The organism is Agrobacterium sp. LAD9 (assembly GCF_003031125.1).
GTDB lineage: Bacteria > Pseudomonadota > Alphaproteobacteria > Rhizobiales > Rhizobiaceae > Agrobacterium > Agrobacterium radiobacter.
Genome location: NZ_PHGS01000025.1, coordinates 1 through 115,343, shown reverse-complemented (window position 1 = coordinate 115,343; position 115,343 = coordinate 1). Strand labels below are relative to the sequence as shown.

104 protein-coding genes and 1 riboswitch (1 of these 105 running past the window's edge) are annotated in these 115,343 nt (G+C 60.3%); of the genes, 42 read left to right on the top strand and 62 right to left on the bottom strand.

Annotated features, from left to right (window positions below):
* The 7 genes in view from DA915_RS22075 to DA915_RS22045 are tightly spaced (at most 57 nt apart) and all read right to left on the bottom strand, a layout consistent with a single transcriptional unit that may run on beyond the window.
* Window positions 1–669: the 5' portion of an ABC transporter ATP-binding protein gene (locus DA915_RS22075; protein ID WP_107677325.1), read on the bottom strand. 411 nt of this gene lie to the left of the window's left edge; the window shows 669 of its 1,080 coding nt (coding positions 1–669); its start codon is at window positions 667–669; its stop codon lies off the left edge, out of view.
* Between the two features lie 22 nt (window positions 670–691).
* Window positions 692–1,735 (bottom strand): carbohydrate ABC transporter permease, encoded by a 1,044-nt coding sequence (locus tag DA915_RS22070; protein WP_107677324.1) that lies wholly within the window; start codon window positions 1,733–1,735, stop codon window positions 692–694.
* Window positions 1,728–2,696, bottom strand: a complete 969-nt coding sequence (locus tag DA915_RS22065; RefSeq protein ID WP_003506778.1) for a carbohydrate ABC transporter permease — start codon at window positions 2,694–2,696, stop codon at window positions 1,728–1,730. Before DA915_RS22065 ends, DA915_RS22070 begins: the two co-directional genes overlap by 8 nt.
* A gap of 57 nt (window positions 2,697–2,753) precedes the next feature.
* The gene (locus DA915_RS22060) at window positions 2,754–4,025 is read right to left on the bottom strand and encodes an ABC transporter substrate-binding protein (protein ID WP_003506780.1); all 1,272 of its coding nucleotides are present in this window, start codon (window positions 4,023–4,025) and stop codon (window positions 2,754–2,756) included.
* Window positions 4,026–4,047: 22 nt separating this feature from the next.
* Window positions 4,048–5,121, bottom strand: a complete 1,074-nt coding sequence (locus DA915_RS22055; RefSeq protein ID WP_003506782.1) for a Gfo/Idh/MocA family protein — start codon at window positions 5,119–5,121, stop codon at window positions 4,048–4,050.
* Entirely contained in the window at window positions 5,118–6,134 is a 1,017-nt protein-coding gene (locus DA915_RS22050; protein ID WP_020808678.1) for a Gfo/Idh/MocA family protein, read from the bottom strand. The genes DA915_RS22055 and DA915_RS22050 overlap by 4 nt, the downstream gene beginning before the upstream one ends.
* Window positions 6,127–7,179: a Gfo/Idh/MocA family protein gene (locus DA915_RS22045; RefSeq protein WP_107677323.1), complete on the bottom strand. Its 1,053-nt coding sequence runs from the start codon at window positions 7,177–7,179 to the stop codon at window positions 6,127–6,129. The genes DA915_RS22050 and DA915_RS22045 overlap by 8 nt, the downstream gene beginning before the upstream one ends.
* Before the next feature lie 103 nt (window positions 7,180–7,282).
* On the opposite strand from DA915_RS22045, the gene DA915_RS22040 reads away from it, so the two are divergent.
* Together DA915_RS22040 and DA915_RS22035 are read left to right on the top strand one after the other, a co-directional pair.
* Window positions 7,283–7,996: a GntR family transcriptional regulator gene (locus DA915_RS22040; RefSeq protein ID WP_020808676.1), complete on the top strand. Its 714-nt coding sequence runs from the start codon at window positions 7,283–7,285 to the stop codon at window positions 7,994–7,996.
* A 33-nt stretch (window positions 7,997–8,029) separates the two neighbouring features.
* Window positions 8,030–8,950 (top strand): SMP-30/gluconolactonase/LRE family protein, encoded by a 921-nt coding sequence (locus tag DA915_RS22035; RefSeq protein ID WP_192886632.1) that lies wholly within the window; start codon window positions 8,030–8,032, stop codon window positions 8,948–8,950.
* A 24-nt stretch (window positions 8,951–8,974) separates the two neighbouring features.
* Here DA915_RS22035 and DA915_RS22030 read toward each other — a convergent pair whose 3' ends face one another.
* The 10 genes from DA915_RS22030 to DA915_RS21985 all read right to left on the bottom strand — a co-directional run bounded on the left by DA915_RS22030 (window position 8,975) and on the right by DA915_RS21985 (window position 21,910).
* Complete coding sequence (locus DA915_RS22030; RefSeq protein WP_107677322.1) at window positions 8,975–10,288, bottom strand: HlyD family type I secretion periplasmic adaptor subunit; 1,314 nt, start codon at window positions 10,286–10,288, stop codon at window positions 8,975–8,977.
* Entirely contained in the window at window positions 10,275–12,122 is a 1,848-nt protein-coding gene (locus DA915_RS22025; protein ID WP_107677321.1) for a type I secretion system permease/ATPase, read from the bottom strand. Before DA915_RS22025 ends, DA915_RS22030 begins: the two co-directional genes overlap by 14 nt.
* Before the next feature lie 14 nt (window positions 12,123–12,136).
* Window positions 12,137–12,892 (bottom strand): hypothetical protein, encoded by a 756-nt coding sequence (locus tag DA915_RS22020; RefSeq protein WP_003506796.1) that lies wholly within the window; start codon window positions 12,890–12,892, stop codon window positions 12,137–12,139.
* Between the two features lie 104 nt (window positions 12,893–12,996).
* On the bottom strand, window positions 12,997–15,768 hold the full coding sequence (locus DA915_RS22015; protein ID WP_107677320.1) for a TonB-dependent receptor: 2,772 nt from the start codon (window positions 15,766–15,768) through the stop codon (window positions 12,997–12,999).
* A gap of 149 nt (window positions 15,769–15,917) precedes the next feature.
* Window positions 15,918–16,913 (bottom strand): FecR family protein, encoded by a 996-nt coding sequence (locus DA915_RS22010; protein WP_107677319.1) that lies wholly within the window; start codon window positions 16,911–16,913, stop codon window positions 15,918–15,920.
* 110 nt (window positions 16,914–17,023) lie between these two features.
* Complete coding sequence (locus DA915_RS22005; protein ID WP_003506803.1) at window positions 17,024–17,524, bottom strand: RNA polymerase sigma factor; 501 nt, start codon at window positions 17,522–17,524, stop codon at window positions 17,024–17,026.
* Between the two features lie 206 nt (window positions 17,525–17,730).
* Entirely contained in the window at window positions 17,731–18,483 is a 753-nt protein-coding gene (locus DA915_RS22000; RefSeq protein WP_020011960.1) for an ABC transporter ATP-binding protein, read from the bottom strand.
* A complete protein-coding gene (locus DA915_RS21995; RefSeq protein ID WP_003506805.1) occupies window positions 18,477–19,544 on the bottom strand; it encodes an iron ABC transporter permease in 1,068 nt (355 codons plus the stop codon). Before DA915_RS21995 ends, DA915_RS22000 begins: the two co-directional genes overlap by 7 nt.
* Entirely contained in the window at window positions 19,541–20,680 is a 1,140-nt protein-coding gene (locus tag DA915_RS21990; protein ID WP_107677318.1) for an ABC transporter substrate-binding protein, read from the bottom strand. The genes DA915_RS21995 and DA915_RS21990 overlap by 4 nt, the downstream gene beginning before the upstream one ends.
* 96 nt (window positions 20,681–20,776) lie before the next feature.
* Entirely contained in the window at window positions 20,777–21,910 is a 1,134-nt protein-coding gene (locus tag DA915_RS21985; RefSeq protein ID WP_003506807.1) for an ABC transporter substrate-binding protein, read from the bottom strand.
* A gap of 113 nt (window positions 21,911–22,023) precedes the next feature.
* On the opposite strand from DA915_RS21985, the gene DA915_RS21980 reads away from it, so the two are divergent.
* Entirely contained in the window at window positions 22,024–22,848 is an 825-nt protein-coding gene (locus DA915_RS21980; protein ID WP_107677317.1) for a class I SAM-dependent methyltransferase, read from the top strand.
* A gap of 39 nt (window positions 22,849–22,887) precedes the next feature.
* Here DA915_RS21980 and DA915_RS21975 read toward each other — a convergent pair whose 3' ends face one another.
* The 5 genes from DA915_RS21975 to DA915_RS21955 all read right to left on the bottom strand — a co-directional run bounded on the left by DA915_RS21975 (window position 22,888) and on the right by DA915_RS21955 (window position 27,528).
* On the bottom strand, window positions 22,888–23,367 hold the full coding sequence (locus tag DA915_RS21975) for a pseudoazurin (RefSeq protein ID WP_107677316.1): 480 nt from the start codon (window positions 23,365–23,367) through the stop codon (window positions 22,888–22,890).
* On the bottom strand, window positions 23,364–24,164 hold the full coding sequence (locus tag DA915_RS21970; RefSeq protein ID WP_107677315.1) for an ABC transporter ATP-binding protein: 801 nt from the start codon (window positions 24,162–24,164) through the stop codon (window positions 23,364–23,366). The genes DA915_RS21975 and DA915_RS21970 overlap by 4 nt, the downstream gene beginning before the upstream one ends.
* Window positions 24,161–25,189, bottom strand: coding sequence for an iron ABC transporter permease (locus DA915_RS21965; RefSeq protein WP_107677314.1), 1,029 nt, complete (start codon window positions 25,187–25,189; stop codon window positions 24,161–24,163). The genes DA915_RS21970 and DA915_RS21965 overlap by 4 nt, the downstream gene beginning before the upstream one ends.
* Entirely contained in the window at window positions 25,186–26,217 is a 1,032-nt protein-coding gene (locus DA915_RS21960) for an ABC transporter substrate-binding protein (RefSeq protein WP_107677313.1), read from the bottom strand. Before DA915_RS21960 ends, DA915_RS21965 begins: the two co-directional genes overlap by 4 nt.
* Before the next feature lie 157 nt (window positions 26,218–26,374).
* A riboswitch (cobalamin riboswitch) is annotated at window positions 26,375–26,610 on the bottom strand.
* Window positions 26,611–26,649: 39 nt separating this feature from the next.
* Window positions 26,650–27,528 (bottom strand): GNAT family N-acetyltransferase, encoded by an 879-nt coding sequence (locus DA915_RS21955; protein WP_107677312.1) that lies wholly within the window; start codon window positions 27,526–27,528, stop codon window positions 26,650–26,652.
* A 203-nt stretch (window positions 27,529–27,731) separates the two neighbouring features.
* Between DA915_RS21955 and argE the strand changes: the two genes are divergently transcribed.
* The 9 genes from argE to DA915_RS21910 all read left to right on the top strand — a co-directional run bounded on the left by argE (window position 27,732) and on the right by DA915_RS21910 (window position 38,915).
* Window positions 27,732–28,856, top strand: coding sequence for an acetylornithine deacetylase (argE, locus tag DA915_RS21950; protein ID WP_099087201.1), 1,125 nt, complete (start codon window positions 27,732–27,734; stop codon window positions 28,854–28,856).
* Between the two features lie 23 nt (window positions 28,857–28,879).
* Entirely contained in the window at window positions 28,880–29,803 is a 924-nt protein-coding gene (locus DA915_RS21945; protein WP_107677311.1) for a glyoxylate/hydroxypyruvate reductase A, read from the top strand.
* Window positions 29,804–29,829: 26 nt separating this feature from the next.
* Window positions 29,830–30,186, top strand: a complete 357-nt coding sequence (locus tag DA915_RS21940) for a cupin domain-containing protein (RefSeq protein ID WP_003524651.1) — start codon at window positions 29,830–29,832, stop codon at window positions 30,184–30,186.
* Entirely contained in the window at window positions 30,183–30,638 is a 456-nt protein-coding gene (locus DA915_RS21935) for a GNAT family N-acetyltransferase (protein ID WP_107677310.1), read from the top strand. The genes DA915_RS21940 and DA915_RS21935 overlap by 4 nt, the downstream gene beginning before the upstream one ends.
* Window positions 30,639–30,766: 128 nt before the next feature.
* Window positions 30,767–32,809: a hydantoinase/oxoprolinase family protein gene (locus DA915_RS21930; RefSeq protein ID WP_107677309.1), complete on the top strand. Its 2,043-nt coding sequence runs from the start codon at window positions 30,767–30,769 to the stop codon at window positions 32,807–32,809.
* Window positions 32,810–32,812: 3 nt separating this feature from the next.
* Window positions 32,813–34,780 (top strand): hydantoinase B/oxoprolinase family protein, encoded by a 1,968-nt coding sequence (locus DA915_RS21925; RefSeq protein WP_107677308.1) that lies wholly within the window; start codon window positions 32,813–32,815, stop codon window positions 34,778–34,780.
* A gap of 141 nt (window positions 34,781–34,921) precedes the next feature.
* Complete coding sequence (locus DA915_RS21920; RefSeq protein WP_107677307.1) at window positions 34,922–36,385, top strand: aldehyde dehydrogenase; 1,464 nt, start codon at window positions 34,922–34,924, stop codon at window positions 36,383–36,385.
* A gap of 13 nt (window positions 36,386–36,398) precedes the next feature.
* Window positions 36,399–37,442, top strand: coding sequence for a tartrate dehydrogenase (locus DA915_RS21915; RefSeq protein ID WP_107677306.1), 1,044 nt, complete (start codon window positions 36,399–36,401; stop codon window positions 37,440–37,442).
* A 15-nt stretch (window positions 37,443–37,457) separates the two neighbouring features.
* The gene (locus tag DA915_RS21910; RefSeq protein WP_107677305.1) at window positions 37,458–38,915 is read left to right on the top strand and encodes an NAD-dependent succinate-semialdehyde dehydrogenase; all 1,458 of its coding nucleotides are present in this window, start codon (window positions 37,458–37,460) and stop codon (window positions 38,913–38,915) included.
* A gap of 216 nt (window positions 38,916–39,131) precedes the next feature.
* Here DA915_RS21910 and DA915_RS21905 read toward each other — a convergent pair whose 3' ends face one another.
* Both DA915_RS21905 and DA915_RS21900 read right to left on the bottom strand, forming a co-directional pair.
* Entirely contained in the window at window positions 39,132–40,406 is a 1,275-nt protein-coding gene (locus DA915_RS21905) for an FAD-binding oxidoreductase (RefSeq protein ID WP_003506840.1), read from the bottom strand.
* A 15-nt stretch (window positions 40,407–40,421) separates the two neighbouring features.
* Window positions 40,422–41,090, bottom strand: coding sequence for a haloacid dehalogenase type II (locus DA915_RS21900; protein WP_107677528.1), 669 nt, complete (start codon window positions 41,088–41,090; stop codon window positions 40,422–40,424).
* A 323-nt stretch (window positions 41,091–41,413) separates the two neighbouring features.
* Between DA915_RS21900 and DA915_RS21895 the strand changes: the two genes are divergently transcribed.
* The 7 genes from DA915_RS21895 to DA915_RS21865 all read left to right on the top strand — a co-directional run bounded on the left by DA915_RS21895 (window position 41,414) and on the right by DA915_RS21865 (window position 49,862).
* Window positions 41,414–42,250: a GNAT family N-acetyltransferase gene (locus DA915_RS21895; protein ID WP_107677304.1), complete on the top strand. Its 837-nt coding sequence runs from the start codon at window positions 41,414–41,416 to the stop codon at window positions 42,248–42,250.
* Window positions 42,251–42,264: 14 nt separating this feature from the next.
* Window positions 42,265–43,638, top strand: a complete 1,374-nt coding sequence (locus DA915_RS21890; RefSeq protein ID WP_080866890.1) for an aspartate aminotransferase family protein — start codon at window positions 42,265–42,267, stop codon at window positions 43,636–43,638.
* 256 nt (window positions 43,639–43,894) lie between these two features.
* A complete protein-coding gene (locus DA915_RS21885) occupies window positions 43,895–44,608 on the top strand; it encodes an HAD-IA family hydrolase (RefSeq protein ID WP_080866891.1) in 714 nt (237 codons plus the stop codon).
* A 93-nt stretch (window positions 44,609–44,701) separates the two neighbouring features.
* Window positions 44,702–46,312 carry an ABC transporter substrate-binding protein gene (locus DA915_RS21880; protein WP_107677303.1) on the top strand — a complete coding sequence of 537 codons (1,611 nt, stop codon included), beginning with the start codon at window positions 44,702–44,704 and terminating at the stop codon, window positions 46,310–46,312.
* Window positions 46,313–46,405: 93 nt separating this feature from the next.
* Window positions 46,406–47,356 carry an ABC transporter permease gene (locus tag DA915_RS21875; protein WP_003506851.1) on the top strand — a complete coding sequence of 317 codons (951 nt, stop codon included), beginning with the start codon at window positions 46,406–46,408 and terminating at the stop codon, window positions 47,354–47,356.
* Entirely contained in the window at window positions 47,356–48,207 is an 852-nt protein-coding gene (locus tag DA915_RS21870) for an ABC transporter permease (RefSeq protein ID WP_107677302.1), read from the top strand. Before DA915_RS21875 ends, DA915_RS21870 begins: the two co-directional genes overlap by 1 nt.
* Window positions 48,207–49,862 (top strand): ABC transporter ATP-binding protein, encoded by a 1,656-nt coding sequence (locus tag DA915_RS21865; protein WP_003506855.1) that lies wholly within the window; start codon window positions 48,207–48,209, stop codon window positions 49,860–49,862. Before DA915_RS21870 ends, DA915_RS21865 begins: the two co-directional genes overlap by 1 nt.
* Window positions 49,863–49,905: 43 nt before the next feature.
* Here the strand turns inward: DA915_RS21865 and DA915_RS21860 are convergent, their stop codons facing one another.
* On the bottom strand, window positions 49,906–50,382 hold the full coding sequence (locus tag DA915_RS21860; RefSeq protein WP_003506856.1) for an Lrp/AsnC family transcriptional regulator: 477 nt from the start codon (window positions 50,380–50,382) through the stop codon (window positions 49,906–49,908).
* Window positions 50,383–50,612: 230 nt separating this feature from the next.
* Here DA915_RS21860 and DA915_RS21855 point away from each other — a divergent pair, with 230 nt between their 5' ends.
* Entirely contained in the window at window positions 50,613–51,938 is a 1,326-nt protein-coding gene (locus tag DA915_RS21855) for an FAD-binding oxidoreductase (RefSeq protein ID WP_107677301.1), read from the top strand.
* A 7-nt stretch (window positions 51,939–51,945) separates the two neighbouring features.
* Here DA915_RS21855 and DA915_RS21850 read toward each other — a convergent pair whose 3' ends face one another.
* Genes DA915_RS21850 through DA915_RS21840 form a run of 3 tightly spaced genes read right to left on the bottom strand, consistent with a single transcriptional unit; the run spans window position 51,946 to window position 54,762 of the window.
* Entirely contained in the window at window positions 51,946–53,097 is a 1,152-nt protein-coding gene (locus tag DA915_RS21850) for an FAD-binding oxidoreductase (protein ID WP_107677527.1), read from the bottom strand.
* Window positions 53,090–54,472, bottom strand: a complete 1,383-nt coding sequence (locus DA915_RS21845; protein WP_107677300.1) for an NAD(P)/FAD-dependent oxidoreductase — start codon at window positions 54,470–54,472, stop codon at window positions 53,090–53,092. The genes DA915_RS21850 and DA915_RS21845 overlap by 8 nt, the downstream gene beginning before the upstream one ends.
* Complete coding sequence (locus tag DA915_RS21840) at window positions 54,451–54,762, bottom strand: (2Fe-2S)-binding protein (protein WP_107677526.1); 312 nt, start codon at window positions 54,760–54,762, stop codon at window positions 54,451–54,453. The genes DA915_RS21845 and DA915_RS21840 overlap by 22 nt, the downstream gene beginning before the upstream one ends.
* Window positions 54,763–54,875: 113 nt before the next feature.
* Between DA915_RS21840 and DA915_RS21835 the strand changes: the two genes are divergently transcribed.
* Window positions 54,876–55,799, top strand: coding sequence for a LysR substrate-binding domain-containing protein (locus DA915_RS21835; protein WP_107677299.1), 924 nt, complete (start codon window positions 54,876–54,878; stop codon window positions 55,797–55,799).
* A gap of 67 nt (window positions 55,800–55,866) precedes the next feature.
* Here the strand turns inward: DA915_RS21835 and DA915_RS21830 are convergent, their stop codons facing one another.
* The 7 genes from DA915_RS21830 to DA915_RS21800 form a co-directional block, all read right to left on the bottom strand.
* Window positions 55,867–56,802 carry an ABC transporter substrate-binding protein gene (locus DA915_RS21830; protein ID WP_107677298.1) on the bottom strand — a complete coding sequence of 312 codons (936 nt, stop codon included), beginning with the start codon at window positions 56,800–56,802 and terminating at the stop codon, window positions 55,867–55,869.
* A 131-nt stretch (window positions 56,803–56,933) separates the two neighbouring features.
* Window positions 56,934–57,872 carry an ABC transporter substrate-binding protein gene (locus DA915_RS21825; RefSeq protein ID WP_020812196.1) on the bottom strand — a complete coding sequence of 313 codons (939 nt, stop codon included), beginning with the start codon at window positions 57,870–57,872 and terminating at the stop codon, window positions 56,934–56,936.
* Window positions 57,873–57,895: 23 nt separating this feature from the next.
* A complete protein-coding gene (locus DA915_RS29430) occupies window positions 57,896–59,701 on the bottom strand; it encodes an amino acid ABC transporter permease/ATP-binding protein (RefSeq protein ID WP_107677297.1) in 1,806 nt (601 codons plus the stop codon).
* Between the two features lie 13 nt (window positions 59,702–59,714).
* On the bottom strand, window positions 59,715–60,269 hold the full coding sequence (locus DA915_RS21815; protein ID WP_107677296.1) for a GNAT family N-acetyltransferase: 555 nt from the start codon (window positions 60,267–60,269) through the stop codon (window positions 59,715–59,717).
* 21 nt (window positions 60,270–60,290) lie between these two features.
* Entirely contained in the window at window positions 60,291–61,478 is a 1,188-nt protein-coding gene (locus DA915_RS21810) for a M20 aminoacylase family protein (protein ID WP_107677295.1), read from the bottom strand.
* Window positions 61,479–61,561: 83 nt separating this feature from the next.
* A complete protein-coding gene (locus DA915_RS21805) occupies window positions 61,562–62,902 on the bottom strand; it encodes an LLM class flavin-dependent oxidoreductase (protein WP_107677294.1) in 1,341 nt (446 codons plus the stop codon).
* A 21-nt stretch (window positions 62,903–62,923) separates the two neighbouring features.
* Window positions 62,924–63,928 carry an LLM class flavin-dependent oxidoreductase gene (locus DA915_RS21800; RefSeq protein ID WP_192886631.1) on the bottom strand — a complete coding sequence of 335 codons (1,005 nt, stop codon included), beginning with the start codon at window positions 63,926–63,928 and terminating at the stop codon, window positions 62,924–62,926.
* A 289-nt stretch (window positions 63,929–64,217) separates the two neighbouring features.
* On the opposite strand from DA915_RS21800, the gene DA915_RS21795 reads away from it, so the two are divergent.
* Window positions 64,218–64,667, top strand: a complete 450-nt coding sequence (locus DA915_RS21795) for an Rrf2 family transcriptional regulator (RefSeq protein WP_003506886.1) — start codon at window positions 64,218–64,220, stop codon at window positions 64,665–64,667.
* A gap of 44 nt (window positions 64,668–64,711) precedes the next feature.
* On the opposite strand, the gene DA915_RS21790 is transcribed toward DA915_RS21795, so the two are convergent.
* From DA915_RS21790 to DA915_RS21760, 7 genes are all read right to left on the bottom strand, one after another.
* Window positions 64,712–65,656, bottom strand: a complete 945-nt coding sequence (locus DA915_RS21790) for an acyl-CoA dehydrogenase family protein (protein ID WP_020808984.1) — start codon at window positions 65,654–65,656, stop codon at window positions 64,712–64,714.
* A gap of 50 nt (window positions 65,657–65,706) precedes the next feature.
* Window positions 65,707–66,252 (bottom strand): flavin reductase family protein, encoded by a 546-nt coding sequence (locus DA915_RS21785; RefSeq protein WP_107677293.1) that lies wholly within the window; start codon window positions 66,250–66,252, stop codon window positions 65,707–65,709.
* Between the two features lie 189 nt (window positions 66,253–66,441).
* Window positions 66,442–67,611 carry an FMNH2-dependent alkanesulfonate monooxygenase gene (gene ssuD / locus DA915_RS21780; RefSeq protein WP_107677292.1) on the bottom strand — a complete coding sequence of 390 codons (1,170 nt, stop codon included), beginning with the start codon at window positions 67,609–67,611 and terminating at the stop codon, window positions 66,442–66,444.
* A gap of 168 nt (window positions 67,612–67,779) precedes the next feature.
* On the bottom strand, window positions 67,780–67,977 hold the full coding sequence (locus DA915_RS29010) for a hypothetical protein (RefSeq protein WP_003506893.1): 198 nt from the start codon (window positions 67,975–67,977) through the stop codon (window positions 67,780–67,782).
* A gap of 206 nt (window positions 67,978–68,183) precedes the next feature.
* On the bottom strand, window positions 68,184–69,365 hold the full coding sequence (locus DA915_RS21770; protein ID WP_107677291.1) for a YeeE/YedE family protein: 1,182 nt from the start codon (window positions 69,363–69,365) through the stop codon (window positions 68,184–68,186).
* A gap of 78 nt (window positions 69,366–69,443) precedes the next feature.
* Window positions 69,444–70,373 carry a sulfurtransferase gene (locus tag DA915_RS21765; RefSeq protein ID WP_107677290.1) on the bottom strand — a complete coding sequence of 310 codons (930 nt, stop codon included), beginning with the start codon at window positions 70,371–70,373 and terminating at the stop codon, window positions 69,444–69,446.
* 264 nt (window positions 70,374–70,637) lie between these two features.
* On the bottom strand, window positions 70,638–71,240 hold the full coding sequence (locus DA915_RS21760) for an alpha/beta hydrolase (RefSeq protein WP_107677289.1): 603 nt from the start codon (window positions 71,238–71,240) through the stop codon (window positions 70,638–70,640).
* 399 nt (window positions 71,241–71,639) lie between these two features.
* On the opposite strand from DA915_RS21760, the gene DA915_RS21755 reads away from it, so the two are divergent.
* Window positions 71,640–72,710 (top strand): LLM class flavin-dependent oxidoreductase, encoded by a 1,071-nt coding sequence (locus tag DA915_RS21755; RefSeq protein WP_107677288.1) that lies wholly within the window; start codon window positions 71,640–71,642, stop codon window positions 72,708–72,710.
* Window positions 72,711–72,770: 60 nt separating this feature from the next.
* Here DA915_RS21755 and DA915_RS21750 read toward each other — a convergent pair whose 3' ends face one another.
* From DA915_RS21750 to DA915_RS21740, 3 genes are all read right to left on the bottom strand, one after another.
* The gene (locus tag DA915_RS21750; protein ID WP_107677287.1) at window positions 72,771–73,949 is read right to left on the bottom strand and encodes an acyl-CoA dehydrogenase family protein; all 1,179 of its coding nucleotides are present in this window, start codon (window positions 73,947–73,949) and stop codon (window positions 72,771–72,773) included.
* Window positions 73,946–74,977 (bottom strand): ABC transporter substrate-binding protein, encoded by a 1,032-nt coding sequence (locus tag DA915_RS21745; RefSeq protein WP_080867440.1) that lies wholly within the window; start codon window positions 74,975–74,977, stop codon window positions 73,946–73,948. Before DA915_RS21745 ends, DA915_RS21750 begins: the two co-directional genes overlap by 4 nt.
* A gap of 110 nt (window positions 74,978–75,087) precedes the next feature.
* Window positions 75,088–76,695: an ABC transporter substrate-binding protein gene (locus tag DA915_RS21740; protein WP_020808992.1), complete on the bottom strand. Its 1,608-nt coding sequence runs from the start codon at window positions 76,693–76,695 to the stop codon at window positions 75,088–75,090.
* 271 nt (window positions 76,696–76,966) lie between these two features.
* On the opposite strand from DA915_RS21740, the gene DA915_RS21735 reads away from it, so the two are divergent.
* From DA915_RS21735 to DA915_RS21705, 7 genes are all read left to right on the top strand, one after another.
* The gene (locus tag DA915_RS21735) at window positions 76,967–77,956 is read left to right on the top strand and encodes an ABC transporter permease (RefSeq protein ID WP_020808993.1); all 990 of its coding nucleotides are present in this window, start codon (window positions 76,967–76,969) and stop codon (window positions 77,954–77,956) included.
* On the top strand, window positions 77,953–78,948 hold the full coding sequence (locus DA915_RS21730; protein WP_107677286.1) for an ABC transporter permease: 996 nt from the start codon (window positions 77,953–77,955) through the stop codon (window positions 78,946–78,948). The genes DA915_RS21735 and DA915_RS21730 overlap by 4 nt, the downstream gene beginning before the upstream one ends.
* Entirely contained in the window at window positions 78,945–79,943 is a 999-nt protein-coding gene (locus DA915_RS21725) for an ABC transporter ATP-binding protein (RefSeq protein WP_003506916.1), read from the top strand. The genes DA915_RS21730 and DA915_RS21725 overlap by 4 nt, the downstream gene beginning before the upstream one ends.
* A complete protein-coding gene (locus tag DA915_RS21720) occupies window positions 79,921–80,856 on the top strand; it encodes an ABC transporter ATP-binding protein (protein ID WP_080864821.1) in 936 nt (311 codons plus the stop codon). The genes DA915_RS21725 and DA915_RS21720 overlap by 23 nt, the downstream gene beginning before the upstream one ends.
* 18 nt (window positions 80,857–80,874) lie before the next feature.
* The gene (locus DA915_RS21715) at window positions 80,875–81,930 is read left to right on the top strand and encodes an aldo/keto reductase (RefSeq protein WP_087745737.1); all 1,056 of its coding nucleotides are present in this window, start codon (window positions 80,875–80,877) and stop codon (window positions 81,928–81,930) included.
* Between the two features lie 71 nt (window positions 81,931–82,001).
* Window positions 82,002–83,240: an acyl-CoA dehydrogenase family protein gene (locus tag DA915_RS21710; protein ID WP_107677285.1), complete on the top strand. Its 1,239-nt coding sequence runs from the start codon at window positions 82,002–82,004 to the stop codon at window positions 83,238–83,240.
* 37 nt (window positions 83,241–83,277) lie between these two features.
* Window positions 83,278–84,249: a LysR substrate-binding domain-containing protein gene (locus tag DA915_RS21705; RefSeq protein WP_107677284.1), complete on the top strand. Its 972-nt coding sequence runs from the start codon at window positions 83,278–83,280 to the stop codon at window positions 84,247–84,249.
* A gap of 16 nt (window positions 84,250–84,265) precedes the next feature.
* On the opposite strand, the gene DA915_RS21700 is transcribed toward DA915_RS21705, so the two are convergent.
* From DA915_RS21700 to DA915_RS21665, 8 genes are all read right to left on the bottom strand, one after another.
* Window positions 84,266–85,618: an LLM class flavin-dependent oxidoreductase gene (locus tag DA915_RS21700; RefSeq protein ID WP_107677283.1), complete on the bottom strand. Its 1,353-nt coding sequence runs from the start codon at window positions 85,616–85,618 to the stop codon at window positions 84,266–84,268.
* 45 nt (window positions 85,619–85,663) lie between these two features.
* Window positions 85,664–87,259 (bottom strand): ABC transporter substrate-binding protein, encoded by a 1,596-nt coding sequence (locus DA915_RS21695; protein ID WP_107677282.1) that lies wholly within the window; start codon window positions 87,257–87,259, stop codon window positions 85,664–85,666.
* Between the two features lie 40 nt (window positions 87,260–87,299).
* Window positions 87,300–87,650: a DUF3088 domain-containing protein gene (locus DA915_RS21690; RefSeq protein WP_107677524.1), complete on the bottom strand. Its 351-nt coding sequence runs from the start codon at window positions 87,648–87,650 to the stop codon at window positions 87,300–87,302.
* Window positions 87,651–88,069: 419 nt separating this feature from the next.
* The gene (locus DA915_RS21685; protein ID WP_107677281.1) at window positions 88,070–89,659 is read right to left on the bottom strand and encodes an ABC transporter substrate-binding protein; all 1,590 of its coding nucleotides are present in this window, start codon (window positions 89,657–89,659) and stop codon (window positions 88,070–88,072) included.
* A 35-nt stretch (window positions 89,660–89,694) separates the two neighbouring features.
* Window positions 89,695–90,894 (bottom strand): M20 aminoacylase family protein, encoded by a 1,200-nt coding sequence (locus DA915_RS21680; RefSeq protein ID WP_107677280.1) that lies wholly within the window; start codon window positions 90,892–90,894, stop codon window positions 89,695–89,697.
* Window positions 90,895–90,986: 92 nt separating this feature from the next.
* A complete protein-coding gene (locus DA915_RS21675; RefSeq protein ID WP_107677279.1) occupies window positions 90,987–92,171 on the bottom strand; it encodes an LLM class flavin-dependent oxidoreductase in 1,185 nt (394 codons plus the stop codon).
* Window positions 92,162–93,058, bottom strand: a complete 897-nt coding sequence (locus DA915_RS21670; protein ID WP_107677278.1) for an NmrA family NAD(P)-binding protein — start codon at window positions 93,056–93,058, stop codon at window positions 92,162–92,164. The genes DA915_RS21675 and DA915_RS21670 overlap by 10 nt, the downstream gene beginning before the upstream one ends.
* 7 nt (window positions 93,059–93,065) lie before the next feature.
* The gene (locus DA915_RS21665; RefSeq protein ID WP_107677277.1) at window positions 93,066–94,133 is read right to left on the bottom strand and encodes an ABC transporter substrate-binding protein; all 1,068 of its coding nucleotides are present in this window, start codon (window positions 94,131–94,133) and stop codon (window positions 93,066–93,068) included.
* A 357-nt stretch (window positions 94,134–94,490) separates the two neighbouring features.
* On the opposite strand from DA915_RS21665, the gene DA915_RS21660 reads away from it, so the two are divergent.
* Entirely contained in the window at window positions 94,491–95,798 is a 1,308-nt protein-coding gene (locus tag DA915_RS21660) for an NtaA/DmoA family FMN-dependent monooxygenase (protein ID WP_020813150.1), read from the top strand.
* Between the two features lie 83 nt (window positions 95,799–95,881).
* On the opposite strand, the gene DA915_RS21655 is transcribed toward DA915_RS21660, so the two are convergent.
* On the bottom strand, window positions 95,882–96,910 hold the full coding sequence (locus DA915_RS21655) for an LLM class flavin-dependent oxidoreductase (protein ID WP_060724872.1): 1,029 nt from the start codon (window positions 96,908–96,910) through the stop codon (window positions 95,882–95,884).
* A 424-nt stretch (window positions 96,911–97,334) separates the two neighbouring features.
* Between DA915_RS21655 and DA915_RS21650 the strand changes: the two genes are divergently transcribed.
* From DA915_RS21650 to DA915_RS21640, 3 genes are all read left to right on the top strand, one after another.
* Window positions 97,335–98,483, top strand: a complete 1,149-nt coding sequence (locus tag DA915_RS21650) for a mandelate racemase family protein (protein WP_003506947.1) — start codon at window positions 97,335–97,337, stop codon at window positions 98,481–98,483.
* A 6-nt stretch (window positions 98,484–98,489) separates the two neighbouring features.
* The gene (locus tag DA915_RS21645) at window positions 98,490–99,119 is read left to right on the top strand and encodes an SGNH/GDSL hydrolase family protein (RefSeq protein WP_107677276.1); all 630 of its coding nucleotides are present in this window, start codon (window positions 98,490–98,492) and stop codon (window positions 99,117–99,119) included.
* A gap of 81 nt (window positions 99,120–99,200) precedes the next feature.
* On the top strand, window positions 99,201–100,799 hold the full coding sequence (locus DA915_RS21640; RefSeq protein ID WP_107677275.1) for an ABC transporter substrate-binding protein: 1,599 nt from the start codon (window positions 99,201–99,203) through the stop codon (window positions 100,797–100,799).
* Window positions 100,800–101,289: 490 nt separating this feature from the next.
* Here the strand turns inward: DA915_RS21640 and DA915_RS21635 are convergent, their stop codons facing one another.
* The 4 genes from DA915_RS21635 to DA915_RS21620 are packed head-to-tail and all read right to left on the bottom strand — an operon-like array spanning window position 101,290 to window position 104,797.
* Window positions 101,290–102,048, bottom strand: coding sequence for an ABC transporter ATP-binding protein (locus DA915_RS21635; RefSeq protein ID WP_107677274.1), 759 nt, complete (start codon window positions 102,046–102,048; stop codon window positions 101,290–101,292).
* Complete coding sequence (locus DA915_RS21630) at window positions 102,048–102,884, bottom strand: ABC transporter ATP-binding protein (RefSeq protein WP_107677273.1); 837 nt, start codon at window positions 102,882–102,884, stop codon at window positions 102,048–102,050. The genes DA915_RS21635 and DA915_RS21630 overlap by 1 nt, the downstream gene beginning before the upstream one ends.
* A 3-nt stretch (window positions 102,885–102,887) precedes the next feature.
* Window positions 102,888–103,775 (bottom strand): ABC transporter permease, encoded by an 888-nt coding sequence (locus tag DA915_RS21625; protein ID WP_003506957.1) that lies wholly within the window; start codon window positions 103,773–103,775, stop codon window positions 102,888–102,890.
* Window positions 103,775–104,797, bottom strand: coding sequence for an ABC transporter permease (locus DA915_RS21620; protein ID WP_006315059.1), 1,023 nt, complete (start codon window positions 104,795–104,797; stop codon window positions 103,775–103,777). The genes DA915_RS21625 and DA915_RS21620 overlap by 1 nt, the downstream gene beginning before the upstream one ends.
* Window positions 104,798–105,109: 312 nt before the next feature.
* On the opposite strand from DA915_RS21620, the gene DA915_RS21615 reads away from it, so the two are divergent.
* On the top strand, window positions 105,110–105,745 hold the full coding sequence (locus DA915_RS21615; RefSeq protein ID WP_107677272.1) for a LysE family translocator: 636 nt from the start codon (window positions 105,110–105,112) through the stop codon (window positions 105,743–105,745).
* 27 nt (window positions 105,746–105,772) lie between these two features.
* Here the strand turns inward: DA915_RS21615 and DA915_RS21610 are convergent, their stop codons facing one another.
* Together DA915_RS21610 and DA915_RS21605 are read right to left on the bottom strand one after the other, a co-directional pair.
* Window positions 105,773–106,504 carry a FadR/GntR family transcriptional regulator gene (locus tag DA915_RS21610; protein WP_107677271.1) on the bottom strand — a complete coding sequence of 244 codons (732 nt, stop codon included), beginning with the start codon at window positions 106,502–106,504 and terminating at the stop codon, window positions 105,773–105,775.
* Window positions 106,505–106,598: 94 nt separating this feature from the next.
* Window positions 106,599–107,585, bottom strand: coding sequence for a GlxA family transcriptional regulator (locus tag DA915_RS21605; RefSeq protein WP_020812022.1), 987 nt, complete (start codon window positions 107,583–107,585; stop codon window positions 106,599–106,601).
* Between the two features lie 130 nt (window positions 107,586–107,715).
* Between DA915_RS21605 and DA915_RS21600 the strand changes: the two genes are divergently transcribed.
* From DA915_RS21600 to DA915_RS21570, 7 genes are all read left to right on the top strand, one after another.
* Entirely contained in the window at window positions 107,716–108,543 is an 828-nt protein-coding gene (locus tag DA915_RS21600) for an alpha/beta fold hydrolase (protein WP_003506964.1), read from the top strand.
* Between the two features lie 27 nt (window positions 108,544–108,570).
* A complete protein-coding gene (locus DA915_RS21595) occupies window positions 108,571–109,362 on the top strand; it encodes an SDR family oxidoreductase (RefSeq protein ID WP_107677270.1) in 792 nt (263 codons plus the stop codon).
* 13 nt (window positions 109,363–109,375) lie between these two features.
* Entirely contained in the window at window positions 109,376–109,861 is a 486-nt protein-coding gene (locus DA915_RS21590) for a hypothetical protein (RefSeq protein ID WP_003506968.1), read from the top strand.
* Between the two features lie 266 nt (window positions 109,862–110,127).
* Window positions 110,128–111,423: a bifunctional sulfur transferase/dioxygenase Blh gene (gene blh, locus DA915_RS21585; protein WP_107677269.1), complete on the top strand. Its 1,296-nt coding sequence runs from the start codon at window positions 110,128–110,130 to the stop codon at window positions 111,421–111,423.
* A complete protein-coding gene (bigR, locus tag DA915_RS21580) occupies window positions 111,417–111,773 on the top strand; it encodes a sulfite-sensing transcriptional repressor BigR (RefSeq protein WP_107677268.1) in 357 nt (118 codons plus the stop codon). The genes blh and bigR overlap by 7 nt, the downstream gene beginning before the upstream one ends.
* On the top strand, window positions 111,770–112,177 hold the full coding sequence (locus DA915_RS21575; RefSeq protein ID WP_003506975.1) for a YeeE/YedE family protein: 408 nt from the start codon (window positions 111,770–111,772) through the stop codon (window positions 112,175–112,177). Before bigR ends, DA915_RS21575 begins: the two co-directional genes overlap by 4 nt.
* Window positions 112,174–112,611, top strand: coding sequence for a YeeE/YedE family protein (locus tag DA915_RS21570; protein ID WP_003506977.1), 438 nt, complete (start codon window positions 112,174–112,176; stop codon window positions 112,609–112,611). The genes DA915_RS21575 and DA915_RS21570 overlap by 4 nt, the downstream gene beginning before the upstream one ends.
* A gap of 73 nt (window positions 112,612–112,684) precedes the next feature.
* Here DA915_RS21570 and gpmI read toward each other — a convergent pair whose 3' ends face one another.
* Both gpmI and DA915_RS21555 read right to left on the bottom strand, forming a co-directional pair.
* A complete protein-coding gene (gene gpmI / locus DA915_RS21565) occupies window positions 112,685–114,202 on the bottom strand; it encodes a 2,3-bisphosphoglycerate-independent phosphoglycerate mutase (RefSeq protein WP_107677267.1) in 1,518 nt (505 codons plus the stop codon).
* A 344-nt stretch (window positions 114,203–114,546) separates the two neighbouring features.
* The coding region (locus DA915_RS21555; RefSeq protein WP_192886630.1) for a dihydrolipoamide acetyltransferase family protein at window positions 114,547–115,343 on the bottom strand (797 nt) is incomplete at its 5' end.

Here is a 115,343-nt window from a genome sequence, read left to right as displayed (position 1 = left end):
GTTATAGAGATCAAGCGGCACGCCGAACTGCTCGAGCTTGCCGGCACGCAGAACGGCGATCTTGTCGGCCATGGTCATGGCTTCCACCTGATCATGCGTCACATAGATCATGGTATTGCCGAGACGCCGGTGCAGGCTGGAAATCTCGCCGCGCATGTCGACGCGCAGTTCCGCATCGAGGTTGGAAAGCGGCTCATCGAAAAGGAACACGCGCGGCTCGCGCACGACGGCGCGGCCAATGGCGACGCGCTGGCGCTGACCGCCGGACAGATCCTTCGGACGACGCTCCAGAAGCTGGTCGATCTGCAGCATCTTGGCCACCTGGTTGATCTTTTCAACGATGTCCTTCTTGGGTGTGCCGATATTCTCAAGCCCGAAGGACAGGTTTTCACGAACCGTCATATGCGGATAAAGGGCGTAGGACTGGAACACCATGGCAAGGCCGCGATCTGCGGCCGGCACCGTGTTGACCACATCGCCGCCGATGACGATATCGCCGCCGCTCAGTTCCTCAAGGCCCGAGATCATGCGCAGTAGGGTCGACTTGCCGCAGCCGGAAGGGCCAACGAAAACACAGAATTCGCCGTGCTTGATATCGAGATCGACACCCTTGATCACATCGAGGGCACCATATGTCTTTTTGACCTGACGAAGCTGAATACTTGCCATTGTCGTATTTCCTCCCTGAGGATTATTTGCCGCCCGTCGATGCAATGCCGGTGGCGATGTATTTTTGCAGGAACATGAAGACCAGCGCGATCGGCGCAAGCGTCAGCACCGTCATGGCCAGAAGATTGCTCCATTCCGTCGTCATCTCCCCCTGGAAGGAGTTGAGCGCCAGCTGCAGGGTGAAGTTGTCATTGCGGGTCAGCACGATCAGCGGCCAGAGGAAATCGTTCCAGCGCCACATGATCGCAAGGATCGCCAGAACGGCAAGCGCCGGCGCCGAGAGCGGCAGGATGATGCGCCAGTAGATCTTCCATTCGCTCGCCTTGTCCATGCGCGCCGCATCGAGGATTTCATCCGGGATCGTCAGCATATATTGCCGCAGCAGAAAGACACCGGTCGGGGTGGCGGCACCGGGAATGATGACGCCCCAGAGACTGTTGATCATGCCCAGCTGGCTGGTGATGAGAAACAGCGGCACCAGCACAACGGTCTGCGGGATCATCAGCGTGCCGACAACCAGCGCCAGCACCACGCCCCTGCCCTTGAACTGGTATTTCGAGAGCGCAAAGGCCGCCATGGAGTTGACGATCAGCATGATGAGGGTTGAGGTCACCGTGATGAAGGTCGAATTCCAGAAATAGAGCGGGAAATTGAAGCGCTGGAAAAGCTCGGTGTAGTTTTCCGTGGCGAGCGCCACCTTTTCAGCAGGCTTCAGCTCGTTGAACTGCATCTTCAGGACTTCAGTGGGCTTTGCCGGGTCAACCACCTGGGCAACGAGGCCGATGCGCCTGATCATGCCGAACTTGCGGCCATCCTTGTCGACATAGGCCGGCAGCGGCGTTGCCTGCCCGTCCACCACCACGGTTTCCTGCGTATAGGGCAGGAGGCGCGGCGGGAAACGCTGCAGATCGGCTTCCGTCTTGAACGAGGAGAGCACCAGCCAGACGACGGGGCCGAACATCATCAGCACGGCCACGCCGAGATAGGCGTAGGACAGCCAGTCGGTCCAGTGCAGCTTGCCGTTGCGGCCGCGGGTACGGGTCAGAAATGCGCCAATCCTAGCCATCGACCTTGCTCCTGTTTGCCCGGAATTGCAGGGCGGTCAGCACCACGAGCACCACGGCGAGCAGCAGCGAAGCGGCAGCCGCAAGGCCGAAATTGCGGGGCGTCCCGGCAAAGCCGGTCTGATAGATAAACTGAATGATGAAGGTGGTCGCCGAACCCGGGCCGCCACCCGTGAAGGCAAAGACTTCATCGAAGGTCTGCACGCCCTTGATGAGCGACAGGACGAGAACGACGAGCATGGTGGGTGCAAGCAGCGGCAGCGTAATGCGCCGGAAGATGCGCCAAGGGCTTGCCTTGTCGAGCTGCGCCGCCTCATAGACATCGCGCGGGATCGCCTGCAGGCCGGCCAGAAGAATGAGCGTGTAGAAGCCCATATGCGCCCAGACTGAGAGGAAGACCGACCAGCCGAAGGCAAGATTGGCTTCGAGCAACCAGTCGACCGAACCGAGGCCGAGCCCCTCCATCGCGGCGTTGAGAACGCCGAAACGCTGGAGAATCCACTTCCAGATCAAGGCCACAACGACGGGCGACAGCAGCACGGGGAAGAAGAAGACGGCACGGAAGAACCCCCGCGCCCGGATATCGCGGTTGAGCACGATGGCCGTGATCAGCGAAAAGCCGACCATGAAACCCACCTGCAGCACCACGAAGAAAACCGTGTTCCAGACGGAGCGCCAGAACAGGTCACGCTCACAGGAATTGGGGTCGAGGTAGTTCTGACAGGAAAGAAGGACCGAGAAATTTTCGCCGCCCACGGCAGGGCGTTCGGAAAGCAATATGTGTTCGCTGCCGGTCACGGAATAGGCCATGTTCAGCACGATCGGCAGAAAGGCGAAGACCGCGAACAGGATCAGATTGGGTGTGAGAAACACCCACGCGATCCGCCGATGGCCGAGAACCTTCTGCAGGAAGGCAAAGGGCAGTTCGACGATGCCCATCACGGGCGCAAGAAATTTATACATGAGGGTCCTCCTTCGATCCGGCGCGGCGCGGAATGCACCGCGCCGGAAGGCGATGGATCACTTTGCCTGTTTCAACGCTTCCTCGAGGTCCGTCTTCGCGCGGGCCATGGCCTCATCAACGGTGCTTTCACCGACGATGGCCTGCGTGATGCGCTGGACGGAGATGTTGAACATGGCGCGATTGTTCTTGTAACCCTGATAGGTGTAGGCAATCGGGCTGAGGCCGGGGATCTGGTCCAGCCAGGCGTTCATGGCCTTCTGCGTCGCAGGCGTCGCACCGGTATAGGTCACGCCCTTGTCGGCCACGGCCTTGTGGGCCGGAACGTTGCGGGTGCGAACGGTGAAGTCGAGATAATTCTCGTCCTGAGCGAGGAAGTTCAGGATGTCGGCAACGATTTTCGGGTTCTTGGTCTGCTTGAAGCCGACAACGCCGGTACCACCAGGCATGCCGGTGCAGGCAGCGCCACCACAGGGCTGCGGCACGACTTCCCAGTCAAACGCATCGCCGACCTGGCTGTCGAAACGCGCGGTCTGCCAGCTGCCGGAATAATAATAGACCAGCTGACCGTTGATGAATTCCTGTGCGGCGTCACGATAGGTGTTGCCGCCCTGTCCGGCCCAGACGTCGCGCGCCATGGTGCCGTCCTTGTTCCATTCGACGAATTTCTTCACGAAGGTCGTGAAGCCTTCATCGACGAGAATGGGCTTACCATCGGCGTCGAAAATCTTTGCGCCATAGGAAATGGCCGGACCGGCAATGCGGTGGCCGGAACGGTCGATGGCCATCGGATAGGGCGTACCGGTTGCCTTGGCGACGGCACTAGCAGCCTTCGCCCAATCGTCCAGCGTTGCATCCTTGCCGGGTACGGCCACATTGGCCTGATCGAACAGGGTGCGGTTGATGAAAGCGCCGGTGATGGTGAGCTGGGTGTGCATGCCGTAGATGCCCTTGTCGTCAGGGCCGCTGCGGTACCATTTCAGCACGTTCGAGAAATTGTCTTCCCAATATTTCGCGTCCACATAGGGCGTGAGATCGAGATAATAACGGTTGAGACCGCCAAGGTCGGTCACGGTTGCGAAATCCGGGCCGCTGCCGCCGGCGAGCTGCACGGGCAGGCCTTCCAGCAGCGCCTTGTAAGGCACGACGTCAGTGACGATCTTGACGTCCGGATGCTGCTTTTCGTAACGCGCGAGAATGTCCTTGAGGATTTCGCAGCCGTTTCCGTCGTAAGCGCAGGTGAAGCGTACTTCCTGGGCTGCCTGCGCGGCGCCTGCAAAGGACGCCGCGCCAATGGCGAGCGCCAGTGCCATGCTGTATTTTCTGGTCATCTGGTTTCCTCCCTTTAGATGATTATGCGTTGGCGGATGCGCGCGGTGCCCAGCCCTTGATCCACTCGCCTTCAGCGGCGTCGGACAGGCGAACCGGCTTTCCTTCCCTGACCGAGCGATAGATGGCGGTGACGAGTTCGATGGACTGCAAGCCGTCATGAACCGTCACTTCCTTGCCGCCGCGTCCTTCCATCGCGTCGGCAATGGCTTCGACAAAACCGGCAAAGCCGTTTTCGCCATCGGCCACCGTTGCCAGAACGGCGTCGATCTGATCCTGCGTCGTCGGTGCACGGGCGATGAAACGCCATGTGTCTTCAGCCGGGCGGTAGGGCAGCGTGCCGCTCTCGGCAGTGAACCCTTCAAAGCAGAAGCGCAGACGCGAGGTATCTTCAGCGGCACCTAGCGTGACCGAGCTCGTCGCCAGCGCACCGCTTTTCATGCGGAAGCTGAGCGCCGCGCAGTCTTCGGTTTCGATCTTGTTGACGCGCGTATCAGCCATGGCGAAAACTTCGTCGACCGGGCCGAGAACGTGGCAGAGAAGATCATGGGCGTGAATGGCGTGGCCGAGGATCGCGCCGCCGCACTCGCCCTTCCACGTACCGCGCCACGGAATGTCGTAATAGCTGGCGCCCCGGTTCCAATGGACTTCCGAGCTTGCGACAAAGGCCTTGCCCGCAAGACCGGCATCGATCAGCGCGCGCAGCTGCCGCATGGCGTGTCCGAAACGGTACTGGAAGACCGGAAACACACCGCGACCGGTCTTCTTGACGGAGTCGATCAGCGCGTTGGCCTCTTCCAGCGAGCGGACCAGCGGCTTTTCGCAGACCACATCCTTGCCCGCAGCATGCGCCTTCAGCGTGACAGGGAAATGCAGGTGCGGCGGCAGGCAGACGTCGATGAGCTGGATGCTCTCGTCGGCCAGAACCTCATCGAGATCGGTGGTCAGACGAATGGAGGTATCATCGCCGGCGACGGAGCGGGCGCGCTCCAGATCGAGATCGCAGATCGCCTTGACGACAAAGCGTTTGGGCAGTGCGCGATAGCCGCTCAGATGCTGGGCGCCGATGCCGGCGCCAATGATGGCAACACCGATCATTTCGAGACTCCCTCAGCCTTGGCCTGTGCCTGAAGCGAGAGGTCGCAGACCTTGAAGACGTGTTCCTGCGTCATTGCCGTTTCCGTGCGGTTGCGGATATCGTCGCAGATACGGGCGAAATAGGGCAAACCAGCATCGGAAGCATCAATATACTCGCAGCGGTCGCCATTCACGAGAACGAGGCGGTCGGTGCCTTCCGTATTGCCGACATCGACATATTTGCGCAGCTCGATGTAACCCTCGGTGCCGAGGATCGTCAGGCGGCCGTCACCCCAGGTCGGCAGCGCATCGGGCGTGTACCAGTCGACGCGGATATAACCGTGGCCCTTGTCACCGCGCAGCACGACTTCGCCGAAATCCTGCAGGCCCGGATCATCAGGGTTGGCATAATTGGCAACGGTGGCAGCCACGATCTCCACTTCGGTCGAGCCGGTGAAGAACATGAACTGGTCGATCTGGTGGCTGGCGATATCGGTGATGATGCCACCGTAAGCTTCACGCTCGAAGAACCACTTCGGACGGATCTGGCGGTTCAGACGATGCGGGCCGAGGCCGACGGTCTGGATGACGCGGCCGATGGCACCCTGCGCGACGAGTTCAGCCGCCTTGGTCACGCTCGGAACTTCAAAACGCTCGGAGAAATCGACTGTCCAGATGCGCTTGGTCTTGGCCACGGTCTGGCGAAGGCGATCGAGCTGTTCGAAGGTGGTGCAGCCGGGCTTGTCGGACATGACATCCTTGCCGGCTTCCATGGCGGCGATGGCAAGATCGGCACGCTTGGAGGGGATGTCGGCAATCACCACGAGGTCGATGGTGCCATCTGCAAGCAGGGCTTCCTTGGAAGCGGCACGCGGCACATTCGGGAAGCGTTTGACGAAGCCTTCCACGACATCGGGCTCGCCTTCGGTCCACCAGCCGGCAAATTCCGCGCCGGCGTCCAGCAGATTCTGGGCCATGCCGAAAATATGCCGGTGCTCTATGCCAAGAGCGACGAACTTGATTGCTTTAGTCATCCTGCAGTTCCACTTCCTTGCCGGTGTCGGCCGAGTTGATGATCGCGTCGATCAATCTGTGAGACAAAAGAGCCGCGTCACCGGTGACGACCGGCGGGCGTCCTGAAGAGATGGCGTCTGCGAAATCCTCGAAGACGCCCTGATGCCATTCATGCGTGAAAGCCATGGGATCGGCGCCGCCGCCCGTGCCGGCGGCCGCGCCGCCGAAAGTCTCGTGCCGGCCATCACGCCAGTCGACATGCAACAGGCCGGAGGCGAGCCGCATACTGGCATTGTCGAAATGCAGGAGGATCGATTCCGCAGCGCCGGGGAAACTTGCGGTGCTTGCGACGAGCGAACCGACAGCGCCGTTCTTGAAGCGCAGACCGGCAGAAACGTAATCTTCGGTTTCCATGCGATGGAAACGCGTCGTCGCCGCCATGGCCTGAACACGGGCGACCGGCCCCGTGAGGCTCAATGCCAGATCGATCGTATGAATTGCCTGGGAGATCAGAACGCCGCCGCCATCGCGCGCCAGGGTGCCGCGGCCCGGTTCATCATAATAGGATTGCGCACGCCACCACGGCACGGAAATTTCGCAGAGCCCCAGCGCTCCGAGCGTGCCGCCATCGACAAGCTCACGGGCTTTCTGCGATGCAGCCCGCATGCGGTGCTGGAAGATGATGCCGAGTGTGACGCCGGCATCACGACAGAGAGTGACAAGACCGTCGGCTTCCTGCGTATTCCGGGCAACGGGCTTTTCCATCAGAATGTGTTTGCCCGCTTTCGCGAGCTGTCCGACGATATCGATGCGGGCATTCGGCGGCGTCGCGATGATGGCGAAATCGACATCCGCATCGCGCGCGGCGTCCTCGACCGAGGAATAAACGATGACTTCATGTCCGGTGTGTTTCGCCGCTTCGGCGGCCAGCGCCTTGGCGCGGCCGGAACCACCATCGACGATTCCCTTCAGGCGAATTTTCTCAGGGCTTGCCGCACAGGCGAGCACATGCGTCTTCGCCACCATTCCGGCACCAACGATGACGCAGGTCTTGATATTTTGCATTTCGGGAGCCTCCTTCCCAATGGGCAATCATTTGCATACCGGTATGCCGGTTGTCAACACACTTGTGTTCCGGTATACCGGTTATGAAAACGCTGGAGGGTATATGCCGAAAATTCCCGTAACAGGTGGCACCGTGCCGACGATGGAACGACTGGACCTTCACCGTCCGGTCGTTGACCAGATCTATTCCGCGCTGAAATCGGCCATCCTTTCGCGGGAGCTTTTTCCCGGCCAGGCGGTTTCGGAAAACGAAATCGGGCAATCCTTCAGTTCCAGCCGAACGCCGGTGCGCGAAGCGCTGAGCCGCCTGCGGGATGACGGCCTGATCGTCACCCTGCCAAGCCGCGGGACCTATGTTTCGAGATTATCGGAAAAGAACATTCGCAGCGCGCAATTCATCCGCGAGGCCTTGGAGGTTGCAGCGGTTAGCAGGCTGTGCCAGATCGGCCTGACGGCGGAAGCCGAGCTGGAGATCGAACACGCCCTGAATGGCCAGCGTGCAGCCATGCGCCGCGGAGACAGAAAGGCTTTCCGCGTACATGACGACCAGTTCCACAGCGCGCTTGCTGCTGCGACGGGTCTCGAGAGACTGGAAACGCTATTGATCCGCGAAAAGGCGGGGCTGGATCGCCTGCGTGCACTCGCCATCACCGACGAGGCGCATATGGCACGCCTGCTCTCCGAACACGAGGCGGTTTACGACGCGATCAAGGCCGGGGACGAAGCCCGTGCGGCCGACGATTTGCGCAAGCACTTAAGGCGCGTCCTCGGCATTCTTTCGCAGGTTTTCGAGAACCATCAGGACTATTTCGAATAATTCTGCGGCATCTTTTTCAACGGTTCGAGCATCATGAATACGGCAAATCCCGCACAAACGCTTGCCATGTCGCAGGCGAAACTTCTTTGCGACACGATGAGCACACTTGCGGAATCCCCTGTTTGGGACGAACGGCGACAGGTGCTTTTCTGGTGTGACATCCTCGGCAGAACGGTGCGATCTGCAGCGCTTGAGCCGGGCTTCTATCGCGAATGGTCGTTCCCGCACACGGTATCGAGCCTCGGGCTTTGTCAGAACGGCGATCTTATCGTCGCCTGCGGCATGGATATTATCATCCTCGATCCGGATAGCGGCAAAACGCGTTTCCTCCATTCCGTTCCGGCACCGGAAGGCATCCCCTGCCGGCTGAACGACGGCCGGATCGGCCCCGACGGCGCTTTCTGGGTGGGAACCATGCACAATGTGCTGCTCCCGGACATGCAGCCATATGGCGAACTTTGGCGGATCACCGAAAAGAACACCGAGCGCATGCAGACCGGGCTGACATGCCCCAATGGGCTGGCCTTCTCCCAGGACGGATCGATCATGTGGCAGAGCGATTCCGTCCAGAAATGGATACGACGGCGAAAATTCGACAGCAGTAACGGCAGGTTCGATGAAGGCGTGCTGGTGGCCCAGATGACGGAAGAGACAGGAAGACCCGATGGCGGCTGTCTCGATAACAACGGCACTTATTACAGCGCAGGCGTTTCCGCCGGCCTGCTGAACGTTTTCACGCCCGACGGCAAACAGGCGGAGGTCATCGCGGCCCCTGTCCCGCACCCCACCATGCCCTGCTTCGGAGGGCCCGATTTCAATATCCTGTTCCTGACATCACACCGCCACAACATGTCCGAGGACCGGCTGAACAAAGCACCATTTTCGGGCGGCGTCTGGGCGATCCCGACACAGACAAAAGGGTTCGCCGGCTTCCGTTTTGGCGACGATGGATAAAGCCCGGAAGCCGGGTTCGGCCTCCTATTCCTCCCGGAAGGCGCGGCTGATCTGGTCCGTCAGCGGCTTGGCGATATAGGACAGCGCCGTCCTTTCGCTGGTCTGAATGAAGGCCTCGGCCGGCATGCCCGGCACCAGCGGCGCATTGTTCAGCTTCTGCCGCTCGGAGACCGGCACGGAAATTCGTGCCAGATAATAGGAGAGGCCGCTACGCTGATCGGTGGTGATGTCAGCCGCAATGCGGCTGACATGGCCTTCCAGTTCCGGCGTGACCCGCTGGTTGAAGGCAGTCATGCGCAACATCGCCTTTTGCCCCACCTGCAGCTGATCAATATCCTTCGGAACGATCTGCACCTCCAGCGCCAGCTCATCGCCATCAGGGACGATGAGCATGATCGGATCGGCCGGGGTCACCACGCCGCCCACGGTATGCACGGCCATTTCATGCACCATGCCGGATTGCGGCGCGACGATATCGATGCGCTTCAGCTGATCTTCGGCGGCGACCTTGCGCTCGACGAATTCCCCCATCTGGGCCTGTATCTCGCGCAGTTCCCGACCGACCTCGGTTCGTAATTCCTGATCAATCTGCAGGATTTGCAGCCTGGTTTCGGTGATGCGCCCCGCCGTCTGCGCCTGATAGGCAATTTTTTCGCCGCGCTCACCGCCGAATGTCGCGGCCTGTGTCTGCAGGCTGTTCAGCCGCTGCACGGACACGACACCCTGTTCGCGCAGGGATTTCTGCGAGGTAATTTCCGCCTCCAGCACGGCGAGGCCGTTATCATAGGCGACTTCCTGCGCCTTCAGCCCTTCGATCTCATGTTCGAACTGGGTGATGCGTTCCGAAAGCTGCGCTTTCCGCCCTTCGCGGTAAGATTTGCGGAATTCGAACAACTTGGTTTCACTGCGCATGGCGGAGGCGACATCGGGATCGTCCTTTCGCACGATGAGAGTCTGCGGAAAGACGAGTTCCGGCAGATCGTCACGCTCGGCCTCCAGCCTTGCCATCCTCGCATTCAACTCATCCAGACGTTTGGTGACGATGGCGAGATTGGCGCGGGTCTGGGTCGCGTCGAGGCGCATGACCACATCGCCGGCCTTCACCCTGTCGCCCTCGTTCACCAGAATTTCACCGACGACACCGCCGCTCGGGTGCTGCACCTTCTTCGTATAGGAATCCACCACCAGATGGCCGGAGGCAACCACCGCGCCGGCAAGATTGGTCGTCGCGGCCCATCCGCCGACACCGCCCAGCAGTACAACGCCGGTGGCAAGACCGGCAAGAAGATGTTTGCGGATGGAGTGGGACACATGGCTGCGCTGATCAATGTTTGACATCCGCATCTCCTTCCTGGCTGCTCTCTTCACGGACCTCTTCCAACACAGCAACCTGAGGCTGGGCATTGGCGACGACGCGCAGCGGCGAGACCGTCTGGGCGGATGCGGTAAATCCCTTGGCTGTCTGCGCCTGCGGAGCGCGCAGCACCTTCGACAACACCTCGTCGCGCGGGCCGAAGGCCTTCATCCGTCCCTCTTCCATCATCAGAATGAAATCGACGGCACCGATGGCGCTTGGCCGGTGGGCGACGACGACGGCGATACCGCCCCGCGCCTTGACCGAAGAAATCGACTTCACCACGGCGGCTTCGCCTTCCGCATCGAGATTGGCGTTCGGCTCGTCCAGCACGACGATGAAGGGATCACCATAAAGAGCCCGGGCAAGACCAATGCGCTGGCGCTGCCCGGCGGAAAGCGCCGAACCCGCCTCGCCGATATCGCTATCATAACCCTTTTCGAAACGCAGGATCAGCTCATGCGCGCCGGCAGCCCTGGCCGCCGCGATGATGGCCTCGGGATCGGGATTATCCTCGAAACGGGAGATATTTTCACCGATCGTGCCGTCGAACAGTTCAACGCCCTGCGGCAGATAACCGATATGGCGGCCGAGCGTTTCCCGGTCCCACTGATCGAAACTTGCTCCGTCCAGTCGTACCTTGCCGGCAGCCGGCATCCACGCGCCGGCGAGAATGCGCGAAAGCGTGGATTTACCCGAGCCGGAGGGGCCGATAACGCCGAGCGCGTTTCCAGCGCTCACGACAAAACCGAGACCGGTGACCGTTGGCTTTCTCTCTCCCGGCGGAACGATGGTGACGTTTTCGACCCGCAATTCCTTTTCAGGCTTCGGCAGCGCCATGGCGGCGGCATTGGCTGGCATCTGCGCGAAAAGCTCCCTCAGCCGCGCCCAGCTCTGGCGGGCGGCCACGAAGGACTTCCAGTTGGAGATGGCAAGATCAACGGGCGCCAAGGCCCGACCCATCATGATCGAACTGGCGATCATCACGCCGCCGGAGGCTTCCTGGTTGATGACAAGCCATGCCCCAACAGCAAGAATGGCCGATTGCAGCACCACCCGAAGGGATTTTGCAGTATTACCGAGACCGCCGGCCACATCACCCGCCTTGCGATTGGCGGCGAGATAGGCCTCATTGGAATTCTGCCAGCGTTTGCCAAGCCGGCCACCCAGTCCCATGGCCTGCACGACTTCGGCGTTACGGCGCGAGGCCTCCAGCTGCCGGTTGCGGGCCATGTTTTCCACCATGGTGTCGCGGATCGGCTTCTGCGAGAAAATATTGGTAAGGATCGTAAGGGAGACGAGCAGTATCGCGCCGGCAAGGGCCGTAACGCCGATCCAGAAATGAAACAGAAAACATATGCCGAGATAAAGCGGCATCCACGGCAGATCAAAAAACGCGGTCGGCCCCGTGCCGGACAGAAAACCGCGCACATTGTCGAGATCGCGCAACGGCTGCAGACCATCGCCCGGCATGCGATTGACGAGCGGCAGGCGCACCACCGCATCATGCACCCTGCCGGAGTGGCGCATATCGAAGTCTTCGCCGATACGGATCAGGACGCGGGCGCGGATGATATCAAGCAGGCATTGAAAGCCGTAAAGTCCAAGTGCGAGAAGAGCGAGCCCGACCAGCGTCGGCAGGCTGCCGCTTGCCAGCACCCTGTCATAGACCTGCAGCATGAACAGAGGCGACGTCAGCGCGAGTATGTTGACCACGCCACTGACGAGCGCGACGCCGAGAAACGTGCTTTTAAGGGGCGAAACAACCGCCGCAGTGAGGGACTGCGGCGGCGTCTGCTGGTGGTTTTGAAAGCCCACAGCCTGTTTTTCCTTTACGCGGCAAGCGCCGATGCGTTGGCAAAAATGAAGTCCGATGCATCGAGCACATTTGCATCAACGCCATTCAGCGTGATGGAGACGGAAGTGTCTGCTGCAGAAAGGATAACGGCATTTCCGTTATCATTATACCACAACAAATCGTCCACCGAAGTTGCGCCCCAGGCGGAAACATCGAGCGTATCCGTGCCGTCCTGATAGCCGTAGGTTCCGGTCGGGCCAGCCTGCACGACATCATTACCGCCGGAGAATACGAAGGTATCCGCGCCGGCAAAGCCGGTCAGGGTGTTGGAGGCAGCCGTGTCCTCGATCACCGTGCCGGTGGCGGCAAAATAATCATAGAATCCAGCCAGCGAACCGAAGCGGGCAAGCTGGTAAACCGCGAGATCGAGAAGATCGCGCGCGCCGGCGAGCGAATAGGCGCTGTCGGGATCGATCAGCAGTTCCTGCTGGCTGACGGCGATGCCGCTGGTGGACTGGCTGTAGCCGGTGCCGAGAACGATGCTGTCGACCGAACCCGTCAGGTTGCCCTGGGAGTACTGCAGAGCGCCGCTCATGACGATGCCCTTGCCGCCGGAGCTGCCATCGCCCCACGCCTCATAGGTCGTGTTCGGATCGATGGTGGTGGTGGCAAGAGAGCTGGTCTGAGCGTCGTAGAACGCACCATAGGTCGAACCGAAACCGCTCGTCCAACCGTTGAGGTAACCGATCAGGTCGGAGGAAGACTGCGTCAGTTGAATTGTGGTAGCCATAGGTGTACTCCTTTGCTGGCCAATAGAGGTACCTTCGTCCTGTAGCGAAGGCGTTTCATCTCCGGGACGGGCTGCAACCCAGCCTGGAGAATTTCTTCCACGCTTCAGAACTTCACGTTCATCGTCGCGATAAAGGTGCGGCCCGGCGCCGTGTAGGCGCTGGCTGCCGGGATATATTTGCGGTCCGTCAGGTTGTTGACGGCGAAGCGAAGCGTGGCCTTGTCGTTGAAGGCATAGGAACCGTAGAGATCCACCGTCGTGTAGGGATCGGTCACCTCACGCAGATTGCCCTCCGTATCGAGCGTGCGCGACTGCGTCGGCGTGACGTGGTTGAGCCTTGCGCCCAGCGAGAATTTCTCATCGAAGAAACGCATGCCGCCATCGAGCGTCAGCTTCACCTTGGGCGCGACATCGCCGGGCCAGGCGACGATCTCACCCGTTGTCGTGGTAGTGCTGTTGGAGAAAACCTGTGTCTTTTCAGGCCATTCCGTCTTCAGAAACGTCGCCGAGCCGCCGATCCAGAAACTGCGGGCATCGTAATTGCCCTCAAATTCAAGCCCCCGCATATAGGTCGTGCCATCAAGATTGACGAAGCTGGTATAGGTGCGGTCGAGGACCTGATCCGTGACGAGATAACCGAGAGCGATGTAGTCCTTCACCTCCCGGCGAAAGGCGGCCATTTTGATGCGGATGGAATCGTCGTCCAGCAACACGCCGTCGAAACTCATATTCGCACCGATTTCATAGGTCGTCGCTTTTTCGGCGCGCAGGGCTTGGTTCGGAGCATATTCGTATCCGGCGCTATCGCCCGGACGCGCACCGGCGAAAAAAGCCTCGAGAATTGTCGGCGGACGCAGGCTTTGGGAATAGCTCACATAGGGGCGGAACCAGTCGACAGGTTTCAGTTCGATTGTGGCGGATGGCAGCCAGGCGCTGTAGGTGCGATCGATATCGACATTGTGCTCAGGGTATTCGGTGACGGGTATCGGCGGCGTGGTTGTACCGGTTCCCGGCATGCAGCCCGCCGAGGCGTTGGGCCAGGCACGCGCGAGATAAAGCGCATAACGTGTCGCCCAGCTCGGATTTGCCGGAAGAAAGACCCGATTGAAATAGTCTAGAGCCGTATAGTGGTTACGAACGGGATCGCAAGCAACAGACGTGTCGATGAGATAGCTGCGGGTGCTGTAATAAGTCGCTGACCCTTTCAGGCGCGACCAGTCGTAACGTACGCCGCCGCTCAAAGTGATCCAATCGGCCGGCTCCAGTTCACCGTTCAAAAACAGGCTGGCGACATCGCGCCGCCCGGCGGGACTGAATGACGTGTAGCTGCTGGCGAAGGAGGGATTTTCCGCGATTTTGGCGCTTGTCGCAACGGATGTGGCAATATCGCGGAAGGCTTCCGCTCCATAATTCAGGCTGAGCGCGCCCGCCACCGTGTCAAAGCGACTGGTATTTTCCAGACTGCCACCGAAGCTGCGCAGGCCCATGTCGAGATTCGTCTCTACCGCATAAGTGCGCGCCGCCCGCAATTCATGCGTCATATTATCGTTCAGCCACAGCGACGACTTGAAGTCGATGAGCTCGCTCTCCGGGTCCCAGTCCAGCTTCGCCACGACGCTGTCGTTTCGCACGCTTTCCCGGTCGATCACCGTGGACGCGCCCTGAACGAAATCATTCTCCTGATGCATCCAGGAAAGCGAGGCCTTCACGTCGCCGAAGTCGCCTTCACCCTTGAAAAAGGTGGACCAGCCATCGCGGCCGAGCAGGTCTTTCATCGTCAGCGCGGTGCTTCGGGCCTCACCCTTTGTTCCGATCTTGTATTCATCCATGATCGTGCGGCTGTAGCCGGCGACGAAGGAAAGAGGACCATCCGGCGAGCGGACGGCGCCGAGAACCGAGCCCTGAAAATCATAGCCATTGGTGCCGCGGGAAACATTCACTTCCCCACCCTTGTTCTCACCTGCGGCAATCAGATCATCGGCGCTGACGGTGCGGAACTCGACCTTGCCACCCAGAGAGCCGGCATTGCCTGAGCGCGCATTGGTTATTTTCTCGATTTCGACGGCACGGATGAAAGCAACATCGACATAACCCTGCCCGGCGCTTGCGGTGTAGCTCGTCGCGCCGCCGAAAGCCGCACCACGCTGCGCATTCTGCCGCGCACCATCAATGGAGACGACCACGCGGCCGCTTTCCTGCAAACCGCGCACATTGGGCGAAACGGTTGGGAAACTACCATTGCCTTCGCCGGCATAAACGCCCGAAACCCGGTTGAAAACATCGCGCGTGTTGCGCACGCCGGCCGACTGGATCGCCTCACGGCCAACCACGCTAACGCTGGCGGGCGTTTCATAAACCCAGTCGGGCGTGCCCTGATAACCGGAGCCGGCAATGGAATAGCGCCCGGTTTTACCCGTCACGGTAATGGTTTCGAGAACCGTCGTCCCCTCCGTCCCGGAGAGATCGACGGTCGATTGCCCAGTGCCGATGATGACGGTTCTGCCGTTTCCGGTGAAGCGGAAATTGACCCCCGTTCCCGCCAGCAACCGCGACAGCGCATCCCGTACCGTGAAACTGCCAGTGACGGCATTGGTGCGCACATTGCCGGCAGACGGGGTGGCAAGCGTGACCTGAAGGCCGGATTGACGCCCGAAAGCGCCCACGACGGAGGATAGTGACTGGGCGGGAATATTGAATGGCCGCGTTGCCCCCTGCTCACCACCGGGGCGCTGAGAATTTGCGGTGTCAGTTCCGGTCTGGGCAAAAATAGGCGCGGCGAATGAAACGGCGATCGCCGTTGTCGCCAACAGCACGCCCCTGCGCGCCTGCTTTGCCGCTTTTCCCTCTGAACCGGTCTTGCATGTCTGGAGGCGCATATTGCTTTCGTCTTCCTGTCTTTCGCTCCGGATATATCTTGACCGGATTACTCAACAAAAAGACGATTGCCTCGTCGATTTTTTTCAGACTTTCAGGATAAATTTTATAAATTACTGAAAATAAATATGATTTTTTGTTTCAGAGCGTTTCAGAAACGGGTGATGATGCGGGCGCTGCCGCCAATCGCATGCACCTTGCCCTTGTACGGTTCCACCAGCGCCTCCAGCGCGCGATCCGGATCGCGCAGATCGTAAAAACCCGTCACCCTCTGTTCGGCAAGCCGCTTGTCGGCCATCGTCAGCCATGCCGGATGGTAACGCTGGATCTGTTCCACGACCGAGCCTATCGTCGCATCGACCACGTAGAGTTCACCGTTGCGCCAGCCGCCAATATCCTCGACGGAAACAGTCTCTTTGCGGATCACGCCGGAAGCATCGACAATCAGCATCTCGCCCGGCACGAGCCGCGTTGACGGCGCATTGCGGAAGGACGCTTCCACGGAACCATGCGCCAGCGCCACTTGCGTCACTCCATCCGTCAGGTCGACGTCAAAAGCCGTGCCCAGCACCTGAACGGTCAGGTTTTTTGCCTTCACGACAAAGGGACGGGTTTTGTCCGGCACGACATCGAAAAAAGCTTCACCCTTCAGCACCGTCACATTGCGACGGCCATCCGTGAAATCCGTTGAAAGCGCGCTCGCCGCCGCAAGCTGCACCTTGCTGCCGTCTTCCAGCGTTATCGTGCGGTTTTCAGCGGTGGTGGTCTGATAATCAGCCTCCAGGCGAACGAAAAATGCTGGAACGAACAGCATCGCAAGACAGAGCGATGCCGCCGCTGCGGCCGCGCCGGCATAATGCCGCACGGACCAGCGCCGCCGCTGCGGCTTTGTCGCGGCCTCACCCGGCAGATGTGGCGCGTCTTCCCAGAGGCTCTTGAATTCCGGCTCTACCAGACCGAGGTTCCGCCACGTCTTGCATGTTCGTTCCCAGGCGAGACGGTTTGCGGGCGCAGCCGCCAGCCATTTTTCAAATTCCGCCTTCAGCTGCGGTTCGGCTGAGCCCGACTGCAAACGCAGCAGCCAGTCAGCCGCCTCTTCCGCCTTCCCGGCCGGCAGTTCAATTTTTTTCTCTGGATCAATGGTCATTGAACCGGGCCAGTTCCTTTGGGGGGCGGAGGAGAAGCGTCGTCTTCTGCATTGCTATAAAGACGTTTGACGAAGAGTTTTTTTTCACAGGGCGGCACAATCAGGACAATTTACTTCATTTCTTTGGTAATCGCGGCAATGCTGCCCTTGATCAGACGGTGCGCGCTGGCCACGGACACGCCGAGGTGACGCGCAATCTCCTCCATATTGTAACCACCGAATCTGTGCATTTCCAATGCCACCCTTGCCTGAACCGGCAGGCCGGCCAAAATAGTCCGCATCTGCCGGACTTCGTCGCAGAAAAGCGCATGTTCCTCCGGTGTGCCACTGTCCTGCGGCATGCCCCAGAACGGCGTATCGTCCGGCCGTTCCCTCAGGTCCTGGCGGCTGCGCCTGATATTGTCGAGTGCAAGATTGCGAACGATGCGGAAGAGATAGGATTTGAGATTGGAAGGATTGCCGGAGGCCTCGGGAACGAATTTCAGGAATGCTTCCTGAACCACGTCCTCCGCATCCGCCCGCGACCCCAGAATGAGGGTGGCATATTTGATCAGGTCGACCCTATGCGCGACGTAAGCGTTATAACGCTTGTCATCTTCCCGTATGCCCATGTCTCAACCGAGAGAAATTTGAGGGATCGACCAAACCCGCCGTCCCCCGAATGGCCGCGCAGTTTTGCCGTCCAAAGCTCTAGCATCCAAACCGCGGCTCGAACAGATATTTCATGACTTTTATCATCAAGAATTTGTGCAGGCTGCGGATCCAAGCGCCCGTCGGCAAGCGGACCCGGCAACGGATGCGGCCGGGTCTTGATCTGTCAGATGGCCCCGTCGACGATGACCATGGGTCTGCCCTGCGAGCAGGGCTCGATACGGGCATCGATGCGATAGATATCGCGCAGCATTTCTGGGGTTATCACCGCTTCCGTACTGCCGCTCACCACCATTTCACCGCGCGCGATCACCATCGTATTTTCGCAATAGCGAAGCGCGTGGTTGAGGTCATGCAGGGCGATCAGCACGATCATGCCGGTCTTCTGCGCAAGATCGGTAACGAAGCCCAGAACTTCGATCTGCCGATGGAGATCGAGCGCGGAGGTCGGCTCATCCATCAACAGTACCTCCGGCTTGCGGGCCAGCGCCTGCGCCAGCGAAACAAGCTGCCGCTGGCCGCCGGATAGCTCGCCGAGACCGCGGAAAGCCAGATCGTGGATTTTCAGCGCCTTGAGAATGGCGTCGATCTCGAACAGCTCGTCATCGTGAACCCGCCAGCCGCCGCCCTGCTTGGCGGAAAGAAGCACGGATTCATAGACAGTCAGCACGGCGTTCGCACCGGTATCCTGCGGCATATAGCAGATGGCGCGGTTGCCACGCGCCGTGTCCGAGAGCTCGACCAGACCGGGACCAGAAATCAGGCTGGCGATGCGTTTAAAAAGCGTGGACTTGCCGGCGGCATTCGGGCCGATTACGGCCGTAACACTACCGCTTTCCAGCGTATCGATGCCGACCTTGGAGAGTACAGTGATGCGCCCATAGGCGGCGCCGACATCTTTCAGTGCGAGCGCTACCATGCGCGTCTCCTGTTGCCGAAAATAAGCGCGAAGAAGAAGGGTACGCCGACAAGCGCGGTGATGACACCGATCGGCAGGATCGCACCGGGAATGAGGATCTTGCTGATGACCGAGGTTGCCGAAAGAAGCAGTGCGCCGCAGATCACCGAACCGGGCAGGAAGAAACGCTGGTCTTCGCCAACAACCATGCGGGCGATGTGCGGACCGACCAGCCCGACGAAACCGATGGTGCCGACAAAAGAAACCGGAATGGCCGCCAGAAGGCTGACCGTCAGCATGGTCGTCAACCGCAGCCGCCGGACATTGATGCCCATGCTGGCCGCCTTGTCATCGCCGAGCCTCAGCGCCGTCAGCGCCCAGGCATTGCGCATGAACATCGGCACGGTGACGAGGAGGATGGCGGCCGTGATATAGACCTTGTCCCAGGTCGCCTTGGTCAGGCTGCCCATGGTCCAGAAAACCACGGCGGCGAGCGCCTGTTCAGACGCCAGATATTCAAGCAGCGACAGCGCCGCATTGAAAGTGAACACCAGCGCGATGCCGAGCAGCACGATGGTTTCAACCGTTACCCCGCGAAGCGTCGAGGCGAAATGGATGAAGAGGGCCGCGACCATGGCCATGATGAAGGCATTGATCGGCACCATGTAATGCACCGCGCCCGGAAAGATCGCCACGCCGCCAACCAGCGCCAGCGCCGCACCAAAACTTGCCGCGGCGGAAATGCCGAGCGTGAAGGGGCTGGCGAGCGGGTTAGACAGGATGGTCTGCATCTGTGCGCCCGCAACCGAAAGCGACGCGCCGACAGTGACTGCCATCAGCGCGATCGGCATGCGGATATCCCAGATCACCACCCGGAGCTGGTTTCCGACGGCAGCCGGATCGGCAATGGTCGCCAGAACCTCGGAGAGCGTATAGCGCGCCGGGCCGAGCGCCATGTCGGCGGCCATGCTGAAACACAGGGCGATAAAAAGCCCGAAGAGGATGATGATCCTGCGCGCGGCAAGGGCGCGATATTGATCGCGCCCACTGATGCCAACCGCGCTTTCATTCAGCGAACTCATTGGTTCAAACCTTTTTCCAGCGAGGCGAAATAGCCCGGCTTGTAGGTGACGGGAAGGAATTTGCGGTGAAATTCCTCAAAATTCTTTTCCGGATCGAGATCAGCGAAGAGATCGGGATGGAACCACTTGGCGAATTGCTGGATCGGGAAGAACTCGTATGGAGCACCATAGAACTGATGCCAGACGGCGTGGACATTGCCTTCCTTCACGGCCTTCAGTTCAGGAAACGGCGTGCGCTTCATCAGGTTGGCGAGCCTCTCGCGGGAAAGGGCCATATCCGCGCCGCGTCCGACAGGAACGAACTGGTTGATGTCGGATTCGGCCGCCCAGTTGGAGCCTGTGACGATGACATGGTCCGGATCGGCAACGACGAGCTGCTCTGGATTGAGATCGCCAAACGTCGTCTTGATGATGCCGTCGGCAATATTGTGGCCGCCGGCAAGATCGACCATCGCACCGAAATTGACTGGCCCGAAAGTGCGGCAGCAATTGTTTTCGCCGGAAATTCCCGGCGCACGTTCGATGAAGACGTTCGGACGCTTCAGGTCCTTGACGCTTGCTAGCCGGTCGGCCACGCGGGCGATTTCAGCACGGCGGTAGGCAATGAATTCCCTCGCGCGCTCTTCGGCGCCAAACAGCTTGCCGAGAATCTCGACCGAGGCTTCGCTGTTCTTTTCAGGATCGATGCGGAAATCGAGATAGATGATCTTGATACCGGCGGCGGCGGCCTTTTCTTCGAAACCACTTTCCTTCGCGGACTTCTCCGCTTCCAGATTGAGGGTGATCACATCCGGCGAAAGGGTGATGGCGGTTTCCAGGCTGAAATCGCCCTGCGGCACATAACCGAAACGCGGCAGTTTCTCGATCTGCGGAAAACGCTCGACATAGGCGGCATAACTGTCGGGATCCTTCTTGAGAAGGTCGTCACGCCAGCCGACGATGGTATCAAAGGTCTGCTCGCCCTTGAGCGCCGCGATGACGTGCACCTGACGGGCTTCACCAACGATAACGCGCTTGGCTGGCAGGTCCAGCTCGACCTTGCGCCCGGTGACATCGGTGATTTCCCCGGCATGAGCCGTCACGGCGAGAAGGGAGAAGGCCAGCACCGCAAGATGCCTGAGAGCGTTGAGCCGCATGAGAAGTCCTCATTGAGTTCCAAAACAAAGCGATAAAGCCGCATGGCTGCGGCTTTATCCATCGGTCGGACGGCGCTCCCCTTCACCGTCCCTGTATTACTTGGCGTCCTTCAGCGAAACGAAGTAGCCGGGCTTGTAGTCGAGCGGCAGGAAGCGGGCATGCAGCTCCTTGAAGGTCGCCTCGGGGTCCAGATCCTTAAAGAGGTCGGGATGCAGCCACTTGGCGATTTCCTGAATGGCCACGAACTGATAGGGATTGTTGTAGAACTGATGCCAGATGGCGTGGACATTGCCGTCCTTCACCGCCTGCACACCGGTGAAAGCCGGGCGCTTGGTCAGGTTTTCAAGCTTGCGATGGGCTTCCTTCAGATCCGCGCCATAACCGACGCCGACCCAGTTGCCGCCCGGCACATAACCGTTCCAGTTGCCGCCGGTGATGATGACCTGCTCCGGATTGGAGGCGATGATCTGTTCCGGATTGACGTTGCCGAAGGTGCCGGGAATGATGTCCTTGGCCATGTTGATGCCGCCGGCAAGCTCGACCATCTTGCCGAAATTCTCGTTGCCGAAAGACATGCAGCAATCGTCGGAGTAACCGCCGGCGCGCTCCATGAAAACGACAGGCTTCTTCGGATTGGCCTTTTCAAGCGTATCGGTGACCTTGGCGATGGAGTCGGCGCGGAACTTGATGAAGTCCTCGGCGATCTTTTCCTTGCCGGTCAGCTGGCCCATGAGGCGCATGCTCGGCTCGGTATTTTCCATCGGCTTTTCGCGGAAATCGACGTAAACCAGCGGAATGCCGACCTTGGCGAGCTTTTCGATATAGCCTGCTTCTTCGGTCGCCGTCTTGGCGTCGATATTCATCAGGATCACGTCAGGCTTCAGCGAAACGGCCTGCTCGATGTCGAAGGTGCCGTCCTTCATGCCGCCGAAAGTCGGCAGCTTGGCAACCTCGGGATATTTGGCGAGATAGGCGGCATAGGTTTCCGGATCGGCTTTCGCCAGATCGTCGCGCCAGCCAACGACGTGCTGGAAAGGGTTTTCCTTGTCGAGCGCAGCCAGGAAATAAATCTGGCGACCTTCGCCGAGGATGACGTGCGATACGGGCACATTGACCTCGACATCGCGGCCCGTCACATCCTTGACGGTGACCTTTTCGGCGAATGCCGGCCATGCGGCGGATACGAGAAGGCCAAGGGCAAGTGCCGCAGATTTGGCTGAGATGCGCATCGGATATTGCTCTCCAGTGTTGACTGGCGCGGCTGTATTATTTTCTGACTGTACTAGTCAACATTTATGTTTTAGAGCCATTCTTAACTGACCGGTACATGAGTTGAACACCGATGATCGATACCATCCAATACGGCAAAAACGACAGTCTGAGAGACGAAATCAAATCCTATTGGTCCGGCCGCGCCGCGACTTTCGACCTTTCGCCCGGGCATGAAATTTTCTCCGAAGACGAGCGTGCAGCCTGGCACGCGCTTATCCTGAAACATCTGGGCCGTGGAGAGGGCCGCAAGGCGCTTGATCTCGCCAGCGGCACCGGCGTCATCTCACACCTGATGGACGATCTCGGTTTTCAGGTTACCGGCATGGACTGGTCGGAAACGATGCTGGCCCTTGCCCGGGAAAAAGCGAAAAGCCGTGGACGCAGCATCCGCTTTTTCGTCGGCGATGCCGAAAACACCATGGAGCCGGATGAAAGCGCCGACGTCATCATCACCCGCCATCTGGTCTGGACGCTGGTGGACCCGCAGGCGAGTTTTGCCGAATGGTTCCGTGTCTTGAAACCCGGCGGGCGGCTTCTGATCGTTGACGGCGATTTCGTGAATACCGGCTGGCGCGAAAAGCTGGTGAAGAAACTGGCGGTCAGCCTCGAAAACATCGGCCTCGTCAAACCGGACCAGCCGCACAAGCCGGCGGACCCGGAAAATACCTTCAACAGCATCCTCTCGCGGGTCTATTTTTCGAAGGGCGCAAGGGCCGGCGATGTCGCGGCGCTGTTGCGCACGACCGGTTTCGAACCTGTCGCGATCGATCAGGAACTTCAGGCCATTCACCGCGCCCAGGCGAAAAACTTCAGCCTTCTAAAAGGCGTCCTGCGCGGGCTGCAGCATCGTTATGCGGTATGTGCGGTGAAGCCGGATGTTACTGGCAAAAGCTGAGGCGGCATCAACCGCCGCAGCTGGGCCTCCGACATCGCTTTATTTTTCCGCCTGCTCGAAAAGATCGTCGAACCGTGGTTTGGCGCGACCCGGCACGTCCACCGTCCTGTAGCTCTGCGGCAGGGTCGCATCGCCCACCTTGATCAGCATGACCATGCCCATGCCGTAATGCGGCGAGCATTTTATGCCGTAAAAGCCCGGCTTTTCGAACCCGATCTCGAACTCGTCATTGATCCGGCTTTTGAACCCTTCGACACCTTCCGGAACCATGCCATCGATGGTCGCGGCATTGTGGCTCTTGTGAGTGGGCACAAAGCGTACGCGGTCGCCGGGCGCGATTTCGAGAAAATCGGGCTCGAATACCATCGGGCCCTTTTCGCCCCGGTTCAGCATTTTCACCTCGAAGGTCTCGGCTGAAGCCTGAAGCGGAAAGCCCGTGACCGTCACGGCAATTGCGGCAGCGGCGCAAAACAGTCTGGTCTTTGCAGCGGCGTTTGCGAGCATCGTCAACATCATCATCGTGCCAATACTTTCCTTGGGTGCTCGGCCCGCCCATGGGCCGGCAGAAAACGAATATGGGAAAAGCCGCCCTCGTCCGTGGTGACGACACATTTGACTCCGAAAACCTCGGCTATTGTCGCCGGTGTCAGAACGTCCCGCGGCGGGCCGACCGCGATCATCTCACCCCGATGCATGATGGCGACGCGGTCGCAGAACATAGCGGCGTGATTGAGATCGTGCAGCGCCGCAACGACGGTCAGGCCCTGCCGGCGCACCAGATCGAGCAGGCCGATCTGATGGCCTATGTCGAGGTGATTGGTCGGTTCGTCCAGAAGCAGGATATGTGGCTCCTGCGTCAATGCGCGCGCGATATGCAGACGCTGGCGTTCGCCGCCGGAAAGATGATGCCAGTTGCGCTCCGCCTTGTCGGCCATGTCGACATTGGCAAGTGCCGCATCAACAATGGCGTCGTCATTCTGTGACCACGCGGAAAGCGGCCCGAGATAGGGCGTGCGCCCAAGCTCCACGGCCTGCCGTGCGGTGATGCGCTCTGTCGTTTCAGCCTGTTGCTCCACGAAGGCGAGCCGGCGGGCAAGGTCGCGGCGTCCCAGCGAGGCAAGCGGCTCCTCGCCAAGCGTAACGTGTCCCCGGCGAGGCTTGCGAATTCCCGCCAGCATGGAAAGCAGCGTGCTCTTGCCGGAACCATTCGGGCCGATGATGCCCAGAAACTCCCCGGAACCGACATTGAGCGAAACGCCGCGCACGATATCGATATTGCCGGCATGGAAATACAAATCATGGGCGGATAACTTCATGACCGCCCCCTCTTCTGCCCCAGAATGAAGGCGAAGGCGGGCGCGCCGACCAGCGCGGTGATGACGCCGATGGGCAACACCTGCCCCGGAATGACGATGCGCGAGAGAATATCCGCGACGATCATGAAAACCGCGCCGGTCAGTGCCGTTACCGGCAGCAAGATGCCATGGCGAACGCCGACGAAGATGCGCGCGGCATGGGGAATGACGAGCCCGACGAAACCGATGGAGCCGACCAGCGACACCATCGCGGCCGTCATGATTGCCGAAACCGAGATCAGCACCGCATAGACCCAGCGCACCGGAATGCCGAGTGAAGCGGCGGCCTGACCGCCGAAGGCAAAGGCATCCAGCGCCCGTGCATACCAGAGACAAACCGCCAGCCCCGCAAGGCTGACCGGCAGCGCCAGCCAGACATCCGGCCAGCGCACGCCCGAGAGGTTGCCGAGCAGCCAGAACATGATGCCGCGCGCCTGTTCCGCATTGGCGGATTTGGTGACGATGAAAGAGGTCATGGCGTTGAACAGCTGCGACCCGGCCACCCCCGCCAGAATGATGGCGCTGTTGCCATGTCCCGCCCGCACCGCGAGAAGGCTGACCAGAGAAAAGGCCACAAAAGCACCGATGAGCGCGCCGGCCGGCATCGTCAGGAAACCCGCGCCAAAACCCAGAAGCGCGACAGCGACGGCACCGGTGGAGGCGCCGGCGGAAATGCCGAGAATATAGGGATCGGCAAGCGGGTTGCGCAGAAGCGATTGCAGCACCGCCCCGGCGAGCGCCAGCGAAGCCCCGCAGCAGGCGGCGACAACGGCGCGGCTGAGGCGATAACTCCAGACAATGCCCTCATCCAGCGGCTCCAACGGATAACCCGCATGGAAGACGCGGTTGGCGATAGTTTTCGCCACGACGTCAAAAGGAATGGCGGTCTCGCCGATGGCCGCTCCAGCCATCAGCGCGACGAGCAGCAGGGCGAGCGCGGCGAAAGCCAGTCCCACCCTGCCGAAATGGACGGAAAGACCGTTCACTTGGCGAGGCCGGCAGCCGAAATCGCTTCAGCCAGCGTTTCGATGCCTTCAATGGTGCGAATGGTCGGGTTCATCGCCTGCGCATCCATCTCGAAGACATGACCTTCCTTGACGGCGGGCATAATGCTGGCCACGGGATCGCTGGCGAGGAACTTCAGCTTGACGGCGACATCGTCAGCCGGGAAGCGGCGGCGGTCCATCTTGCCGGCGACGATGACGGACGGATTTGCCTTGGCGATGGTTTCCCAACCGACGGTCGGCCATTCCTCATCGCTTTCGATGACATTCTTTAAGCCCAGTGCGGACATGATGTAACCGGGCGCGCCGTTGCGGCCGGCCACATAGGGGTCGATATCCAGCTCGGCGCTGGAGAACCAGAAGACGGCGGAAAGCTTGCCATTTGCCGAGGCGATCTTGGTGCGGGCGGCTTCCTCACGCTTCTTCAGATCGGCAACGACTTCCTCGCCGCGATCCTGCACGTTGAAGATTTTGGCGAGATCGCGGATTTCCTGATAGATCAGATCCATGGTGAAGCCGGTGTTGCGCACGCCGTCGCCACCGCCGGAATTATCCTTGCCGATGCAATCGGCAGGCGAGGTATAGACGGGAATGCCGAGTTCGGCGAATTGCGCCGGCGTTCCGACGACGCCTTCAGGGCCGATCTGCCACTGGAACTGCGTCGTCACGAGGTCAGGCCTCTTGCCGACAACCGCCTCAAAGCTCGGATCATTATCGGCCAGTCGCTCGACCTTGGCATTGGCCTCCTCGTAGCCCTTCAGAACCGGGCCGATCCACAGCGCCGTGCCGACCACCTTGTCAGCAACCCCGAGCAGATAAAGAACCTCGGTCGTGCTCTGGCCGACGGATACGGTGCGGGCGGGAGCCTGTTTGAAGGTGATCTCCTGACCGCAGCTGTTGATCGCCAGGGGGTAAGTGGTTTCGGCAGCGTTAGCGTTGGCAAGAGGCAAAACCGCAAACGCGGCAGCCAGAAAGCCGGCATGCACCGGCAGGCGTCTAGAATGAAACATGTGTTCTCCAGTCGAAAGTAAAACTTATTCCAGAGCAGCAGGCGTCAGAACGCGCAGCAACAGCGGGACGTCTTGTACGGAGAACGACGACGGGACGCAAACCAAATGTTATGAAATAACATTACAATCTCCTCCTCCGGGCTTCCCCGCCCGTAACGATGGTTCATATTTTGACGGCAGGTCTCCTGGCTCACGGATTTGCGTCACTCATCTGCCTTCCCGCATTCCAGAGAATACAGTGGCATGACGCCTTGAAGCGTCACTGGGATGAACGACAATCCGCTTACAGTTGCGGGGGCAGCCACGGCATTGGGCGAAAAAGATCGCCCGCACCATGTTCCCTATTAATCCCTTCGCCTTTCGGCTGCAGGAACCGTCGCTTTCTCACATAAGGGGCAACGGGCGGGGCGTCAATTGCGATAGTGCCGCACCTCAGCACAAAGACGGGCCAGCCAGGGCGAAAATCATTGCGGGACCAGAGCCGGCCGGTTGCGGCGCGTTTTTCGACATGGTGGTAAGCGTTTCGATCACCACCAGGCCGGATTGCGTCAAGAAATCGGTCAGAAGGCCGCTGTCGCGAACGGCATCGAGACGGACGAGCTGATCGTCCAGATCGGAAAAATGCCGCCTGACCAGCGCAATGGCCTGCGTTTCCTCACCCGCAACGACCGGGCCGACAATATGGCCCCGTCCCGCTGCGCGCCGCAATGCAAAGGCCACGAGACGATCCGCCTCGAACAGGCCATAACCCTTATTTTCCCGCAGGAGACGCTGCAGGACGCGCTGGCGCGAGACACCGAAAGCCGCCTGATCCAGATCCGCAACAGCGGACAAATGGTCCTCCGAAAGCGGCTCGATCCTCTGTTTTCTTCCGAGCGTCGGCATCTCGGCAGGGCAGCGCGCCTTGCCACGAAGGAGATGTACTTTTTCCGCATCTCCGGCAAAACCCAGCCGGGCAAAAAGCCGCCGCGACGCTTCCGTGGCGTTCAGCCGCAGTGCAGCGTCAGGGTAATCTGCCATGAGTTGCCCCACCAGCCACGGTGCAACGCCCTGCCCCTGCAAACGCGGGGAAACGATGACCATACCGACCGTCGCGAAACCTTCATCATAAGGAAACAGCATGGCGGTTGCGACAACGCGATCAATTTCGTCAAGCGCGGCAAGGCCGATGCCACATTGACGCAGGAAACACCATTCATTCGCGTGGTATCGCCATCCGACAGCCATGGAAAGGGCATGCAGATGATCGGCCTCCACATCGGCGATATCCACGGTTCGCAACTCGAAACTATCGACCTTGAGCAGCTCCATGACAAACGGCTCTCATTCCCTCCGGCGCGGAACCTTGATCCCGGCAGCCCAGCCCACGACATCCGAAGATAACCAGCCTTGCCGGCAGGAATTTTCCGAAAGCGCTGGAAAGACACAACAATCTACCGAAAACACCCCTATTTCAGCAGATAAACGCCGCCGGCCGCTCTAAGCTTTTCGACGTTGAAGCGGCGGAGACAGCCATGAACGCAATCGAAATTCTGGAGCGTCTTGTCGGCTTCCCATCGGTCGTCGGAACCGCCAATGGCGATATCGCCGGGTGGATCGCCGATTATCTGGATAGTCACGGCGCGAAAGTATCGCTGCTTGCCGGTCCCGAGGGCGACCGCGCCAATCTCTTCGCCAGCTTCGGGCCGACAGATACCAGCGGATACATCCTGTCCGGCCATATGGATGTGGTGCCTGCCGGTGAGCCGGAATGGTCCTCCGATCCCTTCACCCTGAGAGCGGAAGGCGAGCGTCTTTACGGACGCGGAACCACCGACATGAAGGGATTTCTGGCCACGGTTCTCGCCGCGGCACCGGCATTTTCGCGCATGGCGCTGAATCGCCCCATTCATATTGCCTTTTCCTATGACGAGGAGGCGGGCTGCCGCGGCGTCCCGCACCTCATTGCCCGATTGCCGGAACTATGCGCAAAACCGGCGGGCGCGATCATCGGCGAACCGAGCAATCTGCGCGCCGTGCGCGCCCACAAGGGCAAGGCCGCCGCACGCATCACCATTCGTGGCCGCTCCGGCCATTCCTCGCGGCCGGATCAGGGCGTGAACGCCATCCATTTGATCACCGGCATCATGGCGAAGGCTGTCGAGACCGCACAGGCCCTCACGCAGGGCCCCTTCGAGGCGACATTCGAGCCGCCCTATTCCTCCCTGCAGATCGGCACGGTGAAAGGCGGACAGGCGATCAACATCATTCCCGATCTCTGCGCCATCGAACTGGAAGCACGAGCGATTGCCGGTGTGTCGCCGCTCGCCCTGCTCCAGCCGGTGCGTGACGGCGTCGAAGCGCTCGCCGCTGAGGGCATCGACATAGAATGGGCACCGATGAGCGATTATCCGGCGCTGTCCCTCGCCGCCGATGCGCCGCTCGTGAAGCTTCTGGAAGAATTGACCGGCGCGCCCTGCATCGCCGCCGTCAGCTACGGCACGGAGGCCGGGCTTTTCCAGACTGCCGGCATCGACGCCATCATCTGCGGCCCGGGCGATATCGGCCGCGCCCACAAGCCGGACGAATTCATAACGGCCGGCGAACTTTCAGCCTGCCAGTCAATGCTGGAAACACTGGCGAACCGCTGCACGGTTTAAACCTTCGGAACCACGGATATCAGATGACGTTTTTCTTCAATTCCGACGCGAAGCGCGGCGAGATTTTCCGGCAGGCCCTGGCCCGCGACCTGCCGGAGCTGCCCTTCTCGATGGATGCCGCCAGCGTCGATGCCGATACGGTTCGATATCTCATCACCTGGACCGTGCCTGATGATATCGGCCGCTACCGCAATCTCGAAATCCTGTTTTCCATCGGCGCGGGTGTCGATCAGTTCCACATCGATGCGGTCCCTGCGCATGTGAAGGTCGTGCGCATGGTGGATGAAGGCATCATCCGCATGATGCAGGAATATGTAAGCCTTGGCGTACTGGCGCTTCACCGCAACCTGCCGGTCTATTTAAAACAGCAGCACCAACAACTCTGGAAGGCTTTGCCGCAGCGTCAGGCGGAAGAGTGCCGGGTGGGCGTTCTCGGCCTCGGCATGCTGGGTGTTGCGGCGCTGGAGCGGCTGAAACCCTTCGGTTTTCCGCTTTCCGGCTGGAGCCGTTCCCCGCGCGCGATCGACGGCGTAACCTGCCATCACGGCGAAACCGGATTGGCCGCCATCCTCTCGACAAGCGATATTCTCGTCTGCCTGCTGCCGCTGACCGAAGAGACCGTGGGGCTTCTGAACGGCGAACGTCTGGCAATGCTTCCGGAAGGCGCTGGCCTCGTTCACGCCGGGCGCGGCAAACAACTCGACCACGACGCCCTCATCGATGCGCTGGATAATGGCGGGCTCTCGGGCGCGGTGATCGACGTCACCGAACCCGAACCGCTGCCGGAAGAGCATCGTTTCTGGACCCATCCGAAAATTCTTCTGACGCCGCATATCGCCAGCGTCACCCAGCCGCATTCGGCAGCACGCACCGTTGTCGAGAACATCAAACGATACCAGTCCGGCCTCGAGCCGCTCGGCCTCGTCGACCGCAACCGCGGATATTGATCATACCGTTCCAGGAAAGGACACCCATGCCGCTTCTCAAGACCATCGACACCCATCCCGCCTTCGAACCGAAAGCTTCCAAGGCCCTGCCGGAACGCCTCATCTCCGGCGATCCCTCCTTCAAGACCTGGCCGCTGGACGAAGCCCGCAACGGCACCGTCCACACCGGCATCTGGGAAGCGACGCCGGGCGAAAGCCGTTCGATCAAGGGCGAAACCTTCGAATTCTGCCATATTCTCGAAGGCGTCATCGAAATCACGCCGGAAGGCGGCGCACCGCTGCGTTATACGGCGGGCGACAGTTTCGTCATGAAGCCGGGCTTCGTCGGCGTATGGAAAACCATTGAAACCGTCCGCAAGATCTATGTTACGGTGAACGGATGAACTGGGAACCGGCCATTTTCGAAATTACCCGCGACGGCTACGTGCTGAGCACCGATCCGACGCGTGTAGATTTCAATCTGGTCCATGGTTTTCTCGCCCGCGATTCCTACTGGGCGCAGGGAATGACCGCCGACCGGCTGAAGCGGGCGCTTTCGCATTCGCTGCCGGTTGGCGTCTACGCCCCCGATGGTTCCATGGCCGCCTTCGCCCGTCTGGTGACGGACTATGCCGTTTTCGGCTATCTGCGCGATGTCTTCACGGTGGAGGATCATCGCGGTCGCGGCCTTGCTTCCTGGATCGCCACCGAGATACGCAGGCATCCGGAGCTCTCAACGGTATCAAGCTGGATGCTCGCGACCCGCGACGCCCATGGCGTCTATGAAAAGGCCGGCTATCGCGCCGCACCGCATCCCGAATATTACATGACGGTGCCAAAACCCGGCGAAGGCTGATCAGCCTGACTTGCACGTCATGTCGGCCATCATCATAACCTGGAGCTATGACCCTTACCCCATAAATGCTTGGCCCTTTTCCGGTCCCGATGACAGCATCATCAGGACTGGAAAAGGAGACGGAAGAGATGGGATATCGCATTGGCGTTGATGTGGGCGGGTCATTTACGGATTTTGCCGTGTTTGACGATGGGACCGGCTCGCTTTCCACCCTGAAGGTGTTTTCCCGCCCCGATGCGCCGGGAGAAGAAATCCTTCTCGCGCTCGATACGCTGAAAAAGCGCGACGGCATCGAAGCGAAGGACGTTTCCTATTTCACCCATGGAACCACCGTCGGCGTCAACACGGTGATCCAGCGCAACGGCCAGAACGTCGCCCTGTTCACCACGGAAAACTTCGAGGACGTGCTTGATGTTGCACGCCTGAAAATCCCGCAGATCCACAATCTCTATTCCGTGCGGCCGGAACCGCTCATCCCGCGTGAACGGGTTTTCGGCATAGCCGAACGCATGCTGGCGACCGGCGAGATAAAGCTCGCGCCGAACGAAGAGAATGTGGCCAAGGCCGTCGCCGGCGCAATTGCAGCCGGTTGCGACGGCATCGTTCTCGCCTTCCTGCATTCCTACCGTAACCCCGAAAACGAACGGGCCGTGAAGGCGGTGATCGAGCGCATCGCACCACAATTGCCAGTGGTCTCCTCTGCCGAGACATGGCCGATCATTCGTGAATATGAGCGCACTGTCACCGCCGTCATCAGCGGATATGTCCAGCCGCGCGTGGCACATTATCTCGACCGTTTTGAAACGGTACTGCGCAGGCAAGGCATTGCCTGCCCGCTGCTCATCACCAAGACCAATGGCGGCGTCATGGGCATCGATCAGGCGCGGCGCGAATGTGTGCAGATGATCCTGTCGGGCACCGCCTCCGGCGTCATCGGCGCGGGTTATCTGGCGAAGGCCAGCGGCTTTGAGCGGGTGATGAGCCTGGACATTGGCGGCACCAGCGCCGATGTGGCCGTTATCCTTGATGGCGAGGCCCAATATGGGGTCGGTGAGCTGATCGGGGATTTCCAGATTCACGTTCCCTCCGTTTCCGTCAGTTCCGTTGGCCAGGGCGGCGGCTCGGTCGCGTGGGTGGATAGTCTCGGCCTATTGCAGGTAGGACCGGAAAGTGCCGGTTCGACGCCGGGGCCGGCCTGTTACGGACGCGGCGGCAACCGCCCGACGATCACGGATGCCATGGCGGCCGCCAATCTCATCGGCCACATGCCGCTCGGTTATGGCGCAGTGACCGTCGATCACGCCGCAGCGCGCGCCGCCCTATTGCCGCTTGCCGAAAAACTCGGCCTTTCCGTCGAGGCGCTCGCCGGCAACATCGTCGATATCGCCGTCTCGGGCATGTATGCGGAGGTGAACGCCCTGACCTCCCGCTTCGCCATCGACCCGCGCGAATTTCACCTCTTCGCTTTCGGCGGCGCAGGCGCGATGCTCGCCTGTTTCCTTGCCCGCGAGCTGGATATGAAGGGTGTGGTGGTGCCGCCCACCCCCGGTGTCGTTTCCGCGCTCGGCGGCCTGATTGCCGATCTCAAGAATGATTTCATCCGCACCACCTATTGCGAGGTGGACGACAGGGCGGCCTCTGATCTCGCCCCCCTTCTCGCCGAAATGCAGGAGACCGGCCGCAACTGGCTGAAAGAACAGGGTTTTAACGGTGATTGCGACATGCGGCTTTCCGCCGACATGCGCTATCGCGGCCAGTCCTACGAAATCGAAACCACGCTGCAGCCGGAATGGCTGGGCAGAGGCGACGCCGGCGCGATCAACAAGGCTTTCCACGAAGAACATGCCCGTCTTTATGGCCATTCCGATGAACGGGCGGCCGTACAGATGGTCAACCTCAGGCTCGTCGTTTCCGGCCGAACACCGAAGCCCCCTCTTCGGGAGACAGGCATGGCCACCGGTCCCGCTAAACCGCGCTTCCACGCGAAAGGCTGGTTTGGTGGCATGGAACACGACATGGCTATCTATCATCGTGCCGATCTGGCGGCCGGACACGATTTCGATGGTCCCGCCATCATCCTTCAGGACGACACCACCACCGTGGTGCCGCCCGACTTCTCCGTCCATGTGGACCGTTTCGGCAATCTCGTCATTACCAAGAGGGAGTTTTGATCCATGGCCATCGATCGCCGCAATCTCAAGGTCCTTGCCAATTTCTGCTCTGCCGCCGCCGACGCCATGGCCTTTACGCTGATGCGCACCGCCCATTCCGCCTTCGTCAAGGAAACCGAGGATTTTTCCTGCCAGGTGGTGACGCGCGAGGGGCTTGCCTTCGCCAATCCCCGGCAATTCGGCGCGCCCTGGTATAGCGGCATCGATTACGCACCGCTGATTTCCATGTTCGAGGAGTATGAAGACGGCGATATCTGCATCACCAACGATCCCTATAGCGGTTTCGTCGCCACCCACTCGCCGGATATCCACATCTGGAAACCGGTCTTCCACGAGGGCAAAATCGCCTGTTTCGTGGTCGGGCACATTCACAATACCGATGTCGGCGGCGCGGTTCCCGCCTCATTGTCCCGCTCGCTTTCCGAAATTGAGCAGGAAGGCCTGCGCATCCCGCCAGTCAAGCTCGTTCGCAAAGGCAGGCTCGATCCCTTCATCATCGACATGATGAAGGCCAATGTCCGCATGCCGGAACAGAATATCGGCGACCTCCACGCCCAGATCGCCTCCGTCAACATCGGCGAACGCAAGATGCAGGAGATCGTCGCCCGTTTCGGCTTTGATGATTTTCTGGACGGTGTGCGCCAGATTTTCGACTATGCGGAAGAGCAGACCCGGCAAATCCTCACCAGGGTTCCCGATGGCGACTATTTCTTTGCCGACTATGCCGACGAGGATTCCGTTGGCGGCCGGCCATGCCGCGTGGCGCTGACGCTGAAAATCCGCGGCGGCGAGGCGGTCCTCGACTATACCGGCAGCGATCCGCAGCTCGGCTCGTCGCTGAATATGCCGACCGGCGGTCGCGAGCGACATTCACTCGTCATGGTCGGCCTGACCTATGTGCTTTATACGCTCGATAACAGCCTGCTTCTGAACGCCGGCACCCTGCGCCCGGTACGGGCCGTGCTGCCGGAAGGCACGATCGTCAATTGTCAACGCCCGGCCGCTGTCGGCATGCGCTCACTCACCTGCGCCATGACCCAGATCGTCACCATCGGCGCTTTCGCAAAGGCCCTGCCCGAGCTTATTCCCGCTGCCTCCCCCGGCGGAAACGCCATCATGAACATCAAGACCAGCGACCGGAACGGCCGCTCGGTCATGGCCTCCATCGGCCCGGTTGGCGGCGGTGGCGGCGGTACGCCCTTCTGCGATGGCAGTGACGGCGCCGGCGGCGCCACCGGCTTTCTGCGCAACACGCCGATCGAAATCAGCGAAGCGGAAGTGCCGATCCTCTTCCGTCGTTATGGGTTGCAACGCGATACCGGCGGGGCAGGCCGTTTTCGCGGCGGGCTTTCGGCCATCATGGAGTTTGAAATATCCTCGCCGGAAACGGTGGTCACGGCACGCAACCGCAATCGCTCGCTGATGGCAAGCTGGGGCGTCAATGGTGCGGGCCCGGGGCTGATTTCCCGCTTTCTCCGCAATCCCGATACGGAGGACGAAATCTCACTCGGCAATACCGATATCGTCCATTGCGGCCCGGGTGATGTCATTCGTGTCATCGGACCGGGAGCCGGCGGTTACGGCGACCCCTTCACCCGCCCGCAACAGGCCGTGCTTCGCGATGTGCGGCGCGGCGCGGTCTCGGCAGAAAATGCTGTAAGACACTACGGGGTCGCGCTCATCGGCGATGAGATCGATGAAGAAGCGACGGCCGCCCTGCGCTCCACACCGCGCCGAAAGACGGACGATATCATCAGTTATGGACCGGAGCGGCTCGCCTTCGAGGCGGTCTGGACGCGGGAACGTTATGATTTTCTGACCCAATTCTTGCAAAAATCGCCTGTGGGATGGCGTTTTTTCCTGAAACACCGGGTGTTTGAGGCAGTCGAAAACGAAGGCGATGATCCCCGCCCCCTTTGCGAGCGGATGGCCGAGATTTTCGAGCAGATAAGCGCCCGCTACGGCGTTTGACCGGCGGCCTGCCTTCGCCGCCGAAGATTGCGCTGTCTGCCGGTGGCAAAACAGGATTTTCATTCACCGCCCGCGCCGCAGTCGGTCGATGCTGCTTGCCATCAGGGATTAGCGTTGGGGCATATCCAGAGAGGATTCCACATGACGCTCAGCTTCGATCCAGACAGCTTGTCCCTGCCGATCGGCCATTTTATCGGCGACCGGCTGGTTACGGCGGCAAACGGCATCGACATGCACCGCCCATCCGATGGCGTTGGATATGCCGGTTGCCCCAAGGCGGATGCAGCGCTGGTCGATGAAGCGGTGCAGACTGCCAAGGCTGCGTTGAAGAGCAGCAACTGGGGCGGCGCGCGCCCGCGTGAGCGTACAAAGGTCTTGCAGCGCTGGGCCGACCTGATCGAACAGGAAGCGGAGACGCTGGCGAAAATCGAAGCGCTCTCCTCGACACGGCCCGTGGGCCAGCTGATTGCCGGTGATATCGCCGTCACCGCCGAACAAATCCGCTTCTTCGCCGAATTTGCCGACAAGGAAGGCGGCGATCTGGTGCCGACCGACGATGCAAGCCTCGGCATGATCATGACAGAGCCCTATGGTGTCGTCGGCGCCATCACGCCGTGGAACTTTCCCGTGTCCATGGCCGGCTGGAAGCTCGGCCCGGCGCTTGCCGCCGGCAATGCCGTGGTGCTGAAACCCTCGGAAATGACGCCCTTCTCCAGCATTTTCATGGCACAGCTGGCGATCAAGGCCGGGCTCCCCGCCGGTCTCATCAATATCGTACTGGGTGACGGGCCTGTGACGGGCAATGCCATCACCGGGCACCCTGATATTTCCAAGGTCAGCTTCACCGGCTCCACAGCCGCGGGCGCCGCCATCATGGCCAATATCGCCCGCACCGGCATCAAGCCCATGACGCTGGAGCTCGGCGGCAAGAGCCCGCAACTGGTCTTTGCCGATGCCGATATCGAAAAAGCGGCGGCGGCCATTGCCGGCAATATTCTCTCCAATGCCGGGCAGGCCTGCGTGGCCGGTTCCCGCATTATAGTTGAAGAAAGTGCGGCAGATGCCCTTTCCGCCGCGATCATCGCCCGCATGAAGGCGGTGAAGCCCGGCCCGACATGGGACGAGGCGTCGCAATATTCGCCTATTATCTCCGAAGTGCAGCGCAAGCGCATCGACGGCATCGTTCAGGCGGCCGTCGCCCATGGCGGCGAATGCCTGACGGGCGGCGCGAACATGGACGGCCCCGGCTATTTCTACCAGCCGACGCTGATCGCCAATGTCGACCAGACATCTCCCGCCGTCACCGAAGAAATCTTCGGACCGGTGCTGACGCTGCAGACCTTCCGGACGGAAGAAGAGGCTCTGGCGCTTTCCGATCATCCGACTTACGGTCTGGCGGCGGGTCTTTTCAGCCGTGATGTCTCGCGTGTCTTGCGTCTGTCGCGCGCCATTCAGGCCGGAACGATCTGGGTCAACCGTTACGGCCGCTCCCGCGACCACATATTGCCGACAGGCGGTTACAAGCGCTCCGGCATCGGCAAGGATCTCGGACGGGAAGCCTATCTCGCCAACCGCAAGAGCAAAAGCGTCCTGATTGGACTGTAACAGGGGAATTCTCTTGAAAACGCATCGCATCGCACTCATTCCCGGAGACGGCATCGGCAAAAGCGTAACTGATGCCGCCTGGCAGGTGCTCAACGCCGCCGCCCAAACCTCCGGTTTTGCACTTGAAGGCACGGAATTCCCCTGGTCCTGCGCCTTCTACAAGGAAACCGGCGCGATGATGCCGAATGACGGTATCGAAACCCTGCGCGGCTTCGACGCCATTCTGCTCGGCGCAGTCGGCTGGCCGGCGGAAGTGCCAGACTCAGTCTCGCTGCACGGCCTGCTGCTGCCGATCCGCAAGGCCTTCGTGCAATATGCCAATATCCGCCCTCACCGGCTTCTGCCCGGCGTGCAGGGACCTTTGAAGGCCGGAGGATTCGACATTCTCTGCATCCGCGAAAACACGGAAGGCGAATATTCCGGCGCGGGCGGCCGCGTGCATCAGGGCACCGATGATGAAGTTGCGGTCGAAACCTCGATCTTCACCCGCAAGGGTGTGGAGCGCATCCTGCGTTTCGGCTTCGAGCAGGCGCAGAAGCGTCGCGGCAAGCTCGCTTCCATTACCAAGTCCAATGCCCAGAAATATTCGATGGTCTTCTGGGACGAGGTGACACACAAGCTCGCTGCCGAATATCCCGACGTCGAAGTTTCCAGCTATCACATCGACGCCATGGCGGCACGCATGGTGATGGCCCCGGAAAGCCTTGATGTTGTGGTCGCCTCCAACCTCTTCGGCGACATTCTGACCGATCTCGGCGCCGCCATTCAGGGCGGTCTTGGTTTTGCCGCTTCCGCCAATATCAACCCTGACCGCAGCGCGCCTTCCATGTTCGAGCCGGTGCATGGTTCGGCCCCCGATATCGCCCATCTCGGCATAGCCAACCCCATTGCCGCCATCTGGTCCGGCGCGATGATGCTCGAGCATCTCGGCGAAAAAGATGCAGCAGTGCGCATCATGACGGCGCTGGAAACGGCGACCGGCCGGGGTATCGGCACGGTGCCGGGTAAGGACAAGACAGACGCCATCACCGCCGCGATTCTTGCGGCACTCGACTGATTTCGGAGAATTATGATGCAGGGCTTGAAGGACAAAGAACTCTTTCGCCAGACGGGCTTGATCGGCGGCGCATGGAAGACGGCAGCGTCGGGCAAGGCGGTCGATGTCATCGATCCCGCGACACAGGCCGTGATCGGTACCGTTCCCGATATGGGGAGCGCGGAAACGCGCGCGGCTATCGAGGCCGCCAACGCCGCCTTCGGACCGTGGAAGAAGAAGACCCATGCGGAGCGTGCGGCGCTGCTCGAAAAATGGTTCGCGCTGATGATCGAGCATATAGACGATCTCGGCCTGATCCTGACCACGGAACAGGGCAAGCCGCTTGAGGAGGCGAAGGGGGAGATCCACTATGGCGCATCCTTCGTCAAATGGTTTGCGGAAGAGGCGCGGCGCATCGGCGGCGGCACCATTCCTTCGCCGACGCCGGACCGGCGCATCGTGGTGCTGAAGGAGCCTGTCGGCGTCTGCGGCATCATCACGCCATGGAACTTCCCGAACGCCATGATCACCCGCAAGGTCGCGCCCGCACTCGCAGCCGGCTGTACCGTGGTCATCAAGCCGTCGGAATTCACACCCTATTCCGCCCTGGCGCTCGGCGTACTCGCCGAACGAGCCGGCATTCCCGCAGGTGTCATCAACATCGTCACCGGCATGCCGACGGAAATCGGCAACGAAATCATGGCGAACGAGACGGTGCGCAAGATTTCCTTCACCGGCTCCACCCGCGTCGGTTCGCTTTTGATGCGTGGCGCCGCCGACAGCATAAAGCGACTGTCGCTGGAACTGGGCGGCAATGCGCCCTTCATCGTTTTCGACGATGCCGATCTCGATCTCGCCATTGAAGGCGCTCTCATTTCGAAATTCCGCAATGGCGGCCAGACCTGCGTCTGCGCCAACCGCATTCTCGTCCAGTCTGGTGTTTACGACGCCTTCGCGAAAAAACTGGCGGATCGCGTCGATGCCATGCGGGTCGGCCCCGGCACGGAAGCGGGGGTCTCCGTCGGCCCGATGATCAACGAGCCGGCCATCGCCAAGATCCGCGCCCATATCGACGACGCTATTTCGAAGGGCGCGACGATCATCACCAAGCCGCGCAATCTGCCGGAAGGTCCGCAATATACGGCACCGGTGGTGCTGACGGACGCCACGACCGGCATGCTTCTGGCAAGCGAAGAGACCTTCGGACCCGTCGCGCCGCTCTTCCGCTTCGAGACGGAAGAAGAAGCACTCGCCATCGCCAATGGCACGCCCTTCGGCCTCGCCGCCTATTTCTATACCGAGAGCCTCAAGCGCGCCTGGCGTGTGGGCGAAGCGCTGGAATTCGGCATGGTCGGCCTCAATACCGGCCTCATCTCCACCGAAGTCGCCCCCTTCGGCGGCGTGAAGCAATCCGGCCTCGGCCGCGAAGGCGCGCAGGTCGGTATCGAGGAATATCTGGAGATCAAGACCTTCCATATCGGTGGGCTCGCTTGAGCCTTTTTCTCATCCCCGCCTAAAGGGCCGCTCTGCGGCCCTTCTTTTTTGAAGCGTGGGATTGAAAAAAGCGGCAGCATTTACACGCGTCGCCCCGGACTCGGTCCGGGTCCAGTGCGATCAAGTCATTGATCGCAAGAAACTCTTTCACCGCGCAGACGCGCGGTGGCTGGATGCCGGATCAAGTCCGGCATGACGGAAGAACTAACAGCCCTTCTACTGAATCTTATCCAGCATCTTGTAATAGAATCCCACCAGCGGCAGGAACCAGGGCTTACCGAAATGACCCGGCACCGCCGGCCAGTCCAGCCCCTTCAGCGGATTGTTATCCGGCCGCCCGAGAATGGCGTCGGCCATGATCATGCCGAGATGGGTGGAAAGCTGCGCACCGTGGCCGGAATAGCCCATGGCGTACCAGACGCCGTCATGGAAACCTGCGCGCGGATAACGATCCTTGGTCATGTCAACCAGTCCGCCCCAGCAATAATCGATCGGCACATGGGCAAGCTGCGGGAAAATGCGATGCAGGCTTTCCGTCAGGATCGCACCGCTTTTGGAGTCCGAACGCTGATCCGAAGTTGCGGAAAAACGGGCGCGGCCACCAAAGATCAGCCGGTTGTCAGGCGAGAGCCGGAAATAATTGCCAATATTCATGGAGTTGACATAGGTGCGGTTGCCGGGAACCGAAGCCTTGATTTCGGCATCCGTCAGCGGCCGCGTGGCGATGATGAAACTGCCGACCGCGATGATGCGGCGGCGGAAATAACCGAAGCCGGAGGGTGTGTAAGCCCCGGTAGCAACAAGCACATTGTTGGCCGTGACCTTGCCACGGGCAGTTTCCAGCTCATGGAGCTTACCGTTCTGGATGTGTTTCGTCACCGCCGCTTTTTCGAAGATCACCGCGCCATGGCGGCTGGCGGCTTCGGCAAGGCCGGCCACATAGCGGCCCATATGCATCATTGCGCTTTTCTTCGAGAGCATGGCGCCATAAAAGGGCGAGCCGATTTCCGCCTCGAGATCAGCAGCCGACAAGAGAGCCGTATCGGGATCGACCTCGGCGTGCAGCGCGTCGAAATTCCTTGCCAGACCTTCGAAATGCTGCGGCTTGGAAGCGAGCTTCAGCTTGCCGGAGCGGCGGAAATTGCAATCAATCCCCTCCTCTGCGATCAGTGCTTCCAGCGTGTCGACTGAATCGTCCAGCGCCTTGTAGAGGGCGATCGCGCGTTCCTTGCCCAGTTCCGCCTTGGCGGAGAGATAGGAATGGGCAAGGCCATTGTTGAGGTGCCCGCCATTGCGGCCAGAGGCGCCCCAACCGACCCGCTCCCCTTCGAGAACGACCACCCGCGCGCCCGCCTTGGCCAGCTGGCGCGCGGCCCCGAGACCGGTGAAGCCGCCGCCGATGACGGCGACATCATAATGACCTTCGACGGGACCTTGCGCGGCACCTGAAAATTGCGGCGCGGTATCGTGCCAATAGGAGACGAACTTCATGGTCCCGACCTTTCCTTACAATCCAACCACGCCTGCCAGGCCGGAAATATCTGATATCTCGACATAACCATAATAGGGATTGGCGGGCTCGTGGCCGCGATTGACCCAGACCTTGTTCTTGATGTCGAGATCGTGGGCCGACATCAGATCGTAACGGAACGAGGAGGAAACATGCAGCATATCTTCCGGACCGCAGCCGAGCATGTCAAACATATATTCGAAGGCCTTGAAACGCGGCTTGTAAGCCTGTGCCTGCTCGGCGGTATAGACCGCATGGAAGGGTGCGCCGAGCTTTTCGACATTCGACATGATCTGCGAATTCATGGCGTTGGACAGGATGACGAGGGGAATTTCCTTCGCGACTTTCGCAAGGCCGGCCGGAACATCGGCATGCGGACCCCAGGTCGGAACGCGCTCGTAAACGAAAGCGGCATCTTCATCCTTGAAAGCGACACCATTGCGCTTGCAGCTGCGCGAAAGCGAATTGTGGACCACCTGAGCATAGGGCTTCCAGTCACCCATGATCTCATCAAGACGGTAGGCCGCAAAATTCTTGATGAACTGCTGCATCTGCGCTTCATCCAGGCGATCGCCATAGAGATCACGGGCGGCCTCTGCCATCTGGAAATTGATCAGCGTGCCGTAGCAATCAAAGGAGATGTATTTCGGGCGGAAGATGGTCATATCGTCGTCATCCTTGCTTGGGGATCGGCCGTGCCGGAATGAATTGATCATAGAAAGCCTTTGCCCGGTCGGCGCACCGCAATTGCCATCAGCGGAAGCAGATTGTTGCGTATGCAGCCGCCAGTTTGGCAGAGAGTTGCGTTGAGCCCAACCGAAAGCCGCCGCCCGTCCTGGTTTTACGACCGGGTGCGGACAAGATGCGGCATAAGATGCGGCGGCGGATAAAAGCAACAGCGAAACATATCGAACCTTCCCATTTGTCGGGACAATCTTCTTCCGGCGTCAGTCTATCAATGAAGAGTAAGAAAAAACGGAGTTCCGGCATGCAGGCGAGCCTGATCGATATCCAAATGTTTCAACCGGACCACCTCGACGCGGCCGTTGAACTTTCCCGCCAGGCCGGCTGGCCGCACCGGAAGGAAGACTGGGCGCTGGTCCTTTCCCTGAGCAGGGGTTTTGTCGCCCTTGAGAACGGACGCGTCGTCGGCACCGCCATGGCGACGCTTCTCGGAGAAAGCTGCGCCACCGTCAATATGGTGATCGTGGATGAGAGCATGCGCGGCCGCGGCCTCGGGCGTCAACTGATGCAGGCGGCAATGGACGCAGCAGAAGACCGCGAATGCCGTCTGGTCGCCACGGCCGACGGCCTGCCGCTCTACGAAAAACTGGGCTTCGTCGCCTGCGGCGAGGTGCGTCAACATCAGGGAATTCCGGTGACGACCGACAGGCCAACCGGTGTCATCTGGGTCGAAACCATTGATCCGGCCGCGCTTGCGGCACTCGATGCGGAGGCTTTCGGCGCGGATCGCACGGCGCTCTTTGCAGCGCTTGCCGACAGGGCACGTTTCGCGATCGTTGAGAAACAGGGCGTCATCAAGGGTTTTGCCGCCCTTCGCACCTTCGGGCGCGGCGAGGTCATCGGCCCGGTCGTGGCGCAAAATGCTGAAATCGCTAGGGATTTGATCGCCTTTGCAGTTTCCGAGCGCCCCGGCGCATTCCTGCGCGTGGATACCACCGCCGATACCGGTCTTGGCCCCTGGCTTGCCGAACGTGGCCTTGCCCATGTCGGCGGCGGCATCGCCATGCGCCGGTCGAAAACCGAAATCCCCGCCGACAAAAAACTGAAAACATTCGCATTGACCAGCCAGGCACTGGGCTGAATCTGGAGAGACCCATGTTAAGCAATTCACTGATCGAACTGGACCGCGCCCATCTGGTGCACCCCGTCTCCTCCTTCCGCGGCCATGAGAAGCTTGGTGTGCGGGTGCTGAAATCGGCAAGCGGCGCCACGGTCACCGACATGACCGGTCACCAGCTCATCGACGGTTTTGCCGGCCTCTGGTGCGTCAATGCCGGTTACGGGCATGACAGCATCGTCGAAGCGGCAGCCAAACAGATGCGTGAGCTGCCCTATGCCACTGCCTATTTCGACATCGGCAGTGAACCGGCGATCCGGCTCGCCTCCGAACTCGCCGACCGCGCGCCGGGCGATCTCAACCATGTCTATTTCACGCTTGGCGGTTCCGATGCGGTGGACAGCACCATCCGCTTCATCCGCTATTACTGGCACGCGAAAGGCCAGCCGCAGCGCGACCAGTTCATCTCCATCGAACAGGGTTATCACGGCTCCACTACCGCCGGGTCGGGTCTCACGGCGCTACCCGCTTTCCATGCGGGTTTCGGTGTGCCTTATGACTGGCAGCACAAAATTCCGTCACACTACGCCTACCGCAATCCGGCCGGCAGCGATCCTGCCGCGATCGTTGCCTCCTCCCTGCAAATTCTCAAAGACAAGATCGAGGCCATCGGCCCGGACCGGGTCGCCGCCTTTTATGCGGAACCCATTCAGGGCTCGGGCGGCGTTCTGGTGCCGCCGCCGGGCTGGATCAAGGCCATGCGCGAACTCTGCCGTTCCTATGGCATTCTCTTCGTCGCTGATGAGGTCATCACCGGCTTCGGCCGCACCGGACCGCTCTTTGCCTGCACGGACGAGGACATCGTGCCTGATTTCATCACGGCTGCAAAGGGTCTCACGTCGGGTTATGTGCCGATGGGCGCCGTCTTCATGGCGGATCACGTCTATGATACAATAGCCGACTTTGCCGGCGATGCCGCCGTGGGGCATGGATACACCTACTCCGCCCATCCCGTCAGCGCCGCTGTCGGCCTTGAAGTGCTGAAACTCTACGAGGGCGGACTGCTGGAAAACGGCCGCCGCGCCGGTCAACGACTGATGGCCGGCCTTCAAGGCCTGAAAAGCCATCCGCTGGTTGGCGATGTGCGCGGCCGCGGCATGCTCGCCGCCATCGAACTTGTGACCGACAAGGACAAAAAGACGCCGCTGCCGGCTGCAGCGGCCCCTGCACGCAAGGTTTTCGACCGCGCCTGGGAAAACGGCCTGATCGTGCGCGCCTTTGCAAACGGCATTCTTGGTTATGCGCCGCCGCTCTGCTGCACCGATAGCGAGATCGACGCCATTATCGAGCGGACGCTGAAGACGCTCGACCAGACACTCGAAGACCCGGCCGTCAGGGCCGCCATGGCCTGAGCCGATAGAAGGGCAGCGTTGCGGCACCCTCTCGAAATGTCGCAACGCACCGCATATTCGCAATATTCTGCCGAAGAGCCGATCCATTTCGGCGTATCCGGCGTGCCGAAAGTGCCAAACTATTAATGCAAACGGCACTAAACGCCATAAAAAAGGGCGTAATTACAAATGGGAACGGGGCAAGGATCCCGTCCGGGAACAGAATAATCTGCCGCAGTCTCCCCAAGAGGCCGAGGCGGCAAAGCGGAGACCGACATTGCCCAAAAAACTGAGCGACTTCAAATATATGAGCTTCGACGTGGTGGGGACCCTCATCGATTTCGAAGGCGGCCTGAAATCGACGCTGGCCGCAATCGGCGCGGAAAACGGCGTGGAGGTCGATGGTGAAAAGGCGCTCGCCCTCTATCGCGCAGCCCGTTACTCCGACGCGACCGACCTGTTTCCGGACGATCTCGTCCGCGTTTATCTGATCATCGCTCCGCAACTTGGACTGCCGGCAGAACGCGCTTTCGGCGAGCGCCTGCGCGACGCCGCAAAAAGCTGGAAAGGCTTTGAAGACAGCCGCGCCGCCATGGCCGAGCTTGCCAAGACGCATCGCCTCATCGCCATGACCAATGCCCAGCGCTGGGCCTTCGAATATTTCGCGAAGGAACTCGGCAATCCCTTTCATGCAGCCTTCACGGCGGATGATACCGGCACGGAAAAGCCCGATCCTGCCTTCTTCGAAAAGGTTTTTGCTTTTGTGGAGAGCGAAGGCGCATCGAAGGATGACATCCTGCATGTCGCGCAAAGCCAGTATCACGATATCGGCATTTCCCGGAAACTGGGCATGACCAATTGCTGGATCGAGCGGCGCCACGCCCAGAAGGGATATGGCGGCACCATCGAGCCGGAAAACTTCACCGAGCCGGACTACCACTTTACCTCCATGGCCGGCCTTGCCGACGCGGCGAGGCAAACGGTCGGTTAAGCCGCACCGTCAATGGCGTGCCGCGAACTGGGATGCGGCATGCCTGAAATTTCTTCAGAAGCATTTCAACAAATCATACAAAAGGGGAAGACCATGAGTGACAGGATTACAAACTGGACCCGCTCCGACGATGCCGCCGTTGAACAGGCGATCCGACGCGGCGCAACGCGGCGCGAGCTGCTTCACATGCTGCTGGCGGGTGGTGTCGCCCTTTCCGCCGGTTCGGCCATTCTCGGTCGCGCCTCAAATGCCGTGGCCGCAACGCCGGTCTCCGGCGGCACCCTCAAGGCAGCCGGCTGGTCCTCCTCCACCGCCGATACGCTCGATCCGGCAAAAGCCTCGCTTTCGACGGATTATGTTCGTTGCTGCGCGCTCTATAACCGTTTGAGCTTCCTTGATGTTTCCGGCACGCCGCAGCTGGAGCTGGCCGAAGCCATCGAAACGAAGGACGCCAAGACCTGGACGGTGAAGCTGCGTTCCGGCGTCACCTTCCATGACGGCAAGGCGCTGACCGCCGATGACGTGGTCTATTCGCTGAAGCGCCATCTCGATCCGGCCGTCGGTTCCAAGGTCGCCAAGATTGCCGCGCAGATGACCGGCTTCAAGGCTCTCGACAAGAGCACGGTCGAAATCACGCTGGCGAACGCGAATGCCGACCTGCCATCCATTCTGGCCCTGCACCATTTCATGATCGTTGCCGACGGCACCACGGATTTCTCCAAGGGCAACGGCACCGGCGCCTTCAAGCTCGAAAAATTCGAGCCGGGCGTCCGTTCGATCATGGCCAAGAACACCAATTACTGGAAGTCCGGCGGCCCGCACATCGACAGTTTCGAATTCATGGCGATTTCGGACGACAATGCCCGCGTCAACGCCCTGCTTTCCGGCGATATCCAGCTCGCGGCCTCCATCAACCCGCGTGCGCTGCGCCTGCTCGACAAGCAGGAAGGTGTCGTTCTGTCCAAGACGACATCAGGGAACTACACCAACCTCAACATGCGTCTCGACCAGGCGCCCGGCAACAATGCCGATTTCGTCGCCGGCATGAAGTCGATCGTCAATCGCGAGCAGATCGTCAAGGCGGCCCTGCGCGGCCTCGGTGAAGTCGGCAACGACCAGCCGGTTCCGCCGATGAACCCCTACCACAATCCGGATCTCAAGCCGAAAGCCTTCGATCCGGACAAGGCGAAGTTCCACTTCCAGAAGGCAGGCCTCATCGGCCAGTCCATTCCGGTCATCGCATCGGATGCAGCAAGCTCTTCGGTCGACATGGCGATGATCATCCAGGCTTCTGCCGCGGAAATCGGGGTCAAGCTGGACGTGCAGCGTGTTCCCTCCGATGGCTACTGGAGCAATTACTGGCTGAAGGCGCCGGTTCACTTCGGCAACATCAACCCGCGCCCGACGCCGGACATCCTGTTCTCGCTGCTCTACGCTTCCGACGCCCCGTGGAACGAAAGCCAGTACAAGTCGCCGAAGTTCGACAAGCTGATGCTCGAAGCACGCGGCATGCTCGATATGGAGAAGCGCAAGCAGATCTACTTCGAACTGCAAACGATGATCGCCGACGAAGCCGGCACCATCATCCCCGCCTATATTTCGAATGTCGACGCCATCACCTCCAAGCTGAAGGGGCTGGAAGCCAATCCGCTCGGCGGCATGATGGGTTATTCCTTTGCGGAACACGTCTGGCTCGAAGCCTGATAGACCATGGGGCCGGGCGCGAAAATGCGCCCGGCACGTTTTCCGCAGGACGCGGGAAGCCTCCACAATCAGGCAGGTCGCAGGAGCATGTGAATGAACAGCCGGATATTCTCCCTTATCGCCAGGCGGCTGGTCGTCATGCTGACGACGCTGCTGATCGTGTCGTTTATCGTCTTTTCCGCCACCAGCCTGCTGCCCGGCGACACGGCGACGATCCTTCTCGGCCAGGCGGCAACGCCGGAGGCCGTGGCTGGCCTGCGCACCGCCATGCATCTCGATGATCCTGCCCTGCTGCGTTTCGTCCGATGGCTCTTCGGCCTGCTGCATGGCGAGCTCGGCACCTCCTATGCCAACAACATGGCGATTGCCGACCTTATCGGTCCGCGCTTCGTCAATTCCATGAAGCTTGCCGGCATCACCACCATCATCGCCGTGCCGCTGGCGCTCACCCTCGGTATCAGCTCCGCCATGCTGCGCGGAACGCTTTATGACCGGGCCGTCACCGTGTTGACCATCGGCGTCATCTCGGTGCCGGAATTCATGATCGCCACACTCGCCGTGCTGCTTTTCGCCGTTTACCTGAAATGGCTGCCGGCGCTATCGCTGGTCAGCGAGGTTCACACGCTTTTCGATGTGCTGCGGGTCTATGCCATGCCGGTCATCACGCTGACTTTCGTCGTCTCGGCGCAGATGATCCGCATGAGCCGCGCCGCCGTCATCGAAACGCTGGATACGCCCTATGTCGAAATGGCGCTTTTGAAGGGCGCGCCGCGCATGCGCATCGTGCTTCGCCATGCGCTTCCCAATGCGCTCGGCCCCATCGTCAATGCGGTGGCGCTGTCGCTTTCCTATCTCGTCGGCGGCGTCATCATCGTTGAGACGATCTTCAATTATCCTGGCATCGCCAAGCTGATGGTGGATGGCGTCGCGACGCGCGACCTGCCGCTGATCCAGAGCTGCGCGATGATCTTCTGCGTCGGTTATCTCCTCCTCATCACGACGGCTGACATTATCGCCATCATGTCCAATCCGAGGCTGCGCTGATGGCCGACAATATCAAAACAACTTCGGGGACTTCGCGTTTGGGTTACAAGATCAACGCAGTCGGCGTTTTCGGCTTTCTCATCATTTTTTCCTGGGCCATGGTCGCAATCTTGGCGCCGTATCTCATACCGCATCCGGTCGGTGAAATCGTCGATCTCGACTATTTTGGGCCGATGACATCAGATCTCTGGCTCGGTTCCGATTATCTCGGCCGTGACGTGTTTTCCCGCATTCTCATGGGCGCGCGTTTCACGGTCGGCATATCGCTCGCCGCCGTCACCATCGCCTGCACCTCCGGTGTCGTGCTCGGCATGTGCGCCGCCGTCATCGGCGGCTGGTTCGATGCGACGCTGAGCCGGTTTCTCGATGCGGTGAATTCCATTCCGAGCAAGCTTTTCGGCCTCGTCGTCGTCGCCGCCGTCGGCTCGTCCATTCCGGTGCTGATCATCACGCTCTCGGTCATCTATACGCCGGGCGCCTATCGTTTCGCTCGAGCGCTTGCCGTCAACGTCAACACCATGGATTTCGTCACCGTCGCCCGCGTGCGCGGCGAAAGCCTGCTCTATCTCATCGGTTCCGAAATCCTGCCGAACATCGTCCGTCCCGTGTTGGCCGATCTTGGCGTGCGCTTCGTCTTCATCGTGCTGCTGCTGTCGGGCCTCTCCTTCCTTGGCCTTGGCCTGCAGCCGCCGAATGCGGACTGGGGTGCGCTGGTGCGCGAGAACATCGGCGGCCTGCCGTTCGCGGCACCCGCCGTCATCTTCCCGTCCCTGGCGATTGCCAGCCTGACGATCAGCGTCAACCTGCTGATCGACAATCTGCCGCAGAAAATCCGCGACAGGAGCGAATAATGAGCAATCTCGTTGAAATCCGCGGACTGAAAGTCGAGGCCACCACCGATTCCGGCCGCCGCATCGACATCATCAAGGGTGTGGACATCGACATCGCCGATGGCGAGATCGTTGCGCTGATCGGCGAAAGCGGTTCCGGCAAGACCACCATTGCGCTGACGCTGATGGGCTATGCCCGCCCGGGTTGCCGCATTTCCAGCGGCAGCGTCAAGGTGGCGGGCCGCGATATGGTGCAGCTTTCCGAAGCCGAGCGAGCAACGATCCGCGGCACGAAGGTGACCTATGTGCCCCAAAGTGCGGCCGCCGCCTTTAACCCTGCGCAGAGGATCATCGACCAGGTGATCGAAGTCACCCGCATCCACCATCTGATGCCGCCGCAGGAGGCGCGGGTGCGGGCGGTAGAACTCTTCAAGGCCCTGTCGCTGCCCAACCCTGAGACCATCGGCGAGCGCTACCCGCATCAGGTGTCCGGCGGCCAGCTTCAGCGCCTGTCCGCCGCCATGGCGCTGATCGGCAACCCGAAGCTGGTGATCTTCGACGAACCGACCACGGCGCTCGATGTCACGACCCAGATCGAGGTGCTGCGCGCCTTCAAATCGGCAATGCGCAAGGGCGGTATCGGCGGCGTTTATGTCTCGCATGATCTTGCCGTCGTCGCCCAGATTGCCGACCGGATCGTGGTCTTGAAAGGCGGCGAGGTGCAGGAAACCGGAACCACGGCGGATATCCTCGAAAATGCGCAGCATCCCTATACTAGGGAATTGCTGACGGCTTTTCACGACAAGGCACGCGTTGTCACACCCGTCAAACAGGAGCAGGCCACGCCCCTCCTGGATATCGAGGAGCTGATCGCCGGATATGGAACGAAGGGCGGAGACAAGATGCCGCTAGTGCGTGCGGTGGATTCCGTCAGTCTTTCAGTCTATCCCGGCCGCAATCTCGGCATTATCGGCGAATCCGGCTGCGGAAAATCGACACTTGCGCGCGCCATTGCCGGCATTCTGCCGGCGGCAAGCGGCCATGTGATCTTCGAAGGCAAGGAACTGGATGCCGATGCACGCCGACGGACCGGCGATCAGCTTCGCCGCATGCAGATCGTGTTCCAATATGCCGACACGGCACTCAACCCGTCCAAACCCATCGAGGACATCCTCGGCCGGCCGCTGACCTTTTATCACGGTATGAAGGGCAAGGCGCGCGATGCGCGGATCGACCAGCTTCTCGATATGGTGAAGCTGCCGCGCTCGGTTCGCCATCGCCATCCTTCCGGCCTTTCCGGAGGGCAGAAGCAGCGTGTCAATTTCGCCCGGGCGCTTGCCGCCGAACCATCGCTCATCATCTGCGATGAAATCACCTCGGCGCTCGATACCGTGGTCGCGGCCGCGATCATCGATCTTCTCGGGGAACTGCAGCGGGAGCTGAACCTCTCTTACATCTTCATCAGCCATGATCTTTCGGTGGTGGAGACCATTTGTGACGAAATCGTCGTGATGTATGGCGGACAGAAGGTGGAGCATCTGGAGACGGAAGCGATCAAGTCGCCGACCCACCCCTATTCGAAACTGCTGTTCTCCTCGGTGCCGAAACTCGACCCGAAATGGCTCGACAATCTCCAGCAGGATGCGGAGCTGGTGCGGGCGTTTTCGAAGAGGTGAGAACGGGATGATACGGCCCTGCAAAGGGCCGTTTTCTCACACCTCAAAGCGGAAACAGGCTGGTCAGCGGCATATGCGATTTGATGATTGGTGATTTCAGCACCACGAAGCTGAAATATTTATCGATGCCGACATCCATATCGGTCAGTCGCTCCATGATCGACTGGTATTCGACGATGCCAGAGGTGACAAATTTCAGCAGGTAGTCGTAACCCCCGGAAACGAGGTGGCACTCCACCACCTGGTCGATCTTTTCGACAACGCCGAGGAAGCGGGCGAAATCGATCTGGCGGTGGTTCTTCAGCGTGATTTCCGTAAACACCGTCAGCGTCTGGCCGAGCTTGTTGATGTTGATCTGCGCCGAATAACCTTCGATATAGCCTTCCGCCTGCAGCTTCTTTACCCGCATCAGGCACGGGCTTGGCGACAGATTGACAAGCTCCGCCAGCTCGACATTGGTGATGCGACCGTTTTTCTGCAGTTCATAGAGGATCTTGATATCGATCCGGTCAAGTTTCATCACGTGCGGAACCCCTTTTTTGTTTTTTGAACACGCGGCATAAAATTCTGGCGCGGTATCGGAAATCTTACCACATGGGCGCGCCCTGTCGACGTGGAGATGTTTTTTTGGTGCAGCATAAAGAGTTGCAGACGTGGCCACCAACAGCATGAGATTCCGGCAAGACGCCCAGTCTGGCAGCGTTTACACGCCAGCTGAGGTAAATTAGGACGAATATAAGGAGTCCGACCATGCCCGCCCCGCTGCAACAGATCACGACATCGCCGGAACTGCCGACATCTGCGGACGCCGTCATTATCGGCGGCGGCATCGTCGGTGTCTTCGCCGCCTATTATCTCGCCCGGCGCGGCCTGAAAGTGGCGCTGGTCGAAAAGGGCCTGATCGGGGCGGAGCAATCCAGCCGCAACTGGGGCTGGTGCCGCCAGCAGAACCGCGACGCCCGCGAATTGCCGATTTCCACCAAGAGCCTGGCGCTTTGGGAAGAATTTGGCGCAGAGAGCGGCGAGGACACGGGTTTTCGGCGCTGCGGGCTGTTTTATCTGAGCGACAATGAAGCCGAGCTTGCCGGCTGGGCGCGCTGGCGTGACTTTGCCATTACCGCAGGCGTGACGACCCATATGCTGAGCGCCGATGAGGCGAGCGAACGCGGCCGATCTACGGGCAAACGCTGGAAGGGCGGTGTGTTTTCACCGACAGACGGTACGGCCGATCCTTCCATGGCGGCACCCGCCGTGGCGCGCGCCATCATCAAATTGGGCGGCACGGTGCATCAGAATTGCGCCGCGCGCGGGCTTGAGACGGAAGGCGGCCGTGTCAGCGCCGTTGTCACCGAAAAAGGCACGATCCGCACCAAAACCGCCATCATGTCCGGCGGGGCCTGGGCGTCGTCCTTTTGCCGCCAGCTCGGCATTCGTTTCCCGCAGGCCTCCGTCCGCTCCTCCATTCTGTCCGTCACGCCGGGTGCGGAGGGGCTGCCGGATGCACTGCACACCGCCGCCGTCTCAGCCACGAAGAGAAAAGACGGCGGCTATACTCTCGCTATCAGCGGGCTGGGGCGCATCGACCCGACGGCGCAGCAGATGCGGTTTGCCCGTGAATTTGTTCCGATGTTTCTCAAGCGCTGGCGAAGCCTGCGGCCAGGCGGGCTGGAAGGTCTTCGCGGCGGCCACGAGACGCTGAAACGCTGGCGGCTCGATGCGCCGACGCCGATGGAACGGGTTCGTATTCTCGATCCGAAACCCAATGCCGCCGCCATCCGCGAGACCCATGAAAGGGCACTGAAGCTTCTGCCGGCACTCGGCAAAACCCAGATTTCCGCCGCCTGGGCGGGCTTCATCGACAGCACGCCTGATGGCGTGCCTGCCATTGGCGAAACCAGCGAATTGCCCGGCTTCATCCTCGCCGCCGGCTTCAGCGGCCACGGTTTCGGCATCGGACCGGGTGCCGGCCATCTGATCGCCGATATCGTGACGGGCTCGAACCCGATCGTCGATGCCGCCCCCTATCACCCCAGCCGCTTCCTCGATTCGTCCTGGGGCAAGGTCGCCGATTTCTGACCCTCCCTTAATGGGATGCGACAGACTCACCGCGATGGAACCGGCCGATGTGAAAATCCGCAATCGGCGTCGTAGTCTTCCCGGTTGCTATCAGCTCCGCCATCACGTCGCCAACACCCGGCCCGATCTGGAAACCGTGGCCGCTGAAGCCGAAAGCGTAATAAAGGCCGGAGGTTGCAGCACTTTCCCCCATGACCGGCAGATCGTCGGCCATATAACCTTCCACGCCGGACCAGGTGCGGATCAGCCGGGCATGGCGCAAAGCGGGAGCCAGCCGCAGCAACTGGCGCAGCTGAGCATCAAGCCCGGCGGGATCATATTTCGCCCGGCGTTCGTCCAGCGCGGCGGCGCATCGTTTCACCCCGCCGAAAATGACGTTTCCGCGCGGGATTTGCCGCATATAAATGACCTCGCCGGGAATTTTGGTGGAGACGCCGACGACGGGGTGAATGAACCATGGCAAAGGTTCCGTCACGCCCATTTGCGGGCCGGCCACTTCCAGCGGCACCGCCTCTCCCAGGGCGCCGGCAAACCCGCCGCCCCATGCACCGTTGGCGACCAGCACCGAGGGCGCGCGATATTCCCCTTCCTCCGTCGTCACCCGGAAATCCTCGCCCGCCTTTTCGATTGCCAGAACTTCGCAATTTTCCACGATGGTTGCACCATCCTGCCGCGCCGCGCGGGCAAAGGCGGGCGCAACGAGGCGCGGATTGGCGTGACCATCATGCGGCGACCATGATCCCGCAACCGCCTCCGGTCCGATGAAGGGGAATTTCTGCCTGACAGCCTCGCGCGAGAGGATCTGCAATTCCAGACCATATTGCGCGGCATCGTCGCGGTATTTCTCAACCACGGCGATCTGTTCTTCCGCCCAGAGAAAACGGATATGGCCGACGGGCATGAATTCCACATCCGCACCGGTCAGTTGCGGGATCCGGCTCCAGATATCCCGCGATCTGTTGGCGAGCGGAAGCTGCCCGAGATAACGGCCCTGACGGCGGACATTGCCGAAATTGGTGCCGCTCGCCTGCTGACCGACAAGGAACCGCTCCAGCAAAATGACGCTGACACCCCGTTGCCGCAGGAAAAACGCCGTCGCGGTTCCAACAATGCCGCCGCCGACGATAATGACATCGGCCTCTGCAAGCGTGTTACGCATCATCGCCTCCCTTCACAATCGCCAGCGGCAGCGGTTTCACCGGCGCCTGCCCGCGCAGCCGTCCGGCCAATTCCACCGATAGACCAGAGGCGGCGGCGACAATCTCCTGTCCCGCCTGCCCGCAGAACCGGCCTTGGCATCTCCCCATACCAACCCGCGAGAAAGCTTTCGAGCGGTTGACCTCCGTCGCGCCCTTGCCGCTCACACTTGCGCGCAACTCGCCCGCCGTCACCACCTCGCAGCGGCAGATAATCGTCTCGTCGGCAAGTGTCCGCACCAGCAGGTGCGGCCAGGGGAAGGCCCGGGCCATTCCCTGCGCAAAGCGGCTCGCGGCTTTCAGCGATTTCCGGCAGCGGCCGATTTCCGCACGGGATGGCTTCAAACCTTGATCCTCAAGAAGCGCGAGCGCGGCGAGCCGGCCGGAGGCTTCCGCACCATCTGCACCGAGAATACGCACGCCATCGCCTGCCAGATAGACATCAGGCACGGAACTCCGCCCCATATCGTCCACATCCGGAAGCCATTGCCGGATCAGCGGATCAAAGGAGAAGCGGCAACCGGCAAGGTCGGCAAGCTGGCTTTCCGCCCGCAGATGATAGCCCATGCCGATGGCATCGCAGGCGGGACGTTTTTCCTCACCGGACGCATCCCGATAGCGAATGCCGGTCACGCCACTCTCAGCGTCGCCGATAATCTCTATCGGCACGATGCCCCGTTCGATCCTCACGCCGCCCGCAAGCAGCGCCGCGACAAGCCGTATGCCCTTGAGGAGCTGCATTGGTCGTGCCACCATCCCCGGCAGGCCCTTGATCTGCGTGAAGAATGGCGTGGTATCCAGCACCGCCACAGGCACCGCCCCTGCCTTCATATATTGATAAGCCACGAGATAAAGCAGCGGCCCCGTGCCCATAAAAACCACCCGTCGCCCTATCGCGCAGGCCTGCGCCTTCAGGGATATCTGCGCCGCGCCAAGCGAAAAACAACCCGGCCTCGTCCAGCCCGGCAAGGGCATGATGCGGTCGGTCGCACCCGATGCGATGATGAGGGCATCGAAATCCAGAGCTTCGGATGTCTCTGCGCGCTGAATATGAATGCGATTGTCGCGAATTGCCCACGCCAGGGTCTGCGGGCGGTAATCGATATGGTCTGAAAGCCCGTCGAATGTGTCGTGCAGAGCCTTCGCCTTGTCCGCTTCCGTGCCGTAAAGAGCGGTATAGGAGCGCTTGAAATTCTGCGGCTGACGGCGATAGATCTGGCCGCCGCTGCGATCTCCCTCATCGATGACGATGGGGCGAAGCCCAGCCCGCACCAGCGTCTCGGCGGCACGCGTACCGGCGGGGCCGGCGCCCACGATCACGACGCGCAAATCTGCCATAACCCCTCCGGAACCTCGGTTCTGATATCCATGCCCGGGCGAACGGCGGTGGAACAGGCGCGCAGCCGCTCCCCTTCCCCGGTCCAGACCCAGCAATCCTGACAGGCGCCCATCAGACAGAAACCTGCCCGCTTGCCATCGGCGAATTCCGAAAGGCGGGCAAACCCGCGCGACAGCATCAGCGCCGTCAGCACCGTGTCTCCCTCCAGCGCCTCGACCGGCATGCCGTCGATCAGGACAGGGCAAACCGCGCGTCGCCCTTCGGCGATGCGCCTGAATCTGGCAAGCATCCGCGTTTCCTTTCCCGAAACCTTCGCAGGCACCTCTCCTGCACCGTCACAGATTTCCACGGCAGAAGGTTTCTCACCAATCGCAAATGGTCGCTTGAACAGAACCTTGGGTTATGGAAGAGATGACGCCGGAGGTTTCCATGAACGCCCGACAGCTTGAAATTTTCCGCGCCATCATGCGCGACGGCTCCGTGACAGCGGCTGCCAATTCGCTTGCCGTTTCCCAGCCCGGCGTCAGCAAGGTGTTGCACCATCTGGAAAGCCAGCTGGGTTACAAGCTGTTCGAGCGCATCGGCGGGCGGCTGGTGCCGACGATGGAAGCGCATCTGATCTACGAGGATGCCGACCGGGTTTTCCGTGAACTGGAAGTGCTGAAAAAACTGACGCGCACCATCGGCGAGCGCAAGCTTGGCCTTCTGCGCATCGGGGCCAGCCTGCCGGTCACCTATTCCGTGCTGCCTGAAGCGTTGCTCGCTTTCCGGCAGGCGCATCCGACCGTCAAAATCCACCTCAACGCCCTGCCCAAAAAAGAAATTGCCGAGCAGCTGCTGCTGGGAGACATCGATTTTGCGGTAACGCTGTCCACCATTCAGGCACCAACGGTGCGCAGTGAAATTCTTGCCTCCGTGCCTGTTGTGGCGGTGATGCGGCATGATGATGCCCTGGCCGAAATGATGACGGTGACGCCCCGCGACCTCGCCGGCAGGCCGCTGATTTCCTACGGCAACCATGCGGACGAGATCGGCCCGCAGCTGAACGAGGTCTTCGAACGCGACGGGCTTACGCGTGATGTCTCGGTGCAGGTCACCTCATCGGTCGGCGCTGTGCCGCTGGTGCGTGGCGGTATCGGCATCGCCCTTGTCGACGGCCTGGTGCGGTGGAACAGTTTCGAGGGAGTGACGGTGCGCCCGTTCATGCCTGAAGTGACGATGAATGTCGCCGTTTCCACCAACACGGCGCGGCCGCTCTCACGTTTCTTCAAACCCTTTGTTGGCGAATTGCGACAACTCTTTCGCGCCCTTCCCGCCCAGGGCTGACGGACAAAACAATACCCGCAAGGCCTGAGCCTGCGGGTATTGTCGTCCGCCGCATTTATTCGACCGGTCAGCTTTTTGGCAGGCCGGGTGGGTTGGTGCGCGATTCCGGCAGGGCTTCTTCCGATAGTTGCCAACGATCCAGGATCTTCGCGTAAGCGCCGCTCTTGATCAGGTCGTTGGTGGCAAGCGTCAGTGCATCGGCCAGTCCCGAGCCCTTGCGGGTGGTGATGGCGACATCGGACCGTTCCGGCCAGCCGGCGGAGAGGGTTCCGACGCGCTTGATCGTCTTGTCGCGTGCGGCGATGAAAACCAGCTGCGCATGCGGCTGGACGATCACATCCGCCCTCCCCGCAGAAAGCGCCACAAACCGTGTGGCTTCGTCATCGTAATATTGCAACTCGATCGGCTTCAACCCGGCGGCAACGTTCTCGTCGCTCCACTTCAGCAAAATGCGCTCCTGATTGGTGCCAGCGCCGACGATGATCCTCAGGCCGGCCGCGTCCTTCGGCTCGCGGATGGCAGTTATACCGCTATCCGACTTGACGAAAAATCCGTGCAGGCCCTGACGATAGGTGGAGAAATCGAACTTTTCCTTGCGCTGTTCGGTCACACCGACATTCGAGATCACCGCATCGTATTTGCCCGAAGCAAGCCCCAGCGGCCAGTCCGCCCAGGCCACCGCCACCAACTCCAGATCGAGGCCGAGGCTGTCGGCCACCGCAAGAGCGTAATCAGGGTCTGCACCGACCACAGTTTTTGCATCCGTCGCATAGGTCGCAAGCGGTGGCCCACCGGGTGCGACCGCGACGGTGAGTTTGCCCGGCGTGACGAATTTGAAATCCTTGGGAATAGCGGCAATAGCGCCGGGGTCTTTTTCAACCCTGACGCGGCCGGGCTGGTCCGGCGACAGATCGAAGACATCCGTTGCAAAAGCCGGTGCGAAACCGGCAATGGACAGAAAAGCACCGAGCGTGGCCGTGGCGAGACGAGAGGTGAAGGTCATTGTGGTTTCCCGATAGAATGATTGCGGGACGGAGGTAGCGCGGGCGGGAGGATGCCCGCGCTACCGGCTGAGTGATGTCCCACCTTCAACTCAGCTTTTGGCAACTCGGCTTGTTGGAAGCAAACCAGAACTCAGCTCTTCGGCAGGCCGGGCGGATTGGTGCGGGATTCGGTGATGGCTTCCGAGCCGAGATTCCAGCGGGCGAGAACCTTGCCGTAATTGCCGTTCTTGATCTGGGCGTTCAGCGCGGCGGTGATGGCCTCGGCGATGCCCGCATCCTTTTTCGAAGCGACGGCGATTTCCGCCGCCTCCGGCCAGCCGCCGGAGAAGGTGCCGACAAGTTTCGTCTTCTTCTGGCTTGCCGCCTGGAAGGCAGAGGTCGCGTTAGGGCCGAGATAGGCATCCGCGCGACCGGATTGCAGGGCGACGTCAAGCACGGCCTGATCGTCGTAATATTGCACGTCGGTATCGGCCAAACCCTTGGCCTTGTTGTCCTTGATCCATTTCAGCAGGATCTGCTCCTGATTGGTGGCGGCGCCGACGATCACCTTCAGCCCGGCTACATCCTCGGGCTTGCCGATGGACGTAACCTTGCTGTTATTGCCGACGTAAAAGCCGAGCAGATCGTTGCGATAGCTGGAAAAATCGAATTTTTCCTTGCGGGCTTCCGTGACCGTGATGTTCGAGGTGACGGCGTCGTATTTGCCGGAGGTGAGACCGAGCGGCCAGTCGGCCCAGGCGATGGGAACAAGTTGCAGCTCAAGGCCAAGGCTGTCGGCGACCAGCTGGGCGATATCCGGCTCCACGCCGATCGGCGTTTTCGTGTCGCTCGCATAATCCACCAGCGGCAGGCGGAACGGCACGGTCGCGACCGTCAGCTTTCCGTCGGCGATGAATTTATGTCCTGCGGGCAGAAGCTTGATCGCCTCTTCCACCTTTTCAGCGCGCACCCGGCCTTTCTGTTCGGGCGACAGGTCCACTTCCTGCGCATGCGCGGCCGGAATGAGTGCGGCGGTGGCGGTGAAAAGACCGCCGGCGAGCAGGGACAATAATTTCGATGAAAATGCCATGCGAGTGTTTCCTTTGTTGTTGATTAGAGAACTTTTGCGAGGAATTCGGCCGTGCGCGGATGGTCCGGGTTGTTGAACACCTTTTCCGGCGTGCCCGTTTCCAGGATGCGGCCCTGCTCCATAAAGACGACCCTGTCGGAGACTTCGCGGGCAAAACCGATTTCATGGGTGACGATGATGAGGGTGACGCCGGAGCGGGAAAGCTCCTTGATGACGTCAAGCACCTCGTTGACGAGTTCAGGATCGAGAGCGGATGTCGGCTCGTCGAAGAGCAGCACCTTCGGCCGCAAGGCCAGCGCCCGGGCAATCGCCACGCGCTGCTGCTGCCCGCCGGAAAGCTGGCGCGGATAGGCGCCGGCTTTTTCGGCAAGGCCGACACGGGCCAGAAGATCGCGTGCTTCGGCCTCGGCCTGCTCTTTCGATATGCCGCGAACCACGACCGGCGCTTCGGCGATGTTTTCAAGTGCGGTCAGATGCGGGAACAGGTTGAAGCTCTGGAACACCATGCCCACTTCGACGCGGCGTTTCAGGATTTCCCGTTCCTTCAGTTCGTAAAGCGTATCGCCCTTCTGACGATAACCGACCAGCTCGCCGTCTATGGCGATAAAGCCGTCATCGACACGCTCCAGATGGTTGATGGAACGAAGCAATGTGGACTTGCCGGAGCCGGACTGGCCAAGAATGGTGGTGACGCTGCCTGCCGGGATGGAAAGGCTGACGTCGTCCAGCACCTTCAGCGTTCCGAAGGATTTCGAGACACCGTGAATATTGACCGAACCGCCGCGATTTCCGAGCTGGAAACTTCCCGACCTGACGGTGGCGGGGCGTTGGGACAAGGCAACCGCAGGCGTCGCCGTCTCCACCGCTTCAGGCAAGGGCTTGCGCGGCAGGAAGGTGCGGTAGAGCGTGGCGAACAGCGAGGGCGGCGGATTGCGCAGCGCGCCGCGCGAGAAGTGCCGTTCGATATGGTGCTGCACGATGGAAAGCGCCGTCAGGATCACCAGATACCAGACGGTGGCGACCATCAGCAGCGGGATCACTTCCAGATTGCGGCGATAGATGATCTGGATCGTGTAGAACAACTCCGGCAGGGCGAGGATATAGACCTGCGAGGTGCCCTTTGCGAGCAGAATGATCTCGTTGAAACCATTCGGCAGAATGGTGCGCATCGCCTGCGGCAGCACGATGCGTGAAAACTGTCTGCGCCGCGGCAGGCCGAGTGAGGCCGCAGCCTCAAGCTGGCCCTGCTCCACCGAAAGAATACCGCCGCGCACGATTTCCGATGAAAAGGCTGCGGCATGTAATGTCAGCCCCAGCACCGCAGCCGCAAAGGGCGTCATCAGCTGCGTGGTATTCCAGCTGAAGAAATTGATGCCGGTATAGGGCACGCCGATCGTCACGGTCTCGTAGAGATAACCGAGATTGTTGAGGATCAGCAAAAGCACGATCAGCGGAATGGAACGGAATATCCAGATATAGGTCCAGGAGATCGCGACAAGCAAAGGCGAACCTGAAACGCGCGCAAGCGCCAGAACCGTGCCGAGCACGAAACCGAGAAAAGCCCCGAGCACCGTCAGCAACAGCGTCCGGCCGAGCCCCACAAGCACCGGTTCGGCAAAGAACCATTCCGCAAACACGTTCCAGCCCCAGCGGGGATTACCGAATACGGAGTGCAAAATGGCCGCGATGATGAGAACCGAGAGAACGGTGCCCGCCGTGCGCAGCGGATAACGGGCGGGAACGACGCGAAAATGCGCGTAACCGTCCTTGACCGGCTCACCCTTCTGTTCGTTCACCGCAACATGCGGAAAATCGGAGACTATTGTCATCGGAGAAAGCCTTTCACGGATGAACCGGAGAGAGTTGCGGCCGGGCGGCCTGTACTGGCGCGCCATCCGGGATGGAGGCGGCAGTGTCGGAAAGCCATTTTTCGAAGGGCAGCGACCGGATCGTCTCGGGATCGGCCGTCGTGTCGAACAGGGCGCGATAGCCATTGGTGAGATAAAGGCCGACCGCTTCCGGCTGGCGGAAACCCGTGGTCAGATAAACGCGGGCGTAACCCTGCCGGATCGCCTGCTGCTCCAGTTCCTGAAGCACGATTTTCGCAAGCCCCTGCCGGCGTTGGGCCGAGTGGGTCCAGACGCGCTTGAATTCGGCCGTCTCGTGGTCGTAGCGCATGAAGGCGCCGCCGGCGATCGCCTTACCGTCACGCAAAAGCAGCAGGAAATTGCCCGATGGCGGGCTGAAGGCTTCCGGCGGATATTTGTTCAGCTCGGCCTTCGCCCCTTCCGCGTTGAAAAATGTGCCGTAACGGCTGTCATATTCAAACAGCAACTCCTCCAGAAGCGGCGTTGCGAGCGGATCCTTGACCGATGTGTAGAGAAAACTGTCGCTCATGTCCTTGTCCTAAATTTCGCGTCAGGAGAGGTATGCTTCCGCCAGACGCACCCAGAAGCGCGCTGCCGGTGCGATGATCGCGTCGTTGAAATCATAGTGAGGGCTGTGCAGCGGCGCGCTGTCGCCATTGCCGACGAAGAGATAGGAGCCGGGCCGCTCCTGCAGCATGAAGGCAAAATCCTCGCTCGCAGTGCGCGGCTGGAACGCTTCGGCAATCTGCGCGGACGGGAAATGCCTTTTGGCAACCTCACGGGCGAAGACCGTCTGCGGGGCGTAATTGATGACCGGAGGGAAACCACGGGAATAGGAGACATCGGCCCTTGCGCCAAAACTCTCCGCCTGCGCTCTGGCCAGCGCCGGAAGCCGCTCCTCCAGCCTGTCACGCACGACGGGCGAAAAGGCCCGGGCGGTGATCTGCAGCTCGACGCTCTCGGGAATGACGTTGGAGGCGGTTCCGCCATGGATGGAGCCGACCGTCAGCACCGCCATCTCGCGCGGATCGACATTGCGCGAAACGATGCTTTGCAGGGCGGTGATGAAGCTTGCCGAGGCGAGAACCGGATCGACCGTCTCATGCGGCGCCGCCCCATGCCCGCCCCTGCCGATGATCTGCACCTTCGCCTTGTCGACGGAGGCCATGGCAGGACCTTCGACGAAGCCGAACTGCCCGGTTTCGACACCCGGCCAATTGTGCAGGCCGAAGACCGCATCGACCGGAAACCGCTCGAACAGCCCGTCCTTTATCATCGCCCTTGCACCCGCACCGATCTCCTCGGCCGGTTGGAAGATCAGTGTCAGCGTGCCGGAAAAATTCGATGTTTCGGCAAGATAACGGGCGGCTGAAAGCAGGATGGTGGTATGGCCATCATGACCGCAGGCATGCATGACGCCTGGCGTCTGGCTGGCATAGGCAAGGCCGGTTTCCTCGATAATGGGCAGGGCGTCGATATCGGCGCGGATTCCGAGACGTTTTTCACCATGACCGCGCTTCAACGTGGCGACGACACCGTGACCACCGACACCCTCCGTCACCTCGTATCCGAAAGACAGGAGATAACGGGCAATGAGCGCCGCCGTACGCGTCTCCTTGAGCGAAAGCTCTGGATGCCGGTGGAGATCATGCCGGATGGCGATGCTCTCTTCGATGAAGGCAAGGATTCCCCGTTCGGCGTCGTCCTGCGGACGCGCGCCGTCAATGCGGATATTCATGGTTCTGTCTCCTGCGCGGGGCCTTTGCGCGCCGCGTCTTGAAATATGCGCCGGGCAGCGATTAACGCCGCCCGGCTGCAAGCTCAGGCGATGGCCTTGTCAGACGCGTTTTCGCCGCCGGCATAGACGCTTTCCCGGAAAGGCAGACCGAGATGATCACGCAATGTCGCGCCTTCCAGATGCGGATCGAAATAACCGCGCCGCTGCAGCACCGGAATGACGAGGCGGATGAAATCATCCAGTCCCTCGGCAATCACCGGAAAGCCCAGAATGAAGCCATCGGCCGCATCGTGTTCCACCCAGCGTATGATCTCGTCGGCCACCTTGTCCGGTGTGCCGATGAAGCCTTCACGCGGGGTCGCAGCCTCCAGCGCCGCCTCGCGCAGCGTCTGGTTCTTTTCCTTGGCCCGCCGCTTGATGCGGTCGGTCGTCGAGCGGAAACTGTTCTTGCCGATCTCGCCGAGTTCGGGGAAAGGCTCATCCAGCGGATAGGCGCTGAAATCATGATGATCGAAGAAGCGACCGAGATAGGCGAGCGCATCCTCGATAGTGATGAGGTTGCGGATGACGTCGTATTTCGCCTCCGCTTCCTCCTGCGTCTCGCCGACAATCGGGCCGATGCCGGGGAAAATCTTCACATCGGCGGCGGACCGGCCCTGCGCGACGGCGCTCTGTTTCACACGCTTGAGGAAGGTCTGGTTTTCCTCAAGCGAAGCGGAATTGGTGAAGACCGCATCCGCGTGTTTGCCCGCAAGACCGATGCCGGCATCGGACGAGCCTGCCTGGAACACCACCGGTTGCCCCTGCGGAGAACGCTGGATATTGAGCGGACCTTCCACCTGGAAGAAGCGGCCCTTGTGGCCGAGCGTGTGGAGCTTGGCGCGGTCGAAAAACTGTCCCGTCTCGCGGTTGCGCAGGAAAGCGTCATCGTCCCAGCTGTCCCACAAGCCCTTGATAACCTCGAGGTATTCATCGGCGATCTCGTAACGCAGCGCATGTTCGGGGTGATTGCGGCTGTAATTTTTCGCCGTGCCTTCGAGCGGTGTCGTCACGGCATTCCACCCGGCACGGCCGCCGCTCAAAAGATCGAGCGAGGCAAACTGGCGGGCAATGGTGAAGGGGTCGCTATAGGAGGTCGAAACGGTTCCCGCCAAGCCGATCTTCGAGGTGACGGCGGCGAGCGCCGAAAGGATCGTCAGCGGCTCGAACCGGTTGAGGAAATGCGGAATGGACTTATCGTTGATGTAGAGCCCATCCGCCACGAAGGCGAAGGCGATGCCGGCTGCTTCCGCCTTCAGCGCGTTCTTTCTGAAAAAGTCGAAATTGACGCTGGCATCGACAGGGCTTTTGGGGTGTCGCCAGGCATTCATGTGCCCGCCGGGACCTTGAAGCATGATGCCGAAACGGATTTTCTTTCTCGTCATGTCATTCCTCCTGAGAGAAAATTATGCCGCCCGGGAAAGGCGATGTGGGGCCAAGAGTTCGACCGAGGCAAGCCGCTGATCGGCCCCGACATGGGGCGGTTCGATGATGAATTCCTCGATGCCGTGCTCTTCGGAAAGCGCACGAAGCGCCTTGTGAATATCCTCCGGCCCGCCATGCAGGACGTTGGGCTTGCGCTCTTCGATGCGATAATCGGTATCGCCGGACTGGCGGGCGAATTCCTCCGCCTGTTCGCGGCGGCCGAGGTTGAACGCCCTGCCGTCGCTGAGGAATACCCGGTAGATGCGTTGACCTTCGACCTGTTTCGCGGCATGGGCGGGATCGCTGGCTGCAAAAGCCGACAGGGCAAGGATCGGGGCAACTCCACCGCTTTCCTCCCGGAAAGCCGAGAGGCTGCGGCGAAGAACCTCCGCATCACCATTGAGGTGGCCGGCAAAGACGAAATTCCATCCCCTTGAAGCCGCAAGCCTTGCGCTTTCGGGGCTGGCGCCGAGCAGAAATCTCTCTGTCGCGACCGGCGGCGCAGGTGTTGCCTGTAGCCCTGCCTGTGCATGATCCTGCGGCGCAGCGCCCGATAAAAATGTGGTGAGTTCACCGAAGGCCGCTTCGAAATCCGGCTTGCGGGCGGGATCATAGGCCTGCTGCAAGGCCGACGTCGCAAGCGGCAACCCACCCGGTGTCTTGCCGATGCCGAGATCGACCCGGCCGGGCGCAAGCGACGACAGGACGTTGAAAACCTCGGCAACCTTGTAAGGGCTATAGTGCTGCAGCATGACGCCGCCCGAGCCAACCCGGATGCGGGAGGTCTTCGCCAGTATCCATGCAACCAGCGCCTCCGGTGCGGAACCGGCAAGCTCCGGCGAATTGTGATGTTCAGCCACCCAGAAACGGCGGTAACCCAGCTCTTCAGCGCGTTTGGCAAGATTGATCGTGTCGCGGAACGCGCTCGCGGCGTCCTCCCCCGTTGAAACCGGGCTCTTGTCCAGCAAACTGAGCGTATACATCATCACCTCGCGTCTTTGATGCATACTTTGTCTACCGATTTTATATTCTAATAAAGGATGATCGTTCCACGTTGCGGCGCGATCAGAGAAAATATTGTTTTCAGTGATGTTTTCGAAAGCCCGTGCCGGCAAAACGGGGGACCTGGTCTCAAAAAGGCTGCAACAGGCCGCTTTCAGCACCAAACCCGGACGAAACGGGCTTGCGCCGGAATTCGCTAAAAACTACTTAGTAAGTAAGGAATAATACGGCCCGGCACTGTAAACTGTGCCGACTCTCTTTTCGGATCGTGCGATGTTGACCAAAAAAGGCAAATACGGATTAAAGGCTCTTGTCGATCTGGCGCGGTTGCCTCAGGGCGAGACCGCCTTCGTGACGGAGATTGCGACCCGCAACAACATCCCGAAAAAATTCCTGGACACTATTCTTCTGGAACTGCGCAATAGCGGCATTCTGCGCTCCAAGAAGGGCCCGAATGGCGGTTATTCACTGTCGAAAATGCCATCCGAAATCATGATCGGGCAGGTTATCCGTACGCTGGATGGACCCTTGGCTCCCATCCGCTGCGCAAGCCGCACGGCCTTTGAAGCCTGTGACGACTGTGATGATCCCGAGACCTGTCAGGTCAGGGTTTCGATGACGGACGTGCGTGACGCCATCGCAACCATTCTGGACAATATGACGCTTGCGCAATTCGTGGCAAAGGACGGGCAGGATGCCCGCTCTATTCCGGCCGGCGAATAGAATTTCGCACGGCCCTTCGTTCGGGTTCCACGACAGAGCGTCGCTTATTGCCTGCGCAGATCACTGTCCAGCGACGCGATCAGCCCGGCTTCGCTGACGCCTTCGACAAGACCGAGGCGCGCCATCAGGATTTCAAGCGTGATGGCATTGTTGCGGACCGAACGAAAGGTGACATTCTCCGCCCCCACCTGCGCCGCATCGATATTGGCCGCAAGGCTTGTTATCTGCGCCTTCAGGAGTTCGATGGCGAGAAATATTTCACCTATCATGGGCCGCGCTGCGCCCTCGTCCGCCAGCCTGTCGATCAGCAGAACGGAAAGCTCACGCTGCTTCTGCCCCAGAGCCACCGCGGCTTTCAAAAGGGCGGAAACGGAAGCGGCCAGGTTCCCGGCGCCCTGGGCAAGGAACACCACCTGATCGGCGCGCAAGAGACCCTCCCATGACGTATTGGGGCGATTGCGCAGGACGACAAGCAGGGGCTGTCCGGCCGTGTTGACAGCCGGCACGACGATCCAGTCCGCATCGACCTTGACCGACCCCGCGACTTCATCGGGCAGCCGCAGGGCGTAGTCGTCTTCCGTCACCACAACCGCCTGATCCAGATCAGCGGCAGATATTGCCAGCGCGAAGGTCTCGCCAAGATCAAGACGGGCGAAGAGCGCCTTGCGCTGGTCTTCGCTACCCGCGTTCCTGATGAATTCAAGGGCGGTGAAATGTTCAACGAGATCATGCGCCGCCCCCGCATCGGCTGCGGAAATGATGGCAAGCGCCTGTGAAAGAACATCATTGGTGATATCCGCTCCGCCGAGTTCCGTTGGAACGGAAAGAGCAAGAAGACCGGAACGGGCGATCCGCGCATGGATTTGCCCGGGACTTTCAACGGCGCAGTTTTCGGCGATCGTCCGGGCAACGGTCAGCACATCGATATCCGCGCCGAGGCGTGGAGGAACGAAACGAAGTCTTTCGCCGAGAGGCGTGACGGATCCCATGCTCAACTCCCTCAAAGAATGACAAAGTGAAAGCGCCGAATGGCCGGCGCTCAGTCCAGAGAATGATAACGCCCGTTTTGATAGAGCAGCGAATGACCGGAGCCGATGCGGATCGCCTCCACCTTGCCGATGACGATGACATGGCTGTGCCGTTCGATCGTTTCTTCGATGGTGCAATCGATCGCGGCAACCGCGTCTTCGAGGATGGGCGCGCCGCTCGACAGCCGTGTCCATTCAGCGCCGCGATACCGATCCGGGCCCTTCAGGCCACCGATGCCGGCAAACTGATTGGCAATGAACTGATGGTTCGCTCCGATGATGTTGACGGCAAGATGACCGAAACGCTGCACCACCGGCCACGTTGACGAGGAACGGTTGAGCGCTACCAGAATGCGCGGCGGATCGACCGACAGAGCGGTGGCCGAAGTCACGGTCGCTCCCGTTCGCTCGTCACCCTCACCCGCCGTAATCACGCTGACACCGCCGCCCAGCGTTCTCAGCGCCGCCTTGAGGCTGTCGGCATCCGCCGACTTACCGGCAACCGGCTCGCGGAGGTTGATGAAGTGTTGATCCTTAGCCGCATATTGCAATGTCATCGGGTTGCTCCTGAAAACAGCTGAATTGTTCAATAGCTAGCAGCGGTGGTGGGGGGTGAAATAGACATCGTTTTCCATATTGATAATATTCTATAGAAATAATGTCTTATATGCCGTTGCCTGATTTCATTGCGCCGCAAGGATGTCTGCCGAAACGGAAGAAGGCATAAGCCGCCTCCCGCCGATGAATCAGGATCCGGACACCAGCTTGACGTTACCGCCATGACCGCCACCGCCGAAAACCTGTTTCGCGCCGAAAGAGGACCGTATCTGGTTACGGGCCCCACCGAGCCCGATTTCCGGAAACAGCAGTTCGGATAGCCGATAGGCTTCTTCCAGATGCGGATAACCCGAGGCGATGACGGTATCGATGCCCAGCGCCTGATATTCCCTGAGCCGCGCCGCCACCGTCTTCGGCGAACCGACCAGCGCCGTGCCTGCACCCGAACGGACAAGACCGATGCCCGCCCACAAATTCGGGGAGACTTCCAGCCGGTCTCGCCGGCCATTGTGCAGCGCCTGCATTCTCGCCTGCCCAACGGAATCCGAAGCCTTGGAGAAGACCTCCTGAGCGGATGCGATGGTTTCGTCGGAAAGCTTCGAGATCAGCCGGTCGGCATCGACCCACGCTTCCTCGTCTGTTTCGCGAACGATGAAATGCAGCCGGATACCGAAGGTAACCTCCCGCCCTTTTTTGGCGGCGGCGGCGCGCACCTTGGCGATTTTTTCAGCCACCTGCGCCGGCGGTTCACCCCAGGTCAGGTATTTGTCGGTGATACCGGCCGAAAACTCGATGCCGGCATCGGAGGAGCCGCCGAAATAAATAGGCGGTCGCGGTTCCTGCACCGGCGGCAGGCCGAGTTTTGCGTCCACCGCCTTGATATATTTGCCGTCGAGGTTTCCCTTGCCGGTTTCAATCAGCGAATTGAACACCTGGAAAAACTCGCCGGCGTGATCGTAACGCTCGTCATGGGGCAGAAAAATGCCATCGCCGGCAAGTTCCTGGGCGCTGCCGCCGACCACGATATTGAGCAGCAGCCGACCATGGGAAACGCGATCGAGCGTGGAAGCAAGCCGCGCATAATAAGCGGGCGAAGCGACGCCCGGACGGATGGCGACCAGGAATTTCAACTTTTCGGTATAGGCGGCAAGATTGGCCGCAAGGATGAAGGATTCCTCACAGGCAACGCCGGTGGGAATGAGCACGCCTGAATAACCCAGCCGATCAGCGGCCTGGGCTATTTCCCGGAAATAGCCGGGATCGGCAGGACGCGAAAGATCGTCCGAGCCGAGATAGCTGCCATCGCCTGAGGTGGGTATGAACCACAGAAAATCGAGTGGCTTATCGGGTGTGCTCATCGGCAGGTCCTTTGCAATCTGCCCTCGGGCAATGCGGCTTGATGATAAAAGGGTAGCCAATTCCCCGGCGCGTTTAAGAAATTTTGTTCCAATTTCCACCCGGCGAAGAGAGTTTCTCTCCCCGATAAACCGCGCTCCGAAAGGAAAAGGAGCCTTCGTTAATGGTCGTCAGAAGACCGGATAGAGGCCGAGCATCGCAAAGTTCATTTCGCAGATCTCTTCCCTTTCGAGTTCGAGATCGCTTTTCTCCTGCCTGATGCGTCCGGAATGATCCAGAGGATGAAGACTAACCTGTTCCTCGCTACGCGGCTGGCGCCGGGTCAAACCGAACAGATCGAAAGTAAACGCATGAAGTCCCTGCGGCATGTGCGCCTCCTTTACTCAATTCCCTTATCCTCGGGCGACGGCCCGAAATCGTCAATATTTTCCATAAAATTACTATTCTATAATTGGAGGATCACCGGCAAATGTGGACTAAGGTTGCGGCGACGGGAAAAAATCCGTTTCCGGCCGCCGAGAATGGGCCATCGCCGCCTCATCTAACGATGGTGGTAAATTTCAAGCATCCGGTCTCATGGCAAGGCAAACCGGCGCTTGAGAAAAAGGCCGGAAAATGCACCCAAACCGCAAAAAACGAGAAATACCCAGCCGGAAAGGGCGCCCGCATGGATGCCTGACAAAAGCACGCCAATGGTGCAGCCAAGCGCGGTCATGCCACCCCAGCCCATCAGCACGCCACCGGCAAACCGTGTCGCCAACCCACCGGCGGAAGGCCATGCGGGCTGAAATTTCCCCGCTGAAAGCGCGGACGCCAGACTCGCAAACATCAGTCCCAGGACGAAAACACCGTTCGGCGACAGGATCGTTGTTTTAACGGCGCTGATGCATCCCCGCACCGTGTCTAATCCCGCAAGCGTTTCCGGCACCCAGCCCGCCGCAGCCCCCGTCGTTCTGACGATGCTGCCGAGTTCGGCCGTCACCCCGAGCGGTGCGACACGGAAATAGGAAAAGGCGCTGATGGCCGCGACAAGAACGCCGGTTATGACGGGCGGCCAGCGTTCGACGAAAACGCTTCGGAGCGCCTGCTGCAGCCGGCTTCCCGTGGCGGCAGTCGATGAAGTGGGCTCGGTTTTATCGAAAAACAGAACGAGGAGGATCAGGATGGCCAACACAATGCAGGCAATCAGCAGCGCCGGGCCGTATCCAAGATGATGCGGCAACCAGATGGGCAGATCGTCAAAAATGCTGACCGTATAGAGAAAATTCCAGCTGAGAAATGCCAGCAGGAAACCAAGCCCCGCTCCGGCTATGGCAAGCACGGAACCGAAAGCCCCCTCGCCCAGCCGGTAAAAATGCCCGGACAGGCAGGAGCCGGAAAGTGCTGCGCCCAAACCGAAGACGCTCGCAGCCAACGCCAGAATCCAGCCGACGGGGCCGATATGTGCATTGGGCGGCAGGCGGCCGGGTTGCGGCACCGGCATCCACGCCGCGGTGACGACCTGGTAAAACACCACGCCCGCCAGCAATGCCACAAGAATGGCCACAACACCGTCCGAACGCCTGCCGTCGATGAAATCGCGGAAATTGCAGAGAAAGCAGAACCGCCCACGCTGCATCACGATGCCGAAAGCGGCGCCGGCCAGAAGGGAAAAGGCAAGCGGCCTGCCATTCTCAAGCAGCCCCAATTGATAAGCAGCGACCGTCAGGGCGCATAAAATGGCAAGCGCCGCGAGGCGGGAAAGGGTCGAATGCATGGAATACCGGCGATGTCGGAAGAATAAATGCCGGTGCGCCATCCGACGCACCGGCCCCATGATGAAGGCAGCGGAGGCTTATTTGCCCGTCCAGACCGTTCCCGTCGGATTGCTGATGGGAACACCGACCGCATTTCCGTACTCGGTCCAGGAACCGTCATAATTGCGGACGTCGTAACCGAGTATCTTCTTCAGCGCGAACCAGGTGTGGCTGGAGCGCTCGCCGATGCGGCAATAGGTGATGATGGGCGCCGAGCCGTCGATGCCCTTCTCGGCATAGATCGCCTTGATCTCTTCTGCCGATTTGAAGGTTCCATCCTTGTTGACGATTGTGCCCCACGGAACATTGACGGCGCCGGGGATGTGACCGGCACGGACGGACAGCTCCTTGACGCCATCCGGCGCGAAAATCTTGCCGGAATATTCATCCGCCGAACGGATATCCACCAGCTTGATGTTGTGCTTGCCCTCGGCCACCGCAACGACGTCGACAAAGCGCGCCCGGACCGAGGTGTCGGGCTCGGCGAGTTTCAGTTTCGTTTCGGCCGTTGCCGGCGCGGATGTGTCGAAAGGCAGGCCCTGCGCCTCCCAAAGCTTGCGGCCACCATCCAGCAGCTTTACGCGGTCGCCAAGACCGTAGGTTTCGAAAATCCACGCACCCCAGGCGGCAAACCAGTTGTTGTTGTCGCCATATAAAACGATCGTCGTATCGTCACCCACGCCGGCTTTCTGCAGCAGGGACTGGAAATTCTCGCGTGCGGCAATGTCGCGTTTTTCCTTGTCAACGAGATCCGTATGCCAGTTGAGGTTCACTGCGCCCGGAATATGCCCGCGCTCATAGACGCCCGTATCGACGCTGACTTCAAAGACCCGCACTTTCGGATTGTCGAGATTCTCCTTCAGCCAGTCGGCCGTGACCAGCGCTTCCGATGCTCCAGCCGTGGCCAACGATATCGCCGACAAAAACAATCCGCCGAGAGCCGACGTTACAAGCTTGATTCTGGACATTTCCTTACCCCTTTCCCTGATTTGATGACCAATGAAAGGTGACGACAAAACCGTCCGGAGCGAAGAAACGCTTTTCTATATTTTCTGTAGAAAATAAATGCGACCACTCAAAAACAATCTTCAGGAGAAATTCAAAATTCCGTCCGTAAAAATTGCCAATAAAACTTCCAAAGGTTGTAAATGATGCCAAAAATCGAAAAGAGCGATAAACCGACCGCCATCCATCCGGTTTAGCAAGGAAGGCTGGAAAGCCGCGGTCATTCTCTAAAAATGCGCATCGCCCAAGGCAGTCAGTCTGCGCAGTCTCGATCCCGCCACCGCCTTTGCGGGTGCACCATCTGCCTTCAACCGCTCGAGAAGAGCATAACCCTCAGGCCATCGTCCGTAACCGCTGGCAATATTGATATGTCCGACGGGACCGAGATTGATGAGGCCACTGCCCCACAGGCTCGCACTGTGCGAGAGCTCTTCGGAATCCATATAGGGATCGTTCATGCTGCCCACGACGAGGCTGGGGAAAGCAAGCGGCTGCTGCGGAAAGGCACCGAACCGGACGATACAGGGATGCATCGCCTCCACGCGGTCGAGATGGGCGGGTGCGACAAGAAGCGCGCCCTTGATTTTGGCGGCAGAGGGTCGAGGCCCCATATTCGCCACCAGCAGGCAACCGAGGCTGTGGGCGACGATATAAGCGCTGTCGACTGTCGCCAGCGCTGCCTCGAGACGGTCAAGCCAGTCCTCGAGAACCGGGCATTGCCAATTGTCCTGATCGACCAGTTGCGCTTCGGGATCATCCAGCAACCAGTGCCGTTGCCAATGTCCTTCATCCGAACCATTCAGGCCAGGGACAATCAAGGTGGTACACATGCCTGCTCCGTGAGTTGTGGGCGGTGTGTGGCAAGCATGGTGAATTTCGCGATTCCAGTCGACTATTGCCTTGCTCACCTTTCGGACGCACGAGAAAAATCAATCCAGACAATTTCGATAGTGCAGAAAATGCTTTCTCCCCGATGGAAATAATGTCGATCACAGGGAATCATTTCCTCAAATTTTTTATATAGAAAATATGTGCAATATAGTCTTTCCAGACGGAAAGCTTTTCCTCTGCCGGATGACAAAAGAAACGTCGCTGCTTCGCCGGGCCGCCGCCGCTTTGCCATTCTCGCACCAGCGGAGGCTTGCGCCTCCGCGAGCCCCAAGTGGTGAAGGCAAAGCGTCGGCAGGGCCATTCCACCGCAACATAAAACGAAAATTCAGGCGGATAATGTGAGCAGCACGAGCGAATTTCTCTGGTACATCCCCAATGACGTCAAACCCGGCCACCGGGGCGACGCCGTCAGCGAAAACCACAACAGTCTCGATACATTGACGAGCCATGCCAGGGCGCTTGAAACCCATGGCTGGAAAGGCGCGCTGATCGGCACCGGCTGGGGACGTCCGGATACATTTACGGTGGCGGCGGCGCTTGCGGCGCGCACCACCACATTCGAGCCGCTGATCGCTATCCGTCCCGGCTACTGGAAGCCGGCCAACCTCGCATCGGCCGCTGCCACCCTCGATCAGCTTTCCGCCGGCCGGGTGCGGATCAACATCGTCTCCGGCAGGGATGAGCTTGCCGCCTATGGCGACGAAGAAGGTGATCAGGCGCAGCGTTATGCGCGCACGAAAGAATTCATGCGGCTGGTACGGCGGCTCTGGACCGAGGAAAACGTCACGTTTAATGGCGATCATTTCCGGGTGACGAACTCCACCGTCTCGCCAAGTATCGCCGCACGCGAAGGCCGACCGCATCCCAAACTCTATTTCGGCGGCGCTTCCGAAGCAGCCGAGCAGGTTGCCGCAACCGAGGCCGATGTGCAGCTTTTCTGGGGAGAACCGCTCGCCGGCGTGCGCGAACGGATCGAGCGGCTCAGGCACTTCAGTGAAAAGCTCGGCCGCGATCTGCCGCCGCTGCAATTCGGCCTGCGGATCACCACGCTGGTACGCGAAACCACGGCCGAGGCTTGGCGCGATGCGGAAGCGAAAGTTGCCGAGATGGCCGCAAACAGTGGCGTACGCTGGAACGACCACCTTCAGGCCGTAGCTGTCGGCCAGCGCCGCCTGCTGGATTTGCACCGTCGAAGCGACGTGCTGGACGACAATCTTTATACCGCGCCGGGCAAATTCGGCGGCGGCGGGGCGGGAACCACCTGGCTTGTCGGTTCGGCGGAGGATGTCGCCGCGTCACTGCGTAAATACCGCGCGCTGGGCATCACCCATTTCGTGCTTTCCGACACGCCCTATCTCAAGGAAATCGAAAGGCAGGGCGACAGCTTGCTGCCGCTGTTGCGGGATTGATTGGCGTGGCTTGAACATGGGCGGCCCGCCCCAGACAAGGCCGCCCCGTTGCTTCATTGATCAGCCACCCGCCGCCTTGATGCTCTGACGGCCAAGAATCGTACGGATCATATGGCTCTGCGGCGCATGTGCCCTTGCCGTGATGGCATCGCGGTGATGGCGTTCAAGGTTGTAGTCCCGGCGCAGGCCGCGATTGCCGCCAAGCTCCAGCGCCATATCCGTCACCGCCACCGCATTGTCGATCACCACATGGCGAACGGCGAGCGCATCGGTTCCCACCCTCTCCCCCGCATCGACGTCGCGGGCGACGGAGAGAAGGAGGCGCCGGTTCGCCGCCAGCAGCACCTCGATCTGGCCAAGACCTTCCTGAATCCGAGGAATGGAGGACAGGGGTGCGCCAAGGCTTGCCGGAACATGGCCGTTCAGATGGCTCAACAGATCGTCCCGCGCCGAAAGCGCGACACCGTGGTAGACGGAAGCCAGCAGCACGAAGAAATTATAACCATCTGCCTCATCGCGCCGCAGCGGCTCATCCGCCGGCTGTTCGGCAACGACGTCGGCAAGCGGCACCTTCACCTCTTCCAGCACAAGATCATGGCTGGCGGTGGCGTACATGCCGGTCGCTTCCCATGCTTTTTCCTGGGCGATGCCCGGCGCATCGAGAGGAACCAGAAGCTGGACGAGGCGCGGCATCTCTTCCGTCGTCACGGCAAGCACGATCGCCCATTTCAGACCCGGCAGGCCGGTGACGAAGCTCTTGCGGCCATTGACCACCCAGACATCGCCCTCGATCCGCGCCGTCGTTTCCGGCAGGCCGCCATGGGCCGGCGAACCGACACCCGGCTCCGCCTGCGCATTGTTCAAAAGCACCGGCTCCGTGCTATTGGCGGCCAGTACCTTTGCAGCAAGTGCTGCCGGCCACTTGCCACGCCGGATCGCGGCATGAACGCTGTAGTGCATGGCGAGAATGAGAGCGGTCGACGGATCGCCCTTGGCGATGGCCGTAATGACGGCATGGGCCGTTTCCATACCCTCGCCCCAGCCGCCATCCTTTTCAGCCGTGACGAGACCAAGCAGGCCTGATTTGAAAAGCGCCTCGAAATTACCGGCGGCGAATTCGCCGCTCTTGTCGTGGTCCGCAGCAGTCAGGCTGAAATTCCCGGCCAGCGCGGTTGCGATGGCGACGGGATCGGGCCGCTGCGCCGGCGCGTTTGGGACGGCGGAAAGTGCAACGCTCATGCCACCGCCCTTTCATTTGCCGTGACGAAACGATCGTCAATCCAGTCGCCGAGATCGAAGTCGTTTTCAAGGAAGCCCCATTGGTGCAGGAAGTCCTTGTAATGGCCGACGGCGCCAACAAGATCGGCATCGAGGCCGAGACCAAGATGACGGTGAACCTCAGCTCCGTTGGCAGCCAGAACCTGTTCCTCCGTCGCGCCGGCCTCGCGCGCGATGAAACGGCGCGTTTCTTCCGGATGTTGCTCCGCCCAGAGAGAGGCCCTGGCGATGGCGTCAACCAGCCGCTCCACCAGATCGGGGCGCTCATCGGCAAGCCGTCCGTCGACCGTCAGAACCCGGGGCGAACCGGAATTGATGCGTATCTTCGGATCGGCATGAAAACCGAACTCCGCCACCTGCACGGCACCGATCAAGTTGGCGGCGGCAATGCCGGCCGTTCCCTTGACGAAAATCGCATCGACCTCGCCACGCAGCAGCGCGATGATTTCCTCGCCGAAGGATTGACGGCGCTTCAGGCCGAACAGCGACGGCCCTTCCTGCGAGGCGAGCACCGAATCCTTGATGACGATGTCCTTGAGCTCGACATCCTCAACCTTCAGCCCTTCCAGCGAAAGTGCCGAGACGATGCCCTTCAGCGCCGTCGCGCGCATGAAATCAACGATGCCCTCCGGCCGGCGCGGCACACCGAAACGACGGCCGACGAGATCGGCAAGCGAACGGATACCGGTTTCCGGCAGGGTGATGATTGCCTGAAACTCGTCCGTCCAGGTAACCCCGATGAGACGCGTATTGCGCCCTTCCGAGCGGGCGCGGATGGGAGGTACATTGCCGCCGTGGCGGAACGACCATTCCAGCGTGTGGTTGAAATGGCTCTGGCGAACGGAACGGTCAGGCGAATCGATGATGGATTTCAGCGCTATGCCGACCTCCTCGAAGGTCTGCGAAAGATAACCGAGCTGTGCCGCCAGCCCTACTGGGGTGGGCACCGGGCAGCGTGTGTACCAGATTTCAGAAAGTGTCGTGCTCATGGCTTTGGCCTCGATGAAAACGATGGCACCGGAAAGCGATGCTGCGGCGCCTGTCGACTGAAGGGACATCCCGGCCCGCACCAAAGGGCGAGCCGGGTTTGGCGAGACGATCAGGATGCGGCGATATGCGCGAAAGCGAGGCTTCCCGCCACGCCTTCTGCGCCGATGGTGTGATCGGAAATGCGCTTGTTGAAGATGGTAATCTCAGGTGCTGCGACGATGTCGATGGCCGGCACGTCTTCAACCAGGATCTGCTGGATTTCCTTCCATTGCGCGACGCGCTTGTCCGGATCAATCTCGATGGCGGCGGCTTCGAGAAGCGCATCCACCTTGGGATTGCTGTAAGCCGCGCCATTGGAGAAGGGCACGCCCTTCTTGAAGTTCTTGGACCAGTAAAGCCGCTGCACGCCGACGGTCGGATCGAAGAGATTGCTCATGCCCTCATAGGCAAAATCGAAATCGCGATCTGTGTAGATGCGCTTGGTGTAGGTGGCGAAATCCTGCGTCCGCACCGTCACATCCACGCCGACCTTCGCCAGCGCCTGGCGAATATAGTCCGCACCACGCGGATAGGCTTCGGTGCTCGGCACGTAGTCCAGATTGAGCTTGAAACGGATGCCATCCGCGCCGCGCTTGTATCCGGCCTCATCCAGCAGCGCTTCCGCCGCCTTAAGATCGATCGGATAGGTCTTCAGATCATCCACGAACCATTTCGTCAGCTTCGGATTGATCGGGCCGGTGATCGTCGCGCCATAACCGTAATTGACCGTGTTGAAGATGACGTTGCGGTCAATCACATGCGCGAAGGCGCGGCGAACGCGCACGTCCTTGAATACGTCCTTTTCGAGGTTGAATTCCACGCGGCTGATCGAGTTGGTATATTGATAGCCATTGGTCTCAAAGCCGAGGCTCGGCAGTTCTTTGAGACGGTCGAGATCGCTATAGGCGACCGGCGTGCTGGGGGCGAGATCGATCTCGCCGGTTTCTATGGCAATCGCGCGGGCAGAAGCGTCAGGAATGAAGCGGACGATGAGCTTGTCGAGATAGGGACGCGGCGCATCCCAATAATCGGCATTGCGCTCGAAAACGATATGGCTGCCGCGCACCCACTCCTTGAACTTGAACGGGCCGGTGCCCACAGGCGCGAGATTGACCGGGTTTTCGGTAACCTTCGTACCCTCATAAAGATGTTTCGGCACGATTGGCGTTTCGGCCGCCGCGAGCGCCGTTATGAGGTACGGCGCGGGTTTGGAAAGAACCAGAACCGCCGTCAGCTCGTCCGGCGTCTCGACAGCAGTGAGGTTCAGGAATGTATTGCGGCCGCGCGGATGCACTTCCTTGATGGTGTTTATGGAGAATGCCACATCGGCGGAAGTGAAGGGCTTGCCGTCATGCCATTTCACGCCGGGCCTCAGCTTGAAGGTATAACGAAGGCCATCTGCGCTCACGTCCCATGATTTGGCCAGCAGCGGTTTGGGATTGAGATCGAAACCATAGGTCAGCAGCCCTTCGGTGACCTTGGGCGATATATAGACGGAATTATAGGCCGTGTGCGCGATCGTCGTCAGCACCGGCGGCTCTGACGAGATCAGCAGCGTGGCCGTGCCGCCACGGGCCGGCTCTGCAGCCTCTAGCTTCAGCCCCGGCAATGACACCACGCCAAGCGCCACCGACGCCAGCAGAAATCCACGCCGCGTCGTCTGGTTGAAAACAGTCATGCGATACCCTCTCCTTGATTGAACCGGCGAAAAACCGACAAAACTCAACAGTTGCGCTTAGGAAGAAGTTTGTTCCGCAGACGAGAGCGTGCTTGGCATGAAGAACCAGTCATTCTCATAAATAGGAATTATCTTTTCTTTATGGCGCTTATTTTCGTAAATTTCAGAAAATAATTCTATTACTCTTTGACAAATTCCATAAAATTAGTCAACTAATACCAACACCCCAGCGGGGCCGATTTCCTGATTTCACGCTTACGGACTGGAGCCGATGTCGAATTCGAAAAGGATTTTATCGCAGGCGAGGCGGGTGGCCATTCAGGCCATTCCGACGGTTCTCGGTATCGTCATCCTGAACTTTTTCCTGCTGCAGCTGGCGCCGGGCGATGCCGCCGATGTGCTGGCCGCGGAAGCGGGTTCGGCGACGGTCGAGACCATGGCGGAAATCCGCAATCGTTTCGGACTGGACCTGCCGGTTCTGCACCAGCTGATGAATTATCTCGGCAATCTCGCGCAGTTCAGCCTCGGCTTTTCGCCCCGTTACGGTATGCCGGTTGCTGATCTCATCGGCCAGCGACTGCCCGGCACGCTTGCGTTGATGGGAGCAGCGCTTGGCATCGCAATTTTCGTTGGCGTGTTCCTCGGCTCCATCATGGCGCTGTTTTCCGGCAAGCTGCCGGACCGGATCATTTCCATCGGCTCGCTGATCTTTTATTCCGTGCCGGGCTTCTGGATCGGCCTGATGCTGATCCTGACCTTTTCGGTGAAGCTCGGCTGGCTTCCCTCGGGCGGCGACAGCACCATCGGCAGCAGCCTCACCGGCTTTTCCGCCCTGCTGGACCGGTTACGTTACATCGTTCTTCCCGCCCTTTCGCTGGCGCTTTATTTTCTGGCGATCTATGCCCGCCTCACCCGCGCGGCGATGCTGGAAGTGAAGTCGCAGGATTATGTGCGCACAGCCCGCGCCAAGGGCGTTTCGCCGATCAGGCTCACCACACGCCATATCCTGCGCAACGCGCTCATCCCCATCACCACCATGGCCGGCATGCACATTGGCGGCCTGCTCGGCGGCGCTGTCGTGGTTGAAACCGTCTTCAGCTGGCCCGGCCTTGGCCGTCTTGCTTTTGAAGCCGTCATGGCGCGCGATTTCAGCGTGCTGCTCGGCATTCTGCTCCTCTCTTCCCTCGTCGTCATCATCGTCAATGCGGCCGTGGACCTGTTGCAGGCATGGCTTGACCCCCGCATCGGAGAAAGCCGATGAATTCCTCCCGTACGTCAGCGGTTCTCGACACGGCCGAACTCGGCACTGAAGAGACCAATCCCAAACCGAAAAAGCCGGAAGAAAAGGTCTGGCCCTATATCCACGCACCGGATGCGCTTTCGGCCCGCTCCGTCTCCGTGCCTCGGCGCGGCCTGCGGCGGGAACTGAAGATTTTCCTGACCAATCCCAACGCTATCGTCGGCCTGCTGTTTCTCGCCACCGTCATCATCACCGCACTGATCGCCCCTTTGATCTATCCCGGTGATCCCTTGGAAATGGTGGCCCGCCCGTTCCTCTGGCCCGGCCAGAATGCCGCCTATCCGCTCGGCACCGATTCCATGGGCCGGGATGTTCTGGCCGGCATCGTGCATGGCGCGCGCATCTCGCTCACCGTCGGCGTCGTGGCGACGCTGATCGGGCTCACCATCGGCATCGCCGTCGGCGCCTTCGCCGGTTATTTCGGTGGCGTCATCGACGATATTCTCGTGAAGCTGATCGAAATCTTCCAGACCTTGCCCAACTTCGTGCTGCTCGTCGTGCTCGTCGCCATCGCCCAGCCCTCCGTCACCACGGTCACCTCGGCTATCGGCATCATCACATGGCCGCTGGTGGCACGCCTTACTCGCGCGGAATTCCGCGCCATCCGCGAAAAGGACTATGTGCTCGCCGCCCGCAGCCTCGGTTACGGCCATGCGCGGATCGTCTTTCAGGAAATCCTGCCCAACGCGCTGCCGCCTATTATCGTCACTTCCTCCGTCATGGTGGCGGGTGCAATCCTCATGGAAGCAGCCCTTTCCTTCATGGGGCTTGGCGACCCCAACCGCGTCTCCTGGGGATCGATGATCGGTTCCGGCCGCGATGTCATCCGCACCGCCTGGTACCTGACCGCCCTTCCCGGCCTTGCCATCGTTTTCACCGTCATTTCGCTGAACCTCATCAGCGACGGTCTCAACGATGCGCTCAACCCCCGCTTTTCGGAGGAACGCCGATGAGCAAACTGATTGAAGTCCATGATCTGTCCGTCAGCTTCGGCTCGGCCCAGCCTGTCAAAGGCGTCAGTTTCGATGTCAGCCCGGGCGAGATGCTGGCAATCGTCGGCGAAAGCGGCTCCGGTAAATCCCTGACAGCGCTCGGCCTGATCGGCCTCCTGCCATCACACGCCAAGACCGGCGGGCGGGTTCTGCTCGAAGGCCGCGAGCTGCTACCGCTTTCCGAGCGGCAATGGCGCGGCATTCGCGGCCGCGATATCGGCATGATCTTTCAGGAGCCGATGACCTCACTGAACCCGGTTTTGACGGTCGGCGAGCAGATCATCGAGGTACTGCGCATCCACGAAAAGATCGACCGGCACCAAGCGCGCAAACGCGCAATCGAGCTTCTGGAACTGGTCAATATTCCCGACGCCCGCCGCCGCGTGGATGATTATCCGCACCAGCTTTCCGGCGGCATGCGCCAGCGTGTCATGATCGCCATCGGCGTCGCCTGCAATCCGAAACTGCTGATCGCCGACGAGGCAACGACGGCGCTCGACGTGACGATACAGGCGCAAATCCTGCAACTGCTCGATAATCTCCGCCGCGATCTCAACATGGCCGTCATCCTCATTACCCATGATCTCGGCATCGTGGCGCAATGGGCGGACCGGGTGATGGTCATGTATGCCGGCCGCAAGGTGGAAGAGGGATTGCCGGAACCGGTTTTCTCCAATCCCTACCATCCCTATACGCGCGGCCTGCTTGCCGCCTCGCCGCGCGCGGAAGACGGCCAGCATTATCGCGATGGGCCGCTCATTGAAATTCCAGGCTCCATCGTTTCCGCCACGGGGGAACGCGGCTGCGCCTTCCGACCGCGCTGTCCGAGCGCCCGCGGCTTTTGCGGGCAATTCGTACCGCCGCTGAGGCAGGTTTCGGAAGGCCGTTACGCCGCCTGCCCCTTCGTTGCGCCCACATCCCAGGAGGTACCCGATGGCGCTCTTGTCAGTGCATAGCCTGTCCACCCACTATTCGGGAGGGCGCGGCACCGTGCGCGCCGTCGATGACGTCTCGCTCGATATCGAGGCTGGCGAAACCGTCGCGCTGGTCGGCGAATCCGGCTGTGGCAAATCCTCGCTCGGCAAGTCGCTGATGCGTCTGGTCGAGCCATCTTCCGGCCGGATCACCTTCAAGGGCGCCGACGTCACGGCAATGACATCGTCCGAACTGCGCGGTATCCGCCGCCGCATCCAGATGATCTTTCAGGACCCCTTTGCCTCGCTCAACCCGCGCCAGACCGTGCGCACCATTCTGACCGGGCCGCTGAAGGTGCACGGTATCGGAGACCGGGCGCGCCAGCGGGAAATCGTCGAAGCCATCGTCACGCAGGTCGGTCTGCCGGCGGATTCGCTCGACCGGTATCCGCATGAATTTTCCGGCGGCCAGCGCCAGCGCATCGGCATTGCCCGCGCGCTGGTTCTGGAACCAGAACTGGTGGTCTGCGACGAGCCGGTTTCAGCGCTCGATCTGTCGATACAGGCGCAGATTCTCAACCTTCTGGTGGAGATGAAGAAGCGGCTTTCGCTCTCCTATCTCTTCGTTTCCCACGATCTGTCCGTGGTGCGTTATTTCTCCGACCGCGTGCTCGTCATGTATCTTGGCAAGATCGTGGAAAGCGCACCGACATCGGAACTCTGGGCCTCGCCCAAACACCCCTATACCCGTGCGCTTCTCGCCGCCGTTCCCGATCCCGCCCGCCGCAAGCAGGCCGCCCCCATCTCGGGTGATCTGCCGAGCCCGCACGATCCGCCATCCGGCTGCCGGTTTCACACCCGCTGCCCGCTCGCCACCGATCTCTGTCGCGAAAAAGCGCCGGATTACACCCTTTTCGGCAAGAACCACGCCGTGGCCTGCCACCATACCCAATAAACTGAAGGAGCAACCATAATGGTCGACTATCGCTATCTCGGACGCAGCGCGCTGAAAGTTTCACCGCTGAGCCTCGGCACGATGATGTTCGGAGGCCCCACGCCGGATGACGTGGCCTTCCGCATCATCGACAAGGCACGCGAGCAGGGCATCAACTTCATCGACACAGCTGATGTCTATCACGACGGCAAGTCGGAAGAAGTCGTCGGCCGCGGCATCAAGGCCAATCGCGATCACTGGGTTCTGGCAACGAAATTCGTCAACTCCCACACCAAGGGCCCCAACCTCGGTGGGCATTCTCGGAAGTGGGTGATCGAGACCGTCGAGAATTCGCTGCGCCGTCTCAACACCGACTATATCGATATCCTCTATTTCCACCGCGCCGTCTTCGATGCGCCGCTGGAAGAGCCGGTGCGCGCCATCGCCGATCTCATCCATGCAGGCAAGCTGCGTTACTTCGGCGTGTCGAATTTCCGCGGCTGGCGCATCGCTGAAATTTCGCATCTGGCCGACCAGCTCGGCATCGACCGGCCCGTTGCCAGCCAGCCGCTCTACAATATCGTCAACCGCACGGCGGAAGCCGAACAGCTGCCGGCCGCCAACCATTATGGCCTTGGCGTGGTGTCCTATTCACCGCTCGCACGCGGCGTGCTGACAGGCAAATATCAGCCGGGCGAACAGCCGGGCGCCGATACCCGCGTCGGCCGTGGCGACAAGCGTGTTCTGGAAACGGAATGGCGTCCGGAATCGGTCGAAATCGCCCAGAAGGTCGCGGCCCATGCTGCATCGAAGGGCGTTTCGGCGGCGGATTTTGCGCTCGCCTGGGTGCTGAACAACAAGTTCGTCACCGCCGCGATCACCGGCCCGCGCACCGAGGAGCATTGGGACGGTTACGTCCGTGCGCTCGATGTGAAGATCGATGCGGAAGATGAGGCGCTGGTCGATAGCCTCGTCACGACAGGCCATCCCTCGACGCCCGGTTTCAACGATCCGAGCCATCCCGTCGAAGGCCGCGTGCCGCGCAATCTCGAACCGGCACACCGTCCGGCGCTGAAGCCCCGCGCGGTCGCTTGATCGTCCACAGACGAACATGCCTGCGGCGCGACCGTGCCGCAGGCTCTCACATCCGCTCAGGGAAAACCGCAATGTCCAATCCGAAACTGCAGACAACCACCACCGACAATGCCGGCGTGCCGAGCCGGGACGAGATTCTGGCCCGGGCAAAGGACATTGCGGCTATTGCGGCAAAGGATGCCGCCCGTCGCGAACGCCAGCGGGAACTTCCCTTCGACATCTTCGCCCTTATCAAGGAGGCGAAGATCGGCACGCTGCGCGTTCCCGAAGCCAAGGGCGGACCGGGCGGCTCGATTGCGGATTACATCGAGGTGCTGATGATCCTTGGCGAAGCCGACAGCAATATTCCGCACGCACTTCGCAGCCATTTCAATTTCACCGAGAACCTCGCTCTCTCCCCCATCGAACTGGAGGACCGGCGGCATCTCGAACATGTTCTCGCCGGCAAGCTCTTCGCGGGCGCCAGCACCGAACAGGGCACCAAGCGCCCCGGCGAAATCACCACGCGTCTCAGCGCCGATGGTGAGCGTTATCGCCTTAACGGCCGCAAATGGTATGCGACCGGCACGGCCTTTGCCGATTTCGGCACCTTCAGCGCCATCGGTGACGACGGCCAGCCGATCGGCGTGCTCATTCCGCTCGATCGCGCCGGCATCACCATTCTCGACGACTGGGACAGCATGGGCCAGCGCATGACGGCAAGCGGCGGCGTCCTGCTGGAAAATGTCGAAGTGCTGCCGCATGAGCTGACGACCCGCAAGCTCGGCAGCCAGATCGGCCGCCACAGCTCGGCCATGCGGCAGCTGCACCTTGCCGCCTCCGCCGCCGGCGCCGTTCAGGGCGCGCTCAAGGACGGCGTCGATTATGTCTTGCGGCAGGCGCGCACCACGCTCCACAGCAGCGCGGAAACAGCCAATCAGGATCCCTTCGTGCAGAAGATGCTCGGGGAAATCAGCGCCGGCGCTTTCGCCGTCAAGACCCTGATACGTGAAGCGGCCAGAACGCTCGACCGCAGCGCCATCGCGTTTGCCACCGGCGACGAAGAGGCCATAGAGGCAGCCCTGCTGGAAGGCTCGCTCGCCACCGCCCGCACCCAGATCATCGCCTCGCAGCTTTCGCTGACGGTCGCCACCAATCTCTACGAACTCGGCGGCGGCTCGGCGACGTCAAGCGATCGGAATTTCGATCGCCACTGGCGCAACATCCGCACCGTCTACAACCACAACCCGCTTGCCCACAAGGCGCGTGTCATCGGTGATTATTACCTCAACGGCACCACGACGCACCTTAAGGAAGGCCGGGTATTCTGACCATGCCGGAGGTCCAGGCGGCAAAGGAGAAACAGCAATGAGAACGGAGTTTGTCGCTCCCGCCGGGAGCCGGACGGCTTTTCGCCTGCCGACACTTTCCCGGCTGCCGCCGCTGACGGCCTTGCGCGCCTTTGTCGTGGCCGCCCGCCACGCCAGCTTCTCGCGGGCGGCGGAGGAACTGCATGTATCAACCGCTGCCATCGGCCAGCAGGTCCGCATTCTCGAAACCCATCTCGGCCAGCCGCTTTTCAGCCGCCAGCGCGGAGAGTTGCTGCTGACCGATGCCGGCAGCGCACTTTATCCCGGCCTTGCGGATGCCTTCGAGACCATGATCGGCAGCCTTTCCGACCTGATGGTTTCGAACGCCAGACCGCAGCTGAAGGTTCTGGCCGAGGGCTGCTTTGCCGCCCGCTGGCTGGCACCGCGGCTGGGAAGTATCGTTCCGGCGCTGGGAGACGTCGAGCTTTCCATCGAATCCCTTGATGGTGAAACCATCGACCTCACCCATTTCGACGCCGATTGCGCGATCGTCGCTACTTCTGCGCAAATTCCGGGTTTCATCCATGAGCCACTTTTCACCGACACGGTCAGCGCCGTCTGTACTCCGGACTTCGCAGCCCGCCATGGGCTTGCAGGCGAACCGGAGCGATTGCGGGATCTCGGCTTTGCGATGCTGCGCGGCAATGGTCTGGACCCGGCATTCGAATGGGCAAACTGGCTTCGCGCCTGCCGCATTCCACTCAGGATTTCGGCGACGGGTCCGCGTTTTTCACGCCAGACCGCACTGATAGAAGCGATCTCATCCGGCCACGGCATCGGTCTTGTGCGTCACTCGCTGATTTCCGAAGACCTGAAAACCGGGCGCCTGATCGCCCCCTTCGGCGCGCCGCAGCCGACCGCCAGCCGTTATCACCTGTTGACCAGTCCTGACAGGCGGCGGCTGCCGGAGGTTGCATCTCTACTCGCTTTGTTGCGCGAGGATATGCACTCTCTTGAGGCCGCCGCCTGAACACGCCCGTCCCACCTCAGGCGCGTTCCCTTTGCAACTCTCTGGCCGCGTAAATGTTCTCCGGTCGGGGCAGGCCATAGTGGTCACGCAGCGTATCACCCTCATATTCCTCGCGGAACAGACCACGCCGTTTCAGGATCGGAACCACCTCGTCCACGAAGATATCGAACCCGCCGTTCAGCCAGGGCGGCATGATGTTGAAGCCGTCGGCCGCGCCCTCGCGGAACCAGGTTTCTATCCAATCCGCCACCTGTTCCGGCGTTCCGGAAATCACCTTGTGCCCGCGTCCGCCGGCAAGCCGGTGCAGCAATTGCCGGATCGTCGGGTTCTCCCTGTCGATGACGTCGAGAACCAGTTGATGGCGGCTGCTATCCGCCTGCGCCCGCGTCGCCTCGACTGCCTCTTTCGGCAAAGGCTTGTCGAGATCGGCGGATGAGAGATCGATGCCGGTGATGCGCTGCAATTGCTTGAGCGAAAAGGCCGGCTGGATGAGATCGTTGAACGAAGCCTCCAGCTTGCGCGCCTCCTCTTCCGTGGAGGCGATGAAGGGGCTGATGCCCGGCAGGATTTTCACATGGGCGGGGTTGCGCCCGGTGGCTGCAACCCGCCGCTTGATATCGGAGTAAAAAGACCGCGCACTCTCCAGAGTCTGATGCGCGGTAAAGATCGCTTCGGCATAATGGGCGGCAAAGCCGCGCCCTTCCTCCGAAGAGCCGGCCTGCACGTAAACCGGCCGTCCCTGCGGTGAACGGGGCACGTTCAGCGCGCCGCGCACCCGGTAAAATTCGCCGTCGTGATTGGCGGGATGGATGCGGTCGGTCTCGGCAAACAGACCGCTCTCCTTGTCTGCGACGATGGCGTCATCTTCCCAGCTATCCCAGAGCTTCGTCACCACGTCGACAAATTCAATAGCCTGACGGTATCGATCGGCATGCGGCGGGTGCTTCTGGAGGTTAAAGTTGCCGGCCGCCGCATCGGCCGAAGTCGTCACGATGTTCCAGCCCACGCGGCCGCCGCTGATATGATCGACCGAAGCAAACAGTCGGGCGAGATTGTAAGGCTCGTAATAGGTGGTTGAGGCCGTGGCGATGAAGCCGATCTTTTCGGTGACGGCGGCGAGGGCAGCCAGCATGGTGATAGGCTCCAGCCGGTGGCGGGCGGCATAGCGGATATTGGCGTCCAGCACCGGCGCATCGGCAAAGAAGATGGCGTCCAGCTTTGCTGCCTCGGCCTTGCGGGCAATATCCTGATAGAGCTTTATGTCGGTGACGCGGTGGGGCTCCGAGTCCGGATGCCGCCAGGCCGCCTCATGATGTCCGCCCGGATAGATGAACGCATTGAGAACCAGCTTTTCGGATTTTCTGCTCATGGAAATGACCTCTTCTTCGCTCTACGAACCGAAAGGTGAGGAGGCTCACGCCTCCTTCGTCACCCACGCCTTGGCGAGATTGCCGCTCAGCCCCTCCGCCCCGGTCGCATAACCCTTGATGCGAACGCTGCCGACGACCGGCTGGATGGGTGAGACCAGATTGATGACGGGAAGATCCTTGGCGACAACGGCCTGAAATTCCTTGAAGAAGGCGGCGCGCTTCTCGATGTCAGGCTCCACCGCCGCCGCTTCCAGCAGTCGGTCGACTTCTGGATTGGCGTAATGGCTGGCATTCGAGAACGGCAGGCCGATCTTGAAATTTTTGCTCCAGTAGACACGCTGCACGCCGGCTGTCGGATCGAAGGTATTGGAGAGGGATTCCACCGAAAGATCCCAGGCGCGGTCGGTATAAACGACCTTCACATAGGTGCCGAAATCGAACTTCTGGATATCCGCCTCGATGCCAATCTTCGACAGCGCCTGCGCGATGAAATCCGAATAGGTCTGCGGATTGAACGGGTTGGTGGTGACCCTGAGCTTGAAGCGCTTGCCGCCGTCCTTGCGCGGAAAGCCTGCCTCATCCAGCAGTTTTTCCGCCAGCGCGATATCGAATTTGGCAAAACCGATATCGGGATTGTGGAACTTCGCAAGGCCGGGGCTGATCGGCGTCGGCGACGGCACGGCATAACCGTAAAGCACGGTATCGATGAGCGCCGGAACATCAATGGCATGGGCAATCGCCTGCCTGACCTTCAATTCCTTCAGATATTCGTTCTCAAGATTGATCACCAGCTGGTTCTGCTGGCCGGCATAGGCATAGATGCGGTCATCCACTTTCAGCGTCGGGATGGATTTCAGCCGTTCCAGATCGGCAAGAGCGACCGGGTTGGGGCCAATGTCGCCTTCCCCGGTTTCCAGCGCCGCCGCGCGTGCGCCCGCATCATTGATGAGGCGGATGATGACGCGGTCGAGATAAGGGCGCGGTGCATCCCAGTAATCGGCATTTTTCTCCAGCAGAATATGGCTGCCCGGCACCCATTCCTTCAGCACGAAGGGACCGCTGCCGATGATTTGCGCCGGCTTCGGGTTATCAGTCGGTTTGAAGGTCTCGAAGATGTGCTTCGGCACAACAGGCGATTCCGAGGAGGCGAGCGCCGTGATCAGACCCGGCGCCGGCTTGGAAAGTTTCACCTTCGCAACAAGCGGATCGGATGTATCGACGCTCTCGACATTTGCGAAAGTCGCCCGGCCACGCGGATGGGCCTCCTTCAGCCGCAGGATGGAAAATGCCACATCCGCCGATGTCACCGGTTTGCCATCATGGAATTTCGCCTTTGGCTGCAGGTGAAAGACATATTCCAGCCCGTCGGCCGAAACGCTCCATTCCCTGGCAAGGCTCGGCTTGGGCGAAAGCTCGTAGTCATAGGTCAGAAGCCCGTCATAGATCTTCGAGCCGATGAATTGCGGGCCGCCCGCGCTCGTATTGATGGCCACGAGCTGGGTCGGCTCGGGAAAATAAACGATCTTGAGCGTGCCGCCCGAAACCGGCTCTTCGGCGGCGGCAAAAGAACCGCCCGGAAGCGCCACGAATGCGCCGGCGGCAAGTGCAATTTTATGAAACTGGCGTCGGGAAAAGGTCATGTCTGTCTCCGAAAAAATCCGATATGCGAGGTGCGGCAGCTCAATGCAGCTGCGGGAACCCGTGGCGCTCGGCGAGGATTTGCAAAATACGTTTGGTGTCCTGAATGAAGTGCGTGTCGCCCCTTGCGGTCGCGTCACCGGGTGCATCGCCAGCAAAGATGAGCAGCGGCAGCGACTGGTTTTCCTCCCCCACGGCGGCGATGACCGCCTCGCGCGGGCGCTGAAAACCGACTCGGTGAATATCGATGCCGGCGGCAAGATCCGGAAAGGCGGCAAGCAGGCCTTCGATCTGGTTACAATGCGGGCAGACGAAGCGGACACCGGGGTACTTTGGGTCCTCAAAACCGGGGGCGATCAAAAAAAGCGTATCCTTGGCCATGGCATCCATCATTTGCGGTGAGATTTCCAGCGCACAGTGCAGGCGGCCAAAGCGTGGGTCCAGAAAGCAATTCTTGCTTTGAAACGAAGAATTCCTTTGCGCTAAATTATTGATGAAACTTATTTTTTCGAAATTTCCACTGGTGACATCGCCGTTTCGGCCGACATGTTTCATGCGCAAAGTTTTTCTCGAAAACGGGCGTGCCGCGCGAAGGCGCAAAAAGGATGGAGGGCGAATTTCGGCAATAAAAAACCCGGCAGAATTGCCGGGTTAATGTTGATGATCGCAGACCCCCTCTTCCGTCATGCCGGGCTTGACCCGGCATCCAGCCACGGCGCATCTGTGCCGTTAAGAAAGTCTCTCGCGATCAAGGACTTGAGCGGGCTGGATCCCGGATCCAGTCCGGGGTGACGGAGTTTGGATGAAAACACTCACTCCTTCTTCCAGGCCGTCGCCAGATCCCCATAGGCAATGTCGATGGTCGTCACGAGGGACTGCAGACTGGTGTTGCGTAAAATGACTGTCGGCAGGGCGACGATCGAGAAATTCGGCAGATCGTCCCCGGTGATTTTCTGGATATCGTGGAATTGCCCGGCCCGCTTCGTTTCATCGACCTCGATGGCAGCAGCACGGAAGAGATCATCCACCTTGGGGTTGTTGTAGTGGGCGGCGTTGACATAGGGAGCGGGGTTCTTGATGCCGTCGGACCAGTAGAGGCGCTGCACGCCTGCCGTCGGATCGAACAGCCGGCTGATGCCGTTCACCGTCAGGTCAAAACCGCGCTCCGTATAAACGCGCTTGATGAAGGTGGCGAGATCGCCTTCGAGGATATCCACCTTCACGCCCAGTTTGCCGAAGGATGAACGCAGATATTCGGAGGTCTTGCGGAAGACGTCTGACGGCAGGAAGGCAAGCCGCAGCGAAAAGCGGGTGCCATCCGCGCCCTTCGGATAACCGGCCTTGTCCAGCAACTCATTCGCTTTGGCGAGATCAAAGGGATAGGTGAAGGGCTTTTCGTCATTATAGGCAGTGAAGACCGCCGGGATGTTTGAACCGGCTGGTTTGGCCGTCCCGAAAAAGATGGCATCGTTGATGAAATCGCGATCAATGGCATGGGCCAGTGCCTGCCGGACTTCCTTCTTCGCGAGGATAGGATTCTCCAGATTGAACTCGAATATGGCGGCGTTGTTGAGATAGGCGTCGGTATAGACCTCCACCGCAAGTTTCGGATTCTGCCGCAACCGCTCCAGATCGCTGTAGGAGACATCGGCGGTGTAATCCGCCTCACCGGTTTCGACCGAAATGGTGGTGGAGGCCGCATCGGCGACGAAGCGCGCCACGAAACCGTCGAGATAGGGCAGATCGGCCTGCCAGTAATTCGGGTTCTTCTTCAGCTTCACATAGCTGCCGCGTTTCCATTCCTCAAACACGAAGGGGCCGGTGCCGACAGGCGCGTTGCCGTTCGGGCTCTCATTGTATTTTTCCGAGGTATAGGCATGAGTCGGCAGAATGGGCGTTTCGCCGCCCGTCAGCGCCCTCAAGAGATAGGGTGCGGGTTTGGAAAGCACCACCACGGCCGTCAGTGGATCGGGCGTTTCGATATCGGCAACATTGGCAAAGGTGATGCGTCCGCGCGGGCCAACCTTCTTGAAGGCCAGCAGGGAAAATTTGACGTCCTGCGACGTGAAATCCTTGCCATCATGCCATTTGACGCCCTTGCGCAGCTTGAAAGTGTAGCGCAGCCCATCGGCTGATGTTTCCCAGCTTTCGGCCAGAACCGGATGCGGTTTGAACTCGCTGTCGAACCGTACCAGTCCTTCGAGGATTTTCGTGGAGATGGCGCGGGTTCGTGTGTTGGAATCGGAAAGCGGCACCAGCGTCGTCGGCTCGCCAAGGCCCGCAAGGGTAACGATCCCGCCTTTCTTCGGCGTTTCCGCCGCCAGCACCGGCAAGGACGGCAGCAGCATGGCCCCGGCAAGGGCAGCACTCAGAAGCAATGTCTTACGTCTTGTAATATCCATGGATGTTTCCTCTTGCAGACTTGTTTTTTAAATTTTCAGGCAGCCTTCAGCCGGGTCTCCACCAGCCGGGCAAACAAGGTGGCGCCGACGGGCAGGATGTCGTCGTCAACGATAAAGCCGGGATTGTGGGCGGGCACGGTGCCGGAATGGCCGAGGGTGAAAAATGCGCCGGGTGCGTGTTTCAGGAGATCGGCGAAATCCTCGCTGCCCATGAAGCGGCCAGGCTCCGTGGAAACGCGCTCGTCTCCCAAAACCTCGCGCGCCACGCCAGCGACGATATCCACCGATGCGTCATCATTGGTCAGGACCGAGAATATGTCGCGAATATCCACCTCGGCGGTGAGGCCATGGGCGGCAGCAACGTGATCCGAGATGGTGCGGATGCGCTGCCTTATGGTTTCGCGCACGCTGTCGGAGAAGGCCCGCACCGTCCCGGCAATCGCCGCCGTTTCGGGAATGACGTTATAGGCTGATCCCGCCTCGATACGCGTGATCGACAACACGGCGGGATCGGTCGGCGACACGTTTCGGCTGACAATGGTCTGCAGCGCCTGGATAAGCTCACCCGTCGCCGGCACCGGATCGCGAGAGACATCGGGATGTGCCGCGTGAGCGCCCCTGCCCTTCAACCGGATATCGAAGAAATCCGCTCCTGCCAGAATGGTGCCCGGCGAAACCTTCAGGTGATTGGGCGCGGCATGGGTGGAATTGTGCAGCCCGTAAATCTCGTCAACGGGAAAATCCTTGAACAGCCCGTCGGCAATCATGGCGCGCGCACCGCCCAGACCCTCTTCGGCCGGCTGGAAAATAAACACCACCGTACCGGCAAAATCGTGGGTTTCCGCCAGATAGCGGGCGGTGCCGAGCAGGATGGTGGTGTGCACATCATGCCCGCAGCCGTGGAACTTACCAGGATAGACGGACGCATAGGGCAGGCCGGTTTCCTCCGGCATCGGCAGGGCATCCATATCGGCCCGCAGCCCGATGGAGCGGTTGCCTGCATGCCGGCCGCGCAGCACACCGACCACGCCGGTCTTGCCATAACCGCGATGGACCTCGATGCCCCAGGAAGCGAGCTTTTGGGCGACGATGCCGGACGTGCGCACCTCCTCGAAACCGATTTCGGGATGCTGGTGCAGATCGTGGCGGATGGAGACAAGTTCGGGAACATAGGTCCCGATCCGATCAAGGATTTTAGGAGCGGGCGTTTTGATGGGATCGACGGCGATATTCACGGTATCTCCTCAGGGCAAAAAAGTATCGTTTTCGCAATCGGGCGATTGCGAAGGATTGGCTTCGGATATGGAAAATCAGGGCTGGAAAGACGTCAGAGCCTCAGGCCAGCCTCCTTCATCAAGGGCAGAATGCGCTCGGCGAAATAGTCGAGGTCTTCGCGGAAATCGTAGAAATTGAGCTGAACGCCGTCGATCCCTGCCTTTTTAAGACCGACAAGCTGCTCGACCACCTGCTCGGGCGAACCGATGATTTCGATATTACCGCCGAGATTGCGCCCCTGCTTGTGGCGCGCATCGCCGCGTCCGCGCCAGGCATGCGCGTCGCTATCATAATTATTGGTGGCGAAGGCGCGGGTGCCGGGCTGCGGTTTTCCGGCCTCGATGGCATCGGCATAGGCTATCGCTTCCTTCTCCGTGTCGCGGCTGACGATGATCGGATTGATGATCGTCTTCACCTGCCGGCCATAGGCTTTGGCGCGGTTCTTGACGGTGGCGACATGATCGGGAAGCGTTTCGAGCGCACTGTCTATATGCGCACCACCTGGCGAAGTGACGAAAACCAGATCGGAATGACGGGCGGCGAAATCGATACCAGCGGGCGAACCGGTCGCCGTCACCAGCGGCGGGCGGCCAAAGGCGGGCTTCGGCGTGATCCAGCCATTGTTGATCGCCCAGGGATTGAGCTTGCCTTCATAGGAGAAGTTTTCGGTTTCGCCCCACAGGCGATGAAGCACATCGAACAATTCTCCGGCCATATCGTAACGCTTGTCATGGTCGATGCGCTGCCAGCCGAACATTTCATGCTCAACGGCGCGGTGGCCGGTGACGATGTTGATGCCCCATCGTCCTCGAGCAATGTGATCCAGCGTCGCGCCATATTTGGCGAGATGCAGCGGATGCAGAGGCCCATAAAGCACATGGATGGTGGAGATCAGCAAAATGCTCTTCGTGACCGCCGCCATTGCGCCGAGCGCGATGAAACTGTCGAGCGAGGATTCGCCATCATAACCACCCTTGGGCAGCCATTGCGTTCGGCTGAAAGCAATTTCGAAACCAAGCTCTTCCGCACGCTTCACCAGTTCGACGTTATAATCGAAGGTCCAGCTGTTGCTGGTCGGCAGGCTGGAGAAATTGATGTCCTGCAGATTGAGGAACAGGCCCAGCATCAGCGGCTGCTTCGCCGCGCGGCTGAGCGGGCTGTCTTCGAAATCGGCCGGGCTTTTCAGTTCAAGACCTTTCAGCTCGGGACCTTCGGGCAATGGAACAGTCAGCGCCATGTCTTTTCTCCCTCGGAATTGCCGCCCTGCGGGGCGGTCGCCGCCAGCCGGGCGCGCAGATAATCTTCGACGCCGCGGGGCAGCCGGTCCGTAATCTGGTGGATGGTATCGGTGACCGATGCGGCGAGACCTTCGCGGATGAGCTCTCCGAATTCACCGATCGCCGTCTGTTCAAACCCACCGATATGGGGCGGAAAGGCCGGGGCGGCATGATGGGAAATCCCGACAGGGCGATGCAGGATACGCGCCGCGATGCGGGCGATTTCCAGCGCCGTCAGGGCTTCGCCGCCGGTCAGCACAAAAGTACCGGAAACCAGCGCGCTTGATGTCAGGGCGTGAACGGCGACATCGGCAATATCATCGGCATCAATGAAGGAGACGGCCGCATCGCCAAAGCGGGCGGGCACATCCTCCCCCTTGCGCAGCGCGGCGACAACGGGCTCCAGCGCAACCTGCATCCAGGCGTTCGGCCGCAGCACCGCATGCGCGATGCCGCTTGCGGCCAGATGCTGTTCCACCTCTGCATGGGCCGCCCCCGAAATGGAGCGTGCGGCATTTTTAATGGTCCAGTCGGAACCGGATATTTTCACGATCCGCGATACACCGGCGGAAAGAGCGGCATCGATGACCGCCTTCTGGTCCGCCGCGAGCGTCTCTCCGATGGGGGAAAGCAGGAACAACCGGTCTATTCCCCGCGCAGCTTCTTTCAGGCTGGCAGGATCGGAAAAATTGCCTTCCGAAATATCGACCCTGTCGCCCCAGAGCTTCAGCGCATCTTCTCGCCGGCGGGTCAGCACGCGAACCTCTGCGTGATTTTGCAAAAGACGGCTGACGACCCGTTGCCCGAGCTTGCCGGTTGCACCTGTCACAAGAATGGTGGATGCCATGGCTCCCTCACTTTCCGGCGCTGTGCTGCGTGGCGTCTTGCAGTAAAGAAAGGGCGCGTGGATCAGCCCATTCCTGCACGTCGAAATCTTCGGGGATGAATTTCCATTCCAGCAGGAAATCCTTGAAGTGGCTGAGCGCATCCAGCTCGGTCGGATCGAGATCGAGCCTCAGATTGCGATGCACATCCGCCCCATTCGCAGCCAGAACCGCCTCCTCGCTGACGCCGATCTCGCGGGCGATGAAACGCACGGCTTCGGCCGGATTGTCATTTGCCCATTGGGCGACACGCTGAACCGTAGCCACCAGTTCCGCCACCAGATCGGGCCGCTCATCGGCAAAGGTGGCGTCCACCGTTAAGGGACGCGGGGTGCCGTTGTTGATGCGGATTTTCGGATCGGGGTGAAACCCCGTCGACACCACGACCTGCGCGCCGATGAGATTGGCGACGGTGACGCCTTCCGCTCCCTTGACGAAAAACGCGTCGATCTGGCCCCGGTGCAGCGCTGCAATTTCTTCGCCATAGGGAAGCCGCCGGCGCAGACCGTGAAACCGCTCATCCGCTGGGCCGAGCAACACCGGTTCTTTAGCCGTGAGATCGACAAGCTCGACCTCCGCGACGGAGAGACCCGAGACCGTCAGCGCCGACACGATGCCCTTGAGCGATGTAGCGCGTTGGAAATCGATGGTTTCGTTCGGGCGCTTCGGCAAACCGATGCGCCGCCCCTTCAGGTCGCTGCCCTTGCTTATCCCGCTTGCGGGCAAGGCAATGACGGCCTGGAACTCATCGGTTCTCGTCAGCCCCACCAGCCGGGTTTTCCGGCCACTGGATTTCGCCCAGATCGGCGGGATATTGCCGCCCTGACGGAAGGACCAGTCTAGACGATGGTCGAAATGGCTCTGGCGAATGGCCGGATCGGCCGCATCGCGAATGGAGGAAACAGAGATGCCATGGGTGGCGAAACTTTCCTCAATCCAGCCGAGTTGCGCCGCGATGGAAAGCGGGGTGGGCGCCGGGCAGCGTGTGTACCACACGGTTACGGGTTGGGTTACCTGGCGAAGGGCGGCATCAGCCATGGCGTTCGTCCTCGAAATTGCGATCTGAACGGCACGCTACACGCCATAAGATATTTTCTATAGATAAAGTGTACTATTTCAGGTGCGATTGAGGAAATTCGTTTCCATCTTGTCACGTCTTCACCGGGATGACGGAATATCCTTTCGATGGTGGCAGGATTTCGGGTCGGATCATCGCCCGGACTCTATCCGCTCTTTAAGTCCACTGCAGCTTGGCTGCCGCTACTGATGAAAGTTTTTCTTCTCCGAGCAGCAAGGATTTTTAACTCGCGGGCCGAACCCCGGCTGTTACGCTTTCATGCAATTGCACCGGCCGTGGCCGGAAATCCCAGCAGACCGAGAAGAAAAAGTAAAAGCATGAGCAAGACCAAACGCCGGCTCAATCTCAATGTCGGCATCAACACGACCGGATACCTCGCCAACGCCTGGAAATACCGGAGCGGAGATCGGCACGACATCAACGAGATCGGATATTACCGGCGGCTGACGGAACTGGCCCACAAGGGCCGGTTTGACGCCGTTTTCCTTTCTGACCATCCCGCATTGCTGACCGACCCGGCAAGCCGGCCCTTTCACACCATCGATCCGCTCATTCTCTCCACATCACTTGCCGCGCAGGTGCCGGATATCGGCTTTGTGGCAACGATATCCTCCACCTATAACTCGCCCTATAACTTTGCCAGACGGACCCAATCCATCGATCTCGTCACCGGCGGACGGCTGATCGTCAACATCGTCTCCTCCTTCAATCCCAATGTCGCCGCCAATTTCGGCAACGACCCGCTGCCGCCGCGCAACGAGAGATATGCCAAGGCCACCGAATTTCTCGATGTCGCGAAAAAACTCTGGTCGAGTTGGGATCCGCGCCGCGAAGGCGAGGTGCCAGAAGAGCGTTTCTGGGATGCGGCGACGGCCGAAACCATCGATCACGAGGGGCAATATTTCCATGTAAAAGGGCCGCTCAATGTTCCGCGCGGACCACAGGGGCATCCCGTCATCGCGCAGGCCGGCGCCTCCGAAGGTGGCATCGATCTCGCCGCACGCCATGGCGAGATCATCTATTGCAACATATTGTCCCGGCCGGCGGGCCAGGCCTTCGGCAAGAAGGTCCGCGACCGCGCCGCCTCCCTCGGCCGCGATCCCTCCGGCATCCGCATCGTTCCCGGCCTCGTTGTCATTCTCGGCGAGACCCGGGAGGAAGCGTTGCGCAAACACGAACTATACAGTGGAGCCGGTTCGGAAGACGGGCTGCTGGCGCGTTTCGCCAGGGAAAACGGCATTGATCCCCGCGATTTTGATCCCGATGCAAAGCTCGATGCAGAGCGTTTCATCCCGGACCAGAACCGGCAGTGGGCGGTGGGCATGGGGCTTGGCCTTTCCGACCTTTTGACCCACGAAAAGCTCACAGCCCGCGAGGCCGTACGCCGTTCGGAGGGACACCACCGGTTGCTACTCGGCACGCCAGAAGATGTGGCGGATGGCATTATCGATCTCTGGCAGGATGGCACGGTGGACGGCTACACCCTGCAGCCGCCGCGCGCGCCAGACGATATTGCTGAATTTGTCGAAAAGGTCGTGCCAGTGCTGCAGGATCGCGGTGTTTACCCGCGCGAATACGAAGGCGCGACAATACGCGACCGCTATGGCCTGCCCTATCCCGACTGAATAGGATGTGGCGCAGCTAAGGCGCCACACGTCCATCTACTGCCGCTTCCCGCTGGAAGCGGGAGTGGCGGGAACGGGAAATATTATTGGCCGGTCACCACTTTCAAAACGGGCCGCCCGCCGGAAAGCTGCGGCAGGACGGAAGCGAAATCCGTGACGATCTGGCGATAATCTTCCGGCTGGAACTCATAGGGTAGTTCAAGACGGAACTCCGAGACGAGCGGCAGAACGGGATCGCGCGACAGTTTCTCCAGAATTTCGTCCGTCGTCCCAACGATATCGGGCAGGAAAAGCGTGCGGCGCGCGCCATGCGCCGTGGTCGTACGCTTGTCGCGCTCGGCGGCGAATTCCTCGTAACGGCGGCGGGTCGCGGGGCTGGCGCTATCCGTCGGCAGGATCACGCGCCCGAGAGCAACACGCGGTTGACGCTCATGCGCCCACTCCTGCCGGAAGCGGGCAACGAGAGCAGCCTGCGCAATCAGAAAATCATCGGTATTTTCACCGCTGACGATATTGCCCGTCAGAAGATTGAACCCTGCCTTGCCCGCCCAGCGGGCGGAATTCTGCGACCCGCCACCATACCATAACCGATCCGACAACCCTTCGGCGACTGGCCGCAGGCGCGGCACCTGCGCACCGGCCGCATTGCCCGCTTCCGTCTCGCTGGACAGCGGTTCCGATCTCAGAGCCCTCGCCAGCTTTTCGGCGCGGGCATGGCTGTAATCCGCATCGGGAACCGTATCGACATAATCCGAAATGAGATGGGCGAAGGGCGGTGCGCCCACGGAAACCCCGACATTCAGCCGCCCACGCGACAGCACATCCACGGTGGCCAGATCTTCCGCCAGCCTGAAGGGATTTTCGTAACCAAGCTGAATGACGGCGGTGCCTAATCCGATCCGCTTAGTGCGCTGCGATGCCGCTGCAAGAAAAGTGGCCGCCGAGGAAACGCCCCGTTCCAGGTGGCGCTGGCGAACCCAGGCGCTGTGATACCCCAGCGCCTCCCCGGCTTCAAAAAGCTGCAGGGTTTCTTCCAGCCCCTGCGCCGGATCGTCGTCCTGATAATTGCCGGGAACGAGAAAAGCGAAGTGGGAGATATGGGAAAGGGGCATGGTTGTGCATCCGGAAACGAGTGTTGAAGCTCAGCGGCGCAGATGCAGCCATCCTTGTTGCGGGACAGCCGTTCAATGCGGCGCATGCTCACGCAGAATGCATGATGACAGGCACGGCTGGCACGGCATGTTCGTTTATAGTCCCGGTCATTGTTGAAAGATCATTGCGCGATTTAATAGTCTACTAAAATTATAGATTAATCTCGGATAGCATAGGCCGCGCCCACCCGATTTTCTTCTGCGAAGCGGCAAAATCTCCCCAACCACCCTCTCCACCGAATATCTGTGCAACACCGCCTGTAAATGGCCTTGATTTTTCGCGGCAACATGTAATACAGATTATCATACATGTTGACAAATATCGCATACATGTATGACATTGCAGCAACCGCAAACGCTGCCATACCTGCATGAGGGAGGAATTATGATCATCACCGACGTCGAGGTCCGTGTTTTCCGCACGACGACCCGTCGCCACTCGGACAGTGCCGGTCACGCGCATCCGGGTCCGGCGCATCAGGTGGAACAGGCCATGCTGACCATCCGCACGGAAGACGGTCAGGAAGGTCATTCCTTCACCGCGCCGGAGATCGTTCGCCCGCATGTCATTGAAAAATTCGTCAAGAAAGTCCTGATCGGTGAGGATCATCGCGACCGGGAACGGCTGTGGCAGGACCTTGCCCACTGGCAGCGCGGTTCGGCCGCACAGCTGACTGACCGCACGCTGGCGGTGGTGGATTGCGCGCTGTGGGACCTTGCCGGCCGCTCGCTCGGGCAACCTGTATACAAGTTGATCGGCGGTTATCGCGACAAGGTGCTAGCCTATGGCTCCATCATGTGCGGCGACGAGCTGGAAGGCGGACTGGCAACGCCGGAAGATTATGGCCGCTTTGCCGAAACGTTGGTGAAGCGTGGCTATAAGGGCATCAAGCTGCACACCTGGATGCCGCCAGTAAGCTGGGCGCCGGATGTTAAGATGGATCTCAAGGCCTGCGCGGCCGTGCGCGAGGCGGTCGGCCCTGATATTCGGCTGATGATCGACGCCTTCCACTGGTATTCCCGCACCGACGCGCTGGCTCTCGGGCGCGGTCTCGAAAAACTCGGCTTCGACTGGATCGAAGAGCCGATGGATGAGCAGTCGCTGTCCTCCTACAAGTGGCTCTCCGACAATCTCGATATCCCCGTCGTCGGCCCTGAAAGTGCGGCCGGCAAGCATTGGCATCGGGCAGAATGGATCAAGGCCGGTGCCTGCGATATTCTGCGCACCGGCGTCAACGATGTCGGCGGCATCACCCCGGCGCTCAAGACCATGCATCTGGCCGAGGCTTTCGGCATGGAATGCGAAGTGCATGGCAACACGGCCATGAACCTGCACGTTGTCGCCGCCACCAAGAATTGCCGCTGGTACGAGCGCGGCCTGCTGCACCCCTTCCTCGAATATGATGACGGCCACGACTATCTGAAGTCGCTGTCCGACCCGATGGATCGCGACGGCTTCGTGCATGTCCCTGATCGGCCGGGCCTTGGCGAGGACATCGATTTTACCTTCATCGACAACAACCGGGTGAGGTAACGGGCGATGAAAACCGTGCTCGCCTTCGGAGACAGCCTCACCTGGGGCGCAGACCCGGCAACGGGTCTCCGCCACCGGCCTGAACATCGCTGGCCGGAGGTGCTGGAGGCCGAGCTTTCCGGAAAGGCGAAGGTTCACCCCGAGGGCCTTGGCGGGCGCACCACCTGTTATGACGACCATACCGGCCCCGCCTGCCGCAATGGCGCACGGGCGCTTGAAGTCGCGCTTTCCTGCCATATGCCGCTCGATCTCGTCATCATCATGCTCGGCACCAACGACATCAAGCCGGTGCATGGCGGGCGGGCGGAAGCGGCGGTTTCCGGCATGCGGCGACTGGCGCAGATCGTCGAGACCTTCATCTACAAACCACGCGAGGCAGTGCCGAAACTGCTGATCGTCGCCCCGCCGCCCTGCGTTGCAGGTCCGGGCGAAGAGCCGGCGGGCGGGCGGGATATCACGCAATCGCTGCGGCTTGCGCCGCTTTACCGCAAACTCGCCGCCGAACTGGGGCACGCCTTCTTCGATGCCGGATCGGTCGCCAGCGCTTCATCGGTGGATGGCGTGCATCTGGATGCGCCGGCAACAGCCGCAATCGGCCGGGCGCTCGCAGCCCCGGTGAGAGAGATTCTTGGCTGATCATGCGAAGCCTGTGGAGGAACCAGGCGCGTGGATCAAAACGTGGAAAGGCCGTATGAACCGGCCGTATTGGGAGGAAAAATGAAACATTTTCTTGCAACCGCAGCGCTTGGCGCCTTGCTGATCGGCGCGATGCCGCTCAGCACCTTTGCCGAAACGCCGAAGGACCAGCTCATTGTCGCCACGACCATGAGCAATATTCTGACCCTCGATCCCGCCGCCATTACCGGCCGCGAGACCGTGCAGGTTCTGAACAACGTTTATGACACGCTGGTCGTGCTTTCACCGAAAGATCGCAGCGTCCAGCCACGTCTTGCCGAACGCTGGGAAATTGCCGAAGACCGGAAATCGATCCGTTTCCATCTGCGCGGCGATGCCAAATTCGCCTCCGGCAATGCGGTGACGGCAAAAGACGTGGCCTGGAGCCTGAAGCGGCTGCTCGCCCGCAACCTGGCGCAATCGTCCTTCTTGAAGACCCGCGGCTTCAAGCTGGAAGAGGCCGACAAGCTCTTCGTCGCTGAAAACGACCAGACCTTCGTGCTGAATATTCCAAAGCCGGATGATCCCAACCTGCTCCTGATGATCCTTGCACAGAACGGCCCCGGCTCGATCATCGACAGCCAGACAGCGCTTGAGAATGAAAAGGACGGCGATCTGGGCGGCGCTTGGCTGACGCTGAATTCCGCCGGTTCCGGTCCCTTCAAGCTCACCCAGTGGAAATCCAACGAATATATCATCCTCACGCGCAACGATGATTATTGGGGTGAGAAGGCCAGGATGAAACGCATCCTGATGCGCCATCTGCCGGAATCGCAGTCGCAGCGGTTGATGCTGGAAAAAGGCGATATCGACGTTGCCTATTCCCTGCAGGCCCCGGACCTGAAATCGCTTGAGGCCGACAAGGCCGTCACCATCGAATCCACACCCGGCTCCGGTTTTTATTACCTCAGCGTTTCGATGAAGGATGAGAGGTTCGCGAACAGGAAAGTGCGCGAGGCCCTGCGTTACCTGATCGATTACGACGGTCTCGACAAGGCGGTCATGCCCTATTACGGCAAGCTGCATCAGCGTTCTCTCAGCACCGGCGTGATGGGCGCGCTGCCCGATCAGGGCTACAAGCTCGACATCGGAAAAGCCAAGACGCTTCTGGCCGAGGCCGGTTATCCCAATGGTTTCAAGACCACGCTGCGCGTGCTTTCAGAAGACCCCTTCATGAAGGCGGCAACGGCGATCCAGAACACGCTGGCCCAGGCTGGCATTCAGGCTGAATTGATCAGCGGCTCGGGCGACCAGATTTACGGTGCAATGCGCGAACGGAATTTCGAACTGCTGCTCGGGCGCGGCGGCGGCGGCCAGCAGCCGCATCCGGACAACAACCTGCGCTCGATCGCCTATAACCCCAACAATGCCGACGATGCCAAGCTCACCAATTACCAGAGCTGGCGCACCAGTTTCTTCGATGAGAAACTGAACAAGATGATCGAGGAAGCGCTGGTCGAGCGCGATGTGGCAAAACAGACGAAGCTTTATGAGGACCTGCAGGGCTATATGGACGAGACTGTCATGTCGATCCAGCCCTTCTCCGAAGTCATCGACACCGCCGCCTTCCGCAGCGACATCAAGGGCATGATCGTCAGCCCCTGGCTTTCGCGGTTTGAAGAGGTGAGCAAGGAGCGGTAAGGCATCCCCGCTCGCCGTCATCCTCGGGCTCGACCCGAGGATGACGGCCGAGGGACGCGAAGATAACGGCGGAGAAGTTTCGTTTTACAACCCCAAGGCGCGGCTAACCCCGCGTCTTTTTGCTGGTAATAAGACCTGGCAGAGCCGATGCGTTCGATGAAATCGGGACATCCGCACTCCGTCATCCCGGACTTGATCCGGGGTCTAGTGCGATCAAGTCCTTGATCGCGAAAGAGTCTGTTCACGGCGCAGACGCGCCGTGGCTGGATGCCGGATCATCCTTGGGTTTATTCCGGGGACCGGCATGACGGAAGAGAAGTTCTCCTTTGTAAGCACCCCAAGGTGCAGTCACCGCCTGCCTTTTCCGCTCTCTACCTTGTCCAAACGAAGCCACTCGGGAAAAAAATTGCCCGGCACTCAGGCCGAGCAAGGAAGGAGGATTTTATTATTCGTGACGCCCCGGAGGAGGACGATCACGCTTTAGAAGCCATCACGCGCCTTCATATTCCAGTGAGGCGCCGATCAGTTCGCGCGCATAGGGATGTGTCGCGCCATTGCCGGCGATGGCCTCGCGCGGCAGGATTTCAGTGATTTCACCGCGCAACATCACGGCGAACCGGTCGCACATATGATCGACGACGGCGAGGTCATGGGTCACCATGATATAGGTGAAGCCGCGCTCTTCGCGCAGCCGCTGCAGCAGGTTGAGGATTTCGGCCTGCACCGAGACATCGAGCGCCGAGGTCGGCTCATCGAGCAGAAGCAGCGACGGCTCGAGAATCAGCGCCCGCGCAATCGCCACGCGCTGCCGCTGGCCGCCGGAAAGCTGGTGCGGGAAACGATCCAGAAACGATACAGGCAGGCCGACATCGGTGATGACCTTGCGCATGCGCTCTTCGCGGTCGCCAAGCTTGTGGATCGCAAGCGATTCCGAAAGCACGGTGCGCACCGACTGGCGGGGATGCAGGGAACCATAGGGGTCCTGAAACACCATCTGCAGCATGCGGCACCGCTCGATCAGCGGCATGTCGCGCACCGATCTGCCGTCGATAAGGATATCGCCGGTCCAGAAATCGTTGAGCATGGAGACGCAGCGAAGCACGGTGGATTTGCCCGAACCGCTTTCGCCGACCAGCCCGAAGCACTCGCCCGGCTCGACGCGGAAGGATACGGAAGGCAGCACTTTCAGCGCCGTTTGGCCGCTGCCGAAAGTGATGGAGAGATCGCGGGTTTCGACGGAAACGGCCATTATACGTTCTCCTCCAGCCATTCGGGACGGCGATCCAGCACCGCAAGCGGCGCACGCGTGCCGCCAATGCGCGGCTGCGCCGCCAGCAGGCCGCGCGTATAGGGATGCTGCGCCTGATCGAGATCGCGCGCGGCCAGCGTTTCCACCACACGGCCGGAATACATGATGAGCACCCGGTCGCAGAAATTGCGCACGAGATTGAGGTCGTGACTGATCATGATGAGGCCGATGCCGCGATCGCGCACGAGACCGTCGAGAATATTCAGCACCTGCAGCCGCACCGTCACGTCAAGCGCCGACGTCGGCTCATCGGCAATGACGAGATCGGGATCGGCAAGCAGCATCATGGCGATCATGACGCGCTGGCCCATGCCGCCGGAGATTTCATGCGGATATTGCTCGTAAACGCGGGCGGCATCGCGGATTTTCACTGCATCGAGCATGGCAAGCGCCTTTTCCCGGGCCTCCTGTTTCGAAGCCTTGAAGTGGCGCAGATAGGTTTCCGTTACCTGATCGCCGACCCGACGGATGGGATTGAGAGAGAATTTCGGATCCTGAAGGATCATCGACATGCGCCGGCCGCGAACCTTCAGCATCTCTTTCTCATCGAGCGAGAGAAGATCGAGGCCATCGAAATGCAGCCTGTCGGCGGTGATCGTCGCCGATGGCAAAAGACGCAGCAAGGCCCGGCCGACGGTGGACTTGCCCGAGCCGCTTTCGCCGACGATGCCGAGCCGTTCCCGGCCAAGGGTGAAGGAAATGCCCCGCACCGCCTCGGTGGGTGAGCCGCCATAACGGATACGGAGATTTTCGACGTCAAGAATTGGTTTTTCCATGACCTATCTCCGGTTCATCTGCTTCGGGTCGAGCGCATCCCGCAGGCCGTCTCCCAGAAGGTTGAAGGCGAGGCTGACGGACAGGATCGCAACGCCGGGGAAGGTCACCAGCCACCAGCTATCCAGCATGTAACGGCGGCCGGTGGCGATCATCGCCCCCCATTCCGGCAGCGGCGGCTGCGCACCGAGACCGAGAAAGCCGAGGCCGGCGGCGGTGAGAATGACGGTCGCCATGTTCAGCGTCAGGCGGATGAGGACCGAGGGCAGACACATGGGCATGATCGATTTAACGATGATACGCAGCGGCGACGCGCCCTGAAGCCGCGCGGCGGCGATATAATCCGCCTTGCGGAAGGTCATGGCCTCGGCGCGCGCAAGGCGCGCAATCGGCGGCCATGAGGTGAGCGCGATGGCAATGATCGCGTTGTTGAGGCTCGGCCCGAGCGCTGCGACGAAGGCGAGCGACAGGATGAGGCTCGGGAACGACAGGAAGATATCCGTGATGCGCATCATCACCGTGTCGAATTTGCCGCCGAGATAACCGGAGGCCGTGCCGACCAGAAGGCCGACGGGACCAACAATGATCGACACCAGCGAGATGATGGTGAGCGTGATGCGCGCGCCCCAGAGAAGGCGGCTATAGATATCGCGCCCCAGCTCATCCGTGCCAAAGACATGGCCGTTGCCGGGCGCCTGCAGCGTATTGGCGAGATCCTGCGCGTAGGGGTCATGCGTCGCAAGCCAGGGCGCGAAAACAGCGGCGATGACGAGAAGCAGCAGGACGGCCAGGCCGAAAGCCGATGTCGGGCTTTTCAGCAGGAAAACAACGATGTTCTTCAGCGCGTTCAAGGGGACGGGAAGGCGAGAGGAAGTTTCTGCACGGGCCGTCATCAGCGGGTCCTCGGATCGAAAAAGCGGTAGAGAATGTCGGACAGGAGATTGAGCCCGATGAAGATGACGCCGACGATAAGCACGCAGGTCATCACGGCATTCATGTCGCCGATGATAAGATTGCTGGTGAGATATTGCCCGAAACCCGGCCATGCGAAGACGGTTTCAATGAGAACCGCGCCTTCCAGCAGCGAACCATAGGCAAGGGCGATGATGGTGACGAGCTGCACCCGGATATTGCCAAAGGCATGCAGCCACACCGTCTGCCGCTGCGACAGGCCTTTGACGCGCGCTGTCGTCACATATTCCTGGCCCAGCTGGTCCAGCATGAAGCTGCGCGTCATGCGGGTGATATAGGCCGAGGAGGAATAACCGAGCAAAGCGGCGGGAAGGATCAGGTGGTTGATGGCCGACCAGAAAACCTCCATATCGCCCGCAAGCAGGCTGTCTATCAGCAGAAAGCCCGTCCGCTCCTCAACCAGTCCGATATAGAACTGGTCCATGCGGCCACCGCCGCCGACAAGGCCGAGATGGGCGTAAAAAACGATCAGCGCGATCATGCCGGTCCAGAAGATCGGCATGGAATGGCCGAACAGGCTGAGCACACGTACCAGATGATCCTGCCAGCGGTCTTTATTGACCGCGGCATAAACACCCATGGGAATGCCAAGGCCGGCACCGATCAGGATCGCAAAGGTCGCAAGCTCCATCGTCGCCGGCATGACCCTGATGATATCCTCGATGACCGGACGACCGGTGCGGATCGAGGTTCCAAAATCGCCGGTGAAGACATCGCCGAGATAATAGATGAACTGCTGCCACAGCGGACGGTCGAAACCGAGCGCATGATAGACCTGTTCATAGGTTTCGCGCGTCGCATCCTCGCCAACGATGGCCCGCACCGGATCGGCCGGCATCAGGCGACCGATAAAAAAGGTCAGCAGCAGCAATCCAAGCAGCGTAACGGCAATACTTCCGATCTGGCCGGACAGGCCATAAAGCGAAAGGCGTCTTTTTGACATGATTCCTCCCTTGCCAGAGATCGACTGCGCAAGTGACCAAGGCGCAATCCTGTCTGACAACTATTCGCAAGTTGTCACAGGTGTTGAGAGCTGTCAAGCGCGTGACTGTGAAATCCGCATCGCTCAGGGCTCTGAAAGGCGTGCCCCGAGGAGGAATCTCATGCTGAAATCATCCGGCTTTCGTGTTGCTTTGGGAAAAAGCACTTGTGTTGCGGCACCCGTAAAAGCCTGTATTCTCCGACTTCGCGGAATGCGCGGAGGCTAGCTGGGCGGCGGCACCGATGACATCCGTGCCGACAGGGGGAGGAAAATATGGCTGACGTGACACTTCTGGCATTTGCCGTGGTCGCCTTCATCGGCATTGCCACGCCCGGCCCTACCGTCTTGCTCGCGCTTGCAAATGGTTCAAGATTCGGAGTACGCCGCGCCATGATCGGCATGGCTGGCGCTGTCCTCTCGGATTTCGTCCTGATCGGCGCAGTAGCACTAGGATTGGGTGCCTTGCTCGCCGCCTCCGAATTCTGGTTCAGCGTCGTCAAATGGGTGGGCGTCTGTTATCTAGCCTTCCTCGGCATCATGCTTTTGCGCTCAAGAGGCACGCTCGATGGTGCTCTTCAATCCGCAGAGGCCAACGGGGTCGCTTCCACCCGCTCGATTTTCCTCAAGAGCTTTCTCGTGGCGGTCACCAACCCCAAGGGATATCTGTTCTTTTCCGCTTTCCTGCCGCAATTCATCGATCCCGCCGCGCCGCAGATCCAGCAATATGCGGCGCTTGCGCTGATCTTCGCCGGCATCGATTTCATCATGATGTTCGGATACGCCCTGCTCGGCTCGCAGGCCGTCCGGCTGTTGCGGAAATCCGGAGCCCTGTGGCTCGACCGGATTTGCGGCGGCGCGCTTCTGACGCTTGCCGCCGCCCTGGCCTTCTATCGGCGGGCGACTGCGTAACCCATTGACCTCTCGCTCATTTCCGGCTCATTCAGCGGCAGTGCGTGAGCGCAGAAGCACCTTGTAGCGCTCAAGACTGCCGCGCAGATGCGCCGCCATATGTTGACGGGCGGCATCGGCATCACCTTCGATGATGGCATCGACAATCCTCGCATGCTCCTCCTGGAGATGCAGGTTGTAGTCCTTCGGACGCGACCCGGGCTCTGCCCCCTGCAATTCGCCGCGGGGAATGATGCCGGAGCGAATGAGCTGAAGAAACTCGGGAAACCGCCTGTTCTGCGTCGCCTGCGCAATTGCCAGATGGAACTCGAAATCAGCATCCCGCGTCGGCAAACCGGCGGCGAGACAGTCGCCGACGCGCCGGTGCGCATCCACAATCGCCTCCACCTGCACGGCGGAACGGCGCGATGCCGCGAGCCCGGCGGATTCGACCTCGAAAACGGTGCGTAATTCCAGCAATTCGATCACCGAGGAAATTCGCCCCACGGCCAGATCGTTAAAAGGCAGTTCCTTGGCCGGCTTTACTTCGACGGCAAAAACGCCTGCGCCCTTGCGGGCTTCAACGAGACCATCGGCGCGCAGAATGGCGATGGCTTCGCGCACCACCGTGCGGCTGACGGAATATTCCCGCGTCAGGGCGCTTTCGCTCGGAAGACGATCACCGGGGCGGAAAACGCCTTCCGCCAGATCCCGCCGCAATGCCGAACTGATTTTCGCCGCGAGCGATACCCCCTGCTTCGTGCTGCTCTCAACGTCCATTCCGGCCCACCTGTTTTAAACTTGTCTGGCATGTTAGCAAACACCCGCCACATTGCAAGGGCCGGACCTCCGCACCACCGCGACTGTTGCCGCCTCACGCCGCAGCCATGGCCGAACTGCTGGAAAAGCGGCTTCTATATTCACCCGGTGAGAGGCCGAGAATGCGGTGGAACACCCGGCGGAAGGCGGCGGCATCCTCATAACCCACCGACCATGCGATCTGATCGACCGAACGGCGGGTGAATTCCAGCAATTCCCGCGCCTTGCCGACCCGCAGATGCTGGACATATTCAATCGGCTTCATGCCTGTCGCCGCCTTGAAGCGGCGCAGGAAGGTCCGCTCCTCCAGCCCGGCATGGCCGGCCATGTCGGTAACGCTCGTCGCCCGCCCGGCACGGGCCTGCAGCCAGTGCTGCACCTTCAGAATCGGCTCGTCGCCATGCGTCAGCCTTGGGGCGAAACTGCTATAATGGCGTTGTTCACGCCCCGAGGGGTCGATCAGCAGGAACTTGCCGGTCTCGATCATCACCGAAGGTCCGAGCAGCCGGTCGACGATGCGCAGGCCAAGATCGGTCCATGCCATCAGCCCGCCAGCCGTGATGATATCGCCATCCTCTATGACGATCTTGTCTATCTCCAGCCGGATATCGGGAAAACGCTCGCGGAAACGCTCGGCAAACAGCCAGTGGGTGGTGGCCGGGCGACCAGACAGGAGGCCCGTGGCCGCAATCATGAAGGAGCCGCCGCAACTGGCGGCGAGCGTCGCCCCCTGAGCATGCCGATCCAGCAGCCAGCGGGCATAAGGCTCGGCTTCCTCGATCTCAGCGGGCCCCGTCAACCGGCCGGGTACAACGAAAATGTCGGGATGTCCTGACTGCCCGGAATGAGTGTCGTGACAGCGGGAAAATTCACCGCCCTCGCCCATGCTCCAGTGGCTGACCCGCAATTTCGGCCCGCCGCGATCCTGTGAAAATACCGATGCGATGGCAAAAAGATCGGTGATGCCATGTACCATGGCCATCTGACAGTCCCGATAGAGGACCAGACCGACTTCCAGCGCGCTTCCCGTTACACCCGCCATGCGCCCACACCCCCATTTTGTCGGTTTCGGCTCGCTTTCTGTCAGAAGCGCCAATCCAGCCCCGGCTGCCTCCAGAGTATCTCTATTCCCACGGGACGCAAGCAAGCTCCCTGCAACAGGAGAGAGAGCCATGACAACGATCACCACCAGAGACGGAACGCACATCTTCTACAAGGACTGGGGTCCGAAAGACGGCCAGCCCATCATCTTCTCCCACGGCTGGCCGCTCAGCGCCGATACATGGGATGCGCAGATGGTGTTCTTCGCCAACAACGGTTTCCGCACCATCGCCCACGACCGCCGCAGCCACGGCCGCTCCGACCAGGTCTGGCATAACAATAACATGGATCAATATGCCGACGATCTGGCCGAACTGATCGAACAACTCGATCTTCACGACATCATTCTGGTCGGCCACTCCACCGGCGGTGGCGAAGTGACCCGCTATATCGGCCGTCATGGTACGGCCCGCGTCGCCAAGATCGCCCTCATCGGCGCGGTGCCGCCGCTGATGCTGAAGACGGAAAGCAATGTCATCGGCCTGCCGATCGATGTTTTCGACGGCATCCGCAAGGGCACCTACGACAATCGCAGCCAGTTCTTCAAGGATTTGACCATTCCCTTCTACGGTTACAACCGCGAAGGCGCCGTGATTTCGCAAGGCATCCGCGACGAATTCTGGCGTCAGGGCATGATGGGCGGGCTCAAGGGTCAGCTCGACAGCATTCGCGCTTTCTCGGAAAGCGATTTCCACCAGGATCTGAAGGCCTTCGACAAACCCACGCTGGTTTTGCACGGTGATGACGACCAGATCGTGCCGGTCGGCGCTTCGGCGCTCTCCACGGTCAAGATCGTCAAACACGCGGTCCTCAAAATCTACGAGGGCGCCGACCATGGCCTGACGCAGACCCATCAGGACCGCTTCAACGCCGACCTCCTCGCCTTCATCAACGCCTGAAACAACCGGACACAGGAGACACGGGACATGACACAGAATACATTTCTCATCACCGGCGCGTCCGACGGCATCGGCGCGGTTTATGCCGAACGTCTGGCAAAACGCGGCCACGATCTTATCCTCGTGGCGCGGCGTGCTGAAAAGCTGAAGGCACTGGCAACCCAGCTGGAGAAGGATCACCATATCGCCGTCGAGGTTCTCTCCGCCGATCTTTCAAGGGCGGAAGACCTCGAAAAGGTCGAGGCGCGACTGCGCGACGACCGGCGGATCACAGGCCTCGTCAACAATGCCGGTATTGCCGGTGAAGGCGCGATCACGGCGCTTGACCCGGCCTATGTCACGACGATGATCAACCTCAATATCCTTGCCGTCACCCGGCTTGCAGCGGCGATCGCACCGCGGCTTGCCGCCGATGGCAAAGGCACGATCATCAACATCACATCGGTAACGGCCCTGATGCCGGCGGCATTTACCGCCGTCTATCCGGCAACCAAGGCCTTTGTGCTCGCCTTCACCGAAGCGTTGCAGGCGCAGCTTTCCCCGTCCGGCGTGCGGGTTCAGGGTGTCCTGCCGGGCATTACCCGCACGGCGATCTGGGAAGAGGAGCGGCTCGAGGCCATTCCGGCCGCCATGGTCATGGATGTTTACGAGATGGTGGATGCGGCCCTTGCCGGTCTCGATCTTGGCGAGACCCTGACCATTCCTTCGCTGCCGGATGCGGCCGATTTCGAAAATTTCCTTGCAGCCCGCGCGGCATTGAGGCCCAATCTGTCGCATGCACTTGCCGCCAGCCGGTATCGTGCAACTCAAACCAAATAGAGGGACACGCATCATGATCCTCGGACTGACCATTCCCCAATTCACGACATTGCACGTTGCCCTGAGCCTCATTGGTATCGTAACCGGACTGATCGCCCTGCCCGCTTATGCGGCGGGGCGGTGGATGCCGCGCATGATGGCGCTTTTCCTCGTCACCACGCTCGCCACCACACTCACTGGCTTTCTGTTTCCAATCGGAAATTTCACACCGGCACTCGGCGTCGGCATCATCTCGACCCTCGTCCTGGCAATCGCACTGGTTGCGCTTTACGGATACGGTCTGAATGGCAGGGCGCGCATTATTTATACGATCACCGCCACGATCAGCCTTTATCTCAATATGTTTGTGTTGATCGTTCAGGCCTTTCTCAAGGTCGAAACACTCAACAACCTGGCACCGAATGGCAATGAACCGCCCTTTGTAGTCGCCCAGACGGTTCTGCTCGTTGCAGCCATCTGTCTCGGCTGGAAGGCGACACGCCGCAGGCTCGCCGTCTGAAACGAGCCGAAGTTCGAGCTGGCTTCCGGGGAAATGCCTTGTGCCTGAATGCTTTTCAGGCACAAGGCATGTTTTTGCATGCCGAATACAGGCAATCTCCGCTCATCCGTCACAAAACGAAGAGATCCCGTCTCTAGGGTTTCCTCCCGAATCTCTCTTGAAATCCAGCGGGAGATATCCGGAACGAAGACGCTTTTCGCCTCTTGCAAACAAACAATATACATTATATAATAATATATATTAATTTATTACAACAGGAGATGCCGATGAATGCCGTGAAGATCAACGAGCGTCTGACCGTTGCGGGCCAGCCGATGATCGCCGATTTCCAATCGCTCTCCGCCCAAGGCTATAAAAGCATCATCAATGCCCGGCCTGATGGTGAAGAGCCCGGTCAGCCAGGCAATGTGCAGGAAAAAAGTGCCGCCAGCGCGGCAGGCATGGAATATGGCTTCATCCCGGTCAGCGGCCCTGCCATCACCGAAGCCGATATCCGCGCCTTCCAGCAAAAAATTGCGGAAGCGGACGGCCCCGTTTTCGCCCATTGCAAGGGCGGCACGCGCGCACTCACCCTTCATGTTCTCGGCGAAGCGCTGGATGGACGCATCGAGCGGGGCGACATCGAGGCTTTCGGCAAGGCGCACGGCTTTGACCTTTCCGGCGCCACCCGCTGGCTGGAGCGACGCGAAGCGGCGGTTCCACACGTCAAGGCGTTCTTCGATCCGCGCACATGGAGCGTGCAATATGTCGTTTCCGATCCTGCGACCAAGCGCTGCGCCATTATCGACCCGGTCTATGATTTCGATGAGAAGTCCGGTGCAACCGGAACCATGAATGCCGACGCCATTCTGGATTATGTGGCGAGCCAGGGCCTGTCGGTGGAATGGATTCTCGATACCCATCCCCATGCCGATCATTTTTCCGCCGCCCATTACCTGAAGCAGAAGACCGGTGCACAGACGGCGATCGGCGAGAAAGTTACCGGCGTACAGAGGCTCTGGCAGGAGAAATATAATTGGCCGGATCTCGAAACCGACGGCTCGCAATGGGACCGGCTGTTCGAGGCGGGCGATAGGTTCAATATCGGCTCCCTGGAAGCGCGCGTGCTGTTTTCACCCGGCCACACGCTGGCCTCCGTGACCTATGTGGTGGGAGATGCCGCCTTTGTGCACGATACGCTTTTCATGCCCGATTCAGGCACTGCGCGCGCCGATTTTCCGGGCGGCAGCGCCAGAGAACTCTGGGCGTCTATTCAGGATATTCTCGCCCTTCCCGACGAAACACGACTTTTCACCGGCCATGACTATCAGCCCGGTGGCCGCGCTCCGAAATGGGAAAGCACGGTCGGCGAACAGAAGCGCAGCAATCCGCATCTGGCCGGCATGACGGAGGAGGGCTTCATCCGTCTCAGGGAAACACGGGATCGCACATTGCCGATGCCAAAGCTCATTCTGCACGCCCTGCAGGTCAATATTCGCGGCGGCCGCCTGCCGGAGCCGGAAGCGAATGGCAAACGTTATCTGAAATTCCCGCTCGACGTGCTGGAGGGCAGCACATGGTAAAGGAAAACGCGCTGGAAAAGCCCCCGCACATTGCTGAAATTCCCCTTCCCGCCATGGAGGAGAGGGCTGTCGAGGTCGCGCTGCTTCTGAAAACACTTGCCCACCCGGCGCGGTTGATGCTCGCCTGCACGCTGGCGCAGGGGGAATTTTCCGTCGGCGAGCTGGAGGTCAAGCTGGATATCCGCCAGCCGACGCTTTCCCAGCAGCTGGGCGTGCTGCGGGAAGCCGGCGTGGTCGAAACCCGGCGCGACGCCAAGCAGATCTTCTACCAACTGAGCGAAGCGAAAGCGGCGCAACTGATCGAGGCCCTTTACACCATATTCTGCGCGCCGGAGGAGGAGACCCTGTGAGCCCCTACTGGCCCTCTCTTTTCGGCGGCATGCTGCTCGGTCTTGCCAGTATTATGCTGTTTCTTTTTAACGGCCGTATTGCCGGCATCAGCGGGATCATGGGCAAAATGCTCGGCAAGGAGCGGCGTCTTGCCGATCTCGCCTTCGTCACCGGCTTGCTGGCCGGACCTTATATCTATGCTGTGGCCTTCGGCCGGCTGCCTGCCATCACCCTCGTTGCACCATGGCCGCTCATCCTCATTGCCGGCCTGCTGGTGGGTTTTGGCACACGCATGGGCTCCGGCTGCACATCCGGCCATGGCATCATGGGACTGGCGCGATTTTCCCGGCGCTCCATCGCCGCGACCGTAACCTTCCTGATATCAGGCATCTGTGCCGCGACGATAGCAGGAGCCCTGTCATGAAAAATCCGGCCGTGGCCCGTGTTGCCCTGGCATTGGCCGCAGGAGCGCTGTTCGGCTTCGGCCTCTCGCTGTCAGGCATGGTCGATCCCGCCCGTGTTTCCGGCTTTCTCGACGTGGCAAGCGGCCATTGGGACCCGAGCCTGATATTCGTTCTCGGCGGTGCTGTGATGGTCGCCGTGCCGGGTGTGCTGCTCAGCCGACGTCTTGCCAGGCCCGTCCTCACTGAGGATTTCAACCTGCCCGCAAAAACCCGCATCGACCGGCCGCTCATAACAGGCTCGGCCATTTTCGGCATCGGTTGGGGGCTTGCCGGTTTCTGCCCCGGCCCGGCACTATCGGCTCTCGCCCTCGGGCTGATGCCGGTCGTTCTTTTCGTCTGCGCCATGATTGCCGGCATGCTGGTCCACGACCGTCTCTACGCAAAACAGCCATAGCAAAGACGCTCGTCCCGAACGCGGGAAACGGGCAGTCGCGCGGGACTGGAACGCTCCCGCGCGACTCGTTTGATTAGAGGTCGATCAGGCTCTTGCCCGTCATTTCCGGCGGCAGCGGCACATTCATCAGTTGCAGCAAGGTAGGCGCGACATCGGCGAGAATACCGGCATGCAGCTTTGCACCTTCCGGCCCGCCAAAAAGGATCACCGGCACCGGATTAGTGGTGTGGGCCGTATGCGGGCCGCCGGTCACCGGGTCGACCATGGTTTCACAATTGCCGTGGTCGGCAATGACAAGCATCGCGCCACCCACTTTTTCGAGCGCGGCAACGACGGCACCAAGTCCGCGATCCACGGCTTCGCAGGCCTTGATTGCGGCCTGCAGATCGCCGGTATGGCCGACCATGTCAGGGTTGGCGTAATTGGTAACGATAAGATCGTAACCCTTGCCGATCGCCTCGACGAATTTCTCCGTCACCTCGGGCGCGCTCATCTCAGGCTGCAGGTCGTAGGTCGCAACCTTCGGCGATTTCGGCATGAAGCGGTCTTCGCCGACTTCCGGCTCTTCCTTGCCGCCATTCAGGAAGAAGGTGACATGCGGATATTTTTCCGTCTCGGCGAGGCGAAACTGCGTGAGCCCCTGTTTTGCCACCCAGGCGCCGAGCGTATTGACGATATCGCGCTTGGGGTAGGCCGTCGTCATGAAATGGCTGTGGCGGGTGGAATATTCGACCATACCGAGCAGCGCCGAAAGCACGGGCTTTTCGCGCGAAAAACCGTCGAAATCATTGGCACCAATGGCAAGCAGGATTTCACGCGCACGGTCGGCGCGGAAATTCAGGCAGAACAGGCCGTCGCCAGCCTTGAAACCTTCATAACCATCGATCACCGTTGGCAGGATGAATTCGTCGGTGACATTGTTTTTGTAGCTCTGGGCAACGGCGCTCACCGCATCCCGCGCGTGTTCGCCTTTCGCCAGAACCATGGCGTCATAGGCTTTCTCGACGCGCTCCCAGCGATTGTCGCGATCCATCGCATAATAACGGCCGATTACCGTACCGATGCTGGCACCTTGCGGCAGGCTCGCTACCAGCGCCGCCACAAAATCTTCAGCCGATTGCGGCGCGACATCGCGGCCATCGGTGATGGCATGCACCACGACCTTCAGGCCGTGGCTGATCATCAACCTCACCGCCGCCTGGCCGTGGAGGATATGGCCATGGACGCCGCCATCGGAAACCACGCACATCAGATGCGCCACACCGCCCGCGGCTTTTACCCTGGCTGCGAAATCAAGCATCGCCGCATTGCGGAAAAAGCTGCCATCCTCGATCGCCAGATCGATCTGGCCGAGATCCATGGCAACGATGCGGCCCGCGCCGATATTGGTGTGGCCCACTTCAGAATTGCCCATCTGCCCGGTGGGCAGGCCGACATTCGGGCCGAAGGTGGTCAGCGTCGCATTCGGGCAGGTGGCAAAAAGCCGGTCCATGGTCGGCGTGTTCGCCAGAACAGGCGCATTGCTGGATGTATCCTCACTCAGCCCCCAGCCATCGAGAATAGTCAGGACAACGGGTCTGGGAGTTTGCATGGGAGGACCTTCTTCGTTCGGTTGCCGGCGGAGGGCGGACCGCCGGGCACCGGAGCGCCCTCTTCCGCCACTATGATCATGATGAGAAAACATGCTTCTCGTTCTTCTCTTCTATACCCGAAGATGACGAACGCAAGCCTATACCGACACCGAAACAGTTCCGTGAAGGTTGAAAACGCGAGCTCAAAAATGCAGTCATGACACGCATGCGCCCTCATTCCTGTGCTCGTCACAGGAATCCAGCCTGCGCGCGCCTGCGCGGCGGGGAGAGTCCTTTCAGCCCAAGGACTTGGGCTGGCTGGATCCCTGTGACAGGCACAGGGATGAGGGAGCACGGGTCGCCTTCACTCGATGAAAATCAGCGCCGGCTTTTCCAAGAGCGCCTTGAGGGCCTGGATGAAGACCGCCGCATCCCAGCCATCGACGACCCGGTGGTCGAAGCTGGAAGACAGGTTCATCATCTTGCGAGGCACAAAGCGAATCCCATCCCAGACCGGCCGCGTCATGATCTTGTTGACGCCGATGATCGCCACCTCGGGATGGTTGATGATGGGCGTCGAGACCACGCCGCCCAATGCTCCGAGCGAACTGATGGTGATGGTGGAGCCGATCAGTTCTTCCCGATGGGCCGTGCCGGTGCGGGCGGCTTCAGCAACGCGTGCGACTTCCTCTGCGCATTCCCAGAGGCCGAGCGTTTCCGTGTGGCGTACGACCGGGACCGTCAGGCCCGACGGCGTCTGCGTGGCGATGCCGATATGAACGGCTTCATAGTGGCTGACGACCCCTTTTTCGTCATCAAAGGTGGCATTCATGCCGGGATGATCGGCAACGGCTTTCACCAGCGCGCGCATCAGAAACGGCAGGATCGTCAGTTTCGGTTGCACGGAACGGCGGTTGCCGTTCATGGTCGCCCGCAGATCTTCCAGATCGGTCACGTCGACTTCCTCGACATAGGTGATGTGGGGAATGCGGGAGGCGGAAAGCACCATCTTCTCGGCAATCTTGCGCCGCAGCCCCGTCAGCTTCACCTCTTCGACGGCGCTATCGTGGGGCGCTATCGGCTCGGGGCGCTCCGGCCGCCCCCGCACGGTTAAAAACCCATCGAGATCGGCATGGGTAATATGCCCATCCGGGCCCGTTC

Bases quoted from the DNA above. Each gene is read 5' to 3' on its own strand.
- DA915_RS21630 (WP_107677273.1), bottom strand. From the start codon at position 102,884: ATGGAAAAACCAATTCTTGACGTCGAAAATCTCCGTATCCGTTATGGC.
- DA915_RS22045 (WP_107677323.1), bottom strand. From the start codon at position 7,179: ATGCAAAATATCAAGACCTGCGTCATCGTTGGTGCCGGAATGGTGGCG.
- DA915_RS21865 (WP_003506855.1), top strand. From the start codon at position 48,207: ATGAGCAATCTCGTTGAAATCCGCGGACTGAAAGTCGAGGCCACCACC.
- DA915_RS21785 (WP_107677293.1), bottom strand. From the start codon at position 66,252: ATGACATTGCAATATGCGGCTAAGGATCAACACTTCATCAACCTCCGC.
- DA915_RS21905 (WP_003506840.1), bottom strand. From the start codon at position 40,406: ATGAAGTTCGTCTCCTATTGGCACGATACCGCGCCGCAATTTTCAGGT.
- DA915_RS21590 (WP_003506968.1), top strand. From the start codon at position 109,376: ATGATCCTCGGACTGACCATTCCCCAATTCACGACATTGCACGTTGCC.
- DA915_RS21980 (WP_107677317.1), top strand. From the start codon at position 22,024: ATGATCGATACCATCCAATACGGCAAAAACGACAGTCTGAGAGACGAA.
- DA915_RS22010 (WP_107677319.1), bottom strand. From the start codon at position 16,913: ATGACCATTGATCCAGAGAAAAAAATTGAACTGCCGGCCGGGAAGGCG.
- DA915_RS21770 (WP_107677291.1), bottom strand. From the start codon at position 69,365: ATGCATTCGACCCTTTCCCGCCTCGCGGCGCTTGCCATTTTATGCGCC.
- DA915_RS21810 (WP_107677295.1), bottom strand. From the start codon at position 61,478: ATGAATATCCGCATTGACGGCGCGCGTCCGCAGGACGACGCCGAACGG.
- DA915_RS21945 (WP_107677311.1), top strand. From the start codon at position 28,880: ATGACGTTTTTCTTCAATTCCGACGCGAAGCGCGGCGAGATTTTCCGG.
- DA915_RS29430 (WP_107677297.1), bottom strand. From the start codon at position 59,701: ATGACAATAGTCTCCGATTTTCCGCATGTTGCGGTGAACGAACAGAAG.
- DA915_RS21665 (WP_107677277.1), bottom strand. From the start codon at position 94,133: ATGGCTGATGCCGCCCTTCGCCAGGTAACCCAACCCGTAACCGTGTGG.
- DA915_RS21635 (WP_107677274.1), bottom strand. From the start codon at position 102,048: ATGGCCGTTTCCGTCGAAACCCGCGATCTCTCCATCACTTTCGGCAGC.
- DA915_RS21920 (WP_107677307.1), top strand. From the start codon at position 34,922: ATGACGCTCAGCTTCGATCCAGACAGCTTGTCCCTGCCGATCGGCCAT.
- DA915_RS21860 (WP_003506856.1), bottom strand. From the start codon at position 50,382: ATGAAACTTGACCGGATCGATATCAAGATCCTCTATGAACTGCAGAAA.
- DA915_RS21760 (WP_107677289.1), bottom strand. From the start codon at position 71,240: ATGTGTACCACCTTGATTGTCCCTGGCCTGAATGGTTCGGATGAAGGA.
- DA915_RS21620 (WP_006315059.1), bottom strand. From the start codon at position 104,797: ATGTCAAAAAGACGCCTTTCGCTTTATGGCCTGTCCGGCCAGATCGGA.
- DA915_RS21800 (WP_192886631.1), bottom strand. From the start codon at position 63,928: ATGATGTATACGCTCAGTTTGCTGGACAAGAGCCCGGTTTCAACGGGG.
- gpmI (WP_107677267.1), bottom strand. From the start codon at position 114,202: ATGCAAACTCCCAGACCCGTTGTCCTGACTATTCTCGATGGCTGGGGG.
- DA915_RS21890 (WP_080866890.1), top strand. From the start codon at position 42,265: ATGTTAAGCAATTCACTGATCGAACTGGACCGCGCCCATCTGGTGCAC.
- DA915_RS22000 (WP_020011960.1), bottom strand. From the start codon at position 18,483: ATGGTAGCGCTCGCACTGAAAGATGTCGGCGCCGCCTATGGGCGCATC.
- DA915_RS21930 (WP_107677309.1), top strand. From the start codon at position 30,767: ATGGGATATCGCATTGGCGTTGATGTGGGCGGGTCATTTACGGATTTT.
- bigR (WP_107677268.1), top strand. From the start codon at position 111,417: ATGGTAAAGGAAAACGCGCTGGAAAAGCCCCCGCACATTGCTGAAATT.
- DA915_RS21990 (WP_107677318.1), bottom strand. From the start codon at position 20,680: ATGCGGCTCAACGCTCTCAGGCATCTTGCGGTGCTGGCCTTCTCCCTT.
- DA915_RS21625 (WP_003506957.1), bottom strand. From the start codon at position 103,775: ATGACGGCCCGTGCAGAAACTTCCTCTCGCCTTCCCGTCCCCTTGAAC.
- DA915_RS21985 (WP_003506807.1), bottom strand. From the start codon at position 21,910: ATGCGCATCTCAGCCAAATCTGCGGCACTTGCCCTTGGCCTTCTCGTA.
- DA915_RS21850 (WP_107677527.1), bottom strand. From the start codon at position 53,097: ATGCGTAACACGCTTGCAGAGGCCGATGTCATTATCGTCGGCGGCGGC.
- DA915_RS21825 (WP_020812196.1), bottom strand. From the start codon at position 57,872: ATGGCATTTTCATCGAAATTATTGTCCCTGCTCGCCGGCGGTCTTTTC.
- DA915_RS21570 (WP_003506977.1), top strand. From the start codon at position 112,174: ATGAAAAATCCGGCCGTGGCCCGTGTTGCCCTGGCATTGGCCGCAGGA.
- DA915_RS21830 (WP_107677298.1), bottom strand. From the start codon at position 56,802: ATGACCTTCACCTCTCGTCTCGCCACGGCCACGCTCGGTGCTTTTCTG.
- DA915_RS21795 (WP_003506886.1), top strand. From the start codon at position 64,218: ATGTTGACCAAAAAAGGCAAATACGGATTAAAGGCTCTTGTCGATCTG.
- DA915_RS21685 (WP_107677281.1), bottom strand. From the start codon at position 89,659: ATGGATATTACAAGACGTAAGACATTGCTTCTGAGTGCTGCCCTTGCC.
- DA915_RS21870 (WP_107677302.1), top strand. From the start codon at position 47,356: ATGGCCGACAATATCAAAACAACTTCGGGGACTTCGCGTTTGGGTTAC.
- DA915_RS21650 (WP_003506947.1), top strand. From the start codon at position 97,335: ATGATCATCACCGACGTCGAGGTCCGTGTTTTCCGCACGACGACCCGT.
- DA915_RS22020 (WP_003506796.1), bottom strand. From the start codon at position 12,892: ATGGCTACCACAATTCAACTGACGCAGTCTTCCTCCGACCTGATCGGT.
- DA915_RS21845 (WP_107677300.1), bottom strand. From the start codon at position 54,472: ATGGCAGATTTGCGCGTCGTGATCGTGGGCGCCGGCCCCGCCGGTACG.
- DA915_RS21815 (WP_107677296.1), bottom strand. From the start codon at position 60,269: ATGAGCGACAGTTTTCTCTACACATCGGTCAAGGATCCGCTCGCAACG.
- DA915_RS21855 (WP_107677301.1), top strand. From the start codon at position 50,613: ATGCCCGCCCCGCTGCAACAGATCACGACATCGCCGGAACTGCCGACA.
- DA915_RS21605 (WP_020812022.1), bottom strand. From the start codon at position 107,585: ATGGCGGGTGTAACGGGAAGCGCGCTGGAAGTCGGTCTGGTCCTCTAT.
- DA915_RS21710 (WP_107677285.1), top strand. From the start codon at position 82,002: ATGTCCAATCCGAAACTGCAGACAACCACCACCGACAATGCCGGCGTG.
- blh (WP_107677269.1), top strand. From the start codon at position 110,128: ATGAATGCCGTGAAGATCAACGAGCGTCTGACCGTTGCGGGCCAGCCG.
- DA915_RS21970 (WP_107677315.1), bottom strand. From the start codon at position 24,164: ATGAAGTTATCCGCCCATGATTTGTATTTCCATGCCGGCAATATCGAT.
- DA915_RS21695 (WP_107677282.1), bottom strand. From the start codon at position 87,259: ATGACCTTTTCCCGACGCCAGTTTCATAAAATTGCACTTGCCGCCGGC.
- DA915_RS21935 (WP_107677310.1), top strand. From the start codon at position 30,183: ATGAACTGGGAACCGGCCATTTTCGAAATTACCCGCGACGGCTACGTG.
- DA915_RS21995 (WP_003506805.1), bottom strand. From the start codon at position 19,544: ATGAGTTCGCTGAATGAAAGCGCGGTTGGCATCAGTGGGCGCGATCAA.
- DA915_RS22055 (WP_003506782.1), bottom strand. From the start codon at position 5,121: ATGATCGGTGTTGCCATCATTGGCGCCGGCATCGGCGCCCAGCATCTG.
- DA915_RS21835 (WP_107677299.1), top strand. From the start codon at position 54,876: ATGGAAGAGATGACGCCGGAGGTTTCCATGAACGCCCGACAGCTTGAA.
- DA915_RS21955 (WP_107677312.1), bottom strand. From the start codon at position 27,528: ATGGAGCTGCTCAAGGTCGATAGTTTCGAGTTGCGAACCGTGGATATC.
- DA915_RS21730 (WP_107677286.1), top strand. From the start codon at position 77,953: ATGAATTCCTCCCGTACGTCAGCGGTTCTCGACACGGCCGAACTCGGC.
- DA915_RS21640 (WP_107677275.1), top strand. From the start codon at position 99,201: ATGAAACATTTTCTTGCAACCGCAGCGCTTGGCGCCTTGCTGATCGGC.
- DA915_RS21675 (WP_107677279.1), bottom strand. From the start codon at position 92,171: ATGGCGCTGACTGTTCCATTGCCCGAAGGTCCCGAGCTGAAAGGTCTT.
- DA915_RS22060 (WP_003506780.1), bottom strand. From the start codon at position 4,025: ATGACCAGAAAATACAGCATGGCACTGGCGCTCGCCATTGGCGCGGCG.
- DA915_RS21805 (WP_107677294.1), bottom strand. From the start codon at position 62,902: ATGACGAGAAAGAAAATCCGTTTCGGCATCATGCTTCAAGGTCCCGGC.
- DA915_RS21615 (WP_107677272.1), top strand. From the start codon at position 105,110: ATGGCTGACGTGACACTTCTGGCATTTGCCGTGGTCGCCTTCATCGGC.
- DA915_RS21900 (WP_107677528.1), bottom strand. From the start codon at position 41,090: ATGACCATCTTCCGCCCGAAATACATCTCCTTTGATTGCTACGGCACG.
- DA915_RS22015 (WP_107677320.1), bottom strand. From the start codon at position 15,768: ATGCGCCTCCAGACATGCAAGACCGGTTCAGAGGGAAAAGCGGCAAAG.
- DA915_RS21645 (WP_107677276.1), top strand. From the start codon at position 98,490: ATGAAAACCGTGCTCGCCTTCGGAGACAGCCTCACCTGGGGCGCAGAC.
- DA915_RS21735 (WP_020808993.1), top strand. From the start codon at position 76,967: ATGTCGAATTCGAAAAGGATTTTATCGCAGGCGAGGCGGGTGGCCATT.
- DA915_RS21960 (WP_107677313.1), bottom strand. From the start codon at position 26,217: ATGTTTCATTCTAGACGCCTGCCGGTGCATGCCGGCTTTCTGGCTGCC.
- DA915_RS22050 (WP_020808678.1), bottom strand. From the start codon at position 6,134: ATGACTAAAGCAATCAAGTTCGTCGCTCTTGGCATAGAGCACCGGCAT.
- ssuD (WP_107677292.1), bottom strand. From the start codon at position 67,611: ATGAGCACACCCGATAAGCCACTCGATTTTCTGTGGTTCATACCCACC.
- DA915_RS21875 (WP_003506851.1), top strand. From the start codon at position 46,406: ATGAACAGCCGGATATTCTCCCTTATCGCCAGGCGGCTGGTCGTCATG.
- DA915_RS21725 (WP_003506916.1), top strand. From the start codon at position 78,945: ATGAGCAAACTGATTGAAGTCCATGATCTGTCCGTCAGCTTCGGCTCG.
- DA915_RS21740 (WP_020808992.1), bottom strand. From the start codon at position 76,695: ATGACTGTTTTCAACCAGACGACGCGGCGTGGATTTCTGCTGGCGTCG.
- DA915_RS22005 (WP_003506803.1), bottom strand. From the start codon at position 17,524: ATGGGCATACGGGAAGATGACAAGCGTTATAACGCTTACGTCGCGCAT.
- DA915_RS22035 (WP_192886632.1), top strand. From the start codon at position 8,030: ATGAATACGGCAAATCCCGCACAAACGCTTGCCATGTCGCAGGCGAAA.
- DA915_RS21610 (WP_107677271.1), bottom strand. From the start codon at position 106,504: ATGGACGTTGAGAGCAGCACGAAGCAGGGGGTATCGCTCGCGGCGAAA.
- DA915_RS21910 (WP_107677305.1), top strand. From the start codon at position 37,458: ATGCAGGGCTTGAAGGACAAAGAACTCTTTCGCCAGACGGGCTTGATC.
- DA915_RS22030 (WP_107677322.1), bottom strand. From the start codon at position 10,288: ATGTCAAACATTGATCAGCGCAGCCATGTGTCCCACTCCATCCGCAAA.
- DA915_RS21690 (WP_107677524.1), bottom strand. From the start codon at position 87,650: ATGATGGATGCCATGGCCAAGGATACGCTTTTTTTGATCGCCCCCGGT.
- DA915_RS21750 (WP_107677287.1), bottom strand. From the start codon at position 73,949: ATGAGCGTTGCACTTTCCGCCGTCCCAAACGCGCCGGCGCAGCGGCCC.
- DA915_RS21880 (WP_107677303.1), top strand. From the start codon at position 44,702: ATGAGTGACAGGATTACAAACTGGACCCGCTCCGACGATGCCGCCGTT.
- DA915_RS21700 (WP_107677283.1), bottom strand. From the start codon at position 85,618: ATGAGCAGAAAATCCGAAAAGCTGGTTCTCAATGCGTTCATCTATCCG.
- DA915_RS21595 (WP_107677270.1), top strand. From the start codon at position 108,571: ATGACACAGAATACATTTCTCATCACCGGCGCGTCCGACGGCATCGGC.
- DA915_RS21705 (WP_107677284.1), top strand. From the start codon at position 83,278: ATGAGAACGGAGTTTGTCGCTCCCGCCGGGAGCCGGACGGCTTTTCGC.
- DA915_RS22065 (WP_003506778.1), bottom strand. From the start codon at position 2,696: ATGTATAAATTTCTTGCGCCCGTGATGGGCATCGTCGAACTGCCCTTT.
- DA915_RS21975 (WP_107677316.1), bottom strand. From the start codon at position 23,367: ATGATGATGTTGACGATGCTCGCAAACGCCGCTGCAAAGACCAGACTG.
- DA915_RS21660 (WP_020813150.1), top strand. From the start codon at position 94,491: ATGAGCAAGACCAAACGCCGGCTCAATCTCAATGTCGGCATCAACACG.
- DA915_RS21655 (WP_060724872.1), bottom strand. From the start codon at position 96,910: ATGCCCCTTTCCCATATCTCCCACTTCGCTTTTCTCGTTCCCGGCAAT.
- DA915_RS21840 (WP_107677526.1), bottom strand. From the start codon at position 54,762: ATGCTTGCCAGATTCAGGCGCATCGCCGAAGGGCGACGCGCGGTTTGC.
- DA915_RS21745 (WP_080867440.1), bottom strand. From the start codon at position 74,977: ATGAGCACGACACTTTCTGAAATCTGGTACACACGCTGCCCGGTGCCC.
- DA915_RS21895 (WP_107677304.1), top strand. From the start codon at position 41,414: ATGCAGGCGAGCCTGATCGATATCCAAATGTTTCAACCGGACCACCTC.
- DA915_RS21670 (WP_107677278.1), bottom strand. From the start codon at position 93,058: ATGGCATCCACCATTCTTGTGACAGGTGCAACCGGCAAGCTCGGGCAA.
- argE (WP_099087201.1), top strand. From the start codon at position 27,732: ATGAACGCAATCGAAATTCTGGAGCGTCTTGTCGGCTTCCCATCGGTC.
- DA915_RS29010 (WP_003506893.1), bottom strand. From the start codon at position 67,977: ATGCCGCAGGGACTTCATGCGTTTACTTTCGATCTGTTCGGTTTGACC.
- DA915_RS22070 (WP_107677324.1), bottom strand. From the start codon at position 1,735: ATGGCTAGGATTGGCGCATTTCTGACCCGTACCCGCGGCCGCAACGGC.
- DA915_RS22040 (WP_020808676.1), top strand. From the start codon at position 7,283: ATGCCGAAAATTCCCGTAACAGGTGGCACCGTGCCGACGATGGAACGA.
- DA915_RS21790 (WP_020808984.1), bottom strand. From the start codon at position 65,656: ATGGGATCCGTCACGCCTCTCGGCGAAAGACTTCGTTTCGTTCCTCCA.
- DA915_RS21715 (WP_087745737.1), top strand. From the start codon at position 80,875: ATGGTCGACTATCGCTATCTCGGACGCAGCGCGCTGAAAGTTTCACCG.
- DA915_RS21940 (WP_003524651.1), top strand. From the start codon at position 29,830: ATGCCGCTTCTCAAGACCATCGACACCCATCCCGCCTTCGAACCGAAA.
- DA915_RS21765 (WP_107677290.1), bottom strand. From the start codon at position 70,373: ATGTCCAGAATCAAGCTTGTAACGTCGGCTCTCGGCGGATTGTTTTTG.
- DA915_RS21600 (WP_003506964.1), top strand. From the start codon at position 107,716: ATGACAACGATCACCACCAGAGACGGAACGCACATCTTCTACAAGGAC.
- DA915_RS21720 (WP_080864821.1), top strand. From the start codon at position 79,921: ATGGCGCTCTTGTCAGTGCATAGCCTGTCCACCCACTATTCGGGAGGG.
- DA915_RS21925 (WP_107677308.1), top strand. From the start codon at position 32,813: ATGGCCATCGATCGCCGCAATCTCAAGGTCCTTGCCAATTTCTGCTCT.